Origin of the sequence: Mesorhizobium sp. M0052, from assembly GCF_040323255.1 — a bacterium.
Taxonomy (GTDB): Bacteria; Pseudomonadota; Alphaproteobacteria; order Rhizobiales; family Rhizobiaceae; genus Mesorhizobium.
In genome coordinates, this window is sequence record NZ_JAMYUS010000021.1 from 1 (window position 1) to 113,061 (window position 113,061).

102 protein-coding genes and 2 pseudogenes (1 of these 104 only partly in view) are annotated in these 113,061 nt (G+C 63.7%); 52 read left to right on the forward strand and 52 right to left on the reverse strand.

What is annotated here, in order from left to right:
• Positions 1-449 precede the first annotated feature (449 nt).
• Positions 450-1,319, forward strand: a complete 870-nt coding sequence (gene yghU, locus NKJ77_RS24690; RefSeq protein WP_023831033.1) for a glutathione-dependent disulfide-bond oxidoreductase — start codon at positions 450-452, stop codon at positions 1,317-1,319.
• Between the two features lie 120 nt (positions 1,320-1,439).
• On the opposite strand, the gene NKJ77_RS24695 is transcribed toward yghU, so the two are convergent.
• Complete coding sequence (locus NKJ77_RS24695) at positions 1,440-2,639, reverse strand: aminotransferase-like domain-containing protein (RefSeq protein WP_352535910.1); 1,200 nt, start codon at positions 2,637-2,639, stop codon at positions 1,440-1,442.
• 268 nt (positions 2,640-2,907) lie between these two features.
• On the opposite strand from NKJ77_RS24695, the gene NKJ77_RS24700 reads away from it, so the two are divergent.
• Complete coding sequence (locus NKJ77_RS24700; protein WP_023693766.1) at positions 2,908-3,648, forward strand: sulfotransferase family protein; 741 nt, start codon at positions 2,908-2,910, stop codon at positions 3,646-3,648.
• Positions 3,649-3,670: 22 nt separating this feature from the next.
• On the opposite strand, the gene NKJ77_RS24705 is transcribed toward NKJ77_RS24700, so the two are convergent.
• The 4 genes from NKJ77_RS24705 to NKJ77_RS24720 all read right to left on the reverse strand — a co-directional run bounded on the left by NKJ77_RS24705 (position 3,671) and on the right by NKJ77_RS24720 (position 5,492).
• A complete protein-coding gene (locus NKJ77_RS24705) occupies positions 3,671-3,859 on the reverse strand; it encodes a hypothetical protein (RefSeq protein ID WP_023671412.1) in 189 nt (62 codons plus the stop codon).
• A gap of 285 nt (positions 3,860-4,144) precedes the next feature.
• A complete protein-coding gene (locus tag NKJ77_RS24710; protein WP_352535883.1) occupies positions 4,145-4,849 on the reverse strand; it encodes a Crp/Fnr family transcriptional regulator in 705 nt (234 codons plus the stop codon).
• A 173-nt stretch (positions 4,850-5,022) separates the two neighbouring features.
• Positions 5,023-5,196, reverse strand: coding sequence for a hypothetical protein (locus NKJ77_RS24715; RefSeq protein ID WP_023671410.1), 174 nt, complete (start codon positions 5,194-5,196; stop codon positions 5,023-5,025).
• 140 nt (positions 5,197-5,336) lie between these two features.
• Complete coding sequence (locus NKJ77_RS24720) at positions 5,337-5,492, reverse strand: DUF1127 domain-containing protein (RefSeq protein ID WP_352497251.1); 156 nt, start codon at positions 5,490-5,492, stop codon at positions 5,337-5,339.
• A gap of 759 nt (positions 5,493-6,251) precedes the next feature.
• On the opposite strand from NKJ77_RS24720, the gene NKJ77_RS24725 reads away from it, so the two are divergent.
• A complete protein-coding gene (locus tag NKJ77_RS24725; protein ID WP_352535884.1) occupies positions 6,252-7,088 on the forward strand; it encodes an SLC5/6 family protein in 837 nt (278 codons plus the stop codon).
• 318 nt (positions 7,089-7,406) lie between these two features.
• On the opposite strand, the gene NKJ77_RS24730 is transcribed toward NKJ77_RS24725, so the two are convergent.
• Entirely contained in the window at positions 7,407-8,474 is a 1,068-nt protein-coding gene (locus tag NKJ77_RS24730; RefSeq protein WP_081732353.1) for a M35 family metallo-endopeptidase, read from the reverse strand.
• Between the two features lie 269 nt (positions 8,475-8,743).
• Here NKJ77_RS24730 and NKJ77_RS24735 point away from each other — a divergent pair, with 269 nt between their 5' ends.
• The 4 genes from NKJ77_RS24735 (at position 8,744) to NKJ77_RS24750 (ending at position 14,693) form a co-directional block, all read left to right on the forward strand.
• A complete protein-coding gene (locus NKJ77_RS24735) occupies positions 8,744-9,370 on the forward strand; it encodes a nuclear transport factor 2 family protein (RefSeq protein ID WP_023831038.1) in 627 nt (208 codons plus the stop codon).
• A 48-nt stretch (positions 9,371-9,418) separates the two neighbouring features.
• Positions 9,419-11,377, forward strand: coding sequence for a hypothetical protein (locus NKJ77_RS24740; RefSeq protein ID WP_023831039.1), 1,959 nt, complete (start codon positions 9,419-9,421; stop codon positions 11,375-11,377).
• A gap of 98 nt (positions 11,378-11,475) precedes the next feature.
• On the forward strand, positions 11,476-14,559 hold the full coding sequence (locus NKJ77_RS24745) for an ATP-binding protein (RefSeq protein ID WP_155923944.1): 3,084 nt from the start codon (positions 11,476-11,478) through the stop codon (positions 14,557-14,559).
• On the forward strand, positions 14,556-14,693 hold the full coding sequence (locus NKJ77_RS24750; RefSeq protein WP_155923945.1) for a hypothetical protein: 138 nt from the start codon (positions 14,556-14,558) through the stop codon (positions 14,691-14,693). The genes NKJ77_RS24745 and NKJ77_RS24750 overlap by 4 nt, the downstream gene beginning before the upstream one ends.
• Before the next feature lie 95 nt (positions 14,694-14,788).
• On the opposite strand, the gene NKJ77_RS24755 is transcribed toward NKJ77_RS24750, so the two are convergent.
• From NKJ77_RS24755 to NKJ77_RS24825, 15 genes are all read right to left on the reverse strand, one after another.
• Positions 14,789-15,772: a substrate-binding domain-containing protein gene (locus NKJ77_RS24755; RefSeq protein ID WP_023689831.1), complete on the reverse strand. Its 984-nt coding sequence runs from the start codon at positions 15,770-15,772 to the stop codon at positions 14,789-14,791.
• A 120-nt stretch (positions 15,773-15,892) separates the two neighbouring features.
• The gene (locus tag NKJ77_RS24760) at positions 15,893-16,945 is read right to left on the reverse strand and encodes an ABC transporter permease (RefSeq protein WP_023705098.1); all 1,053 of its coding nucleotides are present in this window, start codon (positions 16,943-16,945) and stop codon (positions 15,893-15,895) included.
• Positions 16,945-18,462, reverse strand: coding sequence for a sugar ABC transporter ATP-binding protein (locus NKJ77_RS24765; protein ID WP_023831041.1), 1,518 nt, complete (start codon positions 18,460-18,462; stop codon positions 16,945-16,947). Before NKJ77_RS24765 ends, NKJ77_RS24760 begins: the two co-directional genes overlap by 1 nt.
• Complete coding sequence (locus NKJ77_RS24770) at positions 18,459-19,472, reverse strand: LacI family DNA-binding transcriptional regulator (protein ID WP_023831042.1); 1,014 nt, start codon at positions 19,470-19,472, stop codon at positions 18,459-18,461. The genes NKJ77_RS24765 and NKJ77_RS24770 overlap by 4 nt, the downstream gene beginning before the upstream one ends.
• Before the next feature lie 266 nt (positions 19,473-19,738).
• The gene (locus tag NKJ77_RS24775; protein WP_023831043.1) at positions 19,739-20,203 is read right to left on the reverse strand and encodes a GFA family protein; all 465 of its coding nucleotides are present in this window, start codon (positions 20,201-20,203) and stop codon (positions 19,739-19,741) included.
• A gap of 31 nt (positions 20,204-20,234) precedes the next feature.
• Positions 20,235-20,771: an isochorismatase family protein gene (locus tag NKJ77_RS24780; RefSeq protein WP_023831044.1), complete on the reverse strand. Its 537-nt coding sequence runs from the start codon at positions 20,769-20,771 to the stop codon at positions 20,235-20,237.
• Between the two features lie 80 nt (positions 20,772-20,851).
• Positions 20,852-22,861, reverse strand: coding sequence for an amidase (locus NKJ77_RS24785; protein ID WP_023831045.1), 2,010 nt, complete (start codon positions 22,859-22,861; stop codon positions 20,852-20,854).
• 232 nt (positions 22,862-23,093) lie between these two features.
• On the reverse strand, positions 23,094-23,687 hold the full coding sequence (locus NKJ77_RS24790; protein ID WP_155923946.1) for a tetratricopeptide repeat protein: 594 nt from the start codon (positions 23,685-23,687) through the stop codon (positions 23,094-23,096).
• 105 nt (positions 23,688-23,792) lie between these two features.
• Entirely contained in the window at positions 23,793-25,400 is a 1,608-nt protein-coding gene (locus NKJ77_RS24795; RefSeq protein WP_023831047.1) for a WD40 repeat domain-containing protein, read from the reverse strand.
• Positions 25,401-25,506: 106 nt separating this feature from the next.
• Positions 25,507-26,277, reverse strand: coding sequence for an exodeoxyribonuclease III (locus tag NKJ77_RS24800; RefSeq protein WP_023831048.1), 771 nt, complete (start codon positions 26,275-26,277; stop codon positions 25,507-25,509).
• 7 nt (positions 26,278-26,284) lie between these two features.
• Positions 26,285-26,929, reverse strand: coding sequence for an alpha/beta hydrolase family protein (locus tag NKJ77_RS24805; protein ID WP_023730397.1), 645 nt, complete (start codon positions 26,927-26,929; stop codon positions 26,285-26,287).
• A gap of 21 nt (positions 26,930-26,950) precedes the next feature.
• Complete coding sequence (locus tag NKJ77_RS24810) at positions 26,951-28,072, reverse strand: tetratricopeptide repeat protein (protein ID WP_023831050.1); 1,122 nt, start codon at positions 28,070-28,072, stop codon at positions 26,951-26,953.
• The gene (ku, locus tag NKJ77_RS24815) at positions 28,069-28,974 is read right to left on the reverse strand and encodes a non-homologous end joining protein Ku (RefSeq protein WP_023685883.1); all 906 of its coding nucleotides are present in this window, start codon (positions 28,972-28,974) and stop codon (positions 28,069-28,071) included. Before ku ends, NKJ77_RS24810 begins: the two co-directional genes overlap by 4 nt.
• 450 nt (positions 28,975-29,424) lie before the next feature.
• On the reverse strand, positions 29,425-31,917 hold the full coding sequence (gene ligD, locus NKJ77_RS24820; protein ID WP_352535885.1) for a DNA ligase D: 2,493 nt from the start codon (positions 31,915-31,917) through the stop codon (positions 29,425-29,427).
• Positions 31,918-32,174: 257 nt separating this feature from the next.
• Positions 32,175-32,399 carry a hypothetical protein gene (locus NKJ77_RS24825; protein WP_023689819.1) on the reverse strand — a complete coding sequence of 75 codons (225 nt, stop codon included), beginning with the start codon at positions 32,397-32,399 and terminating at the stop codon, positions 32,175-32,177.
• A 45-nt stretch (positions 32,400-32,444) separates the two neighbouring features.
• Here NKJ77_RS24825 and NKJ77_RS24830 point away from each other — a divergent pair, with 45 nt between their 5' ends.
• From NKJ77_RS24830 to NKJ77_RS24855, 6 genes are all read left to right on the forward strand, one after another.
• A complete protein-coding gene (locus NKJ77_RS24830; RefSeq protein WP_155923947.1) occupies positions 32,445-32,801 on the forward strand; it encodes a hypothetical protein in 357 nt (118 codons plus the stop codon).
• Positions 32,798-33,805: an aldo/keto reductase gene (locus NKJ77_RS24835; RefSeq protein WP_023743907.1), complete on the forward strand. Its 1,008-nt coding sequence runs from the start codon at positions 32,798-32,800 to the stop codon at positions 33,803-33,805. Before NKJ77_RS24830 ends, NKJ77_RS24835 begins: the two co-directional genes overlap by 4 nt.
• Positions 33,806-34,212: 407 nt before the next feature.
• Positions 34,213-35,160: a substrate-binding domain-containing protein gene (locus NKJ77_RS24840; RefSeq protein ID WP_023673481.1), complete on the forward strand. Its 948-nt coding sequence runs from the start codon at positions 34,213-34,215 to the stop codon at positions 35,158-35,160.
• Positions 35,161-35,331: 171 nt separating this feature from the next.
• On the forward strand, positions 35,332-36,963 hold the full coding sequence (locus NKJ77_RS24845) for a sugar ABC transporter ATP-binding protein (protein ID WP_502902095.1): 1,632 nt from the start codon (positions 35,332-35,334) through the stop codon (positions 36,961-36,963).
• The gene (locus NKJ77_RS24850; RefSeq protein ID WP_023685887.1) at positions 36,960-37,976 is read left to right on the forward strand and encodes an ABC transporter permease; all 1,017 of its coding nucleotides are present in this window, start codon (positions 36,960-36,962) and stop codon (positions 37,974-37,976) included. The genes NKJ77_RS24845 and NKJ77_RS24850 overlap by 4 nt, the downstream gene beginning before the upstream one ends.
• Before the next feature lie 10 nt (positions 37,977-37,986).
• Positions 37,987-38,484, forward strand: a complete 498-nt coding sequence (locus tag NKJ77_RS24855) for a GNAT family N-acetyltransferase (RefSeq protein WP_023831053.1) — start codon at positions 37,987-37,989, stop codon at positions 38,482-38,484.
• A gap of 66 nt (positions 38,485-38,550) precedes the next feature.
• Here NKJ77_RS24855 and NKJ77_RS24860 read toward each other — a convergent pair whose 3' ends face one another.
• Positions 38,551-38,784 (reverse strand): hypothetical protein, encoded by a 234-nt coding sequence (locus tag NKJ77_RS24860; RefSeq protein ID WP_031193476.1) that lies wholly within the window; start codon positions 38,782-38,784, stop codon positions 38,551-38,553.
• Positions 38,785-38,929: 145 nt separating this feature from the next.
• Positions 38,930-39,559 carry a glutathione S-transferase family protein gene (locus NKJ77_RS24865; RefSeq protein ID WP_023703088.1) on the reverse strand — a complete coding sequence of 210 codons (630 nt, stop codon included), beginning with the start codon at positions 39,557-39,559 and terminating at the stop codon, positions 38,930-38,932.
• A 210-nt stretch (positions 39,560-39,769) separates the two neighbouring features.
• Here NKJ77_RS24865 and NKJ77_RS24870 point away from each other — a divergent pair, with 210 nt between their 5' ends.
• From NKJ77_RS24870 to NKJ77_RS24900, 7 genes are all read left to right on the forward strand, one after another.
• The gene (locus NKJ77_RS24870; protein ID WP_023699147.1) at positions 39,770-40,756 is read left to right on the forward strand and encodes a tagatose kinase; all 987 of its coding nucleotides are present in this window, start codon (positions 39,770-39,772) and stop codon (positions 40,754-40,756) included.
• Positions 40,753-42,030 carry a D-tagatose-bisphosphate aldolase, class II, non-catalytic subunit gene (locus NKJ77_RS24875; protein ID WP_023831054.1) on the forward strand — a complete coding sequence of 426 codons (1,278 nt, stop codon included), beginning with the start codon at positions 40,753-40,755 and terminating at the stop codon, positions 42,028-42,030. Before NKJ77_RS24870 ends, NKJ77_RS24875 begins: the two co-directional genes overlap by 4 nt.
• 52 nt (positions 42,031-42,082) lie before the next feature.
• Entirely contained in the window at positions 42,083-42,673 is a 591-nt protein-coding gene (locus NKJ77_RS24880; protein ID WP_023673473.1) for a DUF922 domain-containing Zn-dependent protease, read from the forward strand.
• A 194-nt stretch (positions 42,674-42,867) separates the two neighbouring features.
• Positions 42,868-43,953, forward strand: coding sequence for an ABC transporter ATP-binding protein (locus NKJ77_RS24885; protein ID WP_023831055.1), 1,086 nt, complete (start codon positions 42,868-42,870; stop codon positions 43,951-43,953).
• Positions 43,954-43,992: 39 nt separating this feature from the next.
• On the forward strand, positions 43,993-45,318 hold the full coding sequence (locus NKJ77_RS24890) for an ABC transporter substrate-binding protein (RefSeq protein WP_023693796.1): 1,326 nt from the start codon (positions 43,993-43,995) through the stop codon (positions 45,316-45,318).
• A 141-nt stretch (positions 45,319-45,459) separates the two neighbouring features.
• Positions 45,460-46,359, forward strand: coding sequence for a carbohydrate ABC transporter permease (locus tag NKJ77_RS24895; RefSeq protein WP_373432851.1), 900 nt, complete (start codon positions 45,460-45,462; stop codon positions 46,357-46,359).
• 1 nt (position 46,360) lies between these two features.
• Positions 46,361-47,263 (forward strand): carbohydrate ABC transporter permease, encoded by a 903-nt coding sequence (locus NKJ77_RS24900; protein WP_023831057.1) that lies wholly within the window; start codon positions 46,361-46,363, stop codon positions 47,261-47,263.
• Between the two features lie 30 nt (positions 47,264-47,293).
• Here the strand turns inward: NKJ77_RS24900 and NKJ77_RS24905 are convergent, their stop codons facing one another.
• Entirely contained in the window at positions 47,294-47,998 is a 705-nt protein-coding gene (locus NKJ77_RS24905; protein WP_023705118.1) for an SDR family oxidoreductase, read from the reverse strand.
• Between the two features lie 131 nt (positions 47,999-48,129).
• On the opposite strand from NKJ77_RS24905, the gene gcvA reads away from it, so the two are divergent.
• The gene (gene gcvA, locus NKJ77_RS24910; RefSeq protein ID WP_023733984.1) at positions 48,130-49,029 is read left to right on the forward strand and encodes a transcriptional regulator GcvA; all 900 of its coding nucleotides are present in this window, start codon (positions 48,130-48,132) and stop codon (positions 49,027-49,029) included.
• 20 nt (positions 49,030-49,049) lie between these two features.
• On the opposite strand, the gene NKJ77_RS24915 is transcribed toward gcvA, so the two are convergent.
• Entirely contained in the window at positions 49,050-50,153 is a 1,104-nt protein-coding gene (locus NKJ77_RS24915) for a flavin-containing monooxygenase (RefSeq protein WP_023708708.1), read from the reverse strand.
• 455 nt (positions 50,154-50,608) lie between these two features.
• Positions 50,609-51,025: a winged helix-turn-helix transcriptional regulator gene (locus NKJ77_RS24920; protein ID WP_023673465.1), complete on the reverse strand. Its 417-nt coding sequence runs from the start codon at positions 51,023-51,025 to the stop codon at positions 50,609-50,611.
• Positions 51,026-51,162: 137 nt separating this feature from the next.
• Here NKJ77_RS24920 and NKJ77_RS24925 point away from each other — a divergent pair, with 137 nt between their 5' ends.
• Positions 51,163-51,750 (forward strand): dihydrofolate reductase family protein, encoded by a 588-nt coding sequence (locus NKJ77_RS24925; RefSeq protein WP_023673464.1) that lies wholly within the window; start codon positions 51,163-51,165, stop codon positions 51,748-51,750.
• A 95-nt stretch (positions 51,751-51,845) separates the two neighbouring features.
• On the opposite strand, the gene NKJ77_RS24930 is transcribed toward NKJ77_RS24925, so the two are convergent.
• A complete protein-coding gene (locus tag NKJ77_RS24930) occupies positions 51,846-52,274 on the reverse strand; it encodes a VOC family protein (protein WP_155922514.1) in 429 nt (142 codons plus the stop codon).
• Positions 52,275-52,521: 247 nt separating this feature from the next.
• Between NKJ77_RS24930 and NKJ77_RS24935 the strand changes: the two genes are divergently transcribed.
• Positions 52,522-53,730 (forward strand): MFS transporter, encoded by a 1,209-nt coding sequence (locus tag NKJ77_RS24935; protein ID WP_352535886.1) that lies wholly within the window; start codon positions 52,522-52,524, stop codon positions 53,728-53,730.
• Positions 53,731-53,760: 30 nt separating this feature from the next.
• On the opposite strand, the gene NKJ77_RS24940 is transcribed toward NKJ77_RS24935, so the two are convergent.
• Positions 53,761-56,055, reverse strand: a complete 2,295-nt coding sequence (locus NKJ77_RS24940; RefSeq protein ID WP_352535887.1) for a cation:proton antiporter domain-containing protein — start codon at positions 56,053-56,055, stop codon at positions 53,761-53,763.
• A 239-nt stretch (positions 56,056-56,294) separates the two neighbouring features.
• Here NKJ77_RS24940 and NKJ77_RS24945 point away from each other — a divergent pair.
• Positions 56,295-57,025 (forward strand): annotated as a pseudogene (locus tag NKJ77_RS24945) (DUF2270 domain-containing protein).
• 37 nt (positions 57,026-57,062) lie between these two features.
• Here the strand turns inward: NKJ77_RS24945 and NKJ77_RS24950 are convergent.
• The gene (locus NKJ77_RS24950) at positions 57,063-57,407 is read right to left on the reverse strand and encodes a PQ-loop domain-containing transporter (RefSeq protein WP_023827255.1); all 345 of its coding nucleotides are present in this window, start codon (positions 57,405-57,407) and stop codon (positions 57,063-57,065) included.
• 284 nt (positions 57,408-57,691) lie between these two features.
• Here NKJ77_RS24950 and NKJ77_RS24955 point away from each other — a divergent pair, with 284 nt between their 5' ends.
• Positions 57,692-57,997, forward strand: coding sequence for a hypothetical protein (locus tag NKJ77_RS24955; RefSeq protein WP_023689804.1), 306 nt, complete (start codon positions 57,692-57,694; stop codon positions 57,995-57,997).
• Positions 57,998-58,049: 52 nt separating this feature from the next.
• Here NKJ77_RS24955 and NKJ77_RS24960 read toward each other — a convergent pair whose 3' ends face one another.
• Both NKJ77_RS24960 and NKJ77_RS24965 read right to left on the reverse strand, forming a co-directional pair.
• Positions 58,050-58,682: a Vgb family protein gene (locus NKJ77_RS24960; RefSeq protein ID WP_023831061.1), complete on the reverse strand. Its 633-nt coding sequence runs from the start codon at positions 58,680-58,682 to the stop codon at positions 58,050-58,052.
• Between the two features lie 29 nt (positions 58,683-58,711).
• Entirely contained in the window at positions 58,712-59,932 is a 1,221-nt protein-coding gene (locus tag NKJ77_RS24965; RefSeq protein ID WP_023685490.1) for a hypothetical protein, read from the reverse strand.
• A gap of 389 nt (positions 59,933-60,321) precedes the next feature.
• On the opposite strand from NKJ77_RS24965, the gene NKJ77_RS24970 reads away from it, so the two are divergent.
• The 3 genes from NKJ77_RS24970 (at position 60,322) to NKJ77_RS24980 (ending at position 62,486) form a co-directional block, all read left to right on the forward strand.
• The gene (locus NKJ77_RS24970; RefSeq protein WP_023695474.1) at positions 60,322-61,074 is read left to right on the forward strand and encodes a DUF899 domain-containing protein; all 753 of its coding nucleotides are present in this window, start codon (positions 60,322-60,324) and stop codon (positions 61,072-61,074) included.
• 86 nt (positions 61,075-61,160) lie between these two features.
• Positions 61,161-61,433 carry a hypothetical protein gene (locus NKJ77_RS24975; RefSeq protein ID WP_023672530.1) on the forward strand — a complete coding sequence of 91 codons (273 nt, stop codon included), beginning with the start codon at positions 61,161-61,163 and terminating at the stop codon, positions 61,431-61,433.
• Positions 61,434-61,481: 48 nt separating this feature from the next.
• Positions 61,482-62,486, forward strand: coding sequence for a zinc-dependent alcohol dehydrogenase family protein (locus NKJ77_RS24980; protein WP_023672529.1), 1,005 nt, complete (start codon positions 61,482-61,484; stop codon positions 62,484-62,486).
• Positions 62,487-62,504: 18 nt separating this feature from the next.
• Here NKJ77_RS24980 and NKJ77_RS24985 read toward each other — a convergent pair whose 3' ends face one another.
• The 3 genes from NKJ77_RS24985 to NKJ77_RS24995 all read right to left on the reverse strand — a co-directional run bounded on the left by NKJ77_RS24985 (position 62,505) and on the right by NKJ77_RS24995 (position 66,372).
• Positions 62,505-64,367 carry an ATP-binding cassette domain-containing protein gene (locus tag NKJ77_RS24985; protein WP_081726142.1) on the reverse strand — a complete coding sequence of 621 codons (1,863 nt, stop codon included), beginning with the start codon at positions 64,365-64,367 and terminating at the stop codon, positions 62,505-62,507.
• A gap of 71 nt (positions 64,368-64,438) precedes the next feature.
• Complete coding sequence (locus NKJ77_RS24990; RefSeq protein ID WP_352535888.1) at positions 64,439-65,557, reverse strand: sugar ABC transporter substrate-binding protein; 1,119 nt, start codon at positions 65,555-65,557, stop codon at positions 64,439-64,441.
• 158 nt (positions 65,558-65,715) lie between these two features.
• Positions 65,716-66,372, reverse strand: coding sequence for an SGNH/GDSL hydrolase family protein (locus NKJ77_RS24995; protein ID WP_023733972.1), 657 nt, complete (start codon positions 66,370-66,372; stop codon positions 65,716-65,718).
• Between the two features lie 166 nt (positions 66,373-66,538).
• Between NKJ77_RS24995 and NKJ77_RS25000 the strand changes: the two genes are divergently transcribed.
• The 3 genes from NKJ77_RS25000 to NKJ77_RS25010 all read left to right on the forward strand — a co-directional run bounded on the left by NKJ77_RS25000 (position 66,539) and on the right by NKJ77_RS25010 (position 70,886).
• Positions 66,539-67,774 (forward strand): ROK family protein, encoded by a 1,236-nt coding sequence (locus NKJ77_RS25000; RefSeq protein WP_352535889.1) that lies wholly within the window; start codon positions 66,539-66,541, stop codon positions 67,772-67,774.
• A 242-nt stretch (positions 67,775-68,016) separates the two neighbouring features.
• Complete coding sequence (locus NKJ77_RS25005) at positions 68,017-70,566, forward strand: caspase family protein (RefSeq protein ID WP_352535890.1); 2,550 nt, start codon at positions 68,017-68,019, stop codon at positions 70,564-70,566.
• Positions 70,567-70,580: 14 nt separating this feature from the next.
• Complete coding sequence (locus NKJ77_RS25010; RefSeq protein ID WP_023703064.1) at positions 70,581-70,886, forward strand: hypothetical protein; 306 nt, start codon at positions 70,581-70,583, stop codon at positions 70,884-70,886.
• Between the two features lie 24 nt (positions 70,887-70,910).
• Here NKJ77_RS25010 and NKJ77_RS25015 read toward each other — a convergent pair whose 3' ends face one another.
• Positions 70,911-71,273 (reverse strand): hypothetical protein, encoded by a 363-nt coding sequence (locus NKJ77_RS25015; RefSeq protein ID WP_023672522.1) that lies wholly within the window; start codon positions 71,271-71,273, stop codon positions 70,911-70,913.
• A 134-nt stretch (positions 71,274-71,407) separates the two neighbouring features.
• On the opposite strand from NKJ77_RS25015, the gene NKJ77_RS25020 reads away from it, so the two are divergent.
• Positions 71,408-73,504 carry an alpha/beta fold hydrolase gene (locus NKJ77_RS25020; protein WP_031195131.1) on the forward strand — a complete coding sequence of 699 codons (2,097 nt, stop codon included), beginning with the start codon at positions 71,408-71,410 and terminating at the stop codon, positions 73,502-73,504.
• Positions 73,505-73,513: 9 nt separating this feature from the next.
• Here NKJ77_RS25020 and NKJ77_RS25025 read toward each other — a convergent pair whose 3' ends face one another.
• Positions 73,514-74,131, reverse strand: a complete 618-nt coding sequence (locus NKJ77_RS25025) for a TetR/AcrR family transcriptional regulator (protein ID WP_032897510.1) — start codon at positions 74,129-74,131, stop codon at positions 73,514-73,516.
• Positions 74,132-74,591: 460 nt separating this feature from the next.
• Between NKJ77_RS25025 and NKJ77_RS25030 the strand changes: the two genes are divergently transcribed.
• Genes NKJ77_RS25030 through NKJ77_RS25040 form a run of 3 tightly spaced genes read left to right on the forward strand, consistent with a single transcriptional unit; the run spans position 74,592 to position 78,363 of the window.
• On the forward strand, positions 74,592-75,086 hold the full coding sequence (locus NKJ77_RS25030) for a (2Fe-2S)-binding protein (RefSeq protein WP_023831071.1): 495 nt from the start codon (positions 74,592-74,594) through the stop codon (positions 75,084-75,086).
• Positions 75,083-76,066 (forward strand): FAD binding domain-containing protein, encoded by a 984-nt coding sequence (locus tag NKJ77_RS25035; RefSeq protein ID WP_023831072.1) that lies wholly within the window; start codon positions 75,083-75,085, stop codon positions 76,064-76,066. The genes NKJ77_RS25030 and NKJ77_RS25035 overlap by 4 nt, the downstream gene beginning before the upstream one ends.
• Positions 76,063-78,363 (forward strand): xanthine dehydrogenase family protein molybdopterin-binding subunit, encoded by a 2,301-nt coding sequence (locus NKJ77_RS25040; RefSeq protein WP_023831073.1) that lies wholly within the window; start codon positions 76,063-76,065, stop codon positions 78,361-78,363. Before NKJ77_RS25035 ends, NKJ77_RS25040 begins: the two co-directional genes overlap by 4 nt.
• Before the next feature lie 184 nt (positions 78,364-78,547).
• Here the strand turns inward: NKJ77_RS25040 and NKJ77_RS25045 are convergent, their stop codons facing one another.
• On the reverse strand, positions 78,548-79,558 hold the full coding sequence (locus NKJ77_RS25045) for a zinc-dependent alcohol dehydrogenase family protein (protein ID WP_023712504.1): 1,011 nt from the start codon (positions 79,556-79,558) through the stop codon (positions 78,548-78,550).
• A gap of 106 nt (positions 79,559-79,664) precedes the next feature.
• On the opposite strand from NKJ77_RS25045, the gene NKJ77_RS25050 reads away from it, so the two are divergent.
• The gene (locus NKJ77_RS25050) at positions 79,665-80,636 is read left to right on the forward strand and encodes a LysR family transcriptional regulator (RefSeq protein WP_023831074.1); all 972 of its coding nucleotides are present in this window, start codon (positions 79,665-79,667) and stop codon (positions 80,634-80,636) included.
• A gap of 68 nt (positions 80,637-80,704) precedes the next feature.
• Positions 80,705-81,205 carry a hypothetical protein gene (locus NKJ77_RS25055; protein WP_245259886.1) on the forward strand — a complete coding sequence of 167 codons (501 nt, stop codon included), beginning with the start codon at positions 80,705-80,707 and terminating at the stop codon, positions 81,203-81,205.
• 140 nt (positions 81,206-81,345) lie between these two features.
• Here the strand turns inward: NKJ77_RS25055 and NKJ77_RS25060 are convergent, their stop codons facing one another.
• The 3 genes from NKJ77_RS25060 to NKJ77_RS25070 are packed head-to-tail and all read right to left on the reverse strand — an operon-like array spanning position 81,346 to position 84,106.
• Positions 81,346-82,236 (reverse strand): ribokinase, encoded by an 891-nt coding sequence (locus tag NKJ77_RS25060; RefSeq protein ID WP_023831075.1) that lies wholly within the window; start codon positions 82,234-82,236, stop codon positions 81,346-81,348.
• On the reverse strand, positions 82,233-83,108 hold the full coding sequence (locus NKJ77_RS25065) for a MurR/RpiR family transcriptional regulator (RefSeq protein WP_023730361.1): 876 nt from the start codon (positions 83,106-83,108) through the stop codon (positions 82,233-82,235). Before NKJ77_RS25065 ends, NKJ77_RS25060 begins: the two co-directional genes overlap by 4 nt.
• Entirely contained in the window at positions 83,105-84,106 is a 1,002-nt protein-coding gene (locus NKJ77_RS25070) for a TIM barrel protein (RefSeq protein ID WP_352535891.1), read from the reverse strand. Before NKJ77_RS25070 ends, NKJ77_RS25065 begins: the two co-directional genes overlap by 4 nt.
• Before the next feature lie 238 nt (positions 84,107-84,344).
• On the opposite strand from NKJ77_RS25070, the gene NKJ77_RS25075 reads away from it, so the two are divergent.
• Genes NKJ77_RS25075 through NKJ77_RS25100 form a run of 6 tightly spaced genes read left to right on the forward strand, consistent with a single transcriptional unit; the run spans position 84,345 to position 90,201 of the window.
• Positions 84,345-84,947 carry a CDP-alcohol phosphatidyltransferase family protein gene (locus tag NKJ77_RS25075; protein WP_352535892.1) on the forward strand — a complete coding sequence of 201 codons (603 nt, stop codon included), beginning with the start codon at positions 84,345-84,347 and terminating at the stop codon, positions 84,945-84,947.
• A gap of 41 nt (positions 84,948-84,988) precedes the next feature.
• Positions 84,989-86,770, forward strand: coding sequence for a bifunctional alpha/beta hydrolase/class I SAM-dependent methyltransferase (locus NKJ77_RS25080; RefSeq protein ID WP_502902097.1), 1,782 nt, complete (start codon positions 84,989-84,991; stop codon positions 86,768-86,770).
• Between the two features lie 4 nt (positions 86,771-86,774).
• Entirely contained in the window at positions 86,775-88,115 is a 1,341-nt protein-coding gene (locus NKJ77_RS25085; RefSeq protein WP_023695494.1) for a phosphatase PAP2/dual specificity phosphatase family protein, read from the forward strand.
• Positions 88,116-88,125: 10 nt separating this feature from the next.
• Positions 88,126-88,560, forward strand: coding sequence for a hypothetical protein (locus NKJ77_RS25090; protein ID WP_023688985.1), 435 nt, complete (start codon positions 88,126-88,128; stop codon positions 88,558-88,560).
• A 3-nt stretch (positions 88,561-88,563) separates the two neighbouring features.
• A complete protein-coding gene (locus NKJ77_RS25095) occupies positions 88,564-89,232 on the forward strand; it encodes a lysophospholipid acyltransferase family protein (protein ID WP_023672504.1) in 669 nt (222 codons plus the stop codon).
• Positions 89,233-89,271: 39 nt separating this feature from the next.
• Positions 89,272-90,201: a phosphatidate cytidylyltransferase gene (locus tag NKJ77_RS25100; RefSeq protein ID WP_031195140.1), complete on the forward strand. Its 930-nt coding sequence runs from the start codon at positions 89,272-89,274 to the stop codon at positions 90,199-90,201.
• Positions 90,202-90,211: 10 nt separating this feature from the next.
• Here NKJ77_RS25100 and NKJ77_RS25105 read toward each other — a convergent pair whose 3' ends face one another.
• From NKJ77_RS25105 to NKJ77_RS25130, 6 genes are all read right to left on the reverse strand, one after another.
• Positions 90,212-91,819, reverse strand: a complete 1,608-nt coding sequence (locus NKJ77_RS25105; RefSeq protein ID WP_023688987.1) for an FGGY-family carbohydrate kinase — start codon at positions 91,817-91,819, stop codon at positions 90,212-90,214.
• Positions 91,820-91,938: 119 nt separating this feature from the next.
• Positions 91,939-92,667 carry an SDR family oxidoreductase gene (locus NKJ77_RS25110; RefSeq protein ID WP_023688988.1) on the reverse strand — a complete coding sequence of 243 codons (729 nt, stop codon included), beginning with the start codon at positions 92,665-92,667 and terminating at the stop codon, positions 91,939-91,941.
• Between the two features lie 27 nt (positions 92,668-92,694).
• Positions 92,695-93,954 carry a sugar ABC transporter permease gene (locus NKJ77_RS25115; protein ID WP_023688989.1) on the reverse strand — a complete coding sequence of 420 codons (1,260 nt, stop codon included), beginning with the start codon at positions 93,952-93,954 and terminating at the stop codon, positions 92,695-92,697.
• Positions 93,951-94,775, reverse strand: coding sequence for an ATP-binding cassette domain-containing protein (locus NKJ77_RS25120; RefSeq protein WP_023688990.1), 825 nt, complete (start codon positions 94,773-94,775; stop codon positions 93,951-93,953). The genes NKJ77_RS25115 and NKJ77_RS25120 overlap by 4 nt, the downstream gene beginning before the upstream one ends.
• A 153-nt stretch (positions 94,776-94,928) precedes the next feature.
• Positions 94,929-95,993 (reverse strand): ABC transporter substrate-binding protein, encoded by a 1,065-nt coding sequence (locus NKJ77_RS25125; protein ID WP_023672498.1) that lies wholly within the window; start codon positions 95,991-95,993, stop codon positions 94,929-94,931.
• Between the two features lie 228 nt (positions 95,994-96,221).
• Positions 96,222-97,106 carry an AraC family transcriptional regulator gene (locus NKJ77_RS25130; RefSeq protein WP_352535894.1) on the reverse strand — a complete coding sequence of 295 codons (885 nt, stop codon included), beginning with the start codon at positions 97,104-97,106 and terminating at the stop codon, positions 96,222-96,224.
• A gap of 309 nt (positions 97,107-97,415) precedes the next feature.
• On the opposite strand from NKJ77_RS25130, the gene NKJ77_RS25135 reads away from it, so the two are divergent.
• The 4 genes from NKJ77_RS25135 to NKJ77_RS25150 all read left to right on the forward strand — a co-directional run bounded on the left by NKJ77_RS25135 (position 97,416) and on the right by NKJ77_RS25150 (position 101,224).
• Positions 97,416-98,477, forward strand: a complete 1,062-nt coding sequence (locus NKJ77_RS25135; protein WP_352535895.1) for a maleylacetate reductase — start codon at positions 97,416-97,418, stop codon at positions 98,475-98,477.
• A gap of 233 nt (positions 98,478-98,710) precedes the next feature.
• The gene (locus NKJ77_RS25140; RefSeq protein ID WP_352535896.1) at positions 98,711-99,592 is read left to right on the forward strand and encodes a metal ABC transporter solute-binding protein, Zn/Mn family; all 882 of its coding nucleotides are present in this window, start codon (positions 98,711-98,713) and stop codon (positions 99,590-99,592) included.
• A gap of 26 nt (positions 99,593-99,618) precedes the next feature.
• On the forward strand, positions 99,619-100,413 hold the full coding sequence (locus tag NKJ77_RS25145; protein WP_352535897.1) for a metal ABC transporter ATP-binding protein: 795 nt from the start codon (positions 99,619-99,621) through the stop codon (positions 100,411-100,413).
• The gene (locus tag NKJ77_RS25150; RefSeq protein ID WP_023685454.1) at positions 100,397-101,224 is read left to right on the forward strand and encodes a metal ABC transporter permease; all 828 of its coding nucleotides are present in this window, start codon (positions 100,397-100,399) and stop codon (positions 101,222-101,224) included. The genes NKJ77_RS25145 and NKJ77_RS25150 overlap by 17 nt, the downstream gene beginning before the upstream one ends.
• A gap of 741 nt (positions 101,225-101,965) precedes the next feature.
• Here NKJ77_RS25150 and NKJ77_RS25155 read toward each other — a convergent pair.
• Positions 101,966-102,319 carry a cupin domain-containing protein gene (locus tag NKJ77_RS25155; RefSeq protein ID WP_023688994.1) on the reverse strand — a complete coding sequence of 118 codons (354 nt, stop codon included), beginning with the start codon at positions 102,317-102,319 and terminating at the stop codon, positions 101,966-101,968.
• 218 nt (positions 102,320-102,537) lie between these two features.
• Between NKJ77_RS25155 and NKJ77_RS25160 the strand changes: the two are divergent.
• The 3 genes and pseudogenes from NKJ77_RS25160 to NKJ77_RS25170 all read left to right on the forward strand — a co-directional run bounded on the left by NKJ77_RS25160 (position 102,538) and on the right by NKJ77_RS25170 (position 106,808).
• A pseudogene (locus NKJ77_RS25160) lies at positions 102,538-103,236 on the forward strand (SGNH hydrolase domain-containing protein).
• Positions 103,237-103,397: 161 nt separating this feature from the next.
• Complete coding sequence (locus NKJ77_RS25165) at positions 103,398-105,764, forward strand: sensor histidine kinase (RefSeq protein WP_352535898.1); 2,367 nt, start codon at positions 103,398-103,400, stop codon at positions 105,762-105,764.
• 6 nt (positions 105,765-105,770) lie between these two features.
• Positions 105,771-106,808, forward strand: a complete 1,038-nt coding sequence (locus NKJ77_RS25170; protein WP_352535899.1) for a hypothetical protein — start codon at positions 105,771-105,773, stop codon at positions 106,806-106,808.
• On the opposite strand, the gene NKJ77_RS25175 is transcribed toward NKJ77_RS25170, so the two are convergent.
• The gene (locus tag NKJ77_RS25175) at positions 106,777-108,084 is read right to left on the reverse strand and encodes a DNA cytosine methyltransferase (protein ID WP_352535900.1); all 1,308 of its coding nucleotides are present in this window, start codon (positions 108,082-108,084) and stop codon (positions 106,777-106,779) included. The genes NKJ77_RS25170 and NKJ77_RS25175 overlap by 32 nt on opposite strands.
• 53 nt (positions 108,085-108,137) lie before the next feature.
• Positions 108,138-108,566: a very short patch repair endonuclease gene (locus tag NKJ77_RS25180; RefSeq protein ID WP_352535901.1), complete on the reverse strand. Its 429-nt coding sequence runs from the start codon at positions 108,564-108,566 to the stop codon at positions 108,138-108,140.
• Between the two features lie 405 nt (positions 108,567-108,971).
• Between NKJ77_RS25180 and NKJ77_RS25185 the strand changes: the two genes are divergently transcribed.
• On the forward strand, positions 108,972-110,249 hold the full coding sequence (locus NKJ77_RS25185) for a DUF763 domain-containing protein (protein WP_352535902.1): 1,278 nt from the start codon (positions 108,972-108,974) through the stop codon (positions 110,247-110,249).
• Positions 110,250-110,548: 299 nt separating this feature from the next.
• Here the strand turns inward: NKJ77_RS25185 and NKJ77_RS25190 are convergent, their stop codons facing one another.
• Entirely contained in the window at positions 110,549-111,433 is an 885-nt protein-coding gene (locus NKJ77_RS25190; RefSeq protein WP_352535903.1) for an NmrA family NAD(P)-binding protein, read from the reverse strand.
• 253 nt (positions 111,434-111,686) lie between these two features.
• Between NKJ77_RS25190 and NKJ77_RS25195 the strand changes: the two genes are divergently transcribed.
• Positions 111,687-111,944, forward strand: a complete 258-nt coding sequence (locus NKJ77_RS25195; protein ID WP_352535904.1) for a hypothetical protein — start codon at positions 111,687-111,689, stop codon at positions 111,942-111,944.
• Positions 111,945-112,009: 65 nt separating this feature from the next.
• Here NKJ77_RS25195 and NKJ77_RS25200 read toward each other — a convergent pair whose 3' ends face one another.
• Together NKJ77_RS25200 and NKJ77_RS25205 are read right to left on the reverse strand one after the other, a co-directional pair.
• Positions 112,010-112,609, reverse strand: coding sequence for a DUF6456 domain-containing protein (locus tag NKJ77_RS25200; protein ID WP_023730349.1), 600 nt, complete (start codon positions 112,607-112,609; stop codon positions 112,010-112,012).
• Between the two features lie 327 nt (positions 112,610-112,936).
• On the reverse strand, positions 112,937-113,061 hold the 3' portion of the coding sequence (locus tag NKJ77_RS25205) for a GcrA cell cycle regulator (RefSeq protein ID WP_352535905.1). It continues 568 nt past the right edge of the window; 125 of the gene's 693 nt are visible here — the last part of the coding sequence; the start codon falls outside the window, past its right edge — the gene reads right to left on this strand; the stop codon is at positions 112,937-112,939.

Here is a 113,061-nt window from a genome sequence, read left to right on the forward strand (position 1 = left end):
TCTCATCCCCAGAAAGACACTCCACAACAAACCGTAGCCGCTCGTCCATGATGCCAGTCTCTCGCCAAACCATCGCCGGTCCTCCCGGCGAAGGAGAAAACTGTCACCCATGCTATCGGTCCATTCTGTTACCTATCTATCCGGTTCGGACACGCTCCTCACCTCCCCGTATAGTGACGGGGAGAAGGGAGATGGCCGCAACATCGGCGCTCTTGGCAACGCTGGCAATTGGCGAAATCAGTAGGCGACAGCGTCCTTCTCCCCGTCACTATACGGGGAGAAGTGCCCGGCAGGGCCATGAGGGGCGGCGCTGACATCGATAATAGTTCAACACAAGTTGAACCTTTCTGAATTGCACCTATGTGTTCCAGTATCTACGTTCCGCCGACTTTTCCGCCATCAGTCTCGCGCCGTCGTTTTCGCCCCGCCAAACCCAAGGAATTCCCCGCATGACCGAATACATCCCGCCGAAAGTCTGGAGCTGGAAGAAAGCCAATGGCGGTACGTTCGCCAGCATCAACCGGCCTATTGCCGGTCCGACGCATGACAAGGTGCTGCCGGTCGGCAAGCATCCGCTGCAGCTCTATTCGCTGGCGACGCCGAATGGGGTCAAAGTGACTGTCATGCTGGAGGAGCTTCTGGCGCTCGGCCACAAGGGCGCCGAATACGACGCCTGGCTGATCCGCATCAACGATGGCGACCAGTTCGGCTCGGGCTTTGTCGAGGTCAACCCCAACTCCAAGATCCCGGCGCTGCTCGACCGCAGGGGCAAGACGCCTGTCCGCGTCTTCGAGTCCGGCTCGATCCTGCTTTATCTCGCGGAAAAGTTCGGCGAGTTCCTGCCGACCGAACAGCCGGCGCGCGCGGAAACCTTGTCCTGGCTGTTCTGGCAGATGGGCTCGGCGCCCTATCTCGGCGGCGGCTTCGGCCATTTCTACGCCTATGCGCCGGAAAAGTTCGAATACGCCATCGACCGCTTCGCCATGGAGACCAAGCGCCAGCTCGACGTGCTCGACCGGCGGCTGGCCGAGACCGAATATCTCGGCGGCGCCTTCTATTCGATCGCCGACATGGCGGTATGGCCCTGGTATGGCGGCCTGGCGCTCGGCCGCATGTACAATGATTCCGCCGAGTTCCTGTCGGTGCAGGACTACGAGCACGTACAACGCTGGGCCAAGGCGATCGACGCCCGCCCGACCGTGCAACGCGGCCGCATGGTCAACCGCGCCTTCGGCGACCCCGCCATGCAACTGCACGAGCGCCACGACGCCAGCGATTTCGAGACGAAGACGCAGGATAAATTGGTGGTGGCGGAGTGACTTTTTTACCCTCCCCCTTGTGGGGAGGGTCGATCCGCAAAGCGGATCGGGGTGGGGGTCGGCGCCAAGCACCCCCACCCGACCTTCGGTCGACCTCCCCACAAGGGGGAGGTAGGGCGCCTAGCCCTTCATCAATTTCGCCAGCCTCGGCACGCCCTCACCCACGGCGCGTTCATCTGCGAGCGTAAAGCTCATCCGCATCGTGTTGCGGCCCGAACCGTCGGCGTAGAATGCGTTGCCCGGCACGAACGCCACGCGGGCTTCCTTGACCGAGCGGGCGAGCAGCGCGGTGGCATCCGAACCCTCAGGCAACGTCAGCCAGACGAACATGCCGCCTTCCGGCCGGCTCCAGCTGACGCCATCCGGCATTTCCGCCTCAAGCGCTGCAAGCAATCCGTCGCGGCGCTGGCGATAGGCGCCGATCAGCTTTTCCACCTGGCCGTCATACACGGCCTCGGAGACGCGGTGCATCACCAGCTGGTTGATCGACGGGCTGTGCAGGTCCGACGCCTGCTTCATCAGCACCAGCCGCTCGACGACGCGGCGCGGCGCGCAGACCCAGCCGACGCGCATGCCCGGCGACAGAATCTTTGAGAACGAGCCGCAATAGAGCGTGCGGGCATTGTCGATGCCGCCTGAGCGTTCGCAGTCGAGCGCCAGGATCGGCGGCTGGCCCTCGCCGTCATAGCGCAGCGCGCGATAGGCGGCGTCCTCGATGACGGCAATGTCGAGCTCGCCGGCGAGGTCAAGCACCGCCTCGCGTTGCTGGCGGTTCAGCGTCTCGCCGGTCGGGTTGGCGAAATCGGGCACCAGATAGGCGAATTTCACCTTGCCGCCTGCAGCGGCAGCCGCCGCCTGGTAGGCGGCGGGCGTCATGTTGCCGCCATCCGGCGTCAGCCGGTCGTAGCGCGGCTCATAGGCGTTGAAGGCCTGGAGCGCGCCGAGATAGGTCGGCCACGTCACGAGCGCTGTGTCGCCGGGCGACAGGAACAGCTTGCCCAGATAATCCAGCGCCTGCTGCGAGCCGGAGGTGATGAAGATGTTGTGCTCGTCGCAGGCGATGCCAAGCTTGCCCATCTGGCCGGCCAGCCATTTTCTGAGCGGCAGATAGCCTTCGGAGACCTGATACTGAAGTGCTGCGCTCGCCTCCGCGCCGCCCAGCACCGAGGCATAGGCATCGGCGATGGCTTGCGCCGGAAACAAGGCCGGATCGGGGATGCCGCCGGCAAAGGAGATGATATCGGGCTGGTCGAGCAGTTTGAGCAGCTCGCGGATTTCCGACGCCTTCATGCGCGAGGCGCGCGACGCCAACAGGTCCATCAAACTCACGAGCCAACCTCCCGGGATACGGCATCTGGTCCAGCATGACCGTTCTGGCCATGCGATTTAGGTCAATCTGACTGACCTATTATCAGGCTCCCTCACCCGCTGGAATAGCCAAACCCTCATTCCGCGTGGCCCAGACGAAAAAGCAAACACATTTCTGCCCTGGACAGGGAAAATTGTTGCGCGCCGAGGGGCGCGGATGCAACCTCATTCCGAGCGGACCGGCATAAAAAGAAAAGCGGTCTCAACAAGGGGGGTTAAAATGACGCTTGAGCTCATCGGGGCCGGATTCGGCCGCACCGGCACATGGTCGACCTTTGCCGCGCTGAACAGGCTGGGCCTTCCCAGCTATCACATGCAGGAAGTCATCCTCAACAAGGCCAACAAGGGCCATCTCGACTTCTGGCGCAAGGTGGCCAACAGCCCGCCCGGCAGCCAGCACGACTGGACCAGAGTCTTTGCCAATTACAAGGCGACGGTCGACAATCCGGGATGCTGCGTGTGGCGCGAATTGATGGCCGCCTATCCCGACGCCAAGGTGCTGCTCACCCTGCATCCGCGCGGCGCCGAGGCCTGGTACGACAGCACCATCGACACCATCCACTTCACCGAGACATTGTGGCAGTTCAAGGTGCTGGAATGGCTGACGCCGTTCGGCCGCAAATTCGGCGACATGTCGCACAGGCTGATCTGGGGCCGCACGCTTGCCGGCGTGATGGACGACCGCGCCAAGGCGGTGGCGCGCTACAACGCCTACACCGAGGAGGTGATAGCGGCCGTGCCGCCGGAGAAGCTTCTGGTGTTCAAGGTCAGCGATGGCTGGGCGCCGCTCTGCGGCTTCCTCGGCGTGGCGCTGCCCAACGAGCCTTTCCCCAACCTCAACGACCGCGAAAGCGTGAAGAAGATCATCCGCGACATCATCAAGGGCAGCTACATCATGCTGGGGCTGTCGGTGGCGGCGGTGCTTGCGGCGATCGCGGCGCTGTGGTGGTGGCTGGGGTAGCCGCCGGACCGTCAGAATATTGCTACTTGCGCGTGATCCAGCCGAGCAGATCCGGCTCGACGTCTTCGTGGTCGGTCAGGTCGCGAACCAGGGAGGCGGCGAGCGCGCGCCAGCGCTTTTCCGGGACATTGTCTTCCATCACCGATTTGATGAAGGCGGCGCGCAGGATGGCGCAATCGAAGGCGGATACATCGAAAAGCAGTTCTGCCATTTCGGTTTTCCCCGTTCACATCGGGCGCGCGAGCCTGTCGAAGCCTCAGGCGCCAGCGCCCCATATACATGGTCGACGACAGCAGATTCATACTCTTGCCGAACCAAGGTTCAACACAATTCGATTGTACGGTTTTTACCAAGCGATTGCGGCTCGTTGCCCGCTTTTGCGCCGATGCTAGATTTGCCGGGCGGCCTCTCCCCAGATGGCCGCAAATGGCCGGCGCGGCTCTGGCAACATGCTTTCACCGGCATTCGCGTCGGCCATTTCCAGCCCGTGCCAGGCTCAGCCCAGCAGGCGTTCGTATTCGGCCTCGGCCTGGCCGTAGAAACCGTCGGCGACGGCGATCAGGCCATCCCGGTCGCGAATGACGATCTCGCCGCGCCTCGACCGGATCAGGCCGCGCCCTTCCAGGATCTGCAGGCCGATGGTGACGCCGGGACGCCTGACGCCGAGCATGACGGACAGGAACTCATGCGTGATCTGGATCTGGTGGCCGACCACCCTGTCGTCACACATCAGGAGCCATCGGGCCAGCCGATCCTCGAGCTTGGCGCGGGCATTGCTCAGTGCCGTGGATTTGGTCTGGCCGTGCAGATAATGGGCATAGCGGAGCAGGAAGGCGCGAAGCGTCGGGCTTTTCTGCAGCGCTGCCTTGAACGGCTCGGAACCGATGCACACCGCCTCGCCCGGCATCTGCATGTAGCAGTCATGGGGCGCCCAGTCGGCGCCCATCACCAAAGCGGAGCCCGACATGCCTTCGTGGCCGATGATGCCGACCTCGGTGTCCAGGCCCGGCCGGTTCCTCGCCACCACCGAGGCCAGGCCGCTTTCCAGGAAGCAGACCGAGGCGATCGGCTCGCCCGCCATTTCGAGCGGGGCTTTGAGATCGAGCACACGATGGTGCAAATGCGGCGCTAGCAGTGCGAAGTCGGCCGGGTTCATGCGGCGCAAAAGGCCGCTTTTCTCCTTGCTGACCGACTGGTCCATCGCTCTCTCCCGTCAAGGGCAAGAGCACATGTAATCTCCCAGCCGTCGGCGCCCTGCCCAAATGCAAACGGTTTTTGGACGATAGCTGACTCGGATTCAGCCATTGTACTTCGTACAAAACCGACAAATCAGGGGCGACGCCCCATCAATCAATCCAGCAGCTTTTTCCTGGATCAGCGCTTCGGGCGGTCAGCCGCAACCATGCGCGCTTCGCGCACGATGGACGAGCGATCGTTGCCGATCAGCGATGCGATCTCTTGTATCTGCTGCTCGGAGGCCCCGGTTTCCCGCGCCAAGGCCGCGAGCGTCTCGGCGCTCAGACCGGACTGTCTCGGTTGCTCCGCCATGGCTCCAATGCCTCCTGTCGGGGCAGGAGTGCGATGGTCGCTCCCAAGCGTCAGCGCCCATTGATGTGGCCGACGATGCTGCACTGTACGCTTCCGAACAATCGATGGCGAGCGATATATTAGCGACGCTGGATGCGGCCCTAGAACGGCAGCCTTATCTCATCGATCGACCTCGACTCCGTCCAGCCAATGTCTTTCTGGATCTCCGTCGGCAGCGCATTCAGTGCGCGCACGGTCTTCCTGTGCTTGCTGGCGCGCGCCAGGGCAGCGCGAATTCTGCTGAGACTTTGAAACATCGGTTACCTCCATGCAGCAGCAGAGCGCTGCCTCAGGCCCGCTCTTGCGCCGCCTCTGTAACCGATCGATCGCGCGGCAACGGTGAAGCGCTTCACAAACCGATGCCGCCCAGAAACATTTGTATACAAATTAGTTGCGCTCCCGCGGTGGCGTGATCCGACCTATGGCAGGGCGATCGCATATGGCGCTCCCTCGGGTTCGGCGACCCACCTTCCCTTCCTCGGCGCAAGGCGATCACATATGAGTTCTTGCGAAGAGGACCCCCACCCTAACCCTCCCCACAAGGGGGAGGGAACGCTGCCGCAAGCCACCCTTTCTGGCGCGGAACCCAGGCGATTTGCGGCGATCAGCGCCTACCAAGTCTCCCTCCCCCTTGTGGGGAGGGATTAAGGGTGGGGGTATTCGTAGAGCGCAAACCTGTCATATTCGATTGCCCCGCTCCGCGGAGGGAGAGGAAATGCCAATTACCGAGGTCGCGGCCTTGATGGGCCTGGGTTTCCTCTCCCCATGGACATGGGGGAGGTGGCCGCGGCGGACGGAGTGGGGCTGGCGCCGCCATATGCGATTGCCCTGCCCTCCTCCGCGCCATCGCCGGCATCGGCGTCCGCCCGCCTCGGCTATGGACGAATCCCATCATGCGCAATAAGGATGGGGTCTGCCGTGGCGCTTTCGCGCCGGGGCAGGCGACGTTCGATCAATGACGCTGCGCCGGGCGCCTTTGACGCCCCGCAAACGTGTCGATACCGGGGGATCTGGTCATGACCGACAACAAGCCGACCGTAGACGTTACCAAGGACTGGCAGGCAACGCAGGGCCAGAAGTCCGGGGCCACGCGGCTGCGCCTGTTCGCCGTGCTGTCGTGGGTCATCGCCATTGGCGGCGAGATCGCCGGGATCGTCTTGCTCTACAAGCACAAGTTCGACCAGGGCAACCTGCCGCTGCTGATCGGCATCCTGGTCGGGATCGCGATATTCGCCATCGTCGGCAGCCTGCTCTGGAAGGCGGCCAACCGGAAGGACCCGGCCCGCGAATCCGACACGTTCAGGTTCTTCGTCCAGAACCAGCTCGGCGCGATCATCACGCTGATTGCCTTCCTGCCGCTGGTTCTCTTGATCCTCAACGACAAGAACATGGACCCGAAGAGCAAGAAGGTGGCCGGCGGCATCGGCGCCGTGCTGGCGGTGTTGGCGACGCTGATCGGGGTCAGCTACCAGCCGCCGTCGGTCGAGCAGTACACGCAGGACATGAACTCGTGCGCGGAACAGATCAAGGCGGGGCAGCCGACCACGGCCTGTTCGCCCGAGGTCGCCGCCCAGGCGCAGGCGATCGCCACCGACTCCACCACGGTGGCCGCGGCGACGAAGGACGCGGCGCACCCCAATGGCCAGGATATCGTCTACTGGATCGCGCCGGAAAACGGCGCCACCAAGTCCGACACCGAGCATGTGTTCCACCTCTGCGCGGCCGTCAGCCCGCTGAAGGACAAGACCGTCAACAGCGGCTCGGTGACCGAAGCCTACGCCCAGAACGCCATCCGGATCACCAAGCAGATCGACATGGAACAGAAGCAGTGCGGGTTTACGGCTGCGCCGTGAATCGGCCAGGGTTTGGCGCGCGCAGTGGATCACTGCCAAACCGGTCCAGTTCGTGTTGTCCGCATTAGCATGCGCGCCCAGGACTTCGATCCTACATTTCGGAGCCAGCCGGCGGGCGGCTTGCCAAATCCTGACAGGACGAGACGAAAGTTGAATGTCGCATTTTGGCCGAGAGCGACCGGACCGCTTTCGGTGTGCGGGAGCGATAGCGGACATTCACCATGCGATCGCAATGTGTCCGGCCCTCGGTGATCTTTTCTCGTTTCTGATGGCAATACGGCACCCGTATCCACGCTGGATCAGTTGCCTGGGTGTCCCTCACATCGGAAGATCCGGGTTGTTCTCCGCAAAGTATTCATGACTATCGGCATTTTCTGTGGCTTGCGGGGGGTTTTCAACCGCGAGTAGCTTGGCGGTATTTTGACCACCAGAGGAATAGTCATCTGTGAAGACGACGACCTCAAAGTGACTAATTTCGTGTACAATCGTTCCAGATCTTGAATCCGTTCCTTTCAGAGCGGCTGACCAGAACTTTTGACAAACAAAGATATTATAAGGTTGACCACGGAACACATACGCATAAACTCCCGGTCCGCAGAGGCTGCCGTGACATCCAAACGATATTGCTTTGTTTGCAAGAGCATCCGCAATCTTCGAGAAATTTCCAGTGGCCTTCGCGTACAGTCCTACGGTATGCGCCCCAAACCATGTCAGATATCGTTGGGAATTCGGTTGCTGGGCAGAAGGCGTGCCCTGCAAAACCTGCAGCGCAGCCGAGGCTATGTTGTTTGCTTCCGCCAGCGCAGCGCCAATATCGTCCTGTTGAGAGCTGTCACACTGGTCGAATTTGGGTGCCGAGAGCGGTATCCGTTCCGGAGGAATTCGACCGGATAGAAGCCTGAACGTGACGGCGTTGCTCAGAACCTGGGCGCGTCTCAGGGCACCTTGAGGGCCAACCAGCAGACCCACTCTCTCTGTATCATAGGTAACCGCATAGATCCCTGCTTCATAGATGGCGTAGTACAATGACAGATCGACGGGCACCGAAATCGATTGTCCGGGTTCGATATTGATAAAGTCAGCCTCGGTCGGTTCTGCTCGCTTCACCAAAGGGCCAATATACTGAATTGGCTGCGACCCTCTCGCTACTGAAAAAATTTCGCCCGAGACGCCGTCGATCGGCGTGGTCCACCTGAGCAGTCTGATCGGGCTGCGTGACCGGTTCGTGAGAGTAAAGTCAATAATTAGTGGGGTATCGTTTCCAAAAGAAGTCAGGCGCGATTGCAGAACTATCTCAATTTCCTGATTCTGCTGCGCAAACGCCAAAGGAACTATACTAAAAAAGGCTGAAATTAGAAACACCGTATTTCGAACAATGTTTGGCATTTTTTGCTCCTGTGTAACCACGATTAGAATCTATTGTTTCGCCTACGTGAGCTTTTATTTTGCTAACGCATACCAGGATCACCCACAGCTGATCTGGCAATCAGGAATAAAATTGCTGCAGACAGGGGAGTACAACTTACCACAAATTCACAAATTCAGGAATACGACATCCCCGGCCTCCAATGACATCGATTTTCACTGGCGCCTTTTTTGGCGTGGTATAAGATGAACCGCTACTTTCCCATCAAGCTCCATCCGAGGGGGCCATTATGAGCGAGCGTTGGAAAGGCTTAATAACAGTCTGCGCGATTTTGAGGTATTTTGCCTTGGCGTATGGGTTCTGTTTTGCTTTCAGCGGCACTGCTTTGGCTGATTCATGTGGAACAGAGGCTACTCATGGCTGGAACGTCAATAATAATCCTCCGGCCGAAGACCGTCAGGCAATCCAAGATCTTTTGTCCCGCTACGCCTGGACGATCGACGAAAAAAATGCAGCCGCGTTCGCCACCCTCTTTGCGGAACCTAAATCGTCTTACTATGAGATTTGCGATGCAGGCAGCAGTGTCCTCGAGCTGACACTCGACCTTGGCCCAGAGTCGGCACATGATCTTCTCGTGCAAATGAAAATAATAGTTAAGAAACTGGAAACCGATAAACTCCAGACCCGGCATCTCGTGACCAACACCTTGTTCGACGTGGTTAACGACAAGACGGTGAACACCAAATCGATAGTCCTTGTGACAATGCAGGACTCCCACTCTTCGGCACCGAGTCTTGACTATTCGGCGGATGCCCGCGCGTCTGTTGTAAAGGGCGATGACGGCATGTGGCGATTTCAATCGCTTACTGTCCACGCTGACTATGACGCTGGCTCTGTCGCAGCGAAGAAGCGATGACGCCCAGAGATCGGCCATGGGTTCACTGGCACGCTCCAGTGGGCTGAGATGCGTGCTGTTGCGCTGATCGCTGCTGTCCTCGGCGTTGCGTTTCTCCTGTTGTCCGGGACGATCGGACATGAAGCTTTCGTGTCGACGCCGCGAGCCGGCGAGAGGCAAGGCTCCAATCAGGCCGACATGATTTGCAGCAAGGCGGGCAACTACGCGGCGTCACCATTGCCACGCAGTTCCGCTTTCGAGCCGCTGCGCCCTCGCAGCGTCGCTTTCGCTCCCGCTGAACTCGATGGGAAGGCGTTCGCCGAAGCCGTTACGCGATGGAACCCTGACATCTTTTGGGCGCCAGCCTCAAAGAGCACCGACGTCATAACGAGGTCTGGCGATGAAGCGCGGGCGGTGTTCGGTCCTATTCCAGAGGGCGATTGCGGCAGCCCACAGATGAAGGTCATCCCACTGGAAGTTGATGGCAATGTCGTCGACCTCAAGCCCAATCCGACAAAACCGGGCTCTCCGCTGGAGTTCGAGCACAGCAATGAGAACGGAGAGGTGGTGAAATGGACGGCGACATTGCCCAGATGCGACAAGCCTTCGCTAACTGGCAGCTCAACCTACTGTGGGCTGAACTCACGTGCAGTAAGGGTCGTGCGCGGCAACGTGGAATGGCTGTTCCTCTGCAGAAAGTCCAATATCAGCCACGAGGTCAGCACCGATCCCTACTGGACACGGTCGGATCCGAGATTTTCCGTCTTCGGCACCATCGGGTTCAATCGGAAATCCGGAGAAATCATCTTCTTCGACGGCCGCAAGGACCGGAGCGAGTTCGATTGGTCAAAGCCCTTCGTTCCGCCAGGCGGGCGCAACTATTCCGATGACATCGGAAGGGTTGCGGCGGAGAAAATCTATGACCCGACGTTCCAGATCTCGTGCCATGCATGCCATGACAACAAAAGCCCCTATGTGATAGATCCGCACATTGAACAGAGCAGGGTCGGTTTCCGTTCAGCCCGCGATTCCAAATCGACCGCCTTCAGCCTGGGAGATTTTCTACCGCGCCGACCGCGGTTGCCGGGCGCGCCGTTCCGCGTGGTCGGCTCCGGTTACACCGGCACCTATCCCAATGAACTTAGCCAAGCCAGGACGGTCGAAGATCCGACCGGAAACTGCACAAGCTGCCACACGCTTACCACACAAATCACCGGCCGCCGTTTTGCCGCGGACGCAGTCGGGTACGAACCGGCGGTCACATCGCCAACCTGGGTCCAATTGCTCGAGCTGCACGAGGAACAGACCGTCTACGCCGGAATAGAAGCACATCGCACGGACTGGGCGATCGGCAGCAGCGGCATCCATCCCTGGATGGTGCCGGGGTCCGGCAATGACCTGTCCTCAGGAACGCCTCGATTGAGCTTGGAAGACTGGCGCAAGCTGAGCGACTGTCTGTGGGGAGCCGGCGGTCCTGAGTGTGGCTACCGCCCACTCTACACGCGCTGCCCGGCGCCAGAAGCGCAGGATGAAGGCTCTTCGCTTGCCGATGCCGAGATTCGGGTTTTGCCTCCACCGCCCGGAGAGGACGTCAGGACGCGTGTCCTTCGCTTAAGCTGGACCTTTCGCAACAGCTACGGTGGTGTTCCCGAGCGCGACGATATCAGGATCAATGTGGCAGTCAGCGCGGGCACGATTCCGGCAAACGGGGATCCGCCGCAAAGTGGCGAATATCCAAGCATCGAGCAGGCAAAGGGCATCAGCGTCGAGGCTATCTCCGGTCCAGTCGGTTCAGCCGGCTCCAGCTTGTGGATCGAGAACGTTTCGTTTGCTGGTCACAAGAAATGGAGCGATCCAGCGCCGTCGATGTCGCCGCGCACCTTCCAGATCGATCTGCCCGGTGAATGCAACCGACGCACCTTAGTTCGTTTGGTGCCCAAACGGTTCTGCTTCGACCAGAGCCAAGCGGCATTTAGCGAGGCAGACCATTTGATCTACGCCGATGTTCAGTGTGGCGAGCCTCAATGAACCACCTGACGCGATCGAAAAGCGACTGGTGAGCACCGGGATTTGCGATAACATGACTGGGTGCTACATGGTCGCCGCACTAAGGAGGGTCCCGGAGCGTGACCACGCCGGTTCCATTGGCCAGCCCCATTTTGCCCGGCAATCCGGCGAAACCTGTTGCGGAACGGCGTTATCTCACCATCCTGTTCTGCGACATGGTGGGGTCAACCGAATATGCCGACCGCCTGGATCCCGAGGATTTCCAACACCTGATTGAGAGCTTTCTACAGACCTGCAGCAGCGTCGTCCGGCGCCGCAAGGGCGTGACGGCTAGTTACATCGGCGATGCTATTCAGGCCTATTTCGGCTATCCAACAGCTGGTGAGGACGACAGCGAGTTCGCGGTGCTGGCCGCGCTCGAGATCGTTGATGCGGTGGCCACCATCTCCGCAAATCTGGGATATCCGTTGCAAGTGAGGATGGGTATCGCGAGCGGCCAAGTCGTGGTGGGTGAGTTCGTCGGCGCACCGAGCGGTGTATCCACCGTCGCCTTCGGTCACGTCGCGCATCTAGCGGCACGGCTGCAGGTACTGGCCAAGCCGAATACGATCCTTGTCGACGCGGCGACCTTCGAGGCCGCAAGCGGCGCGGTTGATTTCACCGGGTTCGGCAAACATGAGCTGAAGGGATTCGCCGCGCCAGTCCAGGTTTGGCAGGTGCAAAGGGCGCGCATGGTGCCGACCCGCTTTGCAAAGCGGGCGCGTATGACCAAGCTGTGCGGCCGCAACGCCGAATTGCGACTGCTGATGGAGCACTGGGAGACTGTCGTGCGCGACAGGCGTGGCAATGCCGTGTTGGTCTCGGGGGAGTCGGGAATCGGCAAGTCCCGGTTGCTCAACGAAATCCAGCAGCGTCTGCGCAGCTTTCCGCAACTGACCATGCAATGTTCTCCGACCTTTGAGAACAGCACCCTTTATCCATTCCTCGCAGAGTTGCAGAGGATTGCAACGATCGAGGACGGTGACTCAACGGAAGAAAAGCTTCGAAAGCTCCGCAACGGATTGTCGATAGGCTCGGTGTCCAGCGACATCGCGCTGGCGATCTTCTCGGGCCTGCTCGGGATGCCGACGACAATGCCGGACAGGCTTGAAGGGATAAGTGCCGAACGACAGCGCAACATTGCCGAGCAAGCATTCATCGATCTGGTCAGTTATTTGGCGCGAACTACCCCGATCCTGATCTTGTTCGAGGATGAGCAATGGGCCGATGCGACCTCGCGCGACCTTCTCGAAAAAATCGTCGCCAGCCTGGCTTCGACACCCGCCCTCTTGCTTGTGTCGAGCAGGAACAACGCAAGCGTTCCATGGGTCGACGGTCCTGACGGGCACCATATCAGGCTTGAAGCGCTCAGCCGAGCGGACGCTGAAGCGATTGTCCATGACATTAGTCCGAATGCGCTCGCTGCTGACGTAGCAGCGGTGCTCGATCGCGGTGAAGGCGTCCCGCTCTATATCGAAGAGCTTACTCGAAGCGTGGTCGAAACAGGGTTGCGCCTAGACGTATCGCAGCCCAAGCGTCTGTCACTCACGAACAACATTCCAAACTCTCTGCAGTTCTCGTTGCTTGCCCGTCTCGACAGGCTGGGGACCGCCAAGGAAGTCGCGCAGGTCGCGGCGGCGATCGGCCGCGAATTCGATTTCGACATGCTGCGCGAAATTTGTGATTGGCCTGAAGCGGAGTTGCGCGCTGCGGTTGGTGAGCTGATGCGCACAGGGCTGATCGTAGCCGAGCGAGGGACGGCCGGAGCAGGCTTTTCGTTCACCCACGTGCTGCTCCAGCAGGCCGCTAGAGGCACGATGCTGCACGAACGTGCGCAACAGATTCACAAGTCGATTGCCGAATGCATCGAGCTGCGCGACCCCAACGCGGGCTTTGCCTATCCCGAAGTGCTCGCTGAGCATTTCGCCGACGCCGGTCTGGTCGATCGCGCCGCTGACTACTGGCTGCAGGCAGGGCTGAAGGCCGCCAAGACTTGGGCGAAAGTTGACGCAGTGCGTATCTTCAGGAAAGGGCTTGAAGCCGCGAAACTCTTGCCTGACTCCGACGATCGTAGCCGCAGGTTGCTTCGCTTCGAACTGGAACTGGGCGACGTTCTGTACGCTGCGCTCGGCTACGTGACGGGCGAAGGCAGTGCCGCGTATCAGCGGGCCATAGCGCTGAGCGGGAAGCTTGGCGAACTGGAGGCGACGATTAGGGCACTCGACGGGCTTTTCGGTACCCATTTCAACTCGGGCCAGTTTGGTAAGGCCCTCGCGGCCAGTGATGAATTAATTCGAGTCGGCGAGGAGGGCGGCTACCTAAACGCACTCGTTATAGGTCTGCAGTTTAAGGGCATGAGTCTGTTCTGTCAGGGTGAGTTGGCGGAGGCTCGGCAATATCTTGAGCGCGCTCTCAGCCACAAGGGCAGTGCAGACGAGGTCGGCAGCGACTTTCCGAGTATGGCCATGATCTACCTTTCGTGGACCTTGCATATTCTGGGGTATCGCCGTCAAGCGCTGAAACTCTACCTCGAGGCGGAGGCGACCGTTCGGCAGCAATCCGCCTATCGCTTGGCCGCCTGCTTGGGAAACGGGTGTGTGTTGTTCGCCTTCCGCGAAGAGAGCAGGGATATCGCTCGGCTGGCGGATGAACTTCTGCCATTAGCGCAGGAAAACGGTTTCAATCTCTGGACACGGGTGGCGCGCTTTTTTGGTGGCTTGGCTGCATCAAGCCTCGATGACAGTCTGGTGGGAAGCCATATGATGGCATTGACCGAGAGTGACCTTGAAGATCAGGAAGTCGACAAATCGTGTTATTTAGGCTTACTGGCCAAAGCTTTCATTAACTCTGGACAATTCGATATAGCGGCAGAGACCGTCGAGAAAGGTCTGCGCGAGGCCGAAAAGATTGGCGAGCATTACTTTACAGCTGCCTTGCTTCGCATTCGCGGCGAGATCGAACTTGCAAATGGAGTCGGAGACAGAGCGGCAGAGGCTTCTTTCCGCGAGGCTATTGCCTTTGCGCGGCAGCAGCGCGCTAGGAGTTGGGAGTTGCAGGCGACCAATAGTCTGGCAAAGCTATTGCGGTCACAGGGTAGATTCGAAGAGGCGCGTGCGGAATTGCGGGAGATCAACGATTGGTTCATCGCAGCAGACATTGAGTGATTAACGACGCATCACGTTCTGCCGGCAATCTCGACGAGCGCGGATTCGGCAACATCTCGATCCCCGGCGCAGCCGCAACTTACGGTTTAAAGCAGACCAACGTCCGCTTACGGGTAGCGATGGCATTGATCTGAAGGCCGGCAGCGGCCATTCACCCGTAGCTCGCCGCAACGCAACAAGGCCCCTCCCGGGGCCTTGCGCATCAACCTCAGTTCTGAGCTTCGCCCCCTCACTTCCCCATCAGTTGCTTGGCATTCTCGGCCGTGATCGCGGTGGTCTCCACCGTCACCGTCTTGTCCACCTCGGTGGCGCAATCGAGCAGGATCTTTTTCGACATTTCGATCGCTTCCTTGGCGCCCGTCGGGTAGGTGAAGGTTGCGACCCAGTCGCCCTTGGCCACCGCCTCGATGCCGCCGGCTGGGCCAGGCAGGCCGTCGGTGCCGATGATCTTGACGTCCTTGCCCGCTCCCTTGGCGGCGAGCAGCGCGCCGGCGGCCATCATGTCGTTGGAGGCGTAGAGCACCTTGATGTCGGGGTGCGCCTGCAGCATGGCGGCGAAGGCGACCTGCGCCTTGTCCGGCACCCAGTCGGCGGCCTGCTCGGCGACGATCTGGACCTTCGGGTTGCCTTTCACGCCTTCCTTGAAGCCGTTGAGGCGCTCCACGGCCGGCGTCGAGCTCGGCAGGCCTTGCAGCACCGCTGCCTCGCCGCCGTCGGGCAGCAGCGTCTTGGCGGTGTACTTTCCGGCTTCCTCGGCGATCTTGAAATTGTCGCCGCCGATGAAGGCGGTGTAGTCCTTGCCGGGGTCGCCGACCGTCTTGCGGTCAAGCTCGATGACCGGGATGCCGGCATCCATGGCGCGCTTCACCGCCGGCGTCAGCGGTGCGGCCTCGAAGGGCGAGATCAGCAGGATGTCGACCTTCTGGGTGATGAAATTGTCGACCTGCGAGGTCTGCGTGTTGACGTTGCCGGCGCCGTCGGCGATCTGCAGCGTGAAGCCGGGCACTTCCTTGGCCGCCGCCTCCAGCTCGTCATTGACGTGCTGGCGGTAGGGCTCGGCATTGTTGGCCTGCGAAAAACCGATGACGAACTGGCCGTCCTTGGCGCAGGCTTTCACCAGCGGCTCGGCGGCGTAAGCGGAGCCTGCAATGCACAGGCCAGCGCCGGCCAGCAGCACGGCCTTGAGGGTCGATCCTCTTAGTGTCGTTTTCATAACTCACTCTCCTCCTCGTCCGGCCGGGGGGCCAGACCTTGGTTTGACGTTCACGTGTTGCCGTCTCCTCCTTGTTTGTTTGTGCATGTCGTCATCGCAAAACCTTTTGCGCGACATGCACTAACGACCCAACCCCTCGCGGCGGCGAACGAGGGATTGAAGCACTGCCGCCAGGACGATGATCGCGGCGGTCGCGAGCAGTTGCATGGCGGGCGTGATGTTGTTGAGCTGCAGGATGTTGGCGAGCGCGCCCAGCATGATGGTGCCGGCTACGGTGCCGACCATGGAGCCGGCGCCGCCGAACAGGCTGGTGCCGCCGATGACCACGGCGGCTATGGCCGTCAGCTCATAGCCCATGCCGTCATTGGCGCTGCCGAAATTGAACTGGCCGGCATGGACGATGCCGGCAAGGGCGGCGGCAAAGCCGGTGATGGCGTAGACCGAGATCTTCACCATCGACACCGGCACGCCGGATATGCGCGCGGCGCGCTCATTGCCGCCGACGGCAAAGACATAGCGGCCAAAGCGCGTGGTGTTGAGCACGATGGTGGCGATCGCGGCAAAGACGACGAACACAAGCGTTGCCACCGGCACGGTGTTGTTGAACAGCCGCTCGCCCAGCACGGCGAACACCGGCGGCGCCAGGCCCGGCCCTTCGCCATAGGAAATGTTGATGTACTGGTTGCCGGAGACGACCAGCGCCAGGCCGCGCGCGGCCTGCAGGCCGGCCAGCGTGACGATGAACGGCTCCAGCCGGAAACGGGTCGAGATGGTGCCCTGGATGGCGCCGAAGACGATGCCCAAAGCGAGCACGGCGAGGATGGTGGGGATCAGGCCGAAGCCGCCGGAGATCATCATCGAGGCGGTGACGACGCTGGACAGGCCAAGCACCGCGCCGACCGACAGGTCGATGCCGGCGGTGATGATGACGAAGGTCATGCCGATGGCGATGATGCCGGTCTCCGACACGGCGCGCACGATGTTGGCGATGTTGTCGGGGTTGAGGAACAGGATTTCGCCGTGGCGGCGCGGCGAGAAGATGATGCCGCCGATCGCCACCAGCACCAGGCCGATCAGGCTCTGGAAGCGCACGATGAGCGCCAGCGGGTCGCGATGCTTTTGAGGCGCCGCCATCACCGGGCTCGCTGCCACTGGGTTGTTGTCCTGAGACATCAGGCCTCCCTGCCGTTAGCCGCGGCCAGCACCGTGTGCTCGTCGACGCCGCCCATGAATTCCGCCACATTGCGCCCCTGGCGCAGCACCACGATGCGGTCGCACAGACCGATCAGTTCAGGCATCTCGCTTGACGCCACCAGTATGCCGAGGCCCTGTGCGGCGAGCGCCCGCAACCTCGCGTAAATCTCGCCCTTGGCACCGACATCGACGCCGCGTGTCGGCTCGTCGAGCAGCAACAGTTTCGGGTTGCCGAGGATTTCTTTCGCCAGCACCACCTTCTGCTGGTTGCCGCCCGAGAGCGCGCCGACCGCGATGTCAGGGTTCTTCGGGCGGATATCGAACTGGCTGAAGGATTCCTTCACCGCCTCGGCCTGGCGGCGCGGCGAGACCAGCCAGTTCGGCGAGATTCGGGATATGACCGACATCACCAGATTGAGGCCAACCGCCATGCGCAGCATCAGGCCCGAGCCCCGGCGGTCGTCGGTCACGAAGGCGATGCCGGCGTGGCGGGCAGCACTGATTGAATCCAGTTTCACCGGCTTGCCGCCGACAGCAACCTCGCCCTCCCAGCGGCCGGACAGGCCGGTGCCGTAGAGCGCGGACAACAGTTCGGTGCGCCCGGCCCCCATAATGCCGGCCAGGCCGACGATCTCGCCTTCATGGACATCGAGCGAAACGCCTCGCGGCGCCTGCCAGCCGGCGCTGTCGCGGGCGAGTTTGAAGCTGGCGTTCCTCAGGCTGAGCAGCGGCTTGCCCGCGGCCTTGGCGCGTTGCGGATAGAGTTCGTCCAGCGGACGTCCGACCAGCAGCCTGACCAGCTCGGCCTGCGGCGCGTGCGGCTCGGTGATGCCGGCGACACGGCCGTCGCGCATTACCGTCACCCGGTCGGCAATGCCGGGCACTTCCTCCAGCCGATGCGAGATATAGACGATGCCGACGCCGGTGGCGGCGAGCTTGCGCATGATATCGAACAGCCGCTCGACTTCGCCGACGGTGAGTGCGGCCGTCGGCTCGTCCATGATCAGCACGCGGGAGGCGTAAGACAGCGCCTTGACGATCGCCACCACCTGGCGCTGGCCGATCGACAGATCCGCCACCATGGCGGCCGGATCGATGGCGATCTCGATGGCTTCCAGCCGCTTCTTGGCCTCGCGGCGCATTGCCGGCACGTCGAGGAAGCCGCCCGGACGCATCAGTTCGCGGCCGAGGAACAGATTGGCGGCGACATCCAGCGACGGCACCAGGTCGAGCTCCTGGAAGATGGTGGCGATGCCGGCCGCTTGCGCCTCACGCGGGTTGTTGAAACGCACGGGTTTGCCGTCGATCTCGATCGTGCCTTCGTCCGGCGTGTAGACGCCCGACAACAGGTTCATCAGCGTCGACTTGCCGGCGCCGTTCTCGCCGAGCAGCGCATGGATTTCGCCGGCCTTGAGATCGAAGTCGACACCGCGCAGCGCCTGCACGCCGCCGAAGCGTTTGACGGCGCCGGTCATTACCAGCAGCGGCGCGCTCATGTTAGCCTCGTGTGGGTCGGCCTCCCGCAGGAGGCGCGCGCCCGCAGCGTCGCCTGCAGCCGCACCGAACGTGGCTCTGAACCGGTCGCCGCGATGCGGGCGCTGAGCAGGGCTGCCGCCTGCCTGCCTATCTCGGTGCAGGGCTGGGCAACCAGCGTCAGGCGCGGTTCGAAACAATCGGCCCATTCGAAATCGTCGAAGCCGGCCAGCGACAGATCGCCCGGAATGGTGAGGCCCTTTTCGCGGATGGCGCGGACGGCTCCGATCGTCGTCATGTTGTTGCCGGTGACCAATGCGGTTGGTGGCGACGGCAGCGACAGGATGGCGTGGGTGGATGCGGTCGCCGCCGCCGTGTCGACATTCTCGGCCGAGAGATAGCGCGGCACGCACTCAAGTCCATTGGCGGCGAGCGAAGCCTGGAACGCCTCGATGCGCTCGCGCGTCGTCGTCAGGCCCGGCTGTCCGGCGATATAGCCGATGCGCTTGTGGCCGAAGGAGGCGACATGGTCGATCAGCGCGCGCATCGACGTTTCGTTCTCGACGCCGATCTGATCGAAGCGCTCGTCGGCGAAACGGTCGATCAGAACGCATGGCATCTTCTTGTCGGCGAGGTAATCGATGGCGCGCTGCGGCGAGCCCGACGGGGCCAGGATGACGCCGTCGACGCGGCGCTGATGGAAAGCGCGCACCACCTGCAGCTCGCGGTCGGGATCTTCCTGCGTGTCCGACAGAAAGACCATCAGCCCGAGCCGCGCGCATTCAGCCTCGACCGCGCAGATGATGTCGGTGAAATAAGGGTTGGAGATCGCCGAGATGGCCAGGCCGACGCTGTTGGTGGTCGATGCCTTCAGCGAACGCGCCAGCTCGTTGGGCTGATAGCCCATCGTGGCGATGGCGTCGTTGATCAGCCTCGCCTTTTCCAGCGAAACGAAGCGCGTGTTGTTGACGACATGCGAGACGGTCGACACCGACACGCCGGCGCGCCGCGCCACTTCAGCCATTGTCGGCAAGACATATCAGCGCCTGCAAGCGCTCCTCCCTTTTGCGTTTCCCGTCCGCTCTGATGGCGGATTTTAAGGGAGCTTAGGGCCATCGAAACGTTTGCGCAATCGATTCGATGCAAATTTTTAGCGGGGCTTATCTCCCCCCTCGGGGGGGAGATGTCGCCGAAGGCGACAGAGGGGGTCGCCGCGCGTGAAGCGCCAACCTTCCATCTGCAGCAAGGACGTCGAGCCCAGTCGCACCGACCCCCTCTGGCCTGCCGGCCATCTCCCCCTCAAGGGGGGAGATTCGCAGTTTCAGCAAACTCGGCCACCAGCCCCTCATACGCCTCGAAGGCCGGCAGCGCCTCGTAACTATGCACCGCCGGTGTCGTCGCCCAATGCAGTTTCTCGCTGGTCCATGTCTCGATGAACGGCGTGAACCAGCCGGGTTCATCAAGCATGGTCGGACGCAGATTGACGAACCAGTCGAGCCCTTCGGGGCGCGTGAACATCCAGCTCATGCAATGTGGGCAGAAGTAATGACGCGAGGCGCCGTGCAGTCCGCCGATCACCGGCTCGCCTTGCATGATCTCGAACCCGTCCGAGGGAATGGCGGCGCTCAGCGAATAGGCGCTGGCCGACATGCGCTGGCAGCCGATGCAATGGCAAGCCATGGTCAAAAGCGGTTTTGCGGAAATCTTGAGCCGCACACGTCCGCAGCGGCATCCGCCTTCGGCCGGCAATTTCAGGGTTGGCACGGCAGTCTCCCACTCTTCGAAGCGCGGTGCTTCAGTCGCCGGTCAGCGCCTTCGTCGTCACCAGCGTGACGCCGGCATCGGTGAAGTCCGCATTGTACCGGGCGATGATCTCGGTCGCGGTTTCGCCTTCAGTGTCCAGCGTCGAGTGCGCATCGGAAACGACAGTGACGCCGAAGCCTTCGGCCAGGGCGCCCTCAACGGTGCCGGCGATGCAGAAATCGGTTTGCGCTCCGGCGAGCACGACTTCGCCGGCCCCCTGCCCGGCCACCCAGGCGCCAAGCTCGGCATTCGAGAAGGCGTTGCGGACGGTCTTGGAGAATGTCGGCTCGTCCTTGGCCTGGCCGAGTTCCGGCCATACCGGCCAACCCGGCTCGCCCGGAGCCAGCGGATCGCCGGCCGGCCCGTCATGCCGCACGAACGCTATCCGGCGCCCCTCGCGCCGCGCCCAGCCGATCAGCGAGCGGGTACGCTCGGCTATGCCCGGCGCATCATGGATCGGCGGCTCGACGCGCCCGTCGAACATGTTGGTCTGGAGATCGATGACGATGAGGGGAGCGAGTTTTGACATGGCGCGAAGATAACGCGGGCGATGGGAGGGTCAAGACGGCGAAGCTGCTGATCTCCCCCTTGGGGAGATTACCTGTACCCTCACCCGATTCCACCCGCGACCACGTAAGCACCAGCCGTGCGTCCATCCTCCAGCCGCATGACGGCCGTAACGATCGAGCCGTAAGCGCCTCGCCGCACACTGTGCATTCTTTCATGCTCGCCGGCCGGCACCAGGATGCGACCGTGAAAGCTTGTGCCGCTGCGCCGCAGAGCGACCGGTTCGCCATTGACGTGAACCTTGAGGTCAGCGGTCTCCGCATCGAGTTCAACCGTCACGGCGATCTCGGCCTGGTCTCCTCGCCGCATCGTCTCGGCAACAAGCGTAAGCCTCGGCGCCGGCGCATCGCTGGCCCGCAATCCACCAGGCCGCCCCGCAAACACATCGTCCGGCAATTCCGGCGTGCGCGGCGGGCTGGTGCGGCGTTGGGTGGCGCGCTCGTAATCGCCGGCGAGCCGCAGCAACTCCGCATCATCATAGGCCTTGCCCGCAAAGGTCAGCCCGACCGGCATGCCGATATCGGCCATCGTTCCCATAGGCACGGTGACGGTCGGAATGCCGAGATGACGCCACACCAGATTGCCATTGGCGACCCAGGTGCCGTTGCGCCAGGCGATTTCTGCTGAGGTCTGGTTGACGTCGGCGCTGGCCGACCCGACATCGGCGACCGCCGGCAGCACGACGGCGTCGAGCCTGTGCTCGTCCAGCCAGTCCTCGAAGTCGATGCGCCGCGTCGCCTCCAATCCCTTCAGACCTTCCGCCAGCGCTGGAATGTCCAGCAATGGCATCACGCCCTGCTTGGCGCTCGTGACGTAGTCGGCCAGATCGAAACCGTCGTCGCCATAGCGGTCCGGCAGCGCGCCCGGCGGCTGCGGGAAAATCTTTGGGCCGTCGACCGCAGCCAGATCGGGGATCGCCGGATCGGCATTGGCGCGCAGGAAATCGTCCCAGCCCCAGATGCAGAGATCCCAGATTTCGCGCTCGGCGAAGGCTTCCGGCACCAGCCCGCGTTCGACCATGGTTTTTGTGCCCGGACGGTCGCGCTCATAGTTCGAGACGACGGGGAAATCGACCTCGACCACCTCCGCGCCGAGCTTTTCCAGGTCACGCGCTGCCTGCCGCCAGAGGTCGAGCACCGAGGCGCGGGTCTCGATGGGTTTGGGCGCGCCGCCGTCGCGGCCGATATACATTTTCGGCACGCCGAGGCGTTTGCCTTTCAACGAGCCCTCCAAGGCGAGTGTAGTGTAGCTTGGCGGCCTGAGAGCAGCGCTTTTCGCGATCGACACCCAGGGCTGCACACGCCAGAAATCGCCGCGCGTCTCCGCATCGTCGGCGACGATCACATCCAGCAACTCCAGCATGTCGGCAATGCCGCGCGTGTGCGGCACCACCACATCCATGGTCGGCACCAGCGGCCAGTTGCCCCTGACCGAAATGACGCCGCGCGACGGCGTGTAGGCGACAAGTGCATTGTTGGACGCCGGCGCGCGGCCGGAAGACCATGTCTCCTCGCCCAGCCCGAAGGCGGCGAAGCTGGCGGCGGTGGCCGTGCCCGAGCCGTTGGACGAGCCGGAAGCGAAGGCGGCGGTCAAATAGTCGGCATTGTAGGGGCTCTCGGCGCGGCCATAGACGCCACGCTGCATGCCGCCATTGGCCATAGGCGGCATGTTGGTCAGCCCGATCAGCACAGCACCACCGGCCCTCAGCCTGGCAATGGTGAAAGCGTCCTCGTTGGCGACGAGATGCTCGAAGGCGGGCGAGCCGGCGGCCACCGTCAGGCCCTTCACCTTATAGCTGTCCTTGGCGGTGTAGGGGATGCCGTCGAGCGGCCCGAGGGTGGCACCATTGCGCCGCCGCAGGTCGGACGCCGCCGCCTCCTCGAACATTGCCGGGTTAAGCACCGGCACGGCATTGAGCGCGATGCCATGGCGGTCGTAATGCGCGATGCGCCTGAGATAAGCGCCCACCAGCTCGACGCTGGTGACGGTGCCGGCCTCCAGCGCCCGGCGCAGGTCGGCGATCGTGGCTTCGACGAGCTGGAGGTTGGGCATGGGATTCTCGAGATGCAGCGGCAAATGAGTCTTCGCATCGTGCGATGCGAGTGTCACGCCGCAAACGAAAGGCGTGACGTCGACGCTGCTGATCTCCCCCAAGTGGGGAGATGGCCGGCAGGCATAAGCGGCCTCCGAAATTGACTGATGAAAGACAGTTTTGGTATCCGCTGCCGATGTCCATTATATGACACGACCTCACCGACGTCATCGGCGTTGCCTGACCCTGAGCTCACAGCGTCTTGCTGTCGAACTGGCCTTTTTCCTTCATCATTTCGAGGAAGGTCCTGGCCTCGGCATTTCCGTGGCTTGCCGATGTGGAAAACCACTTGGCAGATTCCGGATAGTTCGGCTTGCCGCCGATCCCGGTGTAATAAAGCTTGCCAAGGTTGAGTTCTGCTTCGACATTTCCCGCCTTGGCTGCCTCCAGCAACCAGAATTCGGCGGATTTTTCATCCTTGGCTATCCCTCTGCCGCGGGCCTGGGCGAGCAAGGATGCCGCATCTGCATTTCCTTGCTCGGCTGCTTTGCCCCACCAGTAGGTCGCCTGCCTGTCATTTTGGGCAATACCCTGCCCACGCCAGTACATTAATCCCAGATTGTACTGTGCGTCAGCATTTCCCATGTCGGCCAGCACGGAGATCTGATGGAATTGCTCGCGATAATCCTTTGCCAGGACAGCCGCTTGAATCTTCTTAATGGCTGACCACTGCACATAGTAATTTCGGCCAGGCCCGAGCAGCACAAAAGCCGCCAGCAACACCAGAACGACGGTAAGGACCCCTCGGCGACGCGACGTGGGCGGGCTGTAGACAGGTGTATCCACTTTGGGCCCAGTCGTTGTTGCTCACGGTCCCCAATCCATTTGCAGCCACCAGTAATTCATAGCGCAAGCCAGGCTGTTCTGGAATATCCAAAGCATTTGATGTCGCTACTGCGCCGCGCCGGCAAAGAGGATCTCGCCATCGCCGCCAGCCGCCGGCCAATCCCTGATGGTGCGATCGTCGCCGCCGGTGAGCAGCGTGCCGTCGGTGGCGAAGGCAACGGCGTAGATCGGGCCGGTGCGGCTGTCGAACATGGCGGTCTGGCCGCCGGTGCCGACATCCCACAGCCGCGCCGTGCCGTCGAGCGAGCCGGAGGCCAAGCGCTTGCCGTCGGCCGACAGCGCCAGCGTATAGACGGTGCCTTCGTGACCCTCGAAGCGGCGCAATTCCCTAAACGTGTCGAGGTCCCAGAGCTTGATCGTGTAGTCGCCGCTGCCGGTGACGACATGATGGCCGTCGGCGGTGAAGACAGCGCCGTAAGTGCCCTGCTCGTGGCCGTGCCAGCTTCGCAATTGCTTGCCGCTTTCGACGTCCCAGAATTTCAGCGTGCCGTCGATGGAGCCGCTCAGCGCGCGCGTGCCGTCGGGCGAGATTGCGACCGTGCTGATCGGCCAGTCATGTCCGATCATCACATGCAGCACCGATTTGTTGACGAGATCCCAGACGATGACGTTGCCGGTGTCGTGGCCACTGACGGCGCGCTTGCCGTCCGGGCTGATCGCCAGCTTACGCACGCCGCCATTCGCGCCCGACGAGAAGACATGCAGCACCGTGCCGTCGGCAAGCTTTCGCAGCACGATCTCGCCATCGTCGCCGGCGGTCAGCGCGGTTGCGCCGTCGGGCATGAATAGCGCCGTGCGCGCCATGTCCTTGTGTTCACCAAGGTTGCGGATCAGCCGCTTGCCGGCGATGTCCCAGAGCTTGATCATGTGGTCGGTGCTGGCGCTCATGACGTCGCGGCCATTGGCCGAGACGGCGAGCCAGACGACGGCGTCGCGGTGGCCGTCGGGCTCGGTCGGCAGCGCCGGCGGAGGCGGCGGCAACGGCGCGACGGTTTGCGGTGGCGTGGCCGGAGCCGGCGGTGGAGCAGTCTCCGGTGGCGGTGTCGCCGGAGCGAGTGCGACTTGTGGCGGCTGAGGGGGAGCAGCCGGAGGCGTAGGCTGCGCCGGCTCGGGCGGTTTGGCTGCCTGCACCGGCGGAGTTGGCTCGGGCGGCATGGCGACCTGCGGCGAACTCGGCGGGGCCGGTTGCGTCGCCAGGTCCGGCGGGACACCGTCGATGCCCTGGTCCTTCGGCTCGGCTTTGGGTTCGTTCGGGGCGGCCACCTCAGCGCCTGGGCCGGCGTCACGCGCCCAAGGGAAGTGGTCGGCCAGCAGCGCCAACACGGCGAGCACCGGCAACATGAGGAAGGCGCGCCGCAGACCGGGGTGGCCCTTTGGGTCGATCTCGGCGTCGCGGCCAAAAAGCGGCGTTCCAGCAGGCTGGCTTCGCCGACCCGGCAGCAGTCCGGCCCAGAACAACAGGGCGCCAAGCAGGCAAAGCCCGCCGACGGTCAGGAACACCACCGGTCGCAGCGTGGCTGGGCCGTGCAGCATGTGATCGATCCCGCTCCAGCTGAAATCTCTGTCGCCGAGCAGCAGATACGCCCGCACCAGACAAGCCAAAGCGGCCGCCAGCAGCGGAAGCGCAAACAGCCTTTCGGCCAACCTGTCCATCGGACTCCCCCTCCGGTGCCGCACCTTGCTCATCATGCGGCCGCCGCAGCGAAACAAATAGTGCAAAACTGCGCCCACGAAAGTGGGCGCGATCACGCAGCCAAATTCACTTCAATTCGGCCCATACCGGCGCGTGGTCGCTGGCGCCGTCCTCACCTCTGACATCGCGGTCGATGCCGGCAGCGGTGAGGCGGCGCGCCAGTTTCTTCGACAGCAAGATGTGGTCGAGCCGCAGCCCGGCATCGCGCGGCCAGCGGTTGCGGCGGTAGTCCCAGAATGTGTAGAGCGTTTCCTTCGGATGCTTCTTGCGCAGCGCATCGGTCCAGCCCTGCTCGAGCAGACGCTGGAACGACGCCCGGCTTTCCGGCTGCACCAGCGCGTTGTCGTCATAGGAGCGGGTGGCGTAGATGTCGCGCGGCTCGGGCACGATGTTGTAGTCGCCGACCAGCGCCACCGGCAGGCCGGTGTCGAAGAGTTCTGCGGCATGCGCCTCCAGCCTTTCATGCCAGGCCAGCTTGTACTGGAATTTCGGGCCCGGCTGCGGGTTGCCATTGGGCGCGTAGAGACAAGCGATGACGATGCCGTTCACGGCCGCCTCGATGTAGCGGCTCTGCTTGTCGGCGGTATCGCCGGGCAGGACGTCACGGGTCAGCACCGGCTTGGACCCGCGCGCGAGTATGGCGACGCCATTCCAGGTCGGTTCGCCCTTCCACACCGCGCCATAGCAGGCCGCCGCAAGCGCCGTGCGCGGAAACTGCGTGTCGCGGGCCTTCAGCTCCTGCAGGCAGACCACATCGGGCTTGGCTGCCGCCAGCCACGCCAGCAGGTTTTGCAGCCGGCTGTTGATGTTGTTGATATTGAAAGTGGCGATTTTCATTTGGCGATCAGGAAACGATCCGCCCTGTCCACGCCTTCACCGTCCCGGCCAGCGTCTTCAAATGATCGGCGGTCGAAAACCCCGACACGCTCTTGCGCGGCTTCAGGTCGTGGTCGCCATCCTCCAGCCAGATCACCTCGATGGCTTTGGAAAGGCCGTAGGTCGCGACCTCTTCTTTCGTGCCGAACTCGTCGCGGGTGCCCTGGAAGATCAGCGTCGGCGTCTTGAGGTCGGCGAGATGTTTTGTCCTGAGTTGCTCGGGCTTGGCCGGCGGATGAAAGGGATAGCCGAGGCAGACGAGGCCCGAAATCTCGCCCTTGGCGAACATCTCGTCGGCGACCATCGAGGCGACGCGCCCGCCCATCGACTTGCCGCCGATGATGAGCGGACCAGCGACGCCCCTCGCCCTCAGATCGGCGATGGCCTTGATGTATTCCGGGTTGACCGTCTCGGCGCGCGGCGGCGGCTTGCGCTGGCCATAGCGTCGCGCCGCCATATAGTGGAATTCGAAGCGCGCGACCTGGAAGCCGGCGGTGGCCAGCGCCTTGGCGGTGGCGGTCATCGAAGGCGAATCCATCGAGGCGCCGGCGCCGTGGGCTAGCAAGATGGTGACCGCGGCGGTTTCGTTACCGTCGAAGAGGAAGGCGGTCATGGGGTGCGCTGCCATTGCGCCTCACCCCGCCGTCCGCGCCAGCTGCAGATCGACGAACTGTATCCCCTTTTGCGCAGTGCGCGCCCATTCGCTGTCAGCATCGAGTTCGAGATAGCGCACCCAGTGGCGGCGGGCTTCGGTCAGATTGCCGGCGTCGAACTCCAGCCGGGCAAGGTTGAACACCGGATCGGCGTAGCTCTTGTCGAGCGCGATGGCCTTGACCAGATGCCGGCGCGCCGAGGCGATCTTGCCTTCGTCGCTCATCAGCCCGGCGAGGTTGAACCAGGCCTCGACGAACGCCGGATCGAGCTTGATCGCTCTTGCATAGTCATGCGCCGCGTCGGCCACGCGACCGGCGCCACGCAAGCAATTGGCGCGGTTGAACGCGGCGATGGCGTCGCTCGGATCGATGCTGAGGCAGCGTTGGTAGAGCGCCGCGGCATCGTCGTGCCGGCCCTCCTCCTCCGCGCTTTTAGCCTCGGCGAACAGGTCCTCCAGCGTGTCGTCGCCGGCTGCACTGCCGAGATCAAACAGCAGCTGGCCGTCGAGTTCGCTCTGGCCACCTTCGAGATAGATCGCACCGGGCCGGCCATGCTGCGAGCCGACATTGAGCGATTTGGCGGGGAGCGAGGCGACCGGACCGGAGCGATGCACGGAGCGCGCGATCGCGCCCCAGGATGCGCCGCCGGCGACCAGCCCGGCATATTTGCGGGCAAGGATCAGATCGCGGAACGAGTAGGGTTCGCCATCATGCTCGAAGGCGTCGAAGAGGCTGAGCAGGTCGAGGTCGGCACCGGACAGTCTAGACTGGTCGACGAGCGACTGCCTGGACAGCGAAGACGCCTCCGGCGCCTTCATCAGACCGAGCAGGCGCAGGAAGCCATTTTCGCTAAGGAGCGTGCGGCCCGCGGCGCGCTCGGCCGCGACGCGGCGTTCGATCTCGGCATCACCGGCTTTCGCCAAGCCGGCCTTGGCAAGCAGCGTGCGCCCGAACACGACATGCGTCGTGCGTCGGGTAACGCCGCGCCGCAATTGGCCGTGCCGGCGCTCGACCTCGCGCGCGGCAAGCCGCAGCGGAAATGCCGCCAGCGCGCCGATGGCGCCGAAGACGGCGCCCGGGATTATACCGGTCGGCGCCGTCACCCCTTGCTCTTGCCGACGGCCTTGAGCAGATTGGCCTTCAACGGGTTTTCCTTGGCCGCACCCGCCTTGCCCTTGGCGGCAGGTTTTTCAGCGTCGTCGGCCTTGCTCTTCGACTTGGCCGGCGGCTTGGCTGATTGCGACAGGCTCGCCTTCAACGCGTCCATGAGATTGATGACATTGCCACGCTCGGGCGCCGCCGCAATGATCGGCTTGTGGCCCTTCAGTTTCTCGCGGATCATCGTCATCAGCGCGATCTCGTAGCGGTCCTCATAATTCTTCGGATCGAAGGTGGTTTCCTTCTGCTTGATCAGCGCTTCGGCCAATTGCAGCATTTCGGGATCGGGCTTGCCGGCAGGGATGTTGCCGAAATATTCAGCCGTGCCGCGCACTTCGTTCGGGTTCCTCAAGGTGCAGACGAACATGCCGTTCTCGCGCGCGCCGATCGTCACCACGCGCTCGCGGCTGGACAGGACAAGGCGGGCGATGGCCAGCTTGCCGGATTTGCGCATGGCCTCGCGCAGCACGGCGAAGGTTTCCTCCGCCATGGCGCCATCCGGCGCCATGTAGTACGGCGCGTCCTGATAGATGACGTCAACCTCGTCTTCGTCGACGAAGGCCTCGATGTTCATCGTGTGATTGGATTCGATGCGCACTGCTTCGAGGTCGGCCTCATCGATGATGATGTACTGCTTGTCCTCGTATTCGTAACCCTTGACCAAGTCCGCGCGCTCGACGAGGCCGAGTTCAGGGTCGACCGGCTTCATGTTGATGCGGTTGTGGGTCTTCTTGTGCAATTGGTTGAACGATATGCGCTCGCTGGTCGTCGTTGCCGGATAGAGCCGAACCGGACAGCTGACGAGGCTGAGCTTGAGGTAACCTTTCCAACTTGCCCTGGGCGCCATGATACTCTCCTACGCGGCCACGCACTGACATTTCAGACTGAGCATGATCTTAACCGAAAACCGGTTCCCACGTTTCGGGATCATGCTTACTGCAGCGCTTCGTCCAAAGGACGAATGGTGCTGCGGAAATCCTACACCGGCCCCAAATATACCGGCAAATTCCTGACGAAACCTTCCAGGTGAGCTGGAGGGCACCGACGGAGGATAATTCAAATTGTCCGCATGGTCGATGGACTTGGGGAAGTAAGTCATGCCGGAGGGACAGCACACCCCCCTCTGTCCTGCCGGACATCTCCCCCGCAAGTGGGGAGATTGGCAGCTTCAACCTTATCGCTCCTCTTGCAAGGTTTGCGATTGGCGAAAGCAGAGGCGACATCCGATCTCCCCCCTTGCGGGGGAGATGTCCGGCAGGACAGAGGGGGGTGTGCCGGATCGCCAACACCTCCCGATCTACTTCCCCGAAAACAACGGCAAATCCCTCGCGAAATGCTCCATGTCCGCCCAGGGGTCGCCCGAGGTCGCCAACAACCCCGGCAGCGAGGAATAGTTCAGATCCTGCGGCGCATCGATCGTCTCAAGGTCGCTCCAGCTCACCGGCGTCGACGCCGGCAGGTTGGTGCGGGCGCGCAGCGAATAAGGCGCCGCGGAGGTGTGGCCGCGCGCGTTGCGGTGGTAGTCGATGAAGATGCGGCGCTTCCGGTTTTCCTTGCCCATTGTGGTGGTGAAAGTGTCGGGCGCCGTGGCCGCCAGATGCGTGGAGATGGCGCTGGTCGCCTGGTGCAGCTTCTTCCAGTTCTGCTTTTGCGTCACCGGCACGGTTATGTGGATGCCGCCGCCGCCGGATGTCTTGGCGAACGGCACCAGGCCGAGCCGTTCCAATTCGCCCTTGATGTGGACGGCGGCCTCGACCACCTCGCGCCAGGCGATGCCCTCACCCGGATCGAGATCGAAAACGATCTGGTCGGGCTTGTCGAGGCTCAAGCGATGCGTGCCCCAGGTGTGGAACTCGACGACGCCGAACTGCGCCAGCGCCAGATAGCCTTTTGCTCCCTCGACCGACAGATAGGATTTGGTTTCACCTTCGGAGTTGGTGGCGTCAAAAGTGACCACAGAGGGCGGCATGCCGGTGAAGGCGTGGCGCTGGAAGAAACAGTCCTTCGGCAGGCCCGTCGGGCAGCGCACCAGCGACACCGGGCGGCCCATAATGTGCGGCAGCATGAAATCGCCGACCAGCGCGTAATAGACGGCGATGTCGAGTTTGGTCGGCCCGGTCTTGCCGAACAGCCGCCGCTCCGGATTGGTCACCCATATGGTGGCGAGATCGGCTTCGGCGATCAGCCGCTTGCGCTTCGGCGACACCGGCGTCGACAGGCCGACATCGCGCAAGCCCCGAAACACACCGTGGCGCAGCGAATTGTCCGCCGTTCGGTTGGCGTAGTGGATGCGGGCCGACAGCATCGGCCGCACCCATTTCATCTCGCGCATGATCTCGCGCGGCACACCCTCGGGTGCTGTCGCGCCGTCGCGCAGCGGCTGCAGCCGGGCCAGCAAGTCGCCCGCCGTCGCGGCATCGAAGCCGGTGCCAACCTTGCCGCGATAGTGCAGTTCACCATCCGCGAATTCAGCCATGCCGATTGCCGCCAGTCCTTCGGCCGCGTCGGAAACGGTGTAGCCGGCGATGATGAAATCGCCGGTCTCCAGCGCCTTGACCTTGGTCCAGGTCTTGGTGCGGCCGCTCTGGTAGATGGCGTTGGCGCGCTTGGAGACGACGCCTTCCAGCCCAAGGATCGAGGCCTGATCGTAAAGCCCCTGCCCGTCGCCTTCGACATGGTCGCTCAGCTGGATGGCGGAGTTGGCGCCCTGCCCGGCTAGCAGTTCGGCGAGCAAGGCCTTGCGTCTTGCGAGCGGCGCCTTGCGGAGGTCCCAGCCGTCGAGATGCAGCAGGTCGAAGGCATAGAAATGGAGCTTGCTGCCCGCACCCGCCGACAGCGCATCCTGCAGCAGCGCGAAACGCGAGATGCCCTTCTCGTCCAGCACCATGATCTCGCCGTCGATGATCGCCTGGCTGAGCGGTAGCCGGGAAAAGGCTTGCGGCAGGTCGCCGTAACGCTTCGTCCAGTCGATGCCGCCGCGGGTGATCAACCTGACCTCGCCATCTCCGACATGCGCCATGGTACGATAGCCGTCGAATTTTATTTCATGCAGCCAGAGTTCACCTGTGTCTTCCACCGGCCCGCCCGGCGGTTTCGGCACCTGCGTGGCGAGCTGCGGCTCGATGCGCGACGGCGGATCGCCCCTGACCGCACCGGACAACGCGCCGGGTTTCAGCGCGCCGGGCTTGGGCGGCAGGCGGGCCGGCTTCCTCGGCGGCGCCACCAGCTCCTCGATCCGCTTGCCGGACTGCACGCTTTCCGGCCGCGCTTCCAGGATGTCGAGGCCGGTATCGGCGGCGAGATCGCGCTCCTTGAACAGCAGCCAGTTTTTCTTCTCGCTGTCTTCGCCGGGCTTGGGCTTCAGACGGGTCAGCATCCAGCCGCCATTCAACTTGTCGCCGGCCAGCCGGAACTTGAAGGCGCCGGTGCGCAGGCTCTTGTCGACATCGTCCATCGGTGCCCAGGTGCCGGTGTCCCAGACGATCATCGGCCCGCCGCCATATTCGCCTTCGGGAATGACGCCCTCGAAGTCGATATATTCGAGCGGATGGTCCTCGGTCTCGACTGCGAGCCGCTTGTCGGCCGGGTTGAGCGAGGGCCCGCGCGGCACCGCCCAGCTTTTCAGCACGCCGCCGACCTGCAGGCGCAAATCGTAATGGTCGGCGGTGGCGTGATGCTTGTGGACGACGAAGCGGTTGCCGTCGCCTGAAATGACCCCGCCCGCCGGTTCCGGCGTCTTCGTAAATTCGCGCTTGGCGCGATAGGCCTTGAGCTTGGGCGGGTTTGGCATGGATCAGGTAGGAGCGGCGCTTTCCCAGCGCCGCATTCCGTCACACCCCCCTCTGTCCTGCCGGACATCTCCCCCGCAAGGAGGGAGATCGGATGTCGCTGATGCTTTCGCCAATCCCCACCGTCGCAAGAGAGGCGCCGTCGATGAAGCTGCCAATCTCCCCCCTTGCGGGGGAGATGTCCGGCAGGACAGAGGGGGGTGCTGTCCCGCCAACATTTCAGATTTCCCAGCACGGTGCGAAGGAACGAAGATCACGCTCAATCGTCAGCAGCCGGCATCAACTCAAGCTCGGCCGGCGACAGCCCCTGCTGCAGCTGGCTCAGCCGGAATTCGTCGACCCAGTAGGCCTCGCCGTCGACCAGCACGCGGGCCGAGTAGACGCCGCCGGAAAAGCTTTGCGCGGTGACGTAGACCTTGTGGCGGTCGAGCGCCTTGCGCACCGCGGCGCGCTTGGAATTCTGGCTGGTGACGGAACTGGCCATGGCTCACTCATACACAAGACCGCAAGACATGGCGGCGGCATAAGGATGCTGGAGATCGGCCGCTCTGTCAATTTTGACCGCCTGCTTCTGGCAGCGCTACGATCCAACGGCAGCAAAAAACCGCTGCGCCTCGGCAGCGGACTTTGCAATGGCGACGACAATATTCGGTTAGTGGTCCGAAGGAATTATGAGCGCGGTGACGCGCGAGAGCTGCTGACGCCGGTTCAGCGTCGGCTTCTCGTAGATCTTCTTCATTGGTATCCCATGGCCCCCAATGGCCGCCGGCAAAGGCGCTTGCGGCTGGGTTTTGTCAAGGGAAGCGCTGTTCTTCCGCCGAACAGCTATGGAAACTGGAGGAGCGGCCGCTATAGTTTTCCTCAGCCCCAAGGAGAACGGCAATGACCCTCAGCACCCGCAAACTCGGCAGCCAGGGGCTGCAGGTCTCGGTGATCGGCCTCGGCTGCATGGGCATGAGCCAGTCCTACGGCCCTGCCGACGAGGCGGAATCGATCGCCACCCTGCACCGAGCCATCGAACTCGGCTGTACCTTCCTCGACACGGCGGAAGTCTACGGCGCTTATGCCAATGAAGAACTGCTCGGGCGGGCGCTGAAGGGCCGGCGCGATGAGGTGACCCTTGCCACCAAATTCGGCTTCCGCATCGAAAACGGCAGACAGGTCGGCACGGAGCGTGACAGCCGGCCCGACCATATCCGCGAGGCGCTGGAGGGCTCGCTGAAGCGGCTCGGCACCGACCATATCGACCTTTACTACCAGCATCGCGTCGATCCGGCCGTGCCGATGGAAGACGTCGCCGGCACGATCGGCCGGCTCGTCGCCGAGGGCAAGGTGCGCTTCTTCGGCCTGTCGGAGGCTGGTGCGGCCAACATCGGCCGCGCACATGCCGTGCATCCGGTCTCGGCGCTGCAGAGCGAGTATTCGCTGTGGGAGCGCAATCTGGAGCCGGAAATCATCCCGCTGCTCAAAAAGCTCGGCATCGGCCTGGTGCCGTTCGCGCCGCTCGGCCGCGGTTTCCTCGCCGGCGATGTCAAGCGCGCCGAGGATTATCCGGAAGGCGATTTTCGGCGCGGCGACCCCCGCTACCAGGGCGCCAACTACGACGCCAATGTCGCGGCAGCGGCTGCGGTGCAAGAGGTGGCCGCGGCCAAAGGGGTAAAGCCCGCACAGATCGCGCTGGCCTGGGTGCTCGGCAAGGGCGACGGCTTCGGCATCGACATCGTGCCGATCCCGGGGACAAAGCGGCGCAAGTATCTGGAGGAAAATGTCGCTGCCGCAGCGATCACGCTCGAAGCCGCCGAGATGGCTGCGCTCGACGCGGCACTCGCGCCGGGCAAGGTCTCAGGGCCGCGCTACAATGAGCGGGTGATGACGACCATCGACAGGTAGAGGCGTCTAAGCTGCCAATCTCCCCCCTCGTGGGGGAGATGCCTGGCAAGGCAGAGGGGGGCGCGAAGGATCGCCCGCATCAAGTATTCTGCGTAGAGGTTAGCTCAAAGATGTAAGTGAAATTGGCCAATGTCGGCGGGACAGCGCCCCCCTCTGTCCTGCCGGACATCTCCCCCACAAGGGGGGAGATTAGCAGTTTCAGCCCCTCGCCTCACCTTGCGTAATCGATTTTCCTTGGCTAGCATCCTCGGGTCGGCGCCGTGCGGAGGAGAACGTTGCGGCGGACCGGCTGGAGCGCCTCGCGTCCCCTCGGGGCGTTCACAGGACACTCCATTTTTGAATTGACGCAAGGACCGTCCCGAGCCGCTCCCGGTTTCGGGCTCCTGCGTTCATGTGGAGGATATCTGATGAACAGACGCGAATTCCTGTTGTCGACCGTGGCGACCGGTGCCATGGCACTGGCCGCGCCCATGGCCTTTGCCGCCGACAAATTGACCATATTGGGCTCGGTGCCCAATCTCGGCTTTCCGTTCTTTGTGCACATGCTGAACGAGATCAAGGCGGAGGCGCAGGCGCAAGGCGTCAATCTGACCGAGAGCGACGGCCAGAACTCGGCGCCGAAGCAGACCGCCGACATCGAGGCCGCACTTGTGCAGAAGGTCAACGCCATCGTGATTTCGCCGCTTGACGTCAACGCGCTGGCGCCGGCGATCGAGGAAGCGGTCAAGGCCGGCGTTCCGGTGGTGACGATCGACCGCCGCGTCGACGGCGTCGAGGGCATTCTGGCCCATGTCGGCGCCGACAACGTCAAGGGTGGCGAAGCCGAGGCGCAGGCCATGGTGGCGGCGTTCCCGAACGGCGCCAAGCTGTTCCATTTGCAGGGCCAGCCGGGTGCCGGGCCCGCGATCGACCGCAACAAAGGCGTCCACAATGTGCTCGATCCGCTCAAGGACAAGTACCAGATCATCTTCGAGCAGACCGCTAATTTCGCCCGCGCCGAAGCGCTGTCGGTGACCGAGGCCGGGCTTGCCGCCAACGGCAAGCCGGACGCCATCATCTGCGCCAATGACGACATGGCGCTCGGCGCGCTCGAAGCCTGTGCCGCGCGCAACTTCACCGACGTCAAGATCTACGGCTTCGACGCGCTGCCGGAAGCGCTGGTCGCCGTGCGCGACGGCAAGCTCGCCGGCACGGTCGAGCAGTTCCCCGGCGAACAGTCGCGCAAGGCGGTGCAGATCGCGGTCGCCTTCGCCAGGGACAAGACCGAGCCGAAGGAGAAGCTGGTGCTGTTGACGCCGATCGTCATCGGCAAGGACAATCTCGACAAGGCGGAGAGGTTGAACGAGACCAAGTGAAAGTAGGGCCCATGACGGGTGGAGGTCGCGCTCTGTCGCGCCCCCCTCTGTCCTGCCGGACATCGCCCTCACTTGGGGGGAGATTGGCCGTCACGTCTGCTTTCGCCAATCGCCAACGTTATAGAAATAGTGCTGCCGGCAAAACTGCTGATCTCCCCCCGTGTGGGGGAGATGTCCGGCAGGACAGAGGGGGGCGCTGTCCCGCTGCCTATCGCAATCCGGGAGCAATGCTTGTCCGCCGTTGAACCCACCGCATCATCGCCCCCGCTCCTTTCCGTCGAAGGCGTGACCAAGCATTTCTCCGGCGTCACCGCACTCAGCGATGTCTCGCTCGAGGTGCGGTCCGGCGAGATCCTCGGCCTGCTCGGCGAGAACGGCGCCGGCAAGTCGACGCTGCTGAAAATCCTGTCCGGCGTGATGCCGCCGTCAAGCGGCCGCATCGTCTTCGACGGCGCCGACTACGCGCCGTCCAGTCCGCAGGATGCGAAGCGGCATGGGATCGTCACCATCTATCAGGAACTGAGCCTGATCCCGACGCTGACGGTTGCGGAAAACATTTTCATCGGCCGCGCGCCGCTCGGGCCGCTCGGGCTGGTCAGCTGGCGCAGGATGGAGGACGCCTCGCGCGCGATCATCGCCCGCGTCGGTCTCGACATCGATCCGGCGACGCCGGTGTCCTCGCTGTCGGTAGCCGAACAGCAGCTGGTCGAAATCGCCCGCGCTCTGTCGCTGGAAAGCCGCCTGATCATCATGGACGAGCCGACCTCGGCGCTGACCGAGACCGAGGTGCAGAAACTGATGTCGATCATGGACAGGCTGCGCAAGGACGGTGTCGCCATCATGTTCGTCACCCACCGGCTGGAGGAAGCGTCCGCCATTTGCGACCGCATGACCGTGCTGCGGGACGGCAGGCTGGCCGGTCATCTCGACCGTGACGGCCAGCCGATCCAGATCCCGAAGATCATCGAGAAGATGGTCGGCCGCGCCGCCTCCGAGCTCTACGCGCGGCCGACGCAGCGCGATGTCGCCGGCGAGGTCAGGCTCTCGGTGCGCGGGCTGCGGACGGTACGCGACCCGTTGGCGCCGCATGCCATCGTACTCGAAGGCGTCAACCTCGATCTGAAGGCCGGCGAAATCCTCGGCGTTGCCGGCCTCGTCGGTTCCGGCCGCACCGAGCTTGCCCGCGCCATTTTCGGCGCCGACCGCATCGCCGCCGGCACGATTGCGCTCGACGGTAAGCCGATCGCCCCGGCCTCCCCCGCAGACGCCATCAAACTCGGCATCGGGCTGGTGCCGGAAGACCGCAAGCACCAGGCGATCTTTGCAGCACTGGGCATTCTCAACAATTTCTCGATCGCCTCGCTCGGCCGCTACAGCAATGGGGCCGGCTTCATGGCCGAACGGCGCGAGCGCGAGGCGCTGGCCGGCTATCGCAAGGCACTGTCGATCCGCATGGCCTCGCCCGACCAGGCGATCGAGGGCCTGTCCGGCGGCAACCAGCAAAAAGTCATCCTGGCCCGCTGGCTGGCGCGCGACCCGAAAGTACTGATCGTCGACGAGCCGACGCGCGGCGTCGATGTCGGCGCCAAGGCCGAAGTGCACCAAATCCTGGTCCAGTTGGCTGCGCGCGGCATCGCCATCATGATGATCTCGTCGGAACTGCCGGAAGTGCTGGCGGTGTCGGATCGCATCGTCACCATGCGGCGCGGCCGTATCACCGGCGAAATGCCGGGCATCGAAGCGACCGAGGAAAAACTGATGGAACTGATGGCGCTCGACCGCAAGCAGGACGCAATGCAATGACCAGCACCACCGAACAGACCCAGCGCAGCGGCATCAACATCGCGCGGCTTCTGATGAGTTTTGGGCCGCTGATGTTCCTGGCGGTGTTGATCGTCATCTTCACCGTGCTGAAGCCGAGCTTCATCGATCCAATCAACCTGTTCAACATTTTGAGGCAGATCTCGATCACCGGGCTGATCGCGCTTGGCATGACTTTCGTCATCCTCACTGCCGGCATCGACCTGTCGGTCGGCTCGCTGCTCGCCTTCTGCGGCATGGTGGCGGCGGTGGTGGCCAAGGGCGGCACCGCCAACACGCTGTCGCTGTCGACCACGGGCACGCAAGGATATGGCTGGTTCGCCGCCTTGCTTGCCGCCGTCATCGTCGGGGCGCTGGCCGGCGGCGTCCAGGGCTTTGCCATCACCCGGCTGAAAGTGCCGCCCTTCGTCGTCACGCTGGGTGGGCTCACCGTGTTTCGCGGCCTGACGCTGACCATCTCCAATGGCGGACCGATCTCCGGTTTCGACGCCTCGATGCGCTGGTTCGGCACCGGGCTCATCGGACCGGTGCCGGTGCCCGCGATCATCTTCGCGGCGGCCGCCATCCTGTGCCACATCGTGCTGCGCTATACGCGCTATGGCCGTGCCGTCTATGCCGTCGGCGGCAATGCCGAGGCCGCACGCCTGTCGGGCCTGCGCGTCGACCGCATTCTGATCTCGGTCTATGTCATCGTCGGCTTCTTCGCCGGGCTGGCGGCCTTCGTTTTGTCAGCACGGCTCAACTCCTCCGAAGCCGTAGCCGGCATCGGCTACGAACTTACGGTGATTTCCGCCGTGGTCATCGGCGGTACCTCGCTATTCGGCGGCATCGGCTCGGTCGGCGGCACGGTGGTGGGCGCAGCGCTGATCGGCGTGCTGCAAAACGGGCTGCAGTTCAACAATGTCTCGTCCTACACACAAAGCATCGTCATCGGCCTGATCCTGATCCTGGCCGTGGCCTTCGATCGTTGGCTGAAGTCGCGGGTAAGGCGGTAAGGGATCGGCCATGGTTCAGATCAGGGCGATGGCAGAGAACGATGTAGCGTCGGTATCGCGGCTGCTGGGAGAGTCTTGGCGGCGCACCTATTCGTCGATCCTGGGACCTGAAAATACCGCGCGGCTCTCGGACGACAAGCATGCGCCCGAGCGGCTGGCAGAGGAACTTGGGGACGACAACAAGATGTCGTTCGTGGCCGAACGGCCGGACGGTTCGATCGCCGGCTACGCGATGGCGGCGATGGACGATCGTGGCGATGTCCTGCTCGACCGGCTGCACATCGACAAGACAGAGTTCGGCAGCGGGCTCGCCACCGACCTGCTGCACGCGGTGCTTGTCGCGCATGCCGGCATCCCCAGCATTGCGCTGGAAGTGATCGAGGGCAACGACCGGGCGATCGCCTTCTATCGCAAGCACGGTTTCGAAGTGGTCGAGCGCCGCCCGGCCGCGCACGGCGTTGGCGGCCACGCCTCGCTGATCATGCGCCGGCTGCTGTCGAGGGCGTAAGGGGAGGGAATAGGCCGTAGGGAATAGGGAATAAGGTGGCGCAGACCGATACCCTACGCCTACAGCCTACTGCGCCGCCGCTTGCCGGCCGTCCTCGTCGTCCGGCATATCGAGAATTTCGATCAGCCGCGCCACCTTCGTTCCCGGCAAGGGGCGGCCCTCGTTGACCAGCGCCTCGTCGGCACCGAGCCAGGCGAACGCCTCGCGCAGTTCTTGAAGGGTGGCGCCGGTCAGCGCGATGTCGGCTATGACCGCCTCGTCTACCGGCCCCAACACCGAAATGATGTCGTCGCGTGTCATGGTCACCTCCATGCTAAGTGCCGGCAGGTCGTCGAGTTGACGCCGGGATCCGGCCATCCAGTCAACGGATTGCGAGCGAAAGCCGCCGACAAAGCAGAATCTGGGTCTTCTTTTCGACTAAGCAAGGTGAACGCGCCTTTTGCCTTCAAGCAGCCGAATGCCGATCGATGCTGTAGAGATGCACGGGATAGCCGGGACCGATGGCGTCGCGTACCCGGCCCGTCCAGGCACGAACCGCCGGATAAGCCGCCAGCGCAAAGCCGCAATCTTCGGCACGGTGGCCGTAGGCATAGACAGCAATGTCGGCGATGGTGAGCATGTCGCCGACAAGGAACGGCGTGTCGTTCAGGCTGCGCTCCAGCGCTGCCAGCGTGCGGGCGCCGGCTTCGCGCTTGGCCGGAAGCGTCGCCTGGTTGCGCTCCAGCCTTCCGGCCAGCGTCCAGAAGCGCAGGGAGCCGATGACCGGCTCGACATGGTACTGTTCGAAGAACAGCCATTGCATAACTTTCGCGCTGACATAGCGATCCGCCGGCAGCAAGGGCGTGCCTTCGGCGAGATAAATGAGGATCGCATTCGATTCGGCGATCGCACGGCCATCCTCGAGTTCGAGCACAGGAACGGCGCCGGCCGGGTTGAGCTTCAGGAAGGCGTCGGTGTGGCTCTCGCCCTCGAAAATCGACACCAGGCGGCTTTCATAGGGAATGTTGAGCAGGCCGAGCACGACCCTCGCCTTCCAACCGTTTTGCGACGGCAAATAATCATGAAGCGTGAGCATGGCTGTCCTTTCGCTGCGGTCGACGCCTGATTTGCACGGTGCCACGATACCAGCCACCCGAATCCTGCAATGTGTACGCGCGGAAACAGATAAACTATACGCATGTAGAGTTTTATTGACTTCGCTGTATGTGCGATTTACCCGATAAACACTTGCGTCGGATAACTGCGCGGGCAAGCAATCAGTTTGCGTGTGAGAGGAATCGCAAGCATGAGCCTTTCGCGCCGAAGCGAGATCGCCGCCGAGGCCGTGGGGCCAACGATTGTCGCCGGCGAAATCCTGGTCGAGATCATGGCGACGGAACGGGGTTTCGGCTTCCTCGAGCCGCAATCGCTTGTCGGGCCATTCCCCAGCGGTGCGCCGGCGATCTTCATCGATCAGGTCGCCCGGCTGGGAGGCGGCGCCGGCATTATCGGCTGCGTCGGCCGCGACGATTTCGGCACGCTCAACCTGGACAGGCTGGAGCGCGACGGCGTCGACGTCTCAGCCGTCGATATCAGCGACCGCTTCCCGACGGGATGCGCCTTCGTGCGCTACCGGCCCGATGGTATCAGGGACTTCGTCTACAACATCGCCGAATCCGCCGCCGGGCAGATCCACCTGACCACTGCTGCGCGCCTGCTGGCGGACAGGGCCGGCCATCTGCATATCATGGGATCGACGCTGTCGGTGGCAGGGCTGAAGGAGATCGTCAGCTACGCAGTGCAGGCGGTTCGTGCCCGCGGCGGCTCGACCTCATTCGACCCGAATGTGCGCAAGGAGCTGATCGACGGCTCCGACGGCGCACTGTTTTCCGCACTCATCGACGATGCCGACCTGCTGCTGCCGTCCGGCGACGAATTGCTCGCTACGGCGGGCGTCGATGACGAGCACCGGGCGGTGGCGGCGCTGTTTGCCAGGGGCGTCGGCGAGATCGTGCTGAAGCGCGGTGCTGACGGCTCTTCCTGGTTCGGCGCCGACGGCGCCAGGATCGACTGCGCCGGTTTTCAGGTCGAGGAAGTCGACCCCACGGGCGCCGGCGATTGTTTCGGCGCCACCTACCTGACCTGCCGCCGCCAGGGGATGGAGCCCGGCAAGGCGCTGCTTTATGCCAATGCCGCCGGCGCCCGCAACGTCACCCGGCGCGGCCCGATGGAGGGCGTCACCAGCTTCGACGGACTCGATCAATTCATCAAGGGAACAGCGAGACGGACATGAGCGCCAACCCGCTTGCAGGCCTCGCCAGCGCGCGCAAAAACGGCTCGCCCTACGGCATCACCTCGATCTGCTCCGCGCATCCGCTGGTGATCCAGACGGCGATCAGGCGCGCCGTTGCCGACAGGGAGAAAAACCTGCTGATTGAGGCAACCTGCAATCAGGTCAACCAGTTCGGCGGCTATACCGGAATGACCCCGGCGCTGTTCGTCGCCTTCGTGCTGGAGATAGCCTGCCGCGAGGGGCTGGAAGCCTCACGTATCATCTTCGGCGGCGACCATCTGGGACCGAACCCGTGGCGCGCAGAGCCGGCGGCGCAGGCGATGGACAAGGCCGAGGCCATGGTCGGCGCCTATATCGCGGCCGGCTTCACCAAGATCCATCTCGACGCATCGATGGGCTGCGCCGGCGAGCCGGCGGCGCTTGACGACGAGACCATCGCCACCCGGGCGGCGCGGCTGGCAAAGGCGGCCGAAACGGGCGCGCACGCCGCAGGCAGCACCTTGCCGGTCTACATCATCGGCACCGAAGTTCCCGCCCCCGGCGGCGTCGACCATGCGATCAGCGAGTTGAAGCCGACCGAGGCGGCGGCGGCGCGGCGCACGATCGAGGTTCACCGGGAGATCTTTGCCCGCGAAGGCCTGACCGAGGCGTTCGGCCGCGTCATGGCCGTGGTGGTGCAGCCGGGCGTGGAATTCGGCAGCCAGAATGTCGTCGCCTACGCGCCCGAAAAATCCAAGGGCCTGACCGGCTTGCTCGATGAGCAGCCGTCGCTCGTCTACGAGGCGCATTCGACCGACTACCAGACCCGTGCGGCTTTGACCGCGCTGGTCGCAAACGGCTTTCCTATCCTCAAGGTCGGCCCCGGCCTGACCTTCGTCTTGCGCGAGGCGCTTTACGGGCTCGACCTGATCGCCTCCGAAATGGCCAGGGACTATGGCGACCGGTCGCTCGCCCGGACCATGGAAAGCGCGATGCTGGCAGCCCCCGGCCATTGGCACAGCCACTATCATGGCAATGAAGCAGAGCTATATGTGCAGCGGCATTACAGCTACAGCGACCGCATCCGCTATTATTGGAGCAACCCCACCGCTGTCGCGGCCGTCGAGCGCCTGCGCAAGGCGCTGGACGACGTTGCCATTCCCGAAACGCTGATGCGGCAATTCCTGCCGGCGCTGCCGGCCGAACTCGGGCCGGCGGGCAATCCCGAGGCTATCCTTCTCGAAGCTGTCGATCAGGTGCTGGCCGACTATGACGCGGCCTGCCGTGGGACCTGAGTGCATTGCGCCGGGTTGATCTTTGCCTCAGCCCAGTGTCTCTGACGTTTCCATGAAACCAGCCATGTTCTTTCTCCTGTTCGCGGCCTCCCTGCTGGCGTCGCCGGCACGCGCCGACTGGAAGCCGGTCGAAAAGGTCGAGACCTACGCCATCGCAGGGCGGACCGGCCCGGAACTCTATGCCGCGATCGGCGAAGCCGGCCCCTTGCTCGGCAAGGGTCGGGTCATTGCGCACACCAATTTCAAGCTGACCTGGACCAGGGACTACAGGCCGCAAGGCGACGCTTGCGTGCTCAAATCGGCGCGCCCGAAACTGATCATCACCTACACCTTGCCGAAGCCGGCCGAACCGTTGCCGGCTTCCGTCCAGAAGAACTGGACGGTGTTCATCGCCGGGCTCGCCGCCCACGAGAGAGTGCATGGCGCAGCCATCGCCGAGATGGTGCGCAAGATCGAGGCGGTGAGCGTCGGCCTGACCGTTACTGATGACCCCGCCTGCAGCAAGATCAGAACCGAGCTGACGAGGCAACTCGCCCAGATCTCGCTGGCTCAGCGGCAGGCGAGCCGCGACTTCGACCGGGTCGAATTCGGCCCCGGCGGAAACCTGCAGAAGCTGGTGCTGGCTTTTGTGAATGGGGGGTAGTTTGCCGGCGAACCGGTCATTGCCCCGGTGTTCCGAATGACAAGAGCACCGGCCGCATGGCCGCTTTACAGGCAGGCTTGGTAGCGCTACCGTCTGATCGTCACGCGACCTGTTGGGGGAATGGGAGACGGTCGCGAGGCGGGAGAGGAGCGGTTTCCTTCGGGGCGTCGCAAGAAGCATTCGGGAGGAGATCGATGGCGTCTGTCGCGATCGGCGATGTTTACAAATCGTTCGGGACCGTCGAGGTCCTGCATGGCGTCAGTGTGGATATCGACGACGGCGAATTCGTCACGCTGGTCGGCCCGTCGGGTTGCGGAAAATCGACCCTTCTCAGGATGATCGCCGGCCTGGAAAAGATTTCTCGGGGCGAGATCGCGATCGGGGATCGGGTCGTCAACAACGTTGCGCCGAAAGAGCGCGACGTTGCCATGGTGTTCCAGAACTACGCGCTCTACCCGCACATGACGGTCGCCGAGAACATGGCGTTCTCGCTCATGCTCAAAGGTGTTTCGAAGGCCGATTGCGCTACCAGCATTCAGCGCGCCGCCGAAATCCTCGGGCTGGTGCCATTGCTGACGCGATATCCGCGCCAGCTTTCCGGCGGCCAGCGCCAGCGCGTCGCCATGGGCCGGGCGATCGTGCGCGATCCACAGGTTTTCCTGTTCGACGAACCGCTCTCCAATCTCGACGCCAAGCTCAGGGTGCAGATGCGCGCCGAGATCAAGGAACTGCACCAGCGGCTCAAGACGACCACAGTCTATGTCACCCACGACCAGATCGAGGCCATGACCATGGCCGACAAGATCGTCGTCATGCATGACGGCATCGTCGAACAGATCGGACCGCCGCTGGAGCTCTACGACAGGCCAAACAATCTCTTCGTCGCCAGTTTCATCGGCTCGCCCGCCATGAACCTGATCAAGGGCGAGATCGTCACCGACGGGTCTCCGTCCTTTCGCGGCGCCGGGGGAATTTCCGTGCCGCTGGCCGGCGCGCCGGCCGTTGGCAACGGTCATCCGGTGGTGCTGGGAATACGGCCCGAGCATTTGCGGCTATCGTCAGACCAAGGCATTCCAGTCACCGTCGCGGTGGTCGAGCCGACCGGGTCGGAAGTGCAGATCAGCGGCCGCACCGCCGGCGGCGACGAGATCGTCGCCAATTTCCGCGAACGCCATGCCTTAACACCGGGCGAATCCATACGGCTCTCTGCCGCGCCTGGCCTGATTCATCTCTTTGACGGCAAGACCGGAACACGATTTGAAACGCGTAACGGATGGTAAGGACCGCATAGCAAGGAAGATAAACCGGAGGAGACGACCATGAAATTCACGAGACGCGATGTAATCCGCACGACCGCAGGTGCCGCAGCGGGAGCTCTGGGAAGCCGGTTCGTCGGCTCGCCGGCTTTTGCCCAGGAGGGCTTGAAATACAAGCCCGAGGAAGGCGCAAAGCTGCGGCTGCTGCGCTGGTCGCCCTTCGTCAAGGGCGATGAGGATCAATGGCTGGCCAACACCAAGCGCTTCACCGAGGCGACAGGTGTCGAGGTTCGTGTCGACAAGGAAAGCTGGGAGGACATTCGCCCCAAGGCAGCGGTCGCCGCCAATGTCGGTTCCGGCCCGGACCTCATGTTCGTCTGGTTCGACGACCCGCATCAATATCCCGACAAGCTGCACGACGTGACCGAGCTCGGCGAGTATCTGGGCTCGAAATATGGCGGCTGGCACGACGGACCAAAGCAATATGCGACGCGGGACGGCAAGTTCGTCGGCCTGCCGCTGGCCACGATCGGCAATGCCATCGTCTATCGCGAAAGCTGGGTGAAGGAGGCCGGCTTCTCCGAATTTCCGAAGGATACGGCAGGCTTCCTCGAGCTTTGCAAGGCGTTGCAGGCGAAGGGACATCCGGCCGGCTTCACGCACGGCCACGGCGTCGGCGACGGCAACAATTACGCGCACTGGCTGCTGTGGAGCCATGGCGGCCAGATGGTCGACGAGAGCGGCAAGGTGGCGATCAACAGCCCCGAGACGCTAAAGGCGATCGGATACGCGCAGGAACTCTACAAGACCTTCATTCCCGGGACCGAAAGCTGGCTGGACGTCAATAACAACCGCGCCTTCCTGGCCGGCGAACTCGGCGTCATCGCCAACGGCATTTCCGCCTACAATACGGCCAAGATCAACAAGGACAACGATCCGAAGCTGGCTGAGATCGCCAAGGACATCCGCACCACCAACCTGCCGATCGGTCCCGTCGGGAAATCGGTCGAACTGTTCCAGGTGACCACCGCCGTCATCTTCAACTACACGCCCTACCCCAATGCGGCCAAGGCCTATCTGCAGTTCATGTTCGAGGATCCGCAGATGACCGACTGGATCACCTCCTCGGCGGGCTATTGCTGCCAGACGCTGAAGGCCTTCGACAACAATCCAGTGTGGACGGCCGACCCGAACAATGCCGCCTATGCCAAGGCCTCGGCGACGCTGCGCCCCAACGGCTATGCCGGGCCGCTCGGCTATGCCTCGGCGGCGACCATGGCCGACTATGTCCTGGTCGACATGTTTGCCAAGGCGGTGACCGGCCAGGCGACGCCGCAGGAGGCGATGGAGGAGGCGGAGAAGCGCGCCAACCGCTACTACCGCGTTTGATCACGGCACCGCCGGGCAGCGTCTAGTGCGCTGCCCGGCCCGTCGCACAATCCCATGGCGGCCGTTGACGCCGTGACCTGATTCCCCGATGAGGAGCCCTCCATGGCCGTGCCGTCCGTTGCCGCCCAGCCGCGTCCGTCGATGCTTTCGCGGATCTCCGAAAGCCGCAACGCGCTGGGCTTCGGCTTCATGCTGCCGGCGGCGGCGCTGCTGCTGGTCTTCCTGACCTATCCGCTCGGGCTGGGCGTCTGGCTCGGCTTCACCGATGCCCGGATCGGCCGCCCCGGCATCTTCATCGGCGTCGAGAATTATCAGTACCTTTGGAATGACAACGTCTTCTGGCTCTCCGTCTTCAACACGCTGCTCTACACGGTCAGCGCCTCGATTCTGAAGTTCGTGCTCGGCCTGTGGCTGGCGCTCATCCTCAATGAAAACCTGCCGTTCAAATCGTTCTTCCGCGCGATAGTCCTGCTGCCCTGGGTGGTGCCCACTGTACTGTCAGCCATCGCCTTCTGGTGGATCTACGATTCGCAGTTCTCCATCCTGTCCTGGGCGCTGCAGCAAATGGGCCTGATCGACCACCGCATCAACTTCCTCGGCGATCCGGAGAATGCGCGCGCTTCGGTTATCGCCGCCAACGTCTGGCGCGGCATTCCTTTCGTCGCCATCACGCTGCTCGCCGGCCTGCAGACCATTCCGCAGTCGCTCTACGAGGCGGCCACGCTCGACGGCGCCAGTCGCTGGCAGTTGTTTCGCTATGTGACGCTGCCGCTGCTGACGCCGATCATCGCCATCACCATGACCTTCTCGGTGCTTTTCACCTTCACCGATTTCCAGCTGATCTACGTGCTGACCCGCGGCGGACCGGTGAATGCCACGCATCTGATGGCGACATTGTCTTTCCAGCGCGGCATTTCCGGCGGCCAGCTTGGCGAAGGCGCGGCCATCGCGGTGGCCATGATCCCGTTCCTGCTGGCGGCGATCCTGTTCAGCTATTTCGGCCTGCAACGCCGCAAATGGCAACAAGGCGGCGGAGACTGACATGGTCAAGACGGCCGCGACAAGGAAGGCGAAACGTGGGGATATCGACGAAGGCGGCATGGGCTACCTGCAGAGCCTGCCGCGCCGCGTGGTGACGGTCTATCTGCCGCTGCTGGTGTTCGTCTTCGTGCTTTTGTTTCCGTTTTACTGGATGACGATCACGGCGGTTAAACCCAATCTCGAAATGACCGACTATGCGCAGTTCAATCCGTTCTGGGTGGTGCATCCGACATTGGAGCACATCCGCTATCTCCTGTTCGAGACCTCCTATCCGGGCTGGCTGCTCAACACGATCATCATCTCGACCGCCGCTACGTTCCTGTCGCTGCTGGCGTCGGTGTTCGCCGCCTATGCGATCGAGCGGTTGCGCTTTTCCGGGGCGCGGCAGGTCGGCCTCGGCATCTTCCTCGCCTATCTGGTGCCGCCCTCGATCCTGTTCATTCCGCTGTCGGTGATGGTGTTCAACCTCAGGCTCTACGACACGCCCTTCGCGCTCATCCTTACCTATCCGACCTTCCTGGTGCCGTTCTGCACGTGGCTGTTGATGGGTTACTTCCGCTCCATCCCGTTCGAACTGGAAGAATGCGCGCTGATAGACGGAGCGAGCCGGTGGCAGATCCTCACCAAGATCGTGCTGCCGCTGTCGGTGCCCGGCCTGATCTCCGCCGGCATATTCGCCTTCACCCTGTCATGGAACGAGTTCATCTACGCGCTGACATTCATCCAGTCCTCGGAAAACAAGACCGTGCCGGTGGGTGTGCTGACCGAGTTGGTGCGCTCCGACGTCTACGAATGGGGGGCGCTGATGGCGGGAGCGCTGATCGGCTCGCTGCCGGTGGTGGTGCTCTATTCGTTCTTCGTCGAGCACTATGTCTCGTCGATGACCGGCGCGGTGAAGGAGTGACGCGCCGGCTCACGCGAGGCGACCGCGCGGTCAGATCGCGCCGATGATGCCGCCGTCGACGCGGATGTTCTGGCCGGTGATGTAGCCCGCACCTTCGGAAGCGAGGAAGGCGATGGTCGCGGCAATTTCCTCCGAGGTGCCGTAGCGCTGCATCGGCACGCTGTCGCGGCGCTCCTCGGTGGCCGGCAGGCTGTCGATCCAGCCGGGCAGCACATTGTTCATGCGCACATTGTCGGCGGCGTAGGTGTTGGCGAAGATCTTGGTGTAGGCGGCAAGACCGGCGCGGAACACGGCGGATGTCGGGAACATCGGGCTCGGCTCGACCACCCAGGCGGTCGAGATGTTGATGATGGCGCCGGCCCTCTGCTTGACCATCTGCGGCGCCACGATGCGCACCGGCCGGATGACGTTCATCAGATAGACGTCGAGACCGGTGTGCCACTGCTCGTCGGTGATTTCGAGGATCGGCGCGCGTGGCCCGTGGCCGCCGCTGTTGACCAGCACGTCGATGCGGCCGTAGCGCTCGAGCGTGAGGTCGGCGAGCCGCTGCAGATCGTCATTCGACTGGTTGGAGCCGGTGACGCCGAGGCCACCAAGCTCTTTCGCCAAGGCCTCGCCCTTACCTGAGGACGACAGGATCGCGACCTTGAACCCGTCCGCCGCCAGCCGCTTGGCCGCCGCCGCACCCATGCCGCTGCCACCGGCGACGACCACTGCCACTTTTTCTACATTCATCTTGATTTTCCTTCGCACGGGTTGGCGGGACTCTGAAGCCCATGTTTCCGACCTTCGAGCAATGCTATAAACGGTGTTGCCATCTGGTTCGAACCAGAAAGCCTGAAATCAAGCTGTAGAAAAACTCCTGCATGCCTGAAGCCTTCCTGAGCCTGCCACCATTGAATGCGCTGCGTGCCTTCGAAGCCGCCGCGCGTCATCTCAACTTCCGCATCGCCGCCGAAGAGCTGAACGTGACGCAAGGGGCGGTGGCGCAGCATATACGCGGGCTGGAGGCCGATCTCGGCACAAAACTCTTCGACCGGCTGCCGCGCGGCCTGGCGCTGACCGATGAGGGCCGCGCCTATATGCCCAACATCCGCCGCGCCTTCGAGCTGATCTCGGAGGCCACCTTGCTGCTGCGGCCCGAACCGGCGCGGCTGACGATCAGCGTCACGCCGAGCTTTGCCACCAAATGGCTGATCCCCAAACTGCCGGAGTTCGTCGCCCACAACCCGCTGGTCGATTTGCGAATCCTGGCCAGCGAAAGCCTGTCGAGTTTTCAGGCCGACGGCGTCGACATTGCGGTCAGGCAAGGCCGCCTGCCCTTCGGCGCCGGCCTGATGGTGGATCTTTTGTTTCCACAGCAGATCGTCGCCATCTGCAGCCCTGCCCTGCTGCCGACCGGCGCGAACGAGATCGCGCCGACCGACATCCAGCACCACGTCCTGCTGCACGACGCGCACAATCTATGGCCGGAATTCATGGAAAAGGCGCTCGGCCTGAGGATGGCCGCCGAGGCCAAACGCATGCGCTTCAACCAGACAGGCCTCGCGATCGACGCCGCCATTGCCGGCCAGGGCATCGCGCTGGCCAGCCGGTTTCTCGTATCCGCCGACATTGCCGCCGGCCGGCTGGTGCAGCCGATCAACGCGGAGATGCGTGGGACGCACGATTTCTATGTCGTGATGCCGCGCAAGCAACGGCACCCAGAACCGACGCAAGCCGTGCGGCGATGGCTGCTGGATGAGGGCGATGCGGCGCGGCTGTGATGGATAGCCGATCTCCCCTTTTACCGCCGCCGCGCAATGTCGGCCGCCACCGCCTTCGCCTCCCTGCCGATTTCTCGTAGCAGACCGGTGACCGGATTGTAGAAGCCGACGAGGTAGAGGCCGAGTTGAGAGGCGCGGGCGTTGACGCCACTGCGCTCCGGCTGCAATTCCACGGGCAGAAACTTTTCGTAGCCCGGGCGATAGCCGGTGGCGAGGATGACGGCGTCGAAATTTTCCTGCCTGCCGTCGGTGAACGCAGCGCCGCGCTCGGTGAAGCCCGCTATGTCGGGTGCGATCTTGATGGCGCCTTTGGTGATGGCGTCGACCGTGCCGACGTCGATGACCGGGATGCGGCCGACTTCGTCGATCTGCTGCAGGATGCCCTGCTTCGGCCTGACGATGCCGTATTTCTCGAGCTTGCCCAGCGCGAAATCGAGGATGATCGGGAACATCCAGTCGTTCAGCGCCTGCGGCATCGGCCGGCTGGCGATGCCGACCATCTGGATCGGCACGCCGAACAGCTGGCGCGGCACGATGTGGACGCCCTTGCGCACCGAAATGGTCGGACGCGCGCCACTTTCCGCCAAGTCGAGCGCGATCTCGGCGCCGGTGTTGCCCATGCCGACGATCAGCACCGAGCGGCCGGCAAAGGGCGCCGCTTGCGTATAGTCGGCGCTGTGCAGCACCTCGCCCTTGAAAGCCTCGATAGCAGGGAGCCGGGGGACGATCGGCTCGGCATTGTTACCGCTGGCGATGACGACATGGCGCGCCTTGATGTTGTCCGATCCTGTCTCGACCAGAAAACCGCCGTCCCCGAGGCGAATGGCTTTCACCGTCACGCCGAAGCGCGGGCGCAGATCGAATTTTTCCGCGTAGTCGTCGAGATAGCGGACCACCATTTCGCGCGGCACGTAGCGCGGATAATTTTTGGGAAAGGGCAGGAACGGCAGCGACGAGAACGACTTGACCGTATGCAGATGCAGCCGCCGATAGTGCCGCCGCCAGGCGGGCGCGATCTCCTGCGATTTTTCGAGCAGGATGAAATCCACTCCTGCCCGCTTCAGGCAGGCACCGACCGCAAGGCCGGCGGGCCCGGCGCCGACAATAACGACAGTGGTGTCCAAGCGATTCTCCTCCCGCTAGCTCCTTAGGCTACGCGTAGAAGCGCAGGCGGGACAAGGCGCGCCTCACCTTCTCCCCTTGTTGGAGAAGGTGGATCGGCGCGCTAGCGCCGAGACGCCTTCGCATCGCGGCGCGCACGCTGCGCATCCTGTCCGGTCTCGGCTCACCCCCGGTGACGAATGTCTATCCCGGCAATCGCCCATGCTGTCGGACGGGCTGCCTGTCGCCGGCCGCACCGCGGTCGAAGAGCTCTACGTGCATGGCGGCATGGGCCGATCGGCATGCATGCCGCCCCCGCCATCGCGCGCTGGCTGGAAGAGGCCGTGGTTCGGGCGATGGCAATCCGAAGCAGACATGGCTCCGGCCACAGCGATTTGCGGGATGGGAAGGGTGAGGCTGCGCGACGTCGTGTCGATGTAGCCCGCCATCGGCCCGACGGGAGGGCTGGCGTTGCTCCCTAGCCGATATGCTCGGCGCGCAGCTTCTTCTTTATCTGCTCCAGGCCTGCCTCGCCGCCCGTCGCCAGTTCATCGGCGATCCTTGCCAGCTTGTCATCGGCGTTGCGGTATTTGCTGCCCCAGGCGCCGAGCGTCGCCAGCACCGGCAACAGGTCGATGCCCGCCTCGGTCAGCTTATAGATCGCCTTGAGCTTGTGCGTGGGGTCGTCGCTTCTGGTGACAATGCCCTCATCCTGCAAGGTCTGCAGCCGCTCGGCCAGCGTGCGCGACGAGATGCCTTCGCCTGATAGCAGAAACTCCCGGAAGTGCCTTTTTCCCGCGAAAATCATGTCGCGGATGATCAGCAGCGTCCAGCGGTCACCGAGCAATTCGAGCGACAGGCTGATGGGGCAGCCGGATCTTTCCCTGGTCGACATTCTCAATGCTTCCATTTCTAAATCACTTTACTATTGACATCATTTTTCTCTCGTGTCAATGGTTCCGAAAGTAAAGCAATCACCAACGCCGCCTGACCTGGCGCTGGTGACACCAGAGCTCAATCAGGAGAACAACGATGAGAAAACTGATCCTGCAGATGCAGATGTCGGTCGACGGTTTTGTCGGCGCGGCCGGCGATGAGCACTGGCAGCTCTGGGAATGGGGCGCCAACTGCCCGTGGGACGACGACTTGAAGCAGGATTTCAACGCGGTGTTCGCCGGCATCGATACCATTCTGCTCAGCCGCAAGATGGCCGAAGAAGGCTATCTAACCCATTGGGGCAATGCGGCAAAAAACTATCCGCGCGATCCCTTCTACGCCTTTGCGCAGCGCATCGTCGAGGCGCGCAAGGTGGTGCTGAGCGACAAGCTCGCGGCATCGCGGTGGGAGCGCACGACGCTTGCCAGCGGCGACCTGCCGCGCGAGGTCAAGGCGCTGAAAGCTGAAGGTGAAGGCGACATGGCGGTATTCGGCGGCGCCGGCTTTGCCTCGGCGCTGATTGCAGCGGGACTGGTCGATGAGTTCCAGCTGTTCATCAATCCGGCCGCGCTGGGCGACGGCGAGCGGATTTTCGACTGTGGCGGCTTCCTGAAATTGCGCCTGCTCGGCTCTAAAGCCTATGCCTGCGGAATGGTGGTGAACCGCTACGCGCCGGCAATGTGAAGCAGTTCAGAGATTGAATCCGTGGACCGCTTCAACTCTTTGTTTTTGCGAGAACTCCGGACGGATCACCGCAACCCGCTCCTCGTGAACCTGCGCTAGAAATTGATCTCGACCGAAGCGGCACTTCGCTTTGCCGGCCCGTGAAACACCGCCTCGATGTTGTTGCCGTCGGGGTCGAGCAGGAAGGCGGCGTAGTAGCCGGGGTGGTAGGGCCGCTCACCCGGCGCGCCATTGTCGGCCCCGCCGGCATCGAGGCCAGCCTTGTAGAACGCATCGACCATGGCCTTGTCCCTGGCCTGGAAGGCCAGATGATGGCGCCCGGTCAGCTGTCCCCTCGCCGCCCGGCTGTCGAGGCTTGAGATGAACAGCTCGTCGGCCCAGAAATAGTCCTCGGCCTCGCCGCCGATCGGAATGCCGAGCACCTTGAAGACGGCTTCATAGAAGCGCCGGCTCGCCTTGAGGTCCCTGACCACCAGCTGGACGTGGTCGATGAGGCGGCCGCGATGCAGTTCCATGAGCGATATCTCCCGTCGCGAGACCACAAAGCTAGTGCCGCGGAGCGGCTCGTCAATTCGGCAGTCTATCTTGTCGGCGCGCTTGGCAGCCTTACGCCCCTGCTTTTGTCATATCCGGATGGACTTCCACGCAGACCGGATAAAAAATGCAACCGGATTGTCGGATTCGAAATCCCGCCAACGTCCTTCGGACGCAAGCGGCGCAACGGAGCTGGAGCGAGTGGCGCCGCATCGAAACCGATCTCGGGAGAAGAGCATGAACAGTTCCTACCGTTGGGTGATCGTCGCGTGCGGCGCGCTGATGACCTGTGTGGCGCTCGGCGCGATGTTTTCGCTGGCGATCTTTCTCGAGCCGATGGCGCTCGACACCAACTGGTCGCGAACCGGCATTTCCAGCGCCATGACGCTGAATTTCTTGGTGATGGGCGCAGGCGGTTTCGCCTGGGGCGCCATCTATGACCGTGTCGGCGCCCGCCCGGTGGTTTTTGCCGGCGCGGTGCTGCTCGGTCTGTCGCTGGTGGTGGCAAGCCGAGCCCAATCGCTGCTGGTCTTCCAGCTGAGCTATGGCGTCATCGTCGGGCTGGCGGCCAGCGCCTTCTTCGCGCCGATGATCGCGCTGACCACCGCCTGGTTCGAGACCCATCGCAGCCTGGCCGTGTCGCTGGTCTCGGCCGGCATGGGCGTGGCGCCGATGACCATTTCGCCCTTCGCACGCTGGCTGATCACGGCCTATGACTGGCGTACCGCCATGTTCGACATCGGGATCATGGCTTGGGTGCTGTTGCTGCCGGCCGTCTTCCTGGTGCTCCAGCCGTCGGCGGCGGTCGCGGCAGCGGATGGCAGCGCGCCCGCACCTGCCGCGGCCCCCGGCATGTCAGTCGGCCAGGCGTTGCGCTCGCCGCAATTCCTGGTGCTGGGCATGACCTTCTTCGCCTGTTGCGCGGCGCATTCGGGGCCGATCTTCCACATGGTGGGCTATGCCATGTCGTGCGGCGTGGCGCCGATGGCAGCCGTGTCGATCTACAGCGTCGAGGGCCTTGCCGGCCTTGGCGGGCGCGTGCTCTACGGCGTGCTCGGCGACAGGCTGGGCGCCAAGCCGGTGCTGATCGTGGGCCTCGCCATCCAGGCGGTGGTGATCGCCGCCTATCTCGCCGTCGGCAATCTCGAGCAGTTCTATCTCCTGGCGATCATCTTCGGCGCCACATATGGCGGCGTCATGCCGCTCTATGCGGTTCTGGCGCGCGACTATTTCGGGCCACGCATCATCGGCACGATACTTGGCGCCGCGACCCTGTTGTCCAGCCTCGGCATGTCGTTCGGCCCGCTCGCCGGCGGCATGATCTTCGACGCCTATGCCAGCTATTCCTGGCTGTTCATCGGCTCGGCGCTGATCGGCCTCGGTGCTGCCGGCATCGCCATCGCCTTCCCGCCGCAGCCCGGCCGAGAGAGGCTGCAGGCGGCATGAGCGAAATTTCCCCTCGAGGGGAAATACTCATCACCCTGTCCCCGTTCCCGAGCGCAGCTCTTCTCTGCCCTCGTCGTCGCGGCTGAGCCTGGCGTCCGAGATCAGCACCACCGGGCATTGGCAGCGCTGCAGCACGCCGGTGGTCGTCTCGCCGAAGAAGAATTCCTCGCCAGGGCGCCGCGCCACGCCCATGACGATCAGCGCCGCCCCCCTGCCGGCCTGGCGGGCAATGGCATCGGCGGCGGCGGCCCGGTTGCGGATGGCCGTCTCGATCTCGACGCCATAGCGGTCGGCTAGTGCGACGGTATCCTTCAGCACCGCCTCCCTGCGGCGATGCGAGACAGTGTCGCGCGGTTCGTCGCGGGCGACGCGCGCGACATAAAGTATCTTGACCCGCGCACCCGTGACCGCTGCAATCGCCAGTGCCATTTCGGCACCCCGGCGGGCGATCGCGGTGCCGTTGACCGGAACCAGAATCTTCCCGCCTTCAGGTCCTAGCCTTGGCATCTGGCGGCCGGCGCCGGTCGCCTTCAGCACCAGGCATAGCGGGCCCTCGAAGGCGCCGGCGATCTCGTTGATGCGGCGGGCAAACCCACCTTTCGACGTGACCGCGCGGCCGAGCCCGATCAGCAGCAGCCCATAGCCTTTGCGCGCCTCCTTGGCAACCGTTTCGGCCGAAAGCTCGGCCTCGCGGCGCCGCGTGACAGGCGCCGCATGGGCCAGCTCCTCGTCCGAACTCCTGGCGGCCTCGCGGCTGTCCTCGGCACCCTTTTCGATCGGCTCGAGCTTCGCATCCGTGCCGGGCTCGGCCTCCTCCCCCTCGCCTCGGGCATGCAGCACCGTCGTCGGCCTGCCGGCGCCCACGACTCCGGCGAGGTAAGCAGCAAAGCGGCCGACAACGCCCTCATCGGTCACCACCAGCAGTCGTTCCAGATTGGCGATGAAGCCGCGTTGGTCGATCTCCTCGCGCTCCAGACGCTTCTTCTCGTTCTCGCCCATCGGCAAGCGGCCGAGTGCCCAACGCAAGGTCGGCGGCATGGCGAGCGTGGTGATGACGGCCATGGTCACGATCATGGTGAAAAGATTGTGCGACAGAACGCCGATCGACAGGCCAATCGAGGCGACGATGACTTCGGTCGAGCCGCGCGCGTTCATGCCGCAACCGACGGCGATGCCTTCCTTGCGGCTCATGCCGGCAAGCTCGGCGCCGATGAAGGCGCCGGCGAATTTGCCGAAGCTGGCGATCAGCACCAAAGCGGCCGTGAGTAGCGCAAGCTCGTGGTCGACAAGCACGGTGAGATCCGCCGAAAGGCCGGCGACGCCGAAGAAAACCGGCATGAACAGCGCCATGATGACGCCGCGCAATTGCCCTTCGATATGACGCGACAGGATCGGCGATTCCCCAACCAGTATGCCGGCGACGAAGGCGCCGAGCACGGTGTGGACGCCGATCAGATCGGTGATCAGCGCCATTGCGCCCATGATGGCGAGAATGACGGTGACGACGGCGTATTCGCTGCGGAACGTATCGTTGGTCCAGCGGATGGCGTCGAAGACGATGCGGCGGCCAATCGTGAAGGAAAGCCCCATGAAGGCGGCGACGCCGACAATGGTGAAGGCAAGGCTGCCGAGCTCGATGCGCCCCTTGGTGGCGATGCCGATGGTGATGGCGATGATCACCCAGCCGATCGTGTCCTCGATGATGGCCGACGAGACGATGGTCTGACCGAGATCGCGGCGCATGAAGTTCATCTCGCGCACCACCATGGCGACGATCTTGACCGAGGAGATCGACAGCGCCGTGCCGAGGAAGAGACCGGCGACAATGCGCTCGGTTCCGTCGGCCAGCAGCGAGGCCGGCATGAACTGCGCGGCGGTGAAGCCGAGCGCGAAAGGCACGGCGACGCCCGCGGCGGAGATGGAAAAGCACGCACGGCCGACCCTGCGCACCAGCCGCAGATCCGTCTCCATCCCGGTGAGCAACAGAAGCATCAACACGCCGAGCTGGGCGATGGCGCTGATCATGCTCTTTTGGGTGGCGTCGCCTGAAAAGATCACGCGTTCTGCTTCCGGCAATAGCCAGCCGAGCAGCGATGGCCCGAGCAGGATGCCGCCGATGAGCTGACCCATCACCGCCGGCTGGCCGAGACGCTCCAGCAACTCGCCGATGCCGCGGCCGACGAGAAGCAGAAGGAGGATTTCGAGAACGAAAATGCCCTCGCTGGACATGCCGGTCTTTTCGGCTGCCAACGATGCGGCAGGCATGAATGCGAAAGCTGCCGCGGCAAGCGCGACCGACCGGCGCCGGTTGACCACGAAGGACATGCACCCCCTCATTGTGCCCGGTATAACGTTTTGAGGGCGAGATCGGTTGCACGCCACGCTCCCTTGGCGCGCCGCAGGTTCCTCCTTACCTGAATCGCATAACGGGCCTATCTGACTGCGGATAAACCGCCGAGACCCGGGCCGGCGACGGAACATTTTCAACCGATTGCGCGTTGCGCGGATGGGGATGACCGGCGTCGTTTCGGCCGGCCATGGCGTTGGGAGGCGCGTGGCAAGGGATGTCCCAGGTCAAGACCGTGAAAACCGACGAAGCGGCTGCAGCGCCGCGGGCCTCTGATGCGTTCGCGCTGAAGCTCACCTCATCGGAATTCGTGGCCACCATGTCGCATTTCCACCCGCCGAAATAGCCCGCATGGCCGGCTGGCGCGACCGGCTGGACCGTACCAGCAACTGGGCGATTACTGTCGTCGCCGCCATGCTCTCAGTCTCACTCTCGACGCCCAGCGCCCATCACGGGGTGCTGCTCTTTGCCATGCTGCTGACCACGCTGCTGCTATGGATCGAGGCGCGGCGCTATCGTTTCTTCGACGTCTACCGGGCCAGGGTGCGCCAGTTCGAGCGCTATTATTTCGCGCAGATCTTCTCGCCGCAGCCCGACTACGCCTCCAACTGGCTGGCCATCGTCGGCGAAGGCCTGCGTTCGCCGCGCTTCCTGATCTCGCAACGCGCGGCGTTGGTGCGCCGGCTGCGCCGCAACTACATTTTCATGTACACGATCCTGATGCTGGCGTGGGTGCTGAAGATCACGACGCCCAGTCTGCAGCGCGAAGGGTCGCCGATAGGCTTGGGCGCGTCATTTCGCGACGCCGCGCGCGTGGCGCAGCTCGGCCCGGTTCCAGGCATCTATGTCGTGTGCATGGTCGGGCTGTTCTATGTCGGCCTACTCGCAGCCGCTTTCCTCATCTCACGCGACGAGGGCGAGCTTTCGCATGGCACCGTGCATGTCTGAGAGCGGCCTCGAAAAGCGCAATCTGCCGCGGTGATCTTCAGCAGACATTGTCGACCATCAGAGCGGTCGCTTCCGACCGGCTTGCGGCTTCCTCAACCGGAAGCCGTGCGCGATGGCGCTTGTAGGCGGTGAGCGCGATGACCAGCACGCAGCATACGGCGTTCAGCCAGTTGATCGCCGCCAGAGCGGGATCGTTCAGATTGATGTGGGCGTAGAGTCCCGTCGTGGCGTTGGCGCCTGTCCACAACAGCCAGGTCGCGTAGGAAATCGCCGACGCCCCGTGCCTGTCCCGGGCCACCCGCATGATCTGCGGCAGGTAGGACACCACCCGCAAGCCATTGAAAATAGTGAAAAGATAAAAAGACAGATCAGCAAGTGTCATCCGAAACCCCTGTCATGGCCGGACGTCCCATAGCGTTCCTTGCAGTGGCGGCATGTGAGCCCGTTCACATGCCGGTTTCGATTTTCCTGTTGCGGCCCGGCATCCGGACTCTTTCGCCATGGGGGCGTTCGCCGTGAGCCAGCCCGACGAGGTCGACATGAACCAGATCTTGTTTCGGCCGACGGCGCGGGAGTACTAAACAGATCTCGTGCTTGGGCAAAGTTCGGGTTGACCGCTGCCAAGCGCGCGGCGACTATCCCTGCAACGTGCAGGAGGACATGAGAATGGACGAACCCGATCGCTGGCGGCACATGGCGAGCGCGCCCAAGGACGGCAGCCGCATCCTGGTCACGGTCAGGCCATCGGAACAGGGGCCGGCCGAGGTCGACCTCGCTTACTGGTCGCGCGCCGACCAGTTCGGCACGGAGGGCTGGCGCTCTTCCGATTCGTCGCCAGGACGGGTGATCGAATACCCCGAACCGGAGTTAAAATGCTGGATGCCGCTGCCGACGGCCAATCTGAGCCGGGCTTCAATGCCAAGTCCGTGGCAAGGCGAAGACGTCCCGCTGCTCGACGGCTCCGGGATATGATCTCGGCGGGATGACCGTAGGAAATACGCTGCCGGCCCAATACTTGACGGCCTTACTTCGGCCGACGCACCGATCGCACCATGCCGCCGGGGCCGCTGCCGCAAAAGAAGCGGTCGCCGCCGTCGGATTCGAGCCCGGAAACGCCCATCCCCGCCGGCATGTCGAGCCGTTCCAGCACCTTGCCAGTTTGCGGATCGACGCGCCGGACATCGCTCTGGTCGCCTTCCCAGGTGCCGTGCCAGAGCTCGCCATCGACCCAGGTCACTCCGGTGACGAAGCGGTTTGAGTCGATGGTGCGCAGGATTTTCCCGGTCTCGGGATCGATCTGGTGGATCTTGCGCTCCCGGTTTTGCCCCACCCAGAGCGTGCCCTCGGCCCAGGTCATGCCGGAATCGCGGCCGCCGCCGGGCGCCGGGATGGTGGAGAGCACCTTGCCGGTATCCGGGTCGATCTTCTGGATGCGGTCCCCGGCGAGCTGAAACAGATGTCGGCCGTCATAGGCGGTGCCGGCATGTGCCGCGACATCGATCGAGCGCAGCGTCTCACCGCTTGCCGGATCGAAGGCGGTCAGCCGCTCGCCCGTCGCAAACCAGACATTCTGTCCGTCGAAGCTCACGCCGTGCACGGTGTCGACATCAGGAAAGGGCCCGTATTCGCGCAGGATTTCCGCTGCTGAATGTTTCATGTCCTGGTCCTCGATCATGGTCACCTTTCCTAACCGTTCGGCAGCGGCGACGGGAGTAACAAGGTGGTCGTGAAACCAGCGACCGGTGGCGTCATCCAGCGCCGCGCCCGGCCGTGGCCGAAGGACTGCACTTTGCCGGTCTCGGCCAACTGCTCGAGCGCCCGCTGTACGCTGCGCTGTCCGGCGCCCAGCGCCAGCGCCAACGCCGAGCTGGCCCAGGATTCACCATCGGCCAGGAAGGCCAGCACCGCGGCGTGCCGCTCCTCGATCGGCCGCGCCAGCACCGCCACGGAGCCTGCTTCGCGCGGCTTTAGCGCAAAGCCCTGGCTGGTCGCGCCGATGCCCGCCAGCGGCCGCAATTCGGCGCGCAGCCGGCCGATCTCGACCCGCAGCCTGGCGCGATGCGATTCATCGGCATGCCGGCCGCCAAAGGCGCGGGCAATCAGCGTCGCCCTCGGCACATCCGCCGGCCAGGCTTCGGCAAGCGCGCGCGCCAGCGCAAACAGCACCGGCCGCGTTGCCAGCGAGATCGTTGTTTCCTGCTTGTGCACGATATAGCGGAACGTATCGACGACCAGCGCGCGCGACGCCTGCAGCGCCTCGACTTCTTCGAGCAACAGCGGATGCTCCTCGCCGCCTGCGATCAGCCGCGCCGCCGGCGTCTCCAGCGCCAGGAAGGCGCTGTCGACCTCCGCCATGAGACCCGGAATGCCGGCCCGGCGGGCGGCATGGCGCGCCCACTCAAGGGCTGCGCGCGCGGCCTTCGTCTTCAGGCGCCGCATGGCGATGCCGGCAACCGCGAGTTCATGCGCGGCGCGTGAGGCCGGCGGAAGCGGCGACGGATCGAGCCCAGCCAGCACGTCTTCAGCCTCGTCGAGGCGGCCGATCAGCAGCAGGCGGCGCACTTTGAGATGCCCGGCATGCGCCGCGTTCAGCCGGTCGCCATGCTTTTCCAATGTCGACCGCGCCGCGTCGAGCGCCTTGGACGGCCAGCCGAGATCACGCGAAACAAGTGCGATCTCGGCTTCGGCGACAACGCACCTGGCGCGCGCCACCGCCTCCTTTGGACCGAAGGCACGGCCGGCCCTACGCAACAGTACTTTGGCGCGATCGAAATCGCCGAGCTGCGCCATGGCAATGCCGCGCAACGCCAGCGCCGGGGCATCCTCGCGCAAGGCGACGCGGTCGAGTGCCGCCAGCGGATTGCCCGCCGCCAGCGCCAGCCCTGCCGCGGTGATCAGCGAGTCCATGCAAATCCCGTCACATTTGTAACTCCCACCGCTCCCCTTATCGGCCCTAACTTAAGTCACCACCGCCAAGCAGCAAGCCGCGGACGGCGACCTAGCCATCTGGACTGGTTGAAGACGCCCAGGCCTGCGTTGACGGCAATATTCGCATTCGCTAGCCTGAGCATCTCAGACAGTCGCGTTAAGCTTCTCAATAAGGAAAAACCGACCATGCCTGCTTCCGAGGACTTCGAGCCCACCGTGCGGCCTCGCCACCCCTGCTGCGGTGGCCCGCCTGCAAATGCCGTCACATTTGTAACTCCGCCCTCGCCGCCTCGCGGCCCTAGCCTGCCTCACGATCAACAGGCAACGACAAGCCACAACGGCTCAACAACTGGCAAAGGAAACAAGCAATGACCAAGCACGTGGCAATGAAGACCCCACCGGTCGTTTCAAGGCAAGAATGGGAAGCCGAGCGCGAAAAGATGCTGGTGAAGGAAAAGGCAACGATGCGCGCCAGGGACGCGCTGTCGGCCGAGCGCCGGCGCATGCCATGGATGGAAGTAGACAAGGCCTATGTGTTTGAAGGTCCCAACGGCAAAGCGAGCCTGCTCGATTTGTTCGAGGGCCGGCGCCAGTTGATCGTCTACCGCGCCTTCTACGAACCCGGCGTCCACGGCTGGCCCGAACATGCCTGCCGCGGCTGTTCGCTCGGCGCCGACCAGGTCGGCCATCTCGCCCATCTCAACGCCCGCAACACCACGCTTGCCTATGCCTCCCGCGCGCCGCAGGCCGACATTGCCAGCTTGAAGCAGCGGATGGGTTGGGAGATGCCCTGGTACACAATCACCGACAGTTTCGACAAGGATTTCGGCGTCGACGAATGGCACGGCCACAACGTGTTCATCCAGGACGGCAAGAAAGTGTATCGCACCTACTTCATCAACAACCGCGGCGACGAGCAGATGGGCACGGTCTGGAGCTACCTCGACGCAACGCCGCTCGGCCGCCAGGAAATCTGGGAGGATTCGCCCGAAGGCTATCCGCAGACCGAGCTCTACAGCTGGTGGAACTGGCACGACAATTACGACGCCGCACCCGACAAGACGTGGGAGGAAGTGTCGGCGGCCGGCGAAGCCGCGTTCCGCAACAAGGACGGCAAGTAAGGACCTGGAGCGGCGCCCATCCAGCTTGGTTTCCTGTCCCTCACGGGACAGGAAACCCGGGCATTGATCATCAAGGGATTACGACCATGAGCGATATCGGCACAGGGACCGACAGTGAGGTCCCTAAACGCTCCGATGCAGTTTCTCTCCGCACCGCCGACTGGCTGTGCCTCGCCGCGGCCCCTGTTTTCGCCGTGATGGCGCTGCTTACCTGCATTCACGCTGGCGACGGCGTCATGTCGTGCCTGGGGGCCGATGCCTCCCCGCTCACCGGCATGCCGCTGATGTATCTCTTGATGAGCGCCGTCCATCTGGCGCCTTGGCTGCGCGTGATTTCCGGCCGGCCGGTCCGGCGATAGGCTGGACCGCCGCCGCCATGCTAACGCTCTTTACGTCGGAGAGAGACTATGAAGCTGGTCAGGCTGAGAGCGCCGGGCGGGTTGGACAAGCTCGACCTGGTCGAGGTGGATCAGCCCCGGCCTGGGCCGGGAGAAATGCTGGTCAGGATTCGCGCCTGCGCGCTGAACATGCGCGACGATTTCGCCGTACAAGGCAAGGTGCCGCTCGCCGAAGGCCGCGTGCCGCTGTCGGATGGCGCCGGCGAGGTGATCGCGATCGGTGACGGCGTCGACACGTTCAAGCCGGGCGACAGCGTCGTCAGTGTTTTCTACCCCTGGTGGCTGGCCGGCGACATGAGATCCGATACAAGCCGCGACATTCCCGGAGACAGTTTCGACGGCTTCGCCAGCGAGTATGTGTGCATGCCGGCGCACGCATTCACCAGGGCGCCGGCGGGCTATACGCATCTCGAGGCGGCAACGCTGACCTGCACGGGCGTCACCGCCTGGCGCGGGCTGGTGACATGCGGCAAGGTAAAGCCCGGCGACACGGTGCTGATCCTTGGCACCGGCAGCGTGTCATTGTTTGCGCTGCAATTTGCCAAGGCCGCCGGCGCAAGGGTCATCGCCACCTCGTCCGATGAAGGGAAGCTGGAGAAGCTCAGACGACTCGGGGCCGACAGCGTCATCAACTACAAGGCGGTGCCGCAGTGGGGCGGCAGGGCCAGGGAACTGACGGACGGACGCGGCGTCGATCATGTGATCGAGGTCGGCGGACCGGCGACGCTGGCGCAGTCGATAGCGGCCTGCCGGACAGGCGGGCATATCGCACTCATCGGCGTCCTGACCGGCTTTGCAGCAGAAGTTTCAATCCCGGCGCTGTTTTCAAACCAGATCCGCATCAGCGGAATTTCCATCGGCAGCAAAGCCGACCAGCAGGACATGATCCGTGCGATAGAGGTCAACCGCCTGAAGCCTGTCATCGACAGCAGCTTTCCACTGCAGGATATCGCCGCCGCCTTCAGGCACTACGAAGCGCAAAGGCATTTCGGCAAGGTCTGCCTCGAGCTTTAGATCCTGCGATCGGCATTCCTACCCAGCGGCCGGCGCCAGCGTCCCGCTTGCCATCAGGCCCCAGAGCTGATCGGCGGTCAGCTGTTTGGCCGAGCCGTCGTAAGCCACCCTGCCGAGGCTGAGCACGACGATCCTGTCGGCCAGCGCCCTGACCGTCGACAGGTCGTGCGTGACCAGGATGACGCCGGTGCCGCTGGCGGCGATCGAACGGATCAGCTTGACGACCTGCGCGGTCTGCTTGACGCCGAGCGCGGCGGTAGGCTCGTCGAGGCAGATCAGCTTGACGTGATCGGCAAGCGCGCGGGCAATGGCGATGGACTGCCGCTGGCCGCCCGACAGCGAGCGCACCAGAACGTTTTCGTCGCGAAGCGTGACGCCCAGCGCGGCAAGCCGGGCACGACACTGCTCGGCGGCCTTTCGGTCGTCGCGAACCGGGAAGACACCGAGCCAACGCCGCGTTTCCTCACGCCCGAGGATCATATTGTGGGCGACGCTGAGGTTCGGGCAGAGCGCCAAATCCTGATAGACGGTCTCCAGGCCGGCGCCGCGTGCATCCTGCGGGCTCCTGAAGGAAATCGGCTGGCCCTCGAGGGTCATCGCGCCGGCATCGGGCTGGATGGCGCCCGAAATAATCTTCACCAGCGTCGACTTGCCGGCGCCATTGTCGCCGAGCAGACAGACGATCTCGCCTTTGCCGACCGTGAAACTCGCCTCTTCCAATGCCGTCAGCGCGCCGTAGGATTTGCGGGCGCCGGCAATCGAGAATGCCGGACCTTGCGGGGCCTCTCCATTGCCCTCCGTCACGGCAGGGCCGGCCGAGGCGACGGCACCATTGTCCGCCACCGTGAAGTTGGTCGCGGCGGCCCGAGCGCGCCGGCCGCGAAAACCGATCGCAGCCTGGTCGGCCACCAACGCCAGCAACAGCATGCTTCCCACCGAAATGGATTGCCACCATGATTGCAGGCCGACGAAGATCAGTCCTGCATTGAGGATGCCGATGGTGGCAACGCCGATGGCGATGCCGAGCGGCCGGCCGGAGCCGCCGGAAAAAGCGACGCCGCCAAGGATCGCGGCGGTGAGCACGTCGAGCTCGAAGCGAACGCCGATGGTCGGCGTGATGCTGCCGAGACGACCGGCGATCAGAACCGAGACCAGGCCGATCAGCAAGCCATTGGCGGCGTAGAGGCCAACCACCGTGCGCCCCACCGGAATGCCGCAGAGTTCGGCTGCGCGCGGGTCGCCGCCTATGGCGTAGAGCCTCAAGCCGGTGACCGTGCTGGTCAAGATAAAGGCTCCGATGACAAAGACAGATGCGGCGATGATCACGGTGTACTGGATGCCGAAGATCTTGCCCCGCCCCAATTCGAGCAGAGCCTCGGGAAAACCATAGACCGCGGTGCTGGAGACGACGAAGGCAAGGCCGCCATAGAGCGCCAGCATCGCCAGCGTGACGATCAACGGCGAGATGCTCAGCCTGCGCACCAGCAGACCGTTGAGCAGACCGAGCAAAAGGCCGAGACCCAGGCCGACGCAGATTGCCAGCGGCGCGCTCTGCGTCGCCACCGCAACCTTGGCAGTGATGATGCCGATCAAGGCGACCATGCTGCCGATGGAGAGGTCGACATAGCCGGCGATCAGCAGCGCGGAGGTGCCGAGCACGGCGATCAGGATCGAGGTCGAGTTGACGCCGATGACGACGAAATTGTCGAGGCTGAAGAACGATTTGTTCAACAGCGAGAAGGCGATGATCAAGCCCAGCGCGACCAGCGCCAGCCCGATGCGGCCAGACGCTTCGCCCGGCGCCTTGACGCCCGGCAGCAAGGATGAAAACCGGCCCGTTTGCAGCGGTGTCGTCCCCGTTCGAAGGCTGTCTGTGCTCATGCTTGCCTCTCACTGAAGCGGGCGGTTTCAGGTCAGGCTGAACCGCCCGTATCGCGCGGGAAAAACAGGCGCTACTTTGCCTCGGATGACCAGGGGAAATTCACATACTGGTCGCGCGTATCGTAGCAGATGTTGCCGTACATCCTGAGATAGATATCGCGGCGCTTCGGGTCCTTGTAGACCGCGGCCGGGTCGGCGACATCGGCCTCGTACTGGGCCATGTAGTCGCTGGTCAGCGCCACGGGCAGGATATCCATCGCCTGCGGGATGCTCTTGCCCTCCAGCCAGTCGGCCGCGTGCTGGCCCATGGCATAAGCGAAGACCGGCGACGCCAGGCTGATGCTTGCCTTGTAGGGACCGCCGCCTTTCTTGATCGCGGCGACTGCCTCCGGTTCGCCGTCGATGCCGCCAAGGAACTGGTCCGGCCGCGCCTTGCCCGCCGCTTCCAGGGCAGCCAGCGCGCCGAGCACGACCGTGTCGGCGCCGAGCACGACATCGACGTCGGGATGGGCCTGGAGAATGGTGCTCATCGTGGCAAAGCCGCCTTCCTTGTTGACGGGATTGGGTGAGATGTCGGCGACGATGGTGACATCAGGCATGGCCTTGAAGATGTCGCGCATGGCGGCAAAGCGCGGCGCCAGGAATTCCATGCTGTCATGGGACAGGATGACGACATTGGAGGCTGCGGCCGCTTCGGCCAGCACCTTGCCGGTCTCGTATTGCGGCGCATTGAGCAGCGACGTGGCTGGCGGCGGCACGATGGTGCCGACATAGGCGCCCGACCAGATAAGCTCCTGCAGGCTGCGGCTCATGGAGGCCGGGTCCACGGGGGCTGCGACCAGACCGCCGATCTTGGAGGCGAGAAACAATTGCACCTGCTCGACGCCCTTGGCGGCGTCATTGTTGGCAAGCGCGCGGCGATATTCCAGGCCGCGATCCTTGGCGGCGGCGGCCAGGCCGCGGTCGACACCCTGCATGAATTCACGCTCGTTATCCTGCGCGAAGGCCAGCACCTTGTTCAGGCCGGGCGGTGGGCTGCAGGCCGGCGCCTTCGGATCGAACGGCGCAAATACCGCCGGCTTGGTGAGCCCAGCCGGACCGTCCTGCGCGCTTGCCAGGACGGTACCGCCCGCGAGCACAGCGGCAACGCCGAGCAGCGTCGCCAGCATCATGTTCCAGTCAGATCGCATTTTACTTCCTCCCTGTCGTTGATTGTTGCCGCGCTTCGCAAGCCTCGCGGTCGCTACTCTTCCCAGTCTCCCCAGATACCCACCTTCCCGCTTGCAAGTCAAAAGTTTTTCCAGTGGAATTAATTAATCAGAGATAGTCGGGTGGCTCGCCCACGCGATCACGCCTTGGCGATCAGCGACTGGACGGCTTTGGCCAATTCCGTGCCGAGCACGCGATGCGCGTCGCTGTCGAGGTGAATGCCGTCTACCGCGCTCGATTCGACGACGTCGCCGGCGTTGAAGAAGGCGGCGCCGGCGCGCCGGGCCGCATCGCGGAACAGGCCGGCAAAGTGCATCGACTTTGCGGCGCCGCCCAGGAACATCTGGCCGAACCAGTCGACCTCCAGCATCGGCGGCGGCGCTACTATCAGGACCGCGGGCGCCACGCCCGCGGCGCCAGCTTCGCTGCGCAGGACAATTCTGGCCAAAATCTCAATGGAATCAGCGACGTCGTTGGGCGTTACCGAGAACCTATGCTTGAGATCGTTGGTGCCGAGCATTAGGATGACGAGGTCGAGCGGCATATGCGTTTCCAGGCACACCGGGAGCGATTTGAGCCCGTTCTTGTGGAGACCTTCGATCGGATCGTCGTGCACGGTGGTGCGCCCGCCCTGCCCTTCTTCGATCACATCCCATCCGCTGCCGAGCTGGCGGCGCATGATGCCCGGCCAGCGCCGGTCGGGCGTGAAGCGGCGCCGTCCGACGCGGGCCAGGGTGGGAATGGCGCCATAGGTATTGGAATCGCCAAAGCACATGATTGTCCGGGTCTGCGTCACGGCATTGCTCCTCCAGGCTTGCATACTTTGAACGACAGCAGGCCGGCCGGCGTCAACTACATTTTTCCATCGGGTGGATTTAAGTGTTGCCTTGCCGTTCCCGCATTGCTACGTCAGCGCTTTGATCGGCTCGCCTTGCGGCCAACCTCCTTGCGCAGGGGAAAGCGTGACCGGCACCAGCTTCTTCAGTCTCGAAAAGATCGCCGAGGGCCGCAGCGGCGGAACCACGCAGGCCGAGAGCCGCGTCTACAACGAACGCCTGATCGTCTCGCTGATCCGCCGGCACGGCCAGCTGGCCAAGACCGATTTGACGCGGCTGACCGGGCTGGCCGCGCAAACCATCACCACCATCGTCAACCGCGCCGCCGACAACAAGCTGCTGCTGCGCCTGGAGCCTTTGCGCGGACGGCTGGGGCAACCCTCGGTTCCCTATGCGTTGAACCCGAAAGCCGCGTACGCCTTCGGCCTCAAGGTCGACCATCGCAGCGCCGATGTCGCCCTGGTCAATTTCGTCGGCGACGTGATGGCGTTCGAACGCACGCTGTTCGACTATCCGACGCCCGTCGAGGTGATGAAATTCGCCAAGGGCGCCATCGCGCGCATGTGCCGCAAGCACAGATCGATAGAGCAAGACCGCATCGCGGGTCTTGGCATCGCCTCGCCATTCCATCAGTGGAACCTGAGCGAAGAGGGCGCGGTGCCGGCGAGCAGGCTGGATGCCTGGAGGGAAATCGACATTCGCGCCGAACTGGACCGGGCGTTCGACTGGCCGGTGTTCCTCTACAACGACGCCACGGTGTCGGCCGCGGCCGAACTGATGTTTGGCGCCGGCGGATCGCGCGCCGACTTTCTCTATGCCTATGTCGGGCACTTCATCGGCGGCGGCCTGGTGCTCGATCATCACTTGTTCCCCGGCCGCAACAAGCTGGCCGGGGCGCTGGGCGACATGCCGGTGCCCGCGCCGGGGCGCAAGGGCGACCGGATGACCCCGTTGCTGCGCGTCGCTTCGCTGCATTCGCTGGCCGGCAAGCTCAACGACCAGGACAATGGGGACGAGGGCGCCGGCCGCATCTGGTCGTCGCCCGACGACTGGGGCGACCTTGGAGAGCCGCTCACCGCGTGGATCGATGAGGTTTCGGACGGGCTTGCCTATGCCGCCCGCAGTGCCGTTGCCTTGCTCGACATCGACAATGTGGTGATCGACGGCGCCATACCGAATGGCGTGCGCAAGGAGATCGCCAAGGCCATGCGCAGAAAGCTGGCACGGATCCTTGTCGATCGCCCCGAGCCGTTCTCCGTCATCGAGGGGACGTTTGGCCATCTCGGCCCCGTTATCGGCGGCGCCAGCATTCCGTTGCTGGTGAAATATTCGAACGACAAGGAACTGCTCTTCAAGGAATAGGCGCGCAGCCGCCGGCACCAGGCATTCCCCAAACAGCGAACTGTGAGACTTGTCACATACCTGCTCGTGAAGCGCGTGCTACTTGCACCCTGCGGTCGGTCGACGCCGAAAGAAATCGCCTGCCATGGTCTGGCGGTGACGGGCCTTTCACTTTATGCTGTGGCAGGTTGCATACTCTCAACGGACCTTGATGCCGCAAGCGGTGTTCTCGTCGGCGTCAGGCCGCGACCAGGAGTTTTGTCATGCTCCGACTTTGCGGATTCATCGCGGCCTTCATCCTTGCCGGCTTCACAAGCTTCGAGGCCTGCGCCGATCGAAGGGTCGCGCTCGTCATCGGCAATTCCGATTATCGCGACATCCCGGCGCTGAAGAACCCGGCCAAGGATGCCCAGGACGTATCGGCCACGTTCCGGCTGGCCGGCTTCGAGGTTTTCGTCGCCGAGAACCTCACCAAGCAGCAGTTCGAAGGCCAGTTCCGGGACTATCTGGCCGCCGCCGACGGCGCCGATCTCGCCGTCGTCTACTATTCCGGGCACGGCTTTCAGATCGGCGGCGAGAATTTCCTGATACCCGTCGACGCCTCGTTGAAGAAGGCGGCCGACATCGAGGTCCAGGCCATCAAGCTCAACGACGTGCTGGAGCAGCTGCGCTCGAAGTCGAAGATCCAGGTGATCATCCTCGATGCCTGCCGCAACAACCCCTTCCCGCGCAACAATTACTGGCTGCGCGACCAGCTTGTCACCGCCGGCAATACCGGGCTGGCGCAGGTGCGAAGCTCGCTCAACACGCTGATTGCCTTCGCCACCGAACCAGGCGCGGTCGCCTATGACGGCAGCGGCGACCTCAGCCCGTTTTCATCGGCCTTTTCGCGGCGCGCGCTGGCGCCGAACCAGGAGATCCGCACGGTCATGTCGGCGGTGCGCCGCGATGTCGTGCAGGCCACCAACGGCATGCAGGTGCCCTGGGAAAATTCCTCGCTGATCGATGACGTGGTGCTGGTGCGCCGCAACAACCGGCCTTCGCTGCCGCCAGTGCTGGAGAAGGTAGTGCTCTCGGGGGTCGGTCCTGTCGCTCTCGGCCTGCCGGAGCCGGTCGATGTCGATGGCGGCGCTATCAGCGTCAGCATCGAACGTCCGCCGGCAATGGGCCGTCTGGTGCTGGACGGCAAAGACGTCGCGGTGGGCGAACCGATCGCCGGCAAGGACCTGCCGCGCCTGCAAATGGATGTCCCCAAAGGCGCCGCCACGCAGGACGAGGTGGATATGCTGGCCTATGCCACGCATGACAATTGGGGCGGCGGGAGCCAGGGCATACTCGTGTTCCGCGTCAAGAGCGGCGAAGGTGCGGCGGGTCAGCAGATCATGGCTTCGCTCGAGGCCGAGCAGAAGCAGCAGGTGCTGGATCGCGGCATCCACATCACCGGCGCTGCCGAAGCGATCGAGAACCGCAAGCTTGATATTCCCGTCGGCGTCGGCCCGGTCGCGCTCAATCTGGATTTCCCCACCGACGATCCGGCGGTCAGCCTGAAGGTCACGGGGTATCCGGCAACGGGAACGCTGTCATTGCCTGATCGAACCTTGTCGCCGCAATCCAGCCTTCTGGCCGGTGAAGTCGACCATCTCCGTTACGAGCCGCAGATCGGCGCCGGCGCGCCGGTCGAGGTCGGCTTCGAAATCCGGGCCGACAGCAGCTCGGCTAAGCCCGCGACAATGAAGCTGTCGCCGACGGTCGATGCCTGCGATACCGCCGCCGGCGAGCCTCTCGACCTGCAAGGGGTGGTGCCCGGCCTGCTGCCGAACGAGATCGGCGCCGGTGCGGTGGCAGCCTGCGAGGCGGCCGTGAAAACCTATCCAGACGTCGCCCGCTTCCACTACGAGCTCGGCCGCGCCCTGCTTGCGGCAGGCCAGGTTAGAGAGGCCAGGACAGCCATCGAGGACGCCGCCAAGAAAGGCCATGTGCGCGCCGTCTTCGAACTCGGCTATCTCAACGCAACCGGAACCGGAACGACCATAGACCGCACCCAGGCCAACGCTCTCTACAAGGCTGCCGCCGACAAGGGTGATCCTTACGGTATGACCTCGTGGGGACGCGCGCTGTTCAATGGCTATGGCGTCAACCGCGATACGGCCAAGGGCCTCGACCTGCTGCTCAAGGCGGCGGCCATGGGGCACACCTATGCCATGAACGATCTTGCCGCCATCTTCACCGAGGGCCGCAATGGCGTGCCTGCCGATCCGGCCCGCGCCGTCGCCTTCCTGCAAGCGGGGGTGCAGCGCCAGGACATGTATTCGATGAACCTGCTCGGCCGCAATTACCTCGCCGGCCAGGGCATCGACAAGGATCCGAAGACGGCGCAGGCCCTGTTCCAGCAGGCCACCGATCTTGGCCAGCCCTACGCGCCCGGCAGCCTCGCCCGCATGTACAGGGATGGCGCCGGTGTGCGCCAGGACCCGGCGGAAGCGCAAAGGCTGTTCGAACTGGCGACCACGCGCGGCGATCCGTCGAGCGCCTATGATCGCGCGGCGCTTGAAATGGCGAAAGGCGACAAGGCCGATCAGGCTGTCGCGGTGCGCTTCCTGGCATTCGCCGTCGCGCTCGATCTGCGCAAGGAGCTGCCGGACGCCAAAAAGGGCCTGGCGCAGTTCGGCACCAAGCCGAAAACGGCAGCTTTGGACGCCCTGCGTCGAGAGCTCAAGTCGAAGATTCCCGCGTCCGGTTCGCTGGACACGCAACTGGTCAATGCGGCCCGGGGGGTCTGGGAAGAAGCCAATCCGCGTCGGGATTTGTTCTGAACAATAAGGAGGCCATGGTGGGCAAGGCATTCAAGCAGACATTCGGGCAGGCATTCATCGGGATAATTCTATCCGGCGTTCTGGCCGGGCTCATGGGCTGCACCTCGGTGTCGCCGATGTTTGAGCCGGCGCCGCCGGTGAACCATCGCAAAGTGGTTCGCGTAGCACCTCAGCCAAAGGTGGTCAGATATAAGAAGGCGGCCACCGGCAAAGTGATCAAGCCGGCCGAGGAGATCCCGCAAAAGCCGCCCGTGATTCCTTCTCTCGGCGGCAGCGGAGGCGGCGGTGGGGCTGGCGGCGGCGGCGGCGGTTGGGGATGAGATCGTCGACCAAGGGCGCTGCACTCAGCGGCCCCAAAGGGTCTTGCTAAATTCCGCATGAGCCTTGGACAACGTCAAGCCGAAATCGTCCATCCCTGTCGCGGCATCGGTTGGCCAGCGGACAATTCGGCGCAGCGCTGCACGGAAAAGGCAGCGGACGAACGCTGCCAGTGCAGAGGCCACGACCGCCGCCGGATCGAGTCTGCGAGCCGCCAATGCCCGATGGGCCTGTTGTGTTTCGAGATAGCGGGCCAGCGCAATATCGTGACGCGATGGTGCGCCAAGCTCCTGCCGGTCGCGCCCGGGGTCGTCATGCCAGATGGGCCACTCGGTCGGGCCAGGGTGATGCACGGTATCCTCCTGCGAAAAGAGATCCAGTGCGAACAATCTCCTCAAGCGCCGTGAGCAACGCGTGGGAACCTGCGTGATGGAATCGTGAAAAGCGCCTCGGCGGCGGAATAAGTGTTGAAATGGACCGAGCTTGAGCGGATCGTCGTCGCGCTGTGACCGTGGCGGATCCGATGACCGGACCTTATCTTCACCTGCTGGGTGGTTTCGACTTTGCCGGCGTCGGGGCCACGGTTCCAGCCATCAGCCGCAAGGCGCGTGCGATGGTCGCCTATCTCGCGCTGCAGTCGGGGCATTCGCAGTCGCGCGAGAAGCTGGCGACCCTGCTCTGGGGCATCAACAGCGAGGCGCAGGCGCGAATGAGCCTGCGGCAAGCGGTATCGTCTGTCAGGAAGGCCATGCAGACGTGCGGCGGCGGCCGCTTCCTCACCGATGGCAACAGCGTCGCTCTGCATCTCGACGGCCTTGATTTCGACGTCGCGCGGTTCGAGGCGCTGGTCGCCAGCCCGGCACCCGAAGACCTCGAACTGGCGCTCAATGTCTACCGCGGCGACCTGCTCGACGGCTTCGGCCTGAAGGAGGAGCCATTCGAGGACTGGCTGAGGATCGAACGCGAGCGGCTGCGGGCACTGGCCGTCGCGGCGCTCGACAGGCTCGTCGCGCATTATGCAGCGACGAACGATCCTGCCGCATGCGTGCGCGCGGCGGCGCGCCTGCTGGCCATGGACCCGTTGAGGGAGGATGTCCACCGTGCCCTGATGCGCGCCTATGCGGCGCAAGGCAGGACCAATCTCGCGCTGAAGCAATATGAGCACTGCCGCACCGCGCTTCTACGCGATCTCAAGCTGCAGCCGGAGCCGGAGACGCGGCAATTGTTCGAGACGCTGCGCACACGCCGCACAATGGCGCCGGCACGGCCACCCACGACTGATGCGGATGACGCTACCGGCTTCAGCCACGAACTCGCAGCCCCCCCGACCCACTATGTCAAATCGGCCGGGATCAACATCGCGTATCAGGTGACCGGCGACGGTCCGGTCGACCTGATCCATGTGCCGGGATGGGTCTCCAACCTCGACCACGCCTGGGGCTCGCCGCGGCTTTCGCATGTGCACCGGCGGCTCGGCACTTTCTCGCGCCTAATCCGCATGGACAAGCGCGGCACCGGGCTCTCGGACCGCAATGTCGGTCTGCCGACCCTGGAAGAGCGGATGGAAGATGTGCGGGCAGTGCTGGATGCGGTTGGCTCGAAGCGCACGGTGCTTTTCGGCAGCTCCGAGGGCGGCCCGATGTGCATGCTGTTCGCGGCGACCTATCCCGAGCGCACAGCGGCACTCGTGCTCAATGGGGCCTACGCCCGCGGCAGGTGGTCACAAGACTATCCGTGGGCGAAGACAAGCGAGCAGGTGGAAGAGGATCTGGCGATCGTCGAGAAAGAATGGGGAGCGGCGGCGGATATGAGCAACGCGGCGCCCAGTCTGATGAGCGACACGTTCGAGACAGAATGGTTCGCCGCCTATCTCAGGAATTCTGCCTCGCCCGCCGACGCGATCGCCCTGTGGCGCTGGGGAGCCGAAATCGATGTTCGCGACATTCTGCCTGCTGTCCATGTTCCGACACTGATCATGCAGACGACTGGCGACGGCTGGGTGAAGCGGGAAGAAGGACGTTACCTGGCGACGCACATCGAGGGCGCCCGATACATTGAGTTCGCCGGCCGCGACCACGTCATCTGGGGCGAGAATTCCGATCGGATCGTCGACGAGATCCAGGCTTTCGTCACCGGCGCCTTGCCGGCGGCCCCAGGCGAACGGCTGCTTGTGTCGGTGCTGTCCCTCGATATGACGGGCTCGCCTTTCGGCATCGACCCGGCCGAGCGGCACGCCGAAGCGCTCCGTGGCGAACTCCTCGCGGCCGAAGGCAGAGAGATCAGCCGATCGGACGGCAAGGTGCTCGCGGTGTTCCAGCGGCCAACGCGGTCGATCCAGTGCGCGATCGCCATCCGCGATCGCTTGCGGCAATCCGGTGTCGAGGTCCGCTCGGCGGTGCATATCGGCGAGTGCGAGCAGCGGGGCCATCAATTTTCAGGCGCGGCGATCGAACTGTCATCGCGTCTGCTTGACCATGCGCGGCCGGGCGAAATCATTGCATCAAGGACGGTGCGCGATCTCGTGGTCGGCTCCGGCCTGCGGTTCGAGGAGCGTGGCGAAATGGCGGCAAGCGGGCTGCCCGGCGCGTTTCGGTTCTATGCGGTCGATGGTTCGGCTTGAGCCGCTAGGTCACCTCTTCCCAGCCCCGAACCGCAGCCCGTCCATCAGCAGCGATACCAGCCGGCGCGAGCGGTCGCGCCAGTCCTTGGTGTCGGGGGCCGAGTAGATGCCGCCGAGTGCATGCAGCACATCGGAGGCATCGATGTCGCTGCGGATCGAACCTTCGGCCACTGCCGCCTCAACCAGTTGCCGCAAGGCCAACGACACCCGGCCAGACATGTCGGAGAACACGGCGGAATTGGTGTTGAACAGGATGCGCAGGCTGGCCGCCAGGCCACGCTTGGTGGCGATGTAGTCGACGAAGCGCTGCATCCATTGCTCCAGCGCCACATCGGCCGAATGGTGGCTGGCGAGGTCATCGGCAGCCGCGCAGAGCGCCTCGACTTCACGCCGATAGACCACTTCGACCAGATGCTCGCGGGTTGGAAAATGCCGGTAGAGCGTGCCGATACCGACGCCCGCCTGGCGCGCGATCTCCTCCAGCGAGGCATCGACGCCGTGCTCGGCAAAGGCCGCTGCCGCGACCTCGACCAGCCGGTCGCGGTTGCGCTGCGCATCGGCGCGCAGCGGCCTTGGCGCTGCGGCTTCGCGCTTCTCGTCGGCAATTGCTTGCGACTGCTCGGTCAATTTTTTCTCCACTGTCGATATATGGGGGCTTGAACCCAAAGGGGTAAGCCCCCAATTGGATAAACGGAGGCGCCTCCGTTTTAGTGGAGCAGCCTCATCATATAATCAGGGGAGCCGGTATGTCACGTGTTGAGATTGTGAAGACTGAAGCATCCCCTGCCGGCTGGAGAGTCGGGGCGGCAGAGCTGTCAATCTCCCCCCTCGTGGGGGAGATGTCCGGCAGGACAGAGGGGGGCGCTGTCCCGCCAGCCTATCGAGGCCTGACCAACACCCGCTTGGAAAAGGTCTATTTCGACGCATGTAAATCGGGAACGTCGCATTCCTTCGCGCCCCCCTCTGCCCTGCTGGGCATCTCCCCCACAAGGGGCGAGATTAGGCGCACCGTCGCCTCTTCCCTTTTCCTCTCCCACTCGGACGCCATTTCAATCCCCTAGCGTCAAGCAACTGGAGCCAGACGCCCATGACCGACCAAACCAAATCCACCACTATCCCAATCCGTCTCACCATCAACGGACACAGTCACGAACTGCAGGTCGAGCCGCGCGTCACGCTGCTCGATGCATTGCGTGATCGCCTCGACCTGACCGGCACCAAGAAGGGTTGCGACCAGGGCCAGTGCGGCGCCTGCACGGTGCATGTCGACGGCCAGCGCGTGCTGTCCTGCCTGACGCTTGCAGCACAGGTCGAAGGCCGCGAGATCACCACCATCGAAGGATTGGCCCGCGATGACGGCACGCTCAACGCGGTTCAGGCAGCTTTCCTCGACCAGGATGCTTTCCAGTGCGGCTACTGCACGCCGGGACAGATCATGTCGGCGGTCGCCTGCATCCGCGAGGGCCATGCCGGCTCGGATGACGAGATCCGCGAATACATGGCCGGCAATCTGTGCCGCTGCGGCGCCTATCCGCACATCGTTGCCGCCGTGCGCCAGGCGGCACTGGAGGTCGCGTCATGAGGGATTTTTCCTACGTTCGCGCCGATAGTATCGATGCGGCACGACAGGCAGCCGCCCTGCCTGGGGCCATGCTGCTTGCCGGCGGCACGACGCTGGTCGATCTCGCCAAATGCGGCGTGGCCGAACCCGAGAGCCTGGTCGACATCACCCATCTCAAAGGGCTCGACGCCATCAAGGTCGACGCTGACAGTGCCATGATCGGCGCGCTGGCCAAGATGAGCCTCGTCGCCGACAATGCCGAGATCAAGAGCCGCTTTCCCGCGGTCTCCGAAGCGCTGTGGCAGGCGGCTTCCGCGCAGCTGCGCAACATGGCGACCATCGGCGGCAATCTGATGCAGCGCACGCGCTGCCCCTATTTCCGCGATCCCGCGAATTTTTCCGCCTGCAACAAGCGCTCGCCCGGCAGCGGCTGCTCGGCGATCGGTGGCGTCACCCGCGGCCATGCCGTGCTCGGCACCAGCGACGCCTGCATCGCCATGTATCCCGGCGATCTCGCCACCGCGCTGGTCGCCTTCGACGCCGTGGTTCATCTTGGCGAACGCCAGGTTGCCGTCGACGACTTCTTTCCCCTGCCCGGCGCCACGCCCGACAGGGAACATGCCATCCAACCGGGCGAGATGATCACGGCCATCAGCATCCCGGCTTCAGCCGCCGCCCGGCGGTCGACCTATCTCAAGGTTCGCGACCGGCAGTCCTATGAGTTCGCCGCTGCAAGCGCCGCAGTCGGCATCGACTTCGAAGCCGATGGCCGCACCATTCGCGACCTGCGCGTCGCGCTGGGCGGCGTCGCGACGAAGCCGTGGCGGGCGCACGCCGTCGAAGCGGCGCTGAAGGGCAAGGTGCTCAGCGAAGACAGGGTGCGGGCGGCCAGCTTGCTCGCCGTGGAAGGGGCCATCGACCACGGCGCCAACCACTACAAGATCGAACTGGCGCCGCGCGTCGTCGCCCGCGCCATCCTCAAGACGGGAGCCATGGCATGACCATTCACGACCCCAGGACACGGCACGGCGATGCTTCGGACGGCACTGCCGATCAGGTTGGCGGGCGGCTGTCGCGCGTCGACGGCCCGGCCAAGATTACCGGTGCGGCAAAATACGCCGTCGAGCAGCAGCTCGACGGGCTAACCTACGGCGTCCTGGTCGAAAGCACGATCGCGTCAGGCAAGGTGCGCTCGATCGACACGTCAGCCGCCGAGGCGGCACCTGGTGTGTTCAAGGTGCTGACGCCGGACACCATCATGCCGCTGAAGACTGCATCGGACTGGTTCGGCACGCCGCCGCCGGACAAACCCTACTGCCCGCTGGCGCGCGACATCACCTTTTCGGGCCAGCATGTCGCCGCGGTCATCGCGGAGACTTTCGAGCAGGCCGTCGCGGCAGCGGCGATGGTCAAGGTCAGCTATGACCAGACGCCGGCCATCGTCGACCTCAGCGACGCCAAGGCCGGCGACGGCATTCCGATCGCCGCCATGACCAAGGAATGGGGCGATGCGCAGGCCGCTTTCGCCGCTGCCCCGGTGCGCGTCTGCGGCGCCTATAACACGCCGCGCGAATACCAGGCGCCGATGGAGCCGCATGGCCTCATCGCGCGCTGGGAGGGCGATCGGCTGACCGTGTGGGAACCGAGCCAGTGGCTCGACGGCATGGCCCGCACCTATGCCGAATGGTTCGACGTGCCGTTCGAAAATGTACGGCTGGTCTCGCCCTATATCGGTGGCGGCTTCGGCTCCAAGGCATTGGCGCTCGGCCATGGCGCGGTGGCGGCTGCCGCAGCCAAGATGCTGGGACGGCCCGTGAGGGTGGTCATGACTCGGCCGCAGACTTTTACCGGCTATGGCGGCCGCGCCGCGACCCGCCAGACGGTGACGATCGGCGCCGACCGTGACGGAAAAATCCAGTCGATCGTGCATCGCGGCGTCAATGAAACGTCGATCGACGGCATGTGGGTCGAGCCTTTGGGCGTGGTCACCTCGATCATGTATGCGACGCCCAACTTCTCCTCGAAGCAGAATGTCGTGCGGGTGAATTCGGTGGTGCCTGGCGCCATGCGCGCGCCGGGCGAAAACCCTAGCGCCTTCGGCATCGAAAGCGCCATTGACGAGCTCGCCTACGAGGTCGGCATCGATCCGCTGGAGATCCGGCTGAGGAATTACGCCGAGCAGGATCCGCACGCAAAAAAGGCTTGGTCGACGCGGCAGTTGCGCGAGGCTTTCGCGGCTGGCGCCGAACGCTTCGGCTGGGCCCAGCGCACGCCCAAACCGCGTTCGATGCGCGACAGCAACCAGCTGATCGGCTGGGGCGTCGCCGCCGGCACCTATCCGGTACGGCGCGCTTACGGCGAGGCCATCGTGCGTATCCTTGCCAACGGCTCGGTCGAGGTCGAAAGCTCCTCGATCGACATGGGCCAGGGCACCTACACGATCCTGGCGCAGACAGCGGCCGAAACGGTAGGCGTGGCGGCCGACCATGTCGTGGTGAAGCTCGGTGATTCCCGGTATCCCCGCGCCGGCGTGGCCGGCGGGTCGCGGCTGGCCGGCGTGATGACGGGCGCGGTCTACAAGGCAGCGACATCGGCACTCGACCAGCTGGTTGGTCTGGCGATCAGCGATTCGCGCTCGCCCTTCCACGCGCTGCAGGCCAACACGCTGGTCGTCGCCAACGGCCGCATCAGGTCGCCGCGCGGCGATGGTCCCGATGTCTCGATCGCCGACCTGCTGGCCAGCGTCGGCCGCGACCGCATCGAGGCCACAGGCGACACCATGCCGGCGAACTCGACGGCCGCCGATCGCTACAAGAACTACACCACCATCGCGGCGGCGCTGCCGCACACCGAGGGCGACTATTCGCGCCACTCCTGGTGCGCGCATTTCATCGAGGTGCGCGTCGACGAGGATTTCGGCACGGTGCGCGTGTCGCGCGTGGTATCGGCGCTGGATTCGGGCCGGCTCTACAACCCCAAGCTGGCCGAAAGCCAGTGGAAGGGCGGCATCATCATGGGCATCGGCCAGGCGCTGCTTGAAGAAGGCATTGTCGACCGCAGGCATGGCCGCATCGTCAACAACAATCTCGGCGACTATCTGGTGCCGACCAATGCCGACATCCCCGATATCGAGGTCATCTCGGTCGGCGTTCCCGACCTGCACTCTTCGGTGCTCGGCGGCAAGGGTGTCGGCGAACTGGCCATCGTCGGCGTAGCGCCGGCGATCGCCAATGCGGTGTTCCATGCGACGGGAAAAAGAGTGCGGGACTTGCCGATCACGCTGGAGAAGTTGATCTAGGAAGCGGCGTGCGTAATCTCCCCCCTCGAGGGGGAGATGTCGCCGAAGGCGACAGAGGGGGTCGCCTCTCGTAGAGCGCCAACCTCCTTCCGCCGCAGTAGGTCGAGCCCGGTCGGACCGACCCCCTCTGCCCTGCCGGGCATCTCCCCCTCAAGGGGGGAGATTGGCAGCTCGCGCGCCTCGGCTACCAGTCGAGCTTGAACGCAAGTTTGCCGAAATGCTGCCCGCCTGCCGACATGTGCGCGTAGGCTTCGGCCGCCTGCTCCTGGCTGAACACCTTGTCGACGACCGGGTCGATGCGGGCGGCGGCGATGGCGCGGACGGCGGCGCGAAGGTCAGATACCGACCCGGTGTTGTTGCCGACCACCTTCAGCGCCTTGATGATGATCGGCAGCAGGTCGACCGTGGCCTCGGCGCCGGTGACGAAACCGATGGTGAACAGCGTGCCGCCAGGCGCGGTGGCGTTGACGGCGCGGGCGAAGGTGGCGGTGCCGGCGGTCTCGACGACGAGGTCGGCGCCGAGGCCGCCGGTCAGTTCCAGCACCTTGCCGTCCCAGTCGGGCGTCGCGCGGTAGTTGATGAGATGATCGGCGCCGAGTGCCTTCGCCCGCTCCAGCTTCTCGTCCGACGAAGAAGTGATGATGACGGTTGCGCCGGCGGCTTTCGCCAGCTGAAGGGTGAAGATGGAGACGCCGCCGGTGCCGAGCAGCACGACGACCGAGCCCGGCCCGACATCGGCGGCGCGGACGGCGTTCCAGGCGGTGGTCGCGGCGATCGGCAGGGTCGACGCCGCCTCGAAAGAGAGACGAGCCGGTACCGGCACGAGCGAGTTGGCCGGCAGCGCGACATATTCGGCGAGCGACCCCGGCAGCGAAATTCCGCGCATCTGTGTCATCTCGTTAGGCCGGGGCGGACCGCCGATCCAGCGCGGCTTGGCATGGGCAACGACGCGATCGCCGACGGCGAAATCCGTAACGCCCTCCCCCAGCGCGACGATCTCGCCGGCGCCGTCGGCGACGGGAATGAGCGGAAAGCCGGGAACGCGATAATTGCCGCTGGCCACCGCCACATCGACGAAATTCAGGCTCGCGGCGCGCTGGCGGATCAGCACTTCGCCGCGCTGCGGTTCAGGCGTGGCAATGGTGGTGGCGCGAAAGGCGTCCAGCTTGGCGGCGGTCAGCTCGATGGCTTTCATGGCTCACGCATTCCTGTTTAAGGGGTCAATCGTCAGGATTGAGTGAAGCTATCTGCTGCGCTACAAGCAGATAATCCGGAATTTTTACATTTGAGTCCTGTGCTTTATGCAGCAATCACACGACCCCGCCAGCCTTGCCGAAATGGCCGCCTTTGCGGCCATCACCGAAGCGCGCTCCTTCACCAAGGCAGCGTTGCGCGTCGGGCGCGACTCGACGGTTCTGTCACGCCGCCTGCAATCGCTGGAGCAGCGGCTCGGCGTGCGGCTGCTGCACCGGACCACCCGAAGCGTATCGTTGACGGAGGCGGGAGCGGAGTTCCTGGTACGCGTCCGCGCCATCCTGGCCTCGGTAGACGAAGCTGAGGCTGCTGCTTCCGCGCATGCCAGCGGGACGCCGCGCGGCTTGCTGCGGCTGGCGCTGCCGGGAACCTTTGGGCGTATGTGGATCGGGCCGCTGTTGCCGCAGTTTCTAGCGACGTTCCCGGATGTCCGCATCGAGGCCGAGTTCTCCAACCGGTTCGTCGATCTCGTTGCAGAGAACTTCGATGTCGCCGTCCGTCTCGGCGCGCTGGAGGACTCGCGCCTGGTGGCGCGCAAGATCGCGACACGGCGGCGGTTGCTGTGCGCTGCTCCCTCCTACCTCGCCCGCAGGGGCGCGCCGGAAGCGCCGGAAGCGCTGACCGAACACGCCTGCCTCGGCTTCTCCGGCTTCCAGACCTTTCCCACCTGGGAGATGACCGACAGTTCGGGCCGCCGCGTTAACGTCGAAGTCTCGGGGCCGATGGTTTGCGACGATGCCGAAGTGCTGGTCGAAGCCGCGGTGCAAGGCCTAGGCCTGATGATGAGCACCGATTGGCTGGTCGGGCGCGAACTCGCCGACGGACGGCTGGTGCCGTTGCTGGAGGACTGGACGCTGGCCGACGAAGGCGCTGTCTATGTCGTCATGCCCTCGGCCAGGGGACAAGCCGCCAAGACACGCGCCTTCGCCGACTGGATCGGTAAGCGCTTCGCGCCGGAGCCGCCCTGGACGTCGAGGCCGGTCTCAAAGGCTTGCTCAATGGGGCGCGCCGGGGGCTAAGACGGCATGCCGCTGTCACCAGGCCCTTTGTCCTGTATGATCTCGTTGATGTAGCTTGGGAGGGGATCATGCAAAGTGCATTGGCGAAGTTCATCATGGCAAGTTCCGTTCTGGCCGCGCTGCAAGCCGCGCAGCCGGCTTTTGCCGCGTCCTGCAACTGGAGCGCCAAGATGGAAGAAGACGAAGGCGGCAGCGTGCTGACGGCTTCGGTGTGCGGCGGACCGAAGGCCGATGCGCATCTGATGCTCGTCTGTTTCGACAAGCCGGTGCTGAGCTACGATCTGGGTGCGGCCGGCCAGCAGCTGGAGCCCGGCATCAGCGCTTCCTTCACCTTCAAGGGCGGTGACAAGAGCGTGACCAAAAAGCTCGACCTCGAGGCCATGTATAATTACTTCACGGCTGAGCTGAGCAAAGACGATCCACTGCTCGGCCTGTTGCGCGGCAAGGGCGACGTCACGGTTACGGCCGACAAATATGGCGAGAACAGCTTTCCGCTGACCGGCTCGAGCGCGGCCATCGGCAAGGTGCTGACGCAGTGCGGCAAAGGTTCGGCCGGCGACGCGGACTGAAGCTCCCTACTTTCGACCACGCAGCTTGGTCCCGCGCCTCCGTCAGGGCAAAGCCAAGCAGGTTCTCGCCGCGCCCGGTTTGCCGTTTCGCTCATCGACGGGGGCACGGGTTTTGGAGGCGCAACATGCGGCCTGAGTTTTCAACGCGAGCTGCGCTCTCCCTCCGGTGTCGCCACCAGCGAGGCGGCGGCGGCATTGGCAGTGGCAATCGCCGCTTCCACCGGATGGCCACGCGCGAGGCCTGCCGCGAAGGCGCCGACGAATTCGTCGCCGGCGCCATGGGTGCTGACGACTTTTACCGGAATGGCCGCCAGCGCGAAGGCCGCGCCGATCCGGTCGCAATAGGCGACGCCTTCGCCGCCGGCGGTGACGATCGCCGATGGGTAGGTATCGATCAGCCGCCGCGCGGCTTCGGTTGCGCCGGCGAGCGTATCGACGACCGGAACGCCGGCCAAAAATTCCGCTTCGATGGCGTTGACGATGACGATGTCTATCAGCGCGGTCAATTCGGCCGACAGTGTTCGCGCCGGTGCGGCGTTGAGCACAACGCGGCCTCCGGATGCCCTCACCGCGCGCGCGGCAGCGATGTTGGCGGCATCGGGCACTTCGTTCTGCAGCAACAGCATTGCCGTCTGTACCACCACCTCGCCCGCAGCCGCGATGTCATCACTGCCCAGGGTGAGATTGCTGCCGGAGACGATCACCGCACCATAGTCGCCATCGCTGTCGAAGATCGCCACGCTGATGCCGGAGCCTGCGCCTGCCGCCACGCGCACGAAGCGGCGATCAACGCCGGCGCGATCGAGATTGGCCAGCAACGCCGTGCCGAAATCGTCGTCGCCGACGGCGCCGATCATCGCCGCGCGCACGCCGGCGCGTGCCGCCGAGACCGCCTGGTTGCCGCCCTTGCCGCCGCATTTCGGCTGCCAGGCATGGCCGGTCACAGTCTCGCCCTTGCGCGGACGGTCGGGCGCGTCGACCATAATGTCGTAGTGCAGGCTGCCGAAGACGGTGACCAGCGGAACCGTCATGTGCCGCGGTCTTTTCGCTTCGAGGTGACCGCCGACATGGTGCGGCCGAGATTGCGCTCCGCCGCCTGGTAGTCGCGCTGCGCCACCGCCACGAACAGCGCGTCGAGGATGTTGAGCTGCGCGATGCGGGCCGCCGCGTTCTCGCCCATCAGCGGCGATCCCTGCGCCGTCGAGCACAGCACGATGTCGGCAATCCGGGCCAGCGGCGAGTTGTCGTAGTTGGTGATGGCCAGCGTGCGGGCGCCGCTCTTGCGGGCAAGATGGATGGCGTCGATGACGGCCGACGTGTTGCCGGAATGCGAGAAGCCGACGGCGATGTCGTCGGCGCCGAGGAGCGAGGCCGACATCAGCATCATGTGCGAGTCGTCATAGACAGACGCGCGGATGCCGATGCGCAGGAATTTGTGCGAGACGTCGCGGGCGATCTGGGCGGAGCCGCCGACGCCATAAAAATCGCGGTTCCTGGCGCGGTAGAGCAGATCGGCGGCACGGTCGAAATCGTCCATGTCGAGGATCGCGAGCGTCTCCTCCAGCGCCTGGATCGAGGTGCGGAACACTTTCTGCACGATCTCGGCCGAGCTGTCGTCGACCGACAGTTCCTGGTGCATCTCGGCGGTCGGCAGGCGGCTGTATTCATAGACGGCGGTGCGAAAGTCGCGGTAGCCGGAGAAGCCGAGTTTCTTGGCGATCTTGACCACCATCGCCTCCGACACGCCGGCCTCCTCGGCGATCTGCTTGAGCGGAATGGTCTCGTCGAAACCGCGCCGGCCGAAGACGGTTTCCACCACCTTGGCCTCAAGCGGGGTGAGATGCGGCATCATCATGCGGATGCGCGGCCCCACGGCTTTCAGATCGAGATTGCTCAACGTCATCCACGTCCCCTCGTCTCCGGCCCGAGCATGGCTTCCTGGACGATAGCCTGCGACGTCACGGCGTCCTGGCTGGCCATCGCGGCGGACAGGCGGTTATCCTTCTCCAGCCGGTCGACAACGCGCAGCAGGCGCTTGACGGTGGCGATGTTGACTTCGCATTCGCGCACCGGATCGAGCCCGGTCATGTCGGGGAAAGTGTCGAAGTAGATGGCGCCGGCGTAGCCGTCGCGACGGATCTGGCACAGCAGTTCGATGGTCTGCAGCGTGTGCACCGCGCCGACCATCAGGCCGTCGTCGCGCTTGGCATAGCCATCGTTGAGATGGACGCCGAGCAGCTTGCTGTGGCGAGCGATCAGCGCCGCGGCGAAGGCCGGCTGTTCGTCGGCATAGAGCACATGGGCGAAATCGAGCGTGACGCCGAGATTGGGTAGGCCGACCTCGCGGATCGCCAGCAAGGTGGTCGCCGCATCCGGCATCAGCGAGTAGGAGCGCGGTTCGTTAGGCTTGTACTCCAGGCTGATCTGGCAGCCGGGATCATGCGCGGCAACTTCACGAATCCCCTCGATTTCGTGCTGCCAGAGCGTCGCATAGTCAGTTTGAAATGCATAGTCGAAGCCATCCTGGCCCAGCCACAGCGTCATCAGACTGGCGCCGGCCGCGCGCACCGCATCGATACCGGCCTTGGTCAAGTCGATGGCTTCGCGGCGCACCGCTGGGTCCGGATTGGTGAAGGCGCCGAGCTTGAAGGCCGGATTGGAGTAGTAACGCATGGCAAAGCCATTGATGGAAAGCCCGAGATCGCCGAGCCTTCGGGGGATTTCAGCCGGCTTTTCACTGAGATGGTCGGGGAAATTAAGATCAAGATCGGTCAGCCCGTCGACCTTGGCCGCGCGGGCTGCCATCTGCAGCATGGACGGCTTGCCGGTGAGATCAGGCCATTCGGCTTGCGGCCGCGAGGCGAAGGAATTCAGGCGGGTGGCGAAGGGACTGTTTGTCATGATCGACCTTTCAGTGATTTACTTCACACAAATACGAATATTTGTAAAGTTCTCATTTGCGAGACGGTTTGTAGCGCGCAACATCCTGCTTGGCCGAGATCTTCGGCTCCGCCTCAGCATCCATTTCGGGAGTTTCGAGTCCCGCAACGGTGCGGATACTGGTGCGAGCCCTTGCGCCCTGCCTGCCGATTGACCAATCTCGCCGACACTGTCATGAGCCGCGGTTGGGGGATCGCACATGCCAACGCTTTATCAACTGAAACCGGCCTTTCAGGCCAGGCTGCGGCCGTTGGCCGACCGGCTGGCCGATGCTGGCGTCACCGCCAACCAGATTACGCTTCTCGCCGCAGCACTGTCTATCGCCACAGGCCTGGTGGTCACTGCCTTTGCCTTCCATCTCCTGGTGTTCCTGTTGATGCCGGTGGTGCTGTTCGTGCGCATGGCGCTCAACGCCGTTGATGGGATGCTGGCCAGGGAACATGGACAAGCGTCGAAACTCGGGATGTATCTCAACGAACTCTGCGACGTCGTCTCGGACCTGGCGCTGATCCTGGCCTTTGCTCCGCTGTTCCCGGCCTGGGGTGTCGTTGCCTTCGCTATTACCGCCATGCTGGTCGAGTTCGCCGGCGTGCTCGGCGTCGCCGCCGGCAGCGGGCGCAACTATGCCGGGCCGTTCGGCAAGAGCGACCGAGCCCTGGTGCTCGGCGTCATCGCCTTCCTCATCGCCTGCGGCCTGTGGTTCCAAGCGATTGTGCCCTTTGTGTTTCCGGTCATGGCTACACTGTCAGTCGTAACCGCCATCAACCGGATACGCGGCGGCCTTAGAGTGGGCGGCGCATGATGCCAAAGCGTCAGGCACCCGACCGCCAGAGGGAAACCATGATCCACCAGACCATTGCAGCCGGAGCACCGGCAAGCCTCGAGCGCATCGCGCTGGAGCGCACGTTCAAGAGCCATGACGGCACCGAGATCTTCTACCGCTACTGGCCGGCCGCCGGGTCGACGCCAAAGGGTGCGATCCTTCTGTTCCATCGCGGCCACGAGCATGGCGGCCGCATGGCGCATCTGGTCGACGAACTCGCCATGCCCGACCATGCCTTCTACGCCTGGGACGTGCGCGGCAATGGCCGCTCGGCCGGGGAGCGCGGCTATGCGCCATCCTTTGCCGCCCTGGTTCGTGACATCGACTGCCTGGTGCGTGAGATCGGCCGGGATGGTTTTGGCCAGCGCGACATCGCGCTGATCGCGCAGTCGTTCGGCGCCGTGCTGGCTGCTGCCTGGGTGCATGACTATGCGCCCGACATCCGCGCGCTGGTGGTGGCTTCACCGGCCTTTTCGGTCAAGCTCTACGTGCCCTTCGCCAAAGAGGGCATTGCGCTGTGGCAGAAGCTCAAGGGCCGCTTCTTCGTCAATTCCTACGTCAAGGCGAAGTTCCTGACGCATGATGCCGAGCGCATCGCTTCCTTCGACGCCGATCCGCTGATCACGCGACCGATCGCCTCCAACATCCTGGTCGAGCTTTACGACCACGCTGCCCGCATCGTCTCGGACGCGCGCGCCATCACCGTGCCGACGCAGCTCTTGATCTCCGGCAGCGATTGGGTGGTGCGGCATGGACCGCAGCACGAGTTCTTCGTCAATCTCGGCAGCAGCGCCAAGGAGCGGCATGCGCTGCCCGGCTTCTTCCACGACACGCTGGGCGAGCGCGGTCGCAAGCAGGCGCTGGACCTGATCCGGCCATTCCTCGAAAAGCAATTTGCCACGCCGGAGAAAACCATCGACTTGCTTCAGGCCGACCGCGCCGGCTACACCCGCGACGAGGCCGAGAGGCTGGCCTCGCCGCTGGCGCTGCTGTCGCCAAAGGGTATCTACTGGGCGATAAGCCGCGCCTCGATCGGCATCGGCGCCTGGCTGTCTTCGGGCATGAAGATTGGCATCGCCACCGGCTTCGATTCCGGCTCGACGCTCGACTATGTCTACGAGAACGACGCGCGCGGCATCGGCTTCATCGGCCGCATGATCGACCGCACCTTCCTCGACGCCATCGGCTGGCGCGGCATCCGCCAGCGCAAGCTGCATCTGGAAGAGCTGATCGGCAACGCCGCCGCCAGCCTGAAGGCAGCCGGCCGTCCCGTCCACATGCTCGACATCGCCGCCGGTCACGGCCGCTATGTGCTCGATGCCGTCGCCAAATGCACTGAACCACCAGCAAGCGTGCGGCTGCAGGATTATTCCGAGCTCAATGTCGGGTTGGGTTCGAAGCTGATCGCCGAGCGGCGTCTGCCGACCAGCGTCAGCTTCCACCAGGCCGACGCCTTCGATGCCGACATGCTGGCCGGGCAAAAGCCGGCGCCGGACCTCGCCATCGTCTCCGGGCTTTACGAATTGTTCGCCGACAACACGATGATTTCCCGCTCGCTCGGCGGGCTGGCCAGCGCCATGCAGTCCGGCAGCCTGCTCGTCTACACCAACCAGCCATGGCATCCGCAGCTGGAGATGATCGCGCGCAGCCTGACCTCGCATCGCGGCGGCCAGGCCTGGGTGATGCGGCGGCGCACGCAGGGCGAGATGGACCAGTTGGTGACGGCTGCCGGTTTCGAAAAGATCGACCAGCGCATCGACCAATGGGGCATCTTCACCGTCTCGGTCGCACGGCGCGTCTGAGACCATGGCCCTGCCTGTCACTGACCCTGCCCCGGCGCGGGAACCCTATTTGGGCATCGTGCTGAGGGCCGCCCTTTGGCTGGCGCTGCTGGCGCCGTTCTTCTATTCGACCTATGGCTTTGCCAACTGGCTGGCGTCGCGGCGCGACCATGTCGGCAGCATCATGTTTGCCTGGGAACACGCCATCCCTTTCGTCGCCTGGACGATCGTGCCCTATTGGTCGATCAATCTGTTCTACGGCCTATCGCTGCTGCTCAACACGACCAGGCGCGGTGTCAACCGGCTCGCCGGCCGTTATCTCTCGGCGCAGATCATTGCCGTCGCCTGCTTCATCGCGTTCCCGCTGACGGCGACATTCGTGCGGCCGGAAACCACCGGCCTGCCGGGTTTCCTGTTTGCAGTGCTCGGTGGTTTCGACAAGCCGTTCAACCAGGCGCCATCCCTGCACATCGCACTCCTGGTGATCATCTGGGACCATTGGCGTCACGTTCTGGCACGTCACCGTCTCGGCGGCATTCTCCGCCCGGTCTGGCACGTCTGGTGCTTTCTCATCGGCGCCTCGGTGCTGACGACCTGGCAGCATCATTTCATCGACATTCCGACCGGCGCCCTGCTCGGCCTGTTTGCGCTGTGGCTGTTTCCGTCCAAGGGCGAGCTGCCATTCTGGGGTTTTCGGTTGACCGCCGACCCAAGGGCGCGGCGGCTGGCGGGTTATTACGGGCTGGGGGCGGCCCTTGCCCTGGCCGGCGCTGCCGAGGGCGCGTTGGTCTCCGCCGATTTTCTCATCCTGTTGTGGCCGGCATTGGCGCTGGCCATCGTCGCCTTCGGCTATGCTGGGGCCGGCGCCAAAGTGTTCCAGAAGGCAGCCGATGGTAGCGTCTCACTGGCCAACCGTATCCTGCTCCTGCCCTACCGGCTTGGCGCCCGGATCAATGTGTGGGTATGGACCCGCCAACTGGCGCCGCAAGCGGAGATCACCGACGGTGTTTTCCTCGGCCGGTTTCCGAGTGCCGACGAGGCCAACCGCTTCGGCACAGTGATCGACCTTGCCGGCGAGATGGAACGGCCGCGCGGCGTGACCTGCCGCTGGATCAGCTACGCGATGCTCGACCTCGTGGCGCCGCCTCACGACAGGCTGGAGCGAGCGGTGGCGGCGATCGAGCTGGCGCGCCGGCGCGGCACCGTCCTGGTCTGCTGCGCGCTCGGCTTCCAGCGCAGTGCAGCCGTCGTCGCCGACTGGCTGGTTGTGACCGGACGCTCGCACACTGCCGCGCAGGCGCGCAGGAAACTCGCCGCATTGAGCCGGCCCGTGCATCTTCAGATCGGGCTGGAAGAACCGACATGAGTTGGCCGGCATGAGTGGCGAGAATTTTCCCGAGAACGCCGAAATATTCGCCGCCGGACTGATGGTGCAGGCGGTGTGGCCGATCCTGCTCGTGGTGGCGGCTGTGATGGCAGCGCCGGTCATCGGCCTGGTGGCCGGGCCGCAGACGACAGCGCTGTCCGCGGCGGCCTGGCTGGTCACGGCGGCGAGCGCCGTGGCCACGCTGGCTCTTTCGGCCTTGCTTTTGTTCGATGCGCTGCTGTTCCGGCTGATGGCAAGCCACGCCAGCGAGGCCGCCGGGGGTGCCGCGGTCGACGATGTGCTGGCGCGCATGCGCCTGAAATCCACCACTGCCGGCGGCCGCTCGCTCGACCATCGCATGGCAGGCACGCGCCGCCTGCTGACAAGGCAGCGCATGGCGCTCGCCATGTTTGCTGCGGCATCCCTTTTCGCAGCATTTGTTTGAGCCATGACAAAACTTCACCTGCGCGCCAACACCTTCACCTTGCTGCAGACGGTGACGTCGGTCGGCCTGTCGGCGGCGGCCTGGGTGGTAACCGGCGTCAGACCAATCTGGAACGGCAGCCAGCCGTCGGAGCGGCAGCGCATCTACTTCGCCAACCATGCCAGCCATGGTGATTTCATCCTGCTGTCGGCCTGTCTGAGTGAGAAGGTGCGCGCCCGGACCCATGCGATCGCGGCGGCCGAATATTGGGGCAAGTCGCGGCTGCGCCGCTTCATCGCGCAGGACATGCTGTCGTCCGTGCTCATCCACCGGCAGTGGACCGACGAAACGCAACACCCGATCTCGATCATGCTGTCGGTGCTCGACGACGGCCACTCGCTGATCCTGTTTCCCGAAGGCACTCGCAACACGACGGAGGCGGATCTGCTGCCGTTCCGCTCCGGCCTCTACAATCTGTCGATGGCGCGGCCCGATGTCGAACTCATCCCGTGCTGGATCGAGAACATGTCGCGCGTGCTGCCCAAGGGCCAGTTCCTGCCGGTGCCGCTTCTGTGCCGCGTCGTCTTCGGTCCGCCGGTGGCGATCGCGCCCGGCGAAGAACGCCGCACCTTCCTCGAGCGCGCGCGCCAGACGCTGCTGTCGCTCAACCCGCGTCCCGATCGGGACCACTAGCATGACCAGGCAAAGAGACTTCGTATGACACTGCCGCCAATGCATGAAACCGTCATCCTGCTGGCCGGCCTGATCTGCGTGCTGACCATGGCGAGCATCGTTGCCGGTATCCTCTCATGGCGGGCGCCGAAGCCGCTGCCCTCGACGCTCGTCAACTTGAACCAGCGCATCAACGCCTGGTGGGTGATGGTGCTGGCGATCACCGTCGCCTTCTTCTTCGGCCGCACCGGCATGACCATCCTGTTTGCGCTGATCTCGTTTGCCGCGCTGCGCGAGTTCGTGACGCTGACGCACAGCCGGCGCAGCGACCACTGGGTGCTGCTCGGCATGTTCGGCATCATCATTCCCTTCCAGTACTGGCTGGTGTGGACCGCCTGGTACGGGCTCTTCACCATTTTCATCCCCGTCTACTGCTTCCTCTTGATGCCGGCGGTCACCGCGCTCAACGGCGACACCGAGCGCTTCCTCGAGCGCGTGTCCGCGCAGCAATGGGCGGTCATGATCTCGGTCTACTGCGTCAGCCATGTGCCGGCGCTGCTGACCCTCAACGTGCCCGGTTTCGAGGGCCGCAACCTCCTGCTCATCGCCTTCCTGATCATCACCGTGCAAGGCAGCGACGTGCTGCAATACATTTTCGGCAAGCTGTTCGGCAGGCATCTTCTGTCGCCCTCCGTCTCGCCCTCGAAGACCTGGGAAGGGCTGGGCGGCGGGCTGGTGGCATCGAGCCTTCTCGGCGCGCTGCTGTCGTTCCTGACGCCGTTCTCGCCGCTGGCGGCGGCAGGCGTCGCCTCCATCGCCTGCCTGATGGGGTTCCTCGGCGGGCTGGTGGCGTCGGCGATCAAGCGCGACCAGGGCGTCAAGGACTGGGGTCACCTGATCGAGGGTCACGGCGGCATGATGGACCGCGCCGACAGCCTGGTCTTCGCCGCACCGGTGTTCTTCCACATCGTCCGCTATTTCTGGACGTGAGCGAAGCCGTTCAATCGCGGATGGCCCGGCCTGCCTGCTGCAGCAATTCGAAGGCGGCGAAGCGCTTGTCGTGCCAGGGCACGAGGTCGCCACCGGCCGGGCGATAGATGTCGCCGATGCGCGACATGCCGGTCATCGCCGCGATCACATCGGGAAATTTTTGCGCCGCCACCGCAGCCAATATGGCTGAGCCGAGCAGCACCGGTTCGGGCGAGGTCGAACCGGCGACGGTCAGGCCTGTGGTGTCGGCCAAAAGCTGACGTACCAGCTCGCTTTGCGCCGCACCGCCGCTGACGACGATAGTGTCGATGGCAATGCCTTTTTTGGCCATCGCCGCCAGGATCTGGCGAACGCCGTAGCCGATGCCCAGCAGGCCGGCGACATAGAGCGCGACCAGACTGTCGAGGGACGTGTCCATGCCAAGCCCGGCGATCAGGGCCTTGGACTCGGGATCGGCGAAGGGCGAGCGGTTGCCGAGGAATTCCGGCACGACATGCAGTCCATCGGCCAGGTGCGCTACTGCGGACAGGTCGGCGGACTGTTTCGCCGCCTGCTGACCAAGCCAAGCGGTCAGGCCGAGACCTTCCGCCTTGGCTTTTGCGGATGCCTCAGCCGTGGCCGGATGGAAAGCGACGAGGTGGTCGATTGCAGCACCCGCCGCCGATTGCCCGCCTTCATTGAGCCAAAGCCCCGGCACCATCGAGGAAAAATACGGACCCCAGACGCCGGGCACGAAGGCCGGCTCGCTGGTGCTGGCCATGGTGCAGGCCGAAGTGCCGAACACATAGGCCATGCGCGACTGCAAGGTGCCGACGGAGCCCTGCCCGCCAACCGTGCCGACTCCCCCGGCATGGGCATCGATCAGTCCGGCAGCAACCGGCGTTCCCGGCAGCAGGCCGAGATCGGCCGCGGCGGCCTCAGTCAGGCCTTGGGCAAGTGCCGTGCCGCCTTCGACGATTTCGGTGCCGATGCGGGCAAAGCCTTCATCGGCGAGCGCGCCGAGGCCGACGGCACGGAAATAGGCGTCGTCCCAGCGCCGCTCATGACCGAGATAGGTCCATTTGCAGGTCAGCGTGCAGATCGAGCGCGCCAGGCTGCCGGTTGAGCGCCAGGTCAGATAGTCCGTCAGGTCGAAGAAATGCTCGGCCGCATCGAAGGTGGCGGGCAGGTTCTCGCGCAGCCACAGCAGCTTCGGCGTTTCCATTTCCGGCGAGATGGTGCCGCCGACATAGTCGAGCACGGCGTGCTTGCCGGCATTGATGCGCTGCGCCTGGTCGAGCGCGCGGTGATCCATCCAGACGATGATGTTGCGCTGGCTGTCGCCGGAACTGCCGGCCGGCAACGGCGCGCCATCCTGGCCGACCACGACCAGCGAACAGGTGGCGTCGAAGCCAATGCCGGCAATGTCGCGCCCGGCAAGCCCCGACTCCGTCACCGCCTCGCGCACGCTGGCGCAAACCGCGCGCCAGATGTCCTCGCTCGACTGTTCGGCGATTTCGCCGGGCTCGATGAACAGAGCGATGTCGCGCTTCGCCGAGGCAAGCATGGTGCCCTTGCTGTCGAACACCCCCGCCCTGGCACTGCCAGTGCCGACGTCGATGCCGAGGAAGTGGGACATGGGAAACCTCAGAAGTTAGGCAGTAGGCAGTAGGCGAGATGGTCGGCAGTGAATGGTCAGTTGCAAGAGCCTCTCCCCATTCCCTGCTGCCTAACGCCTAAGGCCTAACGCCTACTGCCTCACAAATCATTGCTCTGCGGCAGGATCACCAGATCCCTGATGGTGACGTTCCTTGGCCGCGTCAGCATGAACAGCACGGCTTCGGCGACCTCGACCGGCTGAATCAGGCCGCCCTTGGCCAGTTCATCCTCGAGCTTGTCCTTCGGCCAATCGCTGATCAGCGCTGTCACCACCGGCCCCGGCTGCACCGCGCCGACGCGCAGGCCGTGCGGGGCGACCTGGCGGCGCACCGTATGGACGAAGGCCTGCACGGCGTGTTTCGACGCTGTGTAGATCGGCTCCCAGACCACGGGCACCAGTCCGGCGATCGAAGACGTGACGATGATGTCGCCGGTCTTGCGTTCGACCATATGCGGCAGCACGGCGTGGATGGAACGAAAGACCGCATTGATGTTGAGGTTCAGCATGCGGTCCCAGGCATCCGGGTCGCCTTCGAGCACCGGGCCGCCGACATAGGCGCCGGCATTGGCGTGGAAGATATCGAGCTGGCCTGCCTTGTCCAGGATTTGCGGCATCATCGTCGCGACGCTGGCCGGCTTCATCAGATCGATCACCAGCGGGATCGCGTTGGGACCGAGTTCGGTGCAGACGCTTTTCAGCGCGTCTTCGGCGCGATCGACGAGCACAACGCGAACGCCGGCGGCAATCAGCGCTCTCGCGCATTCCAGGCCTATGCCCGACGCGGCGCCGGTGATCGCCGCGACTTTTCCACTCAAATCCTGAGCCATTCTTCTATCCTCGTATTCTCTGTTGGTTCAGGCTCGGCCGTGGGAAACCCGCGAGCGGCGTGCCAGGGAGTCGACGATGACCGCAATTGCCAGAACGGCGCCGGTGATCATGTAGCGAAGCGACGATGACAGATCGAGCAAGGTCAGCCCGCTGGCGATCGACTGGATGACGATGATGCCGAGCAGCGCGGAATAGGCGCTGCCACGGCCGCCAAACAGGCTGGTGCCGCCTATGACCGCCGCCGCAATGGCGTTGAGGTTGACGTCGCCGGTGCCGGCCTGCTGGCTGGCGGAGGCCAGCCGCGCCGCCGACAGGACGCCGCCGAGGGCGGCAAACATCGAGCACATGACGAAGGCGCTGAGGTAGATCGAGCGCACCTTGATGCCGGCCCGGCGCGCCGCTTCGCGGTTGCCGCCGACGGCGGTCATCGAGCGGCCCCATTGGGTGCGGGTCAGCGCATAGTTCATCGCCACCACCAGGCCGACGAACAGGCCGAACATCCACGGTATGCCGCGCGCCTGGTTGAGATAACCGACGATCAGTTCTAGCAGGATGGTCAGGGCGGCGACGCGCACGATGAGGCCGCCGACAGACGGCGCCGACAAATTGACGGCCCGGCGGCGGCTGACGGTTCGCAGGCCGGTGATCAGCATGACGATGCCGGGCAATGCCGCCAGTGCATAGGACAGCCAGTCCGGCATGACCAGCAACTGGCCGAAATTCACCAGGTTCGAGCCATAGGGCAGATTGATCGAGCCGGTGGAGCCCAGAATATACAGCTGCAGGCCCAGCACGGCGAGCAAGCCGGCCAGCGTCGAGACGAAACTCGGCATGCCGAGCCGGTTGAACAGCAAGGCATAGAGCGCGCCGATGAAACCGCCGACGGCAATCGCGGCGAGGATGGCGAGCGCCACCGGCCAGCCCTGGTTGACCCACAGCGTGCCCACCATGGCCGAGGCAAAGCCGCTGATCGAGCCGACCGACAGGTCGATCTCGCCGACCATCAGCACGAAGACTATGCCGAGCGCGATGACGCCGACGGTCGAGCAGTCGAACAACAGATTAACGAGGTTGCTTGACGAAACGAACACCGGGTTGAGCGCGGTGAACACGCTCCAGATGATGACCAGGCCGACGATGACCGGCAACGAGCCGAGGTCGCCGGAGCGGACGCGGTCGAAGAAGGCGCTGATGGCGCCACCGACGCCGGCCTGGTGCTTGACGCGGACGTCGCTGCGGTCGAGCGCCGTCGACGAAGAGGTGTCCTGCTTGGGCTCCGCGCTCATGGCCGCTGCTCCTGGTTGTGCGCTTGTTCGGCGGCCTTGCGCCGTTCGGCGCGGCGCGACACTGCATTGTTGGCGGCGCCGGTGATGGCGCTGACCAGTTCCTGGTTCGAGGCGTCGGGTTCGAAGACGCCGTTGTTGCGGCCGAGCCTGAGCACGACGATGCGGTCGGCGACGGCGCGCACGTCCTCCATATTGTGACTGATCATCAGCACGCCGAGCCCACGCTCGCGCACCCGGTCGATGAGGTTCAGCACTTCCGCCGTCTGGGCGACGCCAAGAGCGGCGGTCGGCTCGTCGAGCAGGATGACCTTGGGGTCGAGCAGCAGCGAGCGGGCGATCGCCACGGTCTGGCGCTGGCCGCCGGACAGCGAGGCGACCGCCTCGCGGACGCTTGGAATACGCGCCGACAATTCGTTGAGCAGCGTCCAGGCGCGAATTTCCATCGCCACCTCGTCCAGCCGCAGCGGGTTGATCTCCTTGCCTAGAAAGATGTTGGCGACGACGTCGAGGTTTTCGCACAGTGCGAGATCCTGGAAGACGGTGGCGATGCCGAGCGTCAGCGCGGCGCTCGGGTCGGGCATCGTCACTTGCCTGCCGCGGAAATTGATGGTGCCCGAGCTCGGCTGGTGGACGCCGGCCAGAATCTTGACCAGCGTCGACTTGCCGGCGCCATTGTCGCCGACCAGCGCCACCACCTCGCCGGCATGGACATCGAGATCGATATCGGTGAGCGCCGAAACGGCGCCGAAATTCTTCGAGATGCCGCGCAGGCTGAGCACCAGCTCGCCTGCCGAAACCGGTCCGTCAGAGATGTCAGACATGGTGGCAAACCTTTCCGGATGGGCGGTCAAGAGTGACTGCGAACTTCCGGCCGCCGCAAGGGCGGCCGGAAAGCAGGATCAGGATTCTAGGTCATCCTTTTATGCATGTCGTTATCCCAAAACCGCTGCGCACTTTTGGGGCGACCTGCATTGTCACTTTGTGATGCCGAGCTTCTTGCAGCCTTCGGCATAGCGGTCGACGCAAAGCTCTTCGGCGGTGTTGATCTTCTTGTCGATGATCTCGGCCTTGAGGTTTTCCTGCGTCACCACCGCCGGCGTGAACAGCTGCGACGGGGTGTCGTAGAGGGTCATTTCGGCCTTCGGCGTCTCGCCCGACAGAAGCTGGACGGCGACGTTGGCTGCAGCCGCCGCAACGATCTCGCTCGGCTTGGAGATGGTGTTGTACTGGTCGCCGGCGATGATCAGCTGCAGGGCGGCGATGGTCGCATCGTTGCCGGTCACCGGCGGCACCGGATCGACACCGGCGGCCTTGAAGGCGGCGATGGCGCCACCACCGGTGCCGTCATTGGCCGCAACGACGCCGACGATCTGCGTGGAGAAGCGGGTGATCTGGCCGCTTGCCCATTGCTGCGCCTTCGGCGGCGCCCATTCCGGCGTGTCGTATTCGGCAAGGATCTTGTAGCCGCTGTTGTCGAGGCTGGAATGGATGCCCTTCTTGATCAGCCCGGCGGCCGCGTCGGTCGGCGATCCGTTGATCTGCAGCAGGCCGCCGCTGGCGGGGTCGACCTTCAGCGCCTTGAGGTGTTCGACGAGCGAGTCGGCAATGGCCTTGCCGATGCCTTCATTGTTGAACGAGACGTAGAAGTCGGCAGGTGCGGTCGGGATCGGGCGATCATACGCGATGACCTTGACGCCTTGGCTCTGCGCCAGCTTGACCAGCGAGGCGGCGGCGGTCGAGTCGACAGGGTCGAGCACGATCGCCTTGGCGCCTTGCGAGATCACCGAGTTGAACTGCTGCTGCTGGCGCGAGGCGTCGGCATCGGCGTTCTGGTAGATCACCTTGCAGCCGGGGCAGAGTTTTTTCATCTCGGCGACGAAGCCGGGATAGTCGTGCTGCTCGTAGCGCGTCGAGGCCTGGTCGGGCATCAAGAAGGCGACCGTGGCGTCGGTAACCGGGGCGGCAAAGGCAGCGGTGCCGCCAAGAAGAGAAAGAGTGAGCGCGATGGCTCCCGTCGATTTCCAGGCAAATCTGGTCATTTCGATAGCTCCGTTTCAAGGAATGGTTTCATGAAGCCTTGGACACCACATGGCGCCGGGCCTTGACTGCAGTCGGCTGTTGCGAGGAACAACGGAGCACTTGATCCGTGCTGCGCATCCTCTTGATATCTCTGGATTTCGGGACAAGCGATCTCCAGCACGGGGCGCCTCCAACGCACCCCGCGTTCTTACCTCAGTAAATGTCTAGGCTCCTCCCGGTCCTCCCTGTTAGGCGGCAATCTCCGCGCTGACGTTTTCCGCCAGCAGGGCCCTGAAGCGCGAAGGCGACATGCCTTTCTGGGTCAGGAACTGGCGGTTGAAATTCGAGATGTTGTTGTAGCCGGCGGCGTAGCAGATCTCGGTGATCGGCATGTCGGCCTCGCTCATCAGCAACTGGCAGGCAAGGTTGATGCGCAGCCGGTTGACGTACTGAACCAGCGCCATGCCGGTATGACGGCGGAAGCTGCGCGAAAACGCGCTCGGGCTGCGCCCGGCAATCGCCGCCAGATCGCTTTCGCTGAACGGCTCGGTCAGGTTGGCGTTGATAAAGGCAAGCGCCTTGTTGACGCCGGCCGACATGAAGCCTGAGGGATCCGGCAGATAGCTGGCGCTGGTCAGCGTCCGTACATCGGCGGCGCGGCTCAGAATATCGATCAGCTCCATGAACAGCGCGATGCGGCGAACGCCTTGCGCCTCGACTAGTTCGGCCAGCACAGGTGCGGCGAGCTTGGCGGTAGCGGTGGAGAACAGCGCGCCGCGGCGGCTGAGCTCGAGAATGTTTTCACAACCGGCAAGTTCCGGCAACGCGGCGGTGGCGTCTGCGATGAACTCTTGCGAGAATTGCACGACGCGGCCGCGCAGCGGCACGCTGGCGCCTGCCGGCACGTCGCTAACCCAATTGTGCGGCAGGTTCGGGCCAGTGAGCACGAGATTGCCGGGCTCGAACTCGCCGATGAAGTCACCGACGAAATAATGGCCCGTGGTGGCGACGACGTGATGGATTTCGTATTCGGGATGGAAGTGCCAGCGCACCGTGCGGAAGGGGTAGCCGTGGGCCCAGGCCTTGAACGACTCGCCGCGTCTGATCTGGACGACTTCCAAGTCCGGATTCATGTCAGTTCCTCCCGGCGCCGGTCCGGTCATGCGACCAGTTGCAGTGCCATCTCCCGCAGGCCGCGTTTGCCGCTCTCTGCAGTGATCGAAGCTTAGGCGGCAATTCATGCAGCCGCCACCACGGTGTGTCCACCTCACTGATACTTTTTTGACGTTTTTGTGGTCAAGGCGATACGTTTGCGAGTACGCGGGAGAGATCAGGCCCCGCTTGCGAGACGGTGACGACGCAAACGATGTCGCCGGCGGCGAGAGCTGGTCGCTCGATTTCGGCTCCGTCACAGTGATAATATGCAAAGGGAGCGGATCGGCATGACAAGGACGTTCACCTACTCCGGCAGCCCTGCGCATATTGTCTTCGGCAATGGCGCGTCGTCCGAGGTGGGCACCTGGATCGAAAAACTCGGCTGCAATCGCGCGCTGGTGCTGTCGACGCCGCATCGGGCTGCCGACGGCGAGGCGCTTGCCAAGTCCCTCGGCGCGCTGGCGGCCGGCACCTTTTCGGGCGCCGCCATGCACACGCCGGTCGAGGTAACCCAAACGGCAATGGCCAAGGCGACCGAGGTCAAGGCTGACTGCGTTGTCGCGCTTGGCGGCGGCTCTACCACCGGTCTCGGCAAGGCGATCGCCTGGCGCACCGACCTGCCGCAGATCGTCATCCCGACCACCTATGCCGGCTCGGAGGTGACGCCGATCCTCGGTCAGACCGAGAACGGCGAAAAAACCACAATGCGTGACGCAAGGATCCTGCCGGAAGTGGTGATCTACGATCCAGAGCTGACCGTCGGCCTGCCGATAGCGATGAGCGTCGCGTCAGGACTCAACGCCATGGCGCACGCGGCCGAAGCGCTTTACGCGCAGGATCGCAATCCGATTTCCACCCTGATGGCGAAAGAAGGATTGCGCGCCATGAAGGCGGCGCTGCCGGTGTTGACCAAGGAGCCTGGAAACATCGATGCACGGGGCGATGCGCTTTACGGCGCCTGGCTGTGCGGTACGGTGCTCGGCGCCGTCGGCATGGCGCTGCATCACAAGATCTGTCACACGCTCGGCGGCTCTTTCGACATGCCGCATGCCGAGACGCATGCGGTGATGTTGCCGCACACGATCGGCTTCAACGCCGCCGCGGTGCCCGACTTGTTGAAGCCGGTCGCCGACTTGTTTGGCGGCAGCGCCGGTAGCGGTCTCCAGGATTTCGCCAAGGCGGTCGGCGCGCCCCTTACATTGAAAGAACTCGGCCTCAAGCAGGCCGATCTCGACCGCGCCGCCGAGATTGCGACCAGGAACCCATACTGGAATCCGCGGCCTTTCGACCGCGCCGCAATCCGCGCCCTGTTGCAGGACGCGTGGGAGGGAAGGCGCCCGCAAAACTGACGGCAACAAGCAAGGAACTTACCCGCCGCGAATTCATCAGGAAGACCGCCATGAGTGGCTCCGCCTGATCGGCGCAGGCCGCTCACGCTTTTGTGCGCGTGAAAAACTGCGCGGCTCGAAAAGCCCATTGACATCAACCGTATTTTCGACGCAAACGTTATATTGTTACTGTTATACAGTTACACAGCCCGCCTCTCCGGCGACATACCTTTCAGACTGCAAGGAGACCACGGATGCGTCGCATTCCCTTTCTCGCCGCGCTGCTCGTCGCGGTGCCGCTTTTGACCGGCACGGCTGCCCGCGCCGAAGACAAGCTGACCATCGTGGCGGCCGAGAATTTCTATGGCGACCTTGCCCGCCAGATCGGCGGCAGCAACGTCACCGTCACCAGCATCCTGGCCAATCCCGACGACGATCCGCATCTGTTCGAGACCAGCCCGTCGACGGCGCGCACCATCGCCGACGCCAAGATCGTCATCTATAACGGCGCCGACTACGATCCGTGGATGGACAAGCTGCTGTCGGCCTCGACAGCCAAGGATCGCACGACCATCGTCGCCGCCGACCTGATCGGCAAGAAGTCGGGCGACAACCCGCATCTGTGGTACGACCCGGCGACGCTGCCGGCCATCGCCAAGGCGCTGAGCGCCGACCTTGCCAAGCGCGATCCGGCCAATGCCGTGTATTATGAGACGAACCTGAAGGCATTCCAGACCTCGCTCGAGGCCATTGACGAGGAAATCGCCGACGTCAAGAACACCTATGCCGGCACCGAGGTGACGGCTACCGAGCCGGTCTTCGGCTACATGGCGGAAGCGCTCGGTCTCAAGATGCTGAACTACGATTTCCAGGTGGCCTTGATGAACGATGCGGAGCCGAGCGCCACGCAGGTGGCGGCGTTCGAAAACAGCCTGAAGGACGGCTCGGCCAAGATCCTGTTCTACAATTCGCAGGTGACCGACGAGGCAACGACAAGGCTGCTCGACATCGCCAGGCAGAACAAGGTCACGGTCATCGGCGTCACCGAGACGGAACCGGCGGGCCAGACGATCCAGACCTGGTTCGGCGGCCAGATCGACGCGGTCCAGAAGGCGCTCGCCGCCCGCACACAATGAATGTGACTGCGAATGAATGTGACTAAATGAACGCAATCGAATTCGACAAGGTCACGCTGACCTATGGGGGACGCCGGGTTTTATCCGACGTCTCCTTTTCTCTACCGCAAGGCGCCTTTATCGGCCTGCTCGGCGCCAATGGCGCCGGCAAGACGACGATGCTGCGCGCCATTCTCGGCCTGATCAAACCGGCCGGCGGCGCCATTTCGGTGCTCGGCAAAGCGCCGACGCGCGGCAACGCCGACATCGGCTATATGCCGCAGGCGCGGCGCGCGCTTGGCGATGTCGGCGTCAGCGGCCTCGACTTCGTGCTGAGTGCCGCCGGCGGGCATCGCTGGGGCTGGCCCGTCGCATCGGCTGCCGAGAAGGAGGCGGCGTGGAAGGCACTTGAAGAGGTGGGCGCCGGCAGCCTCGCGCGCCGTCCCTTGGGCGAGCTTTCCGGTGGCGAGCGCCAGCGCATCCTGATCGCGCAATCCTTGATCGGCAATCCGCAACTGCTGCTGCTCGACGAGCCGCTGATCAGCCTCGATGCAGGCCATCAGCGCGCGATCATCGACCTGGTGCATCAGATCGGCGAGCGGCTCGGCATTGCCGTGCTGTTCTGCTCGCACGAGATCAACCCGCTGCTGCGCGCCGTCGACCGCGTGCTCTATCTCGGCAACCGCAAGGCGGCGATCGGCTCCGTCGACGAGGTCATCAGCGGTCCGGTGCTGTCGAAACTCTACGGCACGCATATCAATGTGGTGCGGGTTGCCGGCCGCATCTTCGTCATGGCCGACGATGTCGAACTGGAGAGCGGGGCGCATGTCCACGATCTTTGACTATGAATTCATGCGCAACGCCTTCTATGCCTGCACCATCGTCGGCATCGTTTCGGGCGCGGTCGGCTATTTCCTCGTGCTCCGGGGCCAGACCTTCGCCGGTCATGCGCTCTCCCATGTCGGCTTTCCCGGGGCCACCGGCGCCGGCCTGATCGGGCTGTCGCCGTTTCTCGGCCTCACCGTGTTTACCGTCGCCGCCGGCATCGGCATCGGCCTGCTCGGCGAACGCGCGCATCGCGACGTCGCGATCGGCATCGTTTTGACGCTGTCGCTCGGCTTGGGCTTGCTGTTTCTGCATTTCTACACCGCCTTCGCCTCGCAGGCGACCAACGTGCTGTTCGGCAATGTGCTGGGCATCAGCCTGCGCACCGTTATCGTGCTTGCGGTGCTGGCGGTGGCGATCCTTGTCGCGCTTTTGCTGATCGCGCGGCCGCTGCTGTTCGCCAGCCTGCAGCCGGAACTCGCCGAAGCGCGCGGCGTGCCGCTCACTCTTGTCTCGACCCTGTTCATGGTGCTGGTCGCCGTCGCCACGTCCGAGGCGGTGCAGATCGTCGGCGTGCTGCTCGTCTTCGCGCTGATGGTGGCGCCTGCAGCCACCGCGCTCAGGCTTACCAGCGGCGTCGGAGCCGGCGTGCTGACGTCCATCGCGCTTGCCGTGATCATCGCCTGGATCAGCCTGACGCTCGCCTTCCTGACCGACTGGCCGACGAGCTTCTGGATCACGGCGCTGGGCGCGGCGGCCTATGTCGTCAGCGGCATGGTCCGGCGCCCGTCCGTCCGAGAGACTCAGAGCGCCGACGCCGGCCCCTGAGGCTTGCCCTCCGGCAGGTCGATCGGGCCGGCTGGGGTGCAAAACTGACGTGAGGGAAATACACCCAAAAAAAGTCAGGTCTACAACCGGGCTCCTGAAACGTTTCAGCCGCGAAAGACAAATTCATCCAATCGCCTAGATCGCGACCTCTGTCGCGCCAAAGGTCCGCTCCGGAGCGGCCGGAACACCCGGAAAACCGCCATTTCAAGCGCATTTTGCAGCGGCGAATGGCTTGCGGGAGGCCGGCTGGAAAGCTGGTCGGGAGGCGCAAAAGGGACCTCCCGCGGCCATTGCGGGCGGCGTTGACAGACCGCGGTGCTGCATGCGTATAGCAAGCCATGGGTCACGCCATGGCCGTGGCGGTTGAGACGGGGCTGGGGGGTTTCGTAACAACAGCATTGACGGCCCGGCGCCGGACGGGCGGCATGCACTCTCGAAGTGCGCCGCTCGCTCTTGGCTGACGCGCCGGCGACCCGGCAGCAGTCCTGGCCTGCGTTCTCTCGACCAGGCCCCGCAGAACGCCATCGTCTCAGCTTTTCGATCCGCATCGGTTCGAAGCGAACGAGGTGACGCCCTCTTAACCGATATTCGCTTCGCTACGTCCCCCTCCCCCTGCTGGGCGAGGGGGACGCTGGCGATGAACCGCGCCGGCCGAGGTGTATCGGCACCGATCAGGAACTGCCGACGACGCGATAAAGCAAGCCTGACGACGAGCCGATCAGGCGACCCTGGCGACGTCGATCAAGCAAGCTTGACGACGAAGTGCTTGGTTACCGGCTCGAGGATCTGCCAGGTGCCCTTGAAATCGGCTTCGACCACGAACGCATCGCCCGGACCGACCTCGACCGGCGTGCCGCCATCGGGCGTGATGATGATGCGGCCGGCGATCATGTGCACGAACTCATAGTCGGTGTAGGTGGCGTGATAAGTGCCGGGCGAGGCCCGCCAGGTGCCCGACAGCACCTTGCCGTCGGCGGTGGTGTGCTGCACGGCGGTCTGCATGGTCGGCCGGCCCGCGACAACGATCCAGCCCGGTAAGTCGCCGCCCTCGGCATGCTCGACAGCGCCGAATTTGAAAATGGTGGTGTTGGTCATGGGAGGCTCCGTTTGAATTGCATGGCTGCCGGTTGGATAGCCGATTGCGTGTGACGGGGGCAACGCAAGGGCCGACCCCGGATGTCGGAGATTTGGCGAAGGAGGCGGTGGCCGCGCGTGGAGCGCCTGCCTGCATTGCCGCCAGCGCCGCGCAGCCTTCCACGGCGCGCGCGGCCGACTGTATTCTCTCCTTTGAGACGGTGACGCCGAAGGCCTGCGTGTTCGGCAACAAGGATGCCGGCCGCTCGATTGCGCTGTTCGGCGACTCGCATGCCGACCACTGGTCGACGCCGCTGATCGAGGCCGCCGAGAAGAACGACACCAAGGTCGTCACCTGGCTCAAATCCGGCTGCCGCGCCTCGCGGCTGACGGTATGGGCGACCAAGCTGAAGCGGAACTACACCTAATGCGATCAATGGCGCGCGCAATCGATCCGGCAGATCATCGCCGCGCGGCCGAACCTGGTGGTGATCTCGGAGATCGCGCTGGACAGCCTGGACAAGATGTCGGCCGGCACGCAGGCGCCTGTCAGCCAGGATGCCGACGGGCGCGCCGGCCTGCACGCGACGCTGGAAGCGTTCAGCCAGGCCGGGCTTAAGGTTGCCGTTATCCGCGACGTGCCGTTCAGCGACGATCATGTCGACACTTGCGTGTCGCGCGCGCTGTGGCGCGGCGAAAAGCCGTCGCTGTGCGACCAGAAGCGGGCCGACTCCGCCAACGACGCCGGCGCGGCGAAAGAGCGCGACATCGTGCGCGCCGTGCCCGGCGCCAGCTACATCGACATGACCAGCCAGTTCTGTAACGCCAGCACCTGCCACGTCTTCATCAACGGCAAAATCGCCTACCGCGACCAGCATCATCTGGCGACGCCGTTCGCGGAGACGCTGGAGCCGGCGGTGGAGAGGGCGCTGTTTTAGGGTGTGTGGTGAGGTAGGGAGCCGTTGGCGCCGCTGTTCTCGACGAGCAGAGCCTAGGCACCATCAACCCTCGCCGCGTCCGGTCAAGATTGTTCAATCATCCCAGCTATATCCACTCGATGGACTCCGGTATGGTACATCATCAGCGCGGGAAGATTAACGTGACATCGGCAGCCATATTTACTGATCTCCTCCATTTCAAAATCAGCTCAGCACTTAAGCGAGTTATCGGCCGGGACCTGATAACCGATGAGTTCGTGGCGATCTTTGAGTTGGTGAAGAACGGCTTTGACGCACGTGCCAGCCGAGTCGATATCGTTTTCGATCGTGGCCGTCTGTTCATCATCGACAACGGCAAGGGCATGTCGCTTCAAGACATCACAGGGAAATGGCTGTTTGTGGCTTACTCGGCCAAGAAGGATGGGTCCGAAGATGGCGTTGACTACCGCGATCGGATTGGAGCCCATCGATCCTACGCTGGAAGCAAAGGTGTGGGCAGATTCTCCTGTGACCGCCTAGGCGAAACCTTGCGCATGCAGACACTCCAGGCCAACCATGGAGGACCCGTGGAAGTCGTCACCGTGGATTGGGATCTTTTCGAGCGAAATGCGAAAGAAGAGTTTGCGGATGTCCCTCTGGTCCACGAGACGAGACCGGCCTTTGAGCTGCCCGAAAGCGTTGGGTCTATGAGCTCAGGAACTGTGCTCGAAATTGGCGGCCTGCGCGAGGCCTGGGGCCGAGAAAAGCTTCTTCGCCTACGGGCTGCGCTTGCGAAACTAATCAACCCTTTTGGCGGAACCAGCGATCAATTCGAGGTCCAACTGCTAGCATCGGCCGAGGCCGATGAAGACGCCGCCGTAATCGCTAAAGCTGGATCGGCGGGACCGCCGCAGACTGGTGTGGTCAACGGCCCAATACAGAACTTCATCTTCGACACGCTGAAGGGCAAGACAACTCATCTGGAAGTCAGTGTCTCCGACGATGGTGCCTACCTCCAGTCGACACTCACCGATCGGGGCGCACTAATCTACCGGATTCGAGAGCCCAATACTAAGTATCCACTCCTCGCCGGTTCGGGCTTTAGCTGCAACCTATTCTATCTCAACCGATCGGCCAAACACACGTTCACCCAGCGAATGGGCGTCCCATCTGTGCAATTCGGGTCCATCTTTCTCTTCAAGAATGGGTTCAGGATTTTCCCGATCGGCGAGGAGGGCGTTGACACTTTTGGGATCGATCGCCGCAAGGCCCAGGGTTACAACCGCTTTCTGGGCACGCGCGACGTGATTGGGCGGATCGATGTTAGCGGTTCGGATGAATTGTTTCGGGAATCAACCAGCCGCGATCAAGGCCTGATCGACACCCCTGCCTATATGCAACTCGAGGATTGTTTTGACGAAAAATGCTTTCGCCGATTGGAACGCTACGTCGTCGGCGTGAATTGGAAGGACGCCCTCGACCTTGACGTCGAGGACACGTCGCGCCTGCAGGGCGATAATGCCAGCGCGCGGATCACCGCAATTGTGACACAGCTCGCCGGCACGGAGGGCGTCGAGCTCCTCGAATTCAACCAAGATCTCATCCGCATCCTCAACGAGCGCTCAGAGGCGTTTGTCGACACCTTATCTGGCCTGCGAGTCCTAGCCCAGAAATCGGCCGACGGTGCCTTGTTGGAGGAGATCGACGCTGCCGCTTCGCGGTTCGCGAATCTTCAGCGCGCGGAGGCCGCAGCGCGTGAAGCGGCTGACCGAGAGCGCACTGCTCGCCGAGAAGCAGAGCGCGCCGCCGCTGAGGCTGCCCAGCGGGCGGAGACCGCCACCCAAGAATTCGAGGAAGAGAGGAAGCGCAATCTCTTCCTAACATCACTCTCTAGCCTGGACCGTGATGTTGTCGAAATTCTACATCACCAGATCATAATCCACGCAGCCGCAATTAACGAGATCATAAACGGCCAGTTCGACCTACTCCGTGCCGGGGTCTTGCCCACCCGGGAGGATTTGATATCAACATTTGAGAATCTTTCGTTCCAAAATCGGAAGGTCATTTCGACTGCACGTTTCGCAACAAAGGCCAATTTCCGCCTGGATTCGGAAGCCATTGAAGAAGACCTTGCAAGATATATTGTCGACTACATCGGCGAGGTGGCGCCGATGTTCTCGGAAACCGGCATCCGCATTCGTGCCCAATCGGAAGCCATCGGATTGGTTCGAAGATTCAAGCCGATCGAGGTTTCGATCCTAGTGGACAACCTAGTAAGCAATGCTGGAAGGGCTAACGCTTCAGAGATCAGTTTTACGCTCGACCAACCCTCCAACAAGGAGTTGCGGATCGTAGTACAAGACGACGGCGATGGTTTTGCGCCAGCTGTCTCCGATCGTAGCCGACTGTTCGAGAAGGGATTCACGACCTCCACCGGCTCAGGCCTGGGGCTGTACCACGTCGCCCAAATCCTAGACGATTTGGGCGGTTCAATCACGCCGGAAGACTCGCCTAAGGGGGCACGGTTCACCATCCGCATTAGGGGCTAAGGGGCAATGCAACTCGACTATCGGATACTCTGGTTCGACGATCAGCAACAAGCGATCCGTCCGTTCGTGGATCGTGTTAGCGGCATCATTTCCCGCCTCGGTTTTGAGCCGAGGATTGAGCTGCGCATCATCACCGCCGATGTCGCCGATCCTCTTTCTGGCCTACCAGCACAGAGTAATGTCGATTTGGTTCTTATGGATTGGAAGCTAGGCGGCGATCATGACGGCGCTGACCTTGCGCGCAGACTGCGCCGATCGTTTCACCATACCGATATCATCTTCTACAGTTCCGAACCCGCGAAGACGCTGCGAGAGCTGATCTTCAAACAAGATATCGATGGTGTTTTTTGCTGCAACCGGGAACACTTGGGTGATCGGGCGAGCGGCATCATACAGGGCCAACTCCAACGAATCCTCGACCTGAACCACATGCGCGGTATCGTCATGGCCGCGACCAGCGATCTCGATCAGGGTATGGTGTCCTGCCTGGAGGTAGTCCAGAAAATTGTCTATTCCGATGATGGTGCAGGGTTTGCCGCCAGCGTTGCCGAGCAAGTCGCTGGTTCGCTTCGCAAAAAGGCTGACGAGATCGAGATACTGGGTAAGAAGGGCAAAGTCGCCAAGCTACTAAGGGAGCCGGCATTCGGCCCTGCATTGCGCCTTCAGATTCTCAGGGAGGAGGTCGCCAAGCTCGCTGACCGCGTTACTGAACCTCACCTGATCGAGCATCTGAGCAGCTATCATGAAGAGGTAATTACCCCCCGAAATGACTTCGCCCATCGAAAAGCTGAGATAAAAGATGGGAAGCTAATCCTAGAAGGACGAGACCAAGCCTTGGATCAGGAGTCTATGAAGGCGCTCCGTCTGCGGCTCCTAAAGCACTCGGACAATCTACAGGGTCTCCTGACCTTGCTCGGCGACTTGGCGAACGTCGCGGGCGAACCCAAGCTCGCCGAGCAGATCGCTGCCGTCGAGGCAGTCGTTTCTAATGCGGTCGACGCAGCGGCCACCCCTAACCTGCACGCCCCGAAAACTCCCCGCTAACGTTTAGGCAGTGGCGTTTTAATCGGTCACCCAATATCTCTGCCAAAAGCGGCGGGACGGCATTGGCGACCTGGGTGAACCGTGGGACTTCGATCCGTCTCAGGTGGCCACCAGTGGTGTATTTGCCGCGAAAAATAAACCAGTCGGGGAATGACTGTAGCCGTGCGTTCTCCCGAACGGTGAGCGTTCGGGGTTCCGAGTAGTGTAAGAGGTCATCAGGCATGCTTGTGACAGTCGGCGCAGGCTTGTTGGGATCCAGCACACGTGTCGCCAATTTCTTTATACCAAACTTGGCGCGCATCTTTGGGCTGAGCTGCCGAGTCGAGCGGTCCTCTTCCTTACAAATCTGGATTATATCGGCAAAGCGCTCTCGCACGATGGCAGTATGGTTGGCCAGACGAGTGTCTGAAGGTGCGCCCTCGTAGCCGTCGCGCATCGCCCGTTGATAGGCCGTAAGAGGCCCGCGATAGCCAATAGCCTCAAACCCTGCGCTGTCTGAGCAAGGCACAAGGTTGTTGCCGGCAATTTCAAGATCAGAGATCGCGTCCTTTGCCGTGGCCGAGGCCGATAGGCTATGCTTCTGTAATACCAGCGCCCTGCTCAAGCGCAAATCGTCGAGCGCTCCTAGTTGTAAACTGCAACCCTTGCGTGTCGCGACCAGGATGAATCGTGGCCGATTCTGAGGCACGCCAAAGTCACAGGCGCGGATAATAGTCGACTGCACATCATACTTTTGAGAGAGCTGGCGGGTTAGCTGCGCGGCGGCGTTCTCTCGAGCAGCCGCAACCCTTCCACCGCGAGCTTTGAAGTCTATGGTGAAGCCACGAACGTTTTCTAGGAGCAGGATTTTCGGCTGAAGGATTTCTACAAGTTCGAGGTATCGCTCAACCATAGTGTTGCGGGGATCATCTGCGCGACGCCGCCCGGCACTCGAAAAACCTTGGCAGGGCGGCCCCCCCGCCAGGAGATCCACGTGGCCTCGCAAGGCAAGCAATTGCTCGCGATGTTTAGCGATCAGACCTTCAACGGACCAGGGCTGCCTTGCAAGCCAGACTGGCCAGTCATAGGAATATCGAGCGTCGTCTTCCAGGAAATTTGCACTTAGTGTCGAAAAGGCAAAATTGTCTTTCTCGACGGCAAACAATCCACGCCAGCCCGCGCGGTGAAGCCCCAGGCTCAATCCACCGCAGCCTGCAAAGACATCTACATAGGTCGGCGAGCCAGGAATAATACCTTTGCTTGTGCCCCCGTCGGCTTGCTGCAGATTTGCCAGCATAAATGTCCCGCGATTTGATTGACTATGTAGCATTCAGGCTATCAGCGTCAGGTTTATTTTTCGACTCCGCAATTGGTCGATCCAAGGAACGCAATCAGCTGCACTGCGAGGGTATCCAGGTTGCCGACCTCACACTCCCAAACCACTAGAGCTCGCCAACCCTGGCTCGTCGCAGCTTCGAGATTTGCTGCGTCTCTCTCCTTATTCCGTGAAAACTTTGCTGACCAATAATCCTGTCGGCTATGCGGCAAGTGGCCGACCTTGCAACCCTCATGGTTGTGCCAGAAGCATCCATGTACGAATACAACCTTGCGCCGGCCGGGAAAGACGATATCTGGGCGACCTGGAATATCCTGTCGGTGCAAGCGATATCGATAGCCCAGTTGATACAGAAGTTGGCGGACTCTGAGCTCCGGCTTTGTATTGGTGCTGCGGATCAGTGACATGCGAGCGCTTCGCTCGGCGGGGCTCATTATGTCCATAATCGCTGGCTCAACACATTTGGTACCTCCGCGACATTGCCTAGACAAGAACGGCGTGGCGCCCCCCGCTCCAGCGGCATAAATAGGGCGCGGTTCGCTGCGAGGCTACCCTCATGTTTTGGTAGCTTATTCATGACGGCGCTACGTCGTCTACCGACCTCGGCCCTCACTCATCCCCTCGAACCATCCGCCAAATTCGCCGCCGCCCCCACGGGCATGGAGCGCGCGCTTCGAGTGGCCAGCGTCGAGTTGGCGACGAGCAGCATCGGACGACAAAATCGAGCTTGCCGTAGTCGGAGCAAATGTTGGGGCGAAGGCGCCCGCCCCGCTTGCAAATCTCCCCCCAAATGCCATCTAGATCACAGGCGCACCACCGGTGTGCCGGCATCCACGGGAGCATTCACTTTGACGCAGCGAAGCGGCAGTGCGGACCTGCCGCTGCATGGCGGGCGGGTTCCGAAATGGCTGGGCGAGCGCATGACGCGGCTGGGCGCGGTGCTGTGCGAGGCGATCATCCACCATTATGGCCGCGACGAGCTGTTGCGGCGGCTGGCGCATCCGTTCTGGTTCCAGTCCTTCGGCGCCGTCATGGGCATGGACTGGCACTCCTCAGGCATCACCACCTCGGTCGTCGGCGCGCTGAAGCGCGGGCTCAACCCGATGTCGCGCGAGCTCGGCATCCATGTCTGCGGCGGGCGCGGCGCGCATTCACGCAAGACGCCGCATGAGCTGACGGCGATCGGCGAGCGCGTCGGCATCGATGGCGCGGCGCTCGCCACCGCCAGCCGCCTGGTCGCCAAAGTGGACAGTGCGGCCGTGCAGGACGGCTTCGACCTCTATCTGCACGGCTTCATCGTCACCGACGACAGCCGCTGGGTGGTGGTGCAGCAAGGCATGAACGGCGACAGCCGCCAGGCGCGGCGCTATCACTGGCTGTCGGAAGGGCTGACAAGCTTCGTCGACCAGCCGCATGCGGCGATCGAGGGCGAGCGGCAGGGCGAGATCGTCAACCTGACCGACCATCGCGCCGCGCCGTCACGTAGCGGCCAGATCGACCTGTTGAAGACCATGAGCCCGGAACGGATCCTCGACGAGCTTGCCGTGCTGGAGCCGCCGCCGAAAGCAGCGCCTGCGAAACCGGCGGCGCAGCCGATGCTGCCCAATCTGGTGATGCCGGCGCATCACGACGTGCGCGAGAGCGACATCGTCATGCACCGGCTGCACGGCAACATTTCCGCCGCCATCGAAAGCGGGCCGGCTGATTTTCCCGAACTGCTGCTGGTGCCCGGCGTCGGCGCGCGCACGGTGCGGGCGCTGGCCATGGTGGCGGAAGTGGTGCACGGCGCGCCCTGCCGCTTCTCCGATCCGGCGCGCTTCTCGCTCGCCCATGGCGGCAAGGACCGCCACCCCTTCCCGGTGCCGCTGAAAGTCTATGACGAGACGATCGCGGTGCTGAAATCGGCCGTCGGCAAGGCAAAGCTCGGCCGCGAGGAAGAGCTTGGCGCGCTGAAGCGGCTGGATGGCGAAGCGCGGCGGCTGGAGCGCTACGTCACCGGGCCGAGCCTTAAGGAGATCGTCGCCGGCGAGTTCGACCAGTCGCACCTGCTTGGCGGGCGCAGTGTGTTTGGGTGGGAGACGGCGGCGGAGTATGAGCCGGTGAGGACGATCAAGAAAGGCGCTTGATGGCGGCCGGTTCGCGCCGCCCCTCATTGCCCTGCCGGGCGTTCGTCATTCGAAAAGCCAAGCAGTTGGCTTTTCGTCCGCTTTGCGGACCATTCCTCAACTCCCCGTATAGTGACGGGAGAAATATGCTGTCTTCGATGCTTTCGCCAATCGCCAACATTGCAAAGGGAGCGCCGCCGTGGCGGCAGCCAGATGAGGGGCGGCGCGGCGCCTGAAAAGTATGGCTCGTCAGAGCCTCGCCGAGTTTCGAGTCTGATTCAGAGAACCTCTCTAAGCGCCCTGTTTACGCTAGCAAATCCTCACGCTGCGCCCTTCAACAGGTCTTCCGGCCGACCCTCGACGAGCGCGGCAATATAGCTTTCCAGGTTGGTCGTGCCGCGCTCCGGGTTTTCCGGCTGCATCGGCTTGTCCAGCGTGGCCCCGGTCATGCGGGCATAGGACTCGGCCGCCGCTTTGGAGAAGCCTAGTTTTTCGTAGGTTTCTGTCCAGCGCTCCCGCGGCACCGTGACCACGCGCACGTTTTTGCGCAACGCCGCACTGAAGGCTGCGGCGACATCGGCGGCGGAGTAGCGCCGAGGGCCCTCGATATAGTGCGTGCCGGTCTTGTCCGCCGGCTCCAGCAGACGCCTCGCCGCGGCCTCGCCGAGATCCTGCGGCGCCACCATCGGCAGCTCGAAATCCGCCGGGAAGAAGGAGGTGATGACGCCGTCGCGCCGCGCCGTCTCCAGGGCCTGATCCCAGTTGCTCATGTAATAAGCGGCGCGGTTGATGCTTGCCGGAATGGCCTGGGCTTTCAGCTTCTGCTCGAGGCCGTAAAGGACGGTGAGATCGCCGACACCCTCGCCGGCCTGCGCGCCATAGGTCGATTCCGCTACCACTTTTTCGAGGCCGGAGCCCTCCAGTGCCGCCGCAATCGCGGCAACCGTCTTGCGCTCCTCGGCGTCGGTGTCGGTCGATGGATCGGCCGGCGGGTTGAGCAGAAACGCCCGCTTGCCGCGCCGCAAGACTTCACGCAGCGCCTCGACATCGAGCACATCGGCAACCGCGGCCTCCGCGCCCTGTTCAACCAACCATGCGGCCTTCGCCTCGTCGCGCGTCACCACCGTGACACCCTCGCCCTGCCGCAACAGCGCCATTGCCGCCGCCGAGCCGACATGGCCGGTACCTCCAAGAATGACATGCATGGTCTCGTCCTTCCCTTGCTGATTCATGCCGGATTAATGGCTGGGGCGGCGAAGGGTTCAAAAATCGGGGGATGATGCTGACAGGAGGTGACGCCGGCTTTTCTCGCAATGCACAGCGCAGGCGGCGTTCGCATCTTGCAAAAATTATGGAACGAGGTCGTGCCCAGCGAGTTATATTAGCGCGACCTTGAATAGGAGGCAGCTATGAGAAAGCTCCTGCTTGCTTCGGCTATCGCTCACTGCGGCGGCGGCGATGATCGCCCCGGCGAATGCCGGCGGGCGCGTCGTGATCGGCATCGGCAACGGCTACTATGACGATGACTACAATGACAGCTATGGCGACTATTACGATCGCTACGCTCCTCGCCCCTACTACCAGTATGATGCCTACGACAACGGCTTCAGGTACCACAGGTATCACAAGCACCATCGCCATTGCCGTATAGAGTTGGTCAAGCATTGGCGCCATCATCACAGGATCGTCGAGGAAATTCGCGTTTGCGAACGGTGATCCGATAGGGTGAAACCGGTCGGCCGGCATCTGCCGGCCGGCCGCTTCCTGCGCGGCTGCCGGCCTTATCGCGGCTTCCGCATCAGCATCATCCCGTAACCCACGGCCAAAAGGTCGAGCCCGACCTTCAACAGCTTCACCACCACATCTCGTCCCTCGCCGGTGCGTTCGGCGAGCGCCTTCACCGACTGGCCTTCGAGGCAGATTTTGCGAACCACCTCCGCCACTTCCCAGTGGGCCATGGCGGCGATGGCATGGGTGTGGGCGCGGCCGGCGTTGAGCACGCGGTCGGGGATGCCGCCATTGATGCGGCCGCCGTCAATTCGCTCTTCCCACGGCATCGGCCGCAGCCCGTCACGCGAGGCGCGCTCGAAATCGTCGCGAAACCGCTGGCCGGCCTCACGCTGCTGGCGGGTCAGCGAGGTGATGCCGACCAGCGGATCGACATTGCGCACCCGCACGATGCCGCCGGTCGCGGTGTAGCCGTCATTGGAGACCTCGTAGACGCGCCGCGCCTCTTCGGTGCCGACGCTCAACCGCTTGCGGCCGAAGCGATCGTCCTTCAGCGCGAAATCATGGCCGATCTCGCGGCGGATGCGCACCTGCTCGGCTTCGCCCGCAGGCAATTTCGGCGGTTTGGCTTTCTGCGCGGTTTTTTTGCTCATCGGGGGATCCTTGTGGGATTGGGTTGTTGAGCCGGAAGGTTGGCGTTCCTTCGCGCCCCCCTCTTCCCTGCCGGGCATCTCCCCCACGAGGGGGGAGATTGGCAGTTTCGGCGGCTGCGCCTCTGCAACGTTGGCAATTGGCGAAATCGGCGGCGATATCCGATCGCCCCCCTCGTGGGGGTTGAGGAGTGGTCCGCGAAGCGGACGGAAAGCCAATTGCTTGGCTTTCCGAGCGACGAACGTCCGGCAGGACAGAGGGGGGCGCTGTCCCGCCGGCTTTCGATCATTGGTGGGGTCGTCCGAAGGCGAGGAACGGAGCCCAGCCGCTCACACCACCTCCGCCACAGGCCGGTGGAAGCGCGCCTGATGGTATTCGCAGTAGCTTTTCAGCGCCCTTGTGCGCAGGCCGCAGCACAGCATCTCCAATCCCGGCCGGCTGCCGGGAGGGTCTT

What these genes read in the sequence shown, in the direction of transcription:
- yghU (WP_023831033.1), top strand. Translation starts at nt 450, where the DNA reads ATGACCGAATACATCCCGCCGAAAGTCTGGAGCTGGAAGAAAGCCAAT.
- NKJ77_RS24695 (WP_352535910.1), bottom strand. Translation starts at nt 2,639, where the DNA reads ATGGACCTGTTGGCGTCGCGCGCCTCGCGCATGAAGGCGTCGGAAATC.
- NKJ77_RS24700 (WP_023693766.1), top strand. Translation starts at nt 2,908, where the DNA reads ATGACGCTTGAGCTCATCGGGGCCGGATTCGGCCGCACCGGCACATGG.
- NKJ77_RS24705 (WP_023671412.1), bottom strand. Translation starts at nt 3,859, where the DNA reads ATGGCAGAACTGCTTTTCGATGTATCCGCCTTCGATTGCGCCATCCTG.
- NKJ77_RS24710 (WP_352535883.1), bottom strand. Translation starts at nt 4,849, where the DNA reads ATGGACCAGTCGGTCAGCAAGGAGAAAAGCGGCCTTTTGCGCCGCATG.
- NKJ77_RS24715 (WP_023671410.1), bottom strand. Translation starts at nt 5,196, where the DNA reads ATGGCGGAGCAACCGAGACAGTCCGGTCTGAGCGCCGAGACGCTCGCG.
- NKJ77_RS24720 (WP_352497251.1), bottom strand. Translation starts at nt 5,492, where the DNA reads ATGTTTCAAAGTCTCAGCAGAATTCGCGCTGCCCTGGCGCGCGCCAGC.
- NKJ77_RS24725 (WP_352535884.1), top strand. Translation starts at nt 6,252, where the DNA reads ATGACCGACAACAAGCCGACCGTAGACGTTACCAAGGACTGGCAGGCA.
- NKJ77_RS24730 (WP_081732353.1), bottom strand. Translation starts at nt 8,474, where the DNA reads ATGCCAAACATTGTTCGAAATACGGTGTTTCTAATTTCAGCCTTTTTT.
- NKJ77_RS24735 (WP_023831038.1), top strand. Translation starts at nt 8,744, where the DNA reads ATGAGCGAGCGTTGGAAAGGCTTAATAACAGTCTGCGCGATTTTGAGG.
- NKJ77_RS24740 (WP_023831039.1), top strand. Translation starts at nt 9,419, where the DNA reads ATGCGTGCTGTTGCGCTGATCGCTGCTGTCCTCGGCGTTGCGTTTCTC.
- NKJ77_RS24755 (WP_023689831.1), bottom strand. Translation starts at nt 15,772, where the DNA reads ATGAAAACGACACTAAGAGGATCGACCCTCAAGGCCGTGCTGCTGGCC.
- NKJ77_RS24760 (WP_023705098.1), bottom strand. Translation starts at nt 16,945, where the DNA reads ATGTCTCAGGACAACAACCCAGTGGCAGCGAGCCCGGTGATGGCGGCG.
- NKJ77_RS24765 (WP_023831041.1), bottom strand. Translation starts at nt 18,462, where the DNA reads ATGAGCGCGCCGCTGCTGGTAATGACCGGCGCCGTCAAACGCTTCGGC.
- NKJ77_RS24780 (WP_023831044.1), bottom strand. Translation starts at nt 20,771, where the DNA reads ATGTCAAAACTCGCTCCCCTCATCGTCATCGATCTCCAGACCAACATG.
- NKJ77_RS24785 (WP_023831045.1), bottom strand. Translation starts at nt 22,861, where the DNA reads ATGCCCAACCTCCAGCTCGTCGAAGCCACGATCGCCGACCTGCGCCGG.
- NKJ77_RS24795 (WP_023831047.1), bottom strand. Translation starts at nt 25,400, where the DNA reads ATGGACAGGTTGGCCGAAAGGCTGTTTGCGCTTCCGCTGCTGGCGGCC.
- NKJ77_RS24800 (WP_023831048.1), bottom strand. Translation starts at nt 26,277, where the DNA reads ATGAAAATCGCCACTTTCAATATCAACAACATCAACAGCCGGCTGCAA.
- NKJ77_RS24805 (WP_023730397.1), bottom strand. Translation starts at nt 26,929, where the DNA reads ATGACCGCCTTCCTCTTCGACGGTAACGAAACCGCCGCGGTCACCATC.
- ku (WP_023685883.1), bottom strand. Translation starts at nt 28,974, where the DNA reads ATGGCGCCCAGGGCAAGTTGGAAAGGTTACCTCAAGCTCAGCCTCGTC.
- ligD (WP_352535885.1), bottom strand. Translation starts at nt 31,917, where the DNA reads ATGCCAAACCCGCCCAAGCTCAAGGCCTATCGCGCCAAGCGCGAATTT.
- NKJ77_RS24825 (WP_023689819.1), bottom strand. Translation starts at nt 32,399, where the DNA reads ATGGCCAGTTCCGTCACCAGCCAGAATTCCAAGCGCGCCGCGGTGCGC.
- NKJ77_RS24830 (WP_155923947.1), top strand. Translation starts at nt 32,445, where the DNA reads ATGCTGGAGATCGGCCGCTCTGTCAATTTTGACCGCCTGCTTCTGGCA.
- NKJ77_RS24835 (WP_023743907.1), top strand. Translation starts at nt 32,798, where the DNA reads ATGACCCTCAGCACCCGCAAACTCGGCAGCCAGGGGCTGCAGGTCTCG.
- NKJ77_RS24840 (WP_023673481.1), top strand. Translation starts at nt 34,213, where the DNA reads ATGAACAGACGCGAATTCCTGTTGTCGACCGTGGCGACCGGTGCCATG.
- NKJ77_RS24845 (WP_502902095.1), top strand. Translation starts at nt 35,332, where the DNA reads ATGTCCGGCAGGACAGAGGGGGGCGCTGTCCCGCTGCCTATCGCAATC.
- NKJ77_RS24850 (WP_023685887.1), top strand. Translation starts at nt 36,960, where the DNA reads ATGACCAGCACCACCGAACAGACCCAGCGCAGCGGCATCAACATCGCG.
- NKJ77_RS24855 (WP_023831053.1), top strand. Translation starts at nt 37,987, where the DNA reads ATGGTTCAGATCAGGGCGATGGCAGAGAACGATGTAGCGTCGGTATCG.
- NKJ77_RS24860 (WP_031193476.1), bottom strand. Translation starts at nt 38,784, where the DNA reads ATGACACGCGACGACATCATTTCGGTGTTGGGGCCGGTAGACGAGGCG.
- NKJ77_RS24865 (WP_023703088.1), bottom strand. Translation starts at nt 39,559, where the DNA reads ATGCTCACGCTTCATGATTATTTGCCGTCGCAAAACGGTTGGAAGGCG.
- NKJ77_RS24870 (WP_023699147.1), top strand. Translation starts at nt 39,770, where the DNA reads ATGAGCCTTTCGCGCCGAAGCGAGATCGCCGCCGAGGCCGTGGGGCCA.
- NKJ77_RS24875 (WP_023831054.1), top strand. Translation starts at nt 40,753, where the DNA reads ATGAGCGCCAACCCGCTTGCAGGCCTCGCCAGCGCGCGCAAAAACGGC.
- NKJ77_RS24880 (WP_023673473.1), top strand. Translation starts at nt 42,083, where the DNA reads ATGAAACCAGCCATGTTCTTTCTCCTGTTCGCGGCCTCCCTGCTGGCG.
- NKJ77_RS24885 (WP_023831055.1), top strand. Translation starts at nt 42,868, where the DNA reads ATGGCGTCTGTCGCGATCGGCGATGTTTACAAATCGTTCGGGACCGTC.
- NKJ77_RS24890 (WP_023693796.1), top strand. Translation starts at nt 43,993, where the DNA reads ATGAAATTCACGAGACGCGATGTAATCCGCACGACCGCAGGTGCCGCA.
- NKJ77_RS24895 (WP_373432851.1), top strand. Translation starts at nt 45,460, where the DNA reads ATGCTTTCGCGGATCTCCGAAAGCCGCAACGCGCTGGGCTTCGGCTTC.
- NKJ77_RS24900 (WP_023831057.1), top strand. Translation starts at nt 46,361, where the DNA reads ATGGTCAAGACGGCCGCGACAAGGAAGGCGAAACGTGGGGATATCGAC.
- NKJ77_RS24905 (WP_023705118.1), bottom strand. Translation starts at nt 47,998, where the DNA reads ATGAATGTAGAAAAAGTGGCAGTGGTCGTCGCCGGTGGCAGCGGCATG.
- gcvA (WP_023733984.1), top strand. Translation starts at nt 48,130, where the DNA reads ATGCCTGAAGCCTTCCTGAGCCTGCCACCATTGAATGCGCTGCGTGCC.
- NKJ77_RS24920 (WP_023673465.1), bottom strand. Translation starts at nt 51,025, where the DNA reads ATGTCGACCAGGGAAAGATCCGGCTGCCCCATCAGCCTGTCGCTCGAA.
- NKJ77_RS24925 (WP_023673464.1), top strand. Translation starts at nt 51,163, where the DNA reads ATGAGAAAACTGATCCTGCAGATGCAGATGTCGGTCGACGGTTTTGTC.
- NKJ77_RS24935 (WP_352535886.1), top strand. Translation starts at nt 52,522, where the DNA reads ATGAACAGTTCCTACCGTTGGGTGATCGTCGCGTGCGGCGCGCTGATG.
- NKJ77_RS24940 (WP_352535887.1), bottom strand. Translation starts at nt 56,055, where the DNA reads ATGTCCTTCGTGGTCAACCGGCGCCGGTCGGTCGCGCTTGCCGCGGCA.
- NKJ77_RS24950 (WP_023827255.1), bottom strand. Translation starts at nt 57,407, where the DNA reads ATGACACTTGCTGATCTGTCTTTTTATCTTTTCACTATTTTCAATGGC.
- NKJ77_RS24955 (WP_023689804.1), top strand. Translation starts at nt 57,692, where the DNA reads ATGGACGAACCCGATCGCTGGCGGCACATGGCGAGCGCGCCCAAGGAC.
- NKJ77_RS24960 (WP_023831061.1), bottom strand. Translation starts at nt 58,682, where the DNA reads ATGAAACATTCAGCAGCGGAAATCCTGCGCGAATACGGGCCCTTTCCT.
- NKJ77_RS24965 (WP_023685490.1), bottom strand. Translation starts at nt 59,932, where the DNA reads ATGGACTCGCTGATCACCGCGGCAGGGCTGGCGCTGGCGGCGGGCAAT.
- NKJ77_RS24970 (WP_023695474.1), top strand. Translation starts at nt 60,322, where the DNA reads ATGACCAAGCACGTGGCAATGAAGACCCCACCGGTCGTTTCAAGGCAA.
- NKJ77_RS24975 (WP_023672530.1), top strand. Translation starts at nt 61,161, where the DNA reads ATGAGCGATATCGGCACAGGGACCGACAGTGAGGTCCCTAAACGCTCC.
- NKJ77_RS24980 (WP_023672529.1), top strand. Translation starts at nt 61,482, where the DNA reads ATGAAGCTGGTCAGGCTGAGAGCGCCGGGCGGGTTGGACAAGCTCGAC.
- NKJ77_RS24985 (WP_081726142.1), bottom strand. Translation starts at nt 64,367, where the DNA reads ATGAGCACAGACAGCCTTCGAACGGGGACGACACCGCTGCAAACGGGC.
- NKJ77_RS24990 (WP_352535888.1), bottom strand. Translation starts at nt 65,557, where the DNA reads ATGCGATCTGACTGGAACATGATGCTGGCGACGCTGCTCGGCGTTGCC.
- NKJ77_RS25005 (WP_352535890.1), top strand. Translation starts at nt 68,017, where the DNA reads ATGCTCCGACTTTGCGGATTCATCGCGGCCTTCATCCTTGCCGGCTTC.
- NKJ77_RS25010 (WP_023703064.1), top strand. Translation starts at nt 70,581, where the DNA reads ATGGTGGGCAAGGCATTCAAGCAGACATTCGGGCAGGCATTCATCGGG.
- NKJ77_RS25020 (WP_031195131.1), top strand. Translation starts at nt 71,408, where the DNA reads ATGACCGGACCTTATCTTCACCTGCTGGGTGGTTTCGACTTTGCCGGC.
- NKJ77_RS25030 (WP_023831071.1), top strand. Translation starts at nt 74,592, where the DNA reads ATGACCGACCAAACCAAATCCACCACTATCCCAATCCGTCTCACCATC.
- NKJ77_RS25035 (WP_023831072.1), top strand. Translation starts at nt 75,083, where the DNA reads ATGAGGGATTTTTCCTACGTTCGCGCCGATAGTATCGATGCGGCACGA.
- NKJ77_RS25040 (WP_023831073.1), top strand. Translation starts at nt 76,063, where the DNA reads ATGACCATTCACGACCCCAGGACACGGCACGGCGATGCTTCGGACGGC.
- NKJ77_RS25045 (WP_023712504.1), bottom strand. Translation starts at nt 79,558, where the DNA reads ATGAAAGCCATCGAGCTGACCGCCGCCAAGCTGGACGCCTTTCGCGCC.
- NKJ77_RS25050 (WP_023831074.1), top strand. Translation starts at nt 79,665, where the DNA reads ATGCAGCAATCACACGACCCCGCCAGCCTTGCCGAAATGGCCGCCTTT.
- NKJ77_RS25055 (WP_245259886.1), top strand. Translation starts at nt 80,705, where the DNA reads ATGCAAAGTGCATTGGCGAAGTTCATCATGGCAAGTTCCGTTCTGGCC.
- NKJ77_RS25060 (WP_023831075.1), bottom strand. Translation starts at nt 82,236, where the DNA reads ATGACGGTTCCGCTGGTCACCGTCTTCGGCAGCCTGCACTACGACATT.
- NKJ77_RS25065 (WP_023730361.1), bottom strand. Translation starts at nt 83,108, where the DNA reads ATGACGTTGAGCAATCTCGATCTGAAAGCCGTGGGGCCGCGCATCCGC.
- NKJ77_RS25070 (WP_352535891.1), bottom strand. Translation starts at nt 84,106, where the DNA reads ATGACAAACAGTCCCTTCGCCACCCGCCTGAATTCCTTCGCCTCGCGG.
- NKJ77_RS25075 (WP_352535892.1), top strand. Translation starts at nt 84,345, where the DNA reads ATGCCAACGCTTTATCAACTGAAACCGGCCTTTCAGGCCAGGCTGCGG.
- NKJ77_RS25085 (WP_023695494.1), top strand. Translation starts at nt 86,775, where the DNA reads ATGGCCCTGCCTGTCACTGACCCTGCCCCGGCGCGGGAACCCTATTTG.
- NKJ77_RS25090 (WP_023688985.1), top strand. Translation starts at nt 88,126, where the DNA reads ATGAGTGGCGAGAATTTTCCCGAGAACGCCGAAATATTCGCCGCCGGA.
- NKJ77_RS25095 (WP_023672504.1), top strand. Translation starts at nt 88,564, where the DNA reads ATGACAAAACTTCACCTGCGCGCCAACACCTTCACCTTGCTGCAGACG.
- NKJ77_RS25100 (WP_031195140.1), top strand. Translation starts at nt 89,272, where the DNA reads ATGCATGAAACCGTCATCCTGCTGGCCGGCCTGATCTGCGTGCTGACC.
- NKJ77_RS25105 (WP_023688987.1), bottom strand. Translation starts at nt 91,819, where the DNA reads ATGTCCCACTTCCTCGGCATCGACGTCGGCACTGGCAGTGCCAGGGCG.
- NKJ77_RS25110 (WP_023688988.1), bottom strand. Translation starts at nt 92,667, where the DNA reads ATGGCTCAGGATTTGAGTGGAAAAGTCGCGGCGATCACCGGCGCCGCG.
- NKJ77_RS25115 (WP_023688989.1), bottom strand. Translation starts at nt 93,954, where the DNA reads ATGAGCGCGGAGCCCAAGCAGGACACCTCTTCGTCGACGGCGCTCGAC.
- NKJ77_RS25120 (WP_023688990.1), bottom strand. Translation starts at nt 94,775, where the DNA reads ATGTCTGACATCTCTGACGGACCGGTTTCGGCAGGCGAGCTGGTGCTC.
- NKJ77_RS25125 (WP_023672498.1), bottom strand. Translation starts at nt 95,993, where the DNA reads ATGACCAGATTTGCCTGGAAATCGACGGGAGCCATCGCGCTCACTCTT.
- NKJ77_RS25130 (WP_352535894.1), bottom strand. Translation starts at nt 97,106, where the DNA reads ATGAATCCGGACTTGGAAGTCGTCCAGATCAGACGCGGCGAGTCGTTC.
- NKJ77_RS25135 (WP_352535895.1), top strand. Translation starts at nt 97,416, where the DNA reads ATGACAAGGACGTTCACCTACTCCGGCAGCCCTGCGCATATTGTCTTC.
- NKJ77_RS25140 (WP_352535896.1), top strand. Translation starts at nt 98,711, where the DNA reads ATGCGTCGCATTCCCTTTCTCGCCGCGCTGCTCGTCGCGGTGCCGCTT.
- NKJ77_RS25145 (WP_352535897.1), top strand. Translation starts at nt 99,619, where the DNA reads ATGAACGCAATCGAATTCGACAAGGTCACGCTGACCTATGGGGGACGC.
- NKJ77_RS25150 (WP_023685454.1), top strand. Translation starts at nt 100,397, where the DNA reads ATGTCCACGATCTTTGACTATGAATTCATGCGCAACGCCTTCTATGCC.
- NKJ77_RS25155 (WP_023688994.1), bottom strand. Translation starts at nt 102,319, where the DNA reads ATGACCAACACCACCATTTTCAAATTCGGCGCTGTCGAGCATGCCGAG.
- NKJ77_RS25170 (WP_352535899.1), top strand. Translation starts at nt 105,771, where the DNA reads ATGCAACTCGACTATCGGATACTCTGGTTCGACGATCAGCAACAAGCG.
- NKJ77_RS25175 (WP_352535900.1), bottom strand. Translation starts at nt 108,084, where the DNA reads ATGCTGGCAAATCTGCAGCAAGCCGACGGGGGCACAAGCAAAGGTATT.
- NKJ77_RS25180 (WP_352535901.1), bottom strand. Translation starts at nt 108,566, where the DNA reads ATGGACATAATGAGCCCCGCCGAGCGAAGCGCTCGCATGTCACTGATC.
- NKJ77_RS25190 (WP_352535903.1), bottom strand. Translation starts at nt 111,433, where the DNA reads ATGCATGTCATTCTTGGAGGTACCGGCCATGTCGGCTCGGCGGCGGCA.
- NKJ77_RS25195 (WP_352535904.1), top strand. Translation starts at nt 111,687, where the DNA reads ATGATCGCCCCGGCGAATGCCGGCGGGCGCGTCGTGATCGGCATCGGC.
- NKJ77_RS25200 (WP_023730349.1), bottom strand. Translation starts at nt 112,609, where the DNA reads ATGAGCAAAAAAACCGCGCAGAAAGCCAAACCGCCGAAATTGCCTGCG.